84 protein-coding genes and 5 pseudogenes are annotated in these 95,794 nt (G+C 36.1%); 32 read left to right on the top strand and 57 right to left on the bottom strand.

The genetic code is table 11. The features are described 5' to 3' along the window. Positions 1-55 precede the first annotated feature (55 nt). The 5 genes and pseudogenes from H1X92_RS11300 to lolC all read right to left on the bottom strand — a co-directional run. Positions 56-535 (bottom strand): annotated as a pseudogene (locus H1X92_RS11300) (peptidase T); the annotation flags it as partial. Between the two features lie 109 nt (positions 536-644). Beyond that, positions 645-1,466, bottom strand: a complete 822-nt coding sequence (gene cobB, locus H1X92_RS11295; protein WP_180560253.1) for a Sir2 family NAD+-dependent deacetylase — start codon at positions 1,464-1,466, stop codon at positions 645-647. Between the two features lie 91 nt (positions 1,467-1,557). Further along, complete coding sequence (gene lolE / locus H1X92_RS11290) at positions 1,558-2,805, bottom strand: lipoprotein-releasing ABC transporter permease subunit LolE (protein ID WP_180560248.1); 1,248 nt, start codon at positions 2,803-2,805, stop codon at positions 1,558-1,560. Positions 2,806-2,807: 2 nt separating this feature from the next. Continuing rightward, a complete protein-coding gene (gene lolD, locus H1X92_RS11285) occupies positions 2,808-3,512 on the bottom strand; it encodes a lipoprotein-releasing ABC transporter ATP-binding protein LolD (protein WP_180560247.1) in 705 nt (234 codons plus the stop codon). Continuing rightward, a complete protein-coding gene (lolC, locus tag H1X92_RS11280) occupies positions 3,505-4,707 on the bottom strand; it encodes a lipoprotein-releasing ABC transporter permease subunit LolC (protein ID WP_180560246.1) in 1,203 nt (400 codons plus the stop codon). The genes lolD and lolC overlap by 8 nt, the downstream gene beginning before the upstream one ends. Positions 4,708-4,902: 195 nt before the next feature. On the opposite strand from lolC, the gene mfd reads away from it, so the two are divergent. Beyond that, positions 4,903-8,343, top strand: coding sequence for a transcription-repair coupling factor (gene mfd / locus H1X92_RS11275; protein WP_180560245.1), 3,441 nt, complete (start codon positions 4,903-4,905; stop codon positions 8,341-8,343). Between the two features lie 84 nt (positions 8,344-8,427). Here the strand turns inward: mfd and H1X92_RS11270 are convergent, their stop codons facing one another. The 31 genes and pseudogenes from H1X92_RS11270 to yceD all read right to left on the bottom strand — a co-directional run bounded on the left by H1X92_RS11270 (position 8,428) and on the right by yceD (position 48,963). Beyond that, positions 8,428-9,732 carry an NAD(P)/FAD-dependent oxidoreductase gene (locus H1X92_RS11270; protein ID WP_180560244.1) on the bottom strand — a complete coding sequence of 435 codons (1,305 nt, stop codon included), beginning with the start codon at positions 9,730-9,732 and terminating at the stop codon, positions 8,428-8,430. 258 nt (positions 9,733-9,990) lie between these two features. After that, the gene (locus tag H1X92_RS11265; protein ID WP_180560243.1) at positions 9,991-14,148 is read right to left on the bottom strand and encodes a calcium-binding protein; all 4,158 of its coding nucleotides are present in this window, start codon (positions 14,146-14,148) and stop codon (positions 9,991-9,993) included. Positions 14,149-14,184: 36 nt separating this feature from the next. Then, on the bottom strand, positions 14,185-14,526 hold the full coding sequence (locus H1X92_RS11260) for a hypothetical protein (protein ID WP_180560242.1): 342 nt from the start codon (positions 14,524-14,526) through the stop codon (positions 14,185-14,187). 44 nt (positions 14,527-14,570) lie between these two features. Continuing rightward, the gene (locus tag H1X92_RS11255) at positions 14,571-16,553 is read right to left on the bottom strand and encodes a C80 family cysteine peptidase (RefSeq protein WP_233458157.1); all 1,983 of its coding nucleotides are present in this window, start codon (positions 16,551-16,553) and stop codon (positions 14,571-14,573) included. Between the two features lie 117 nt (positions 16,554-16,670). Next, a complete protein-coding gene (locus H1X92_RS11250) occupies positions 16,671-17,138 on the bottom strand; it encodes a hypothetical protein (protein WP_180560240.1) in 468 nt (155 codons plus the stop codon). 53 nt (positions 17,139-17,191) lie between these two features. Beyond that, positions 17,192-18,055: a hypothetical protein gene (locus H1X92_RS11245; RefSeq protein ID WP_180560239.1), complete on the bottom strand. Its 864-nt coding sequence runs from the start codon at positions 18,053-18,055 to the stop codon at positions 17,192-17,194. Positions 18,056-18,322: 267 nt separating this feature from the next. Next, positions 18,323-19,375, bottom strand: coding sequence for a hypothetical protein (locus H1X92_RS11240; RefSeq protein ID WP_180560238.1), 1,053 nt, complete (start codon positions 19,373-19,375; stop codon positions 18,323-18,325). A 161-nt stretch (positions 19,376-19,536) separates the two neighbouring features. After that, positions 19,537-25,059: a C80 family cysteine peptidase gene (locus H1X92_RS11235; RefSeq protein WP_180560237.1), complete on the bottom strand. Its 5,523-nt coding sequence runs from the start codon at positions 25,057-25,059 to the stop codon at positions 19,537-19,539. Positions 25,060-25,236: 177 nt separating this feature from the next. Then, positions 25,237-26,175, bottom strand: coding sequence for a hypothetical protein (locus H1X92_RS11230; RefSeq protein ID WP_180560236.1), 939 nt, complete (start codon positions 26,173-26,175; stop codon positions 25,237-25,239). 341 nt (positions 26,176-26,516) lie between these two features. After that, entirely contained in the window at positions 26,517-26,864 is a 348-nt protein-coding gene (locus tag H1X92_RS11225) for a calcium-binding protein (RefSeq protein WP_180560235.1), read from the bottom strand. 135 nt (positions 26,865-26,999) lie between these two features. Continuing rightward, positions 27,000-27,851: a hypothetical protein gene (locus H1X92_RS11220; RefSeq protein ID WP_180560234.1), complete on the bottom strand. Its 852-nt coding sequence runs from the start codon at positions 27,849-27,851 to the stop codon at positions 27,000-27,002. Positions 27,852-27,926: 75 nt separating this feature from the next. Beyond that, positions 27,927-33,671 (bottom strand): C80 family cysteine peptidase, encoded by a 5,745-nt coding sequence (locus H1X92_RS11215; protein WP_180560233.1) that lies wholly within the window; start codon positions 33,669-33,671, stop codon positions 27,927-27,929. Between the two features lie 242 nt (positions 33,672-33,913). Continuing rightward, positions 33,914-34,462, bottom strand: coding sequence for a hypothetical protein (locus H1X92_RS11210; RefSeq protein ID WP_180560232.1), 549 nt, complete (start codon positions 34,460-34,462; stop codon positions 33,914-33,916). Positions 34,463-34,721: 259 nt separating this feature from the next. Further along, a pseudogene (ycfP, locus tag H1X92_RS11205) lies at positions 34,722-35,258 on the bottom strand (alpha/beta hydrolase YcfP). 2 nt (positions 35,259-35,260) lie between these two features. Continuing rightward, on the bottom strand, positions 35,261-36,274 hold the full coding sequence (gene nagZ / locus H1X92_RS11200) for a beta-N-acetylhexosaminidase (protein WP_180560231.1): 1,014 nt from the start codon (positions 36,272-36,274) through the stop codon (positions 35,261-35,263). 52 nt (positions 36,275-36,326) lie between these two features. Beyond that, a complete protein-coding gene (locus H1X92_RS11195; RefSeq protein ID WP_180560230.1) occupies positions 36,327-37,217 on the bottom strand; it encodes a phosphotransferase in 891 nt (296 codons plus the stop codon). Beyond that, positions 37,180-37,755: a penicillin-binding protein activator LpoB gene (gene lpoB / locus H1X92_RS11190; protein WP_180560229.1), complete on the bottom strand. Its 576-nt coding sequence runs from the start codon at positions 37,753-37,755 to the stop codon at positions 37,180-37,182. The genes H1X92_RS11195 and lpoB overlap by 38 nt, the downstream gene beginning before the upstream one ends. 155 nt (positions 37,756-37,910) lie before the next feature. Next, positions 37,911-38,270 carry a purine nucleoside phosphoramidase gene (gene hinT, locus H1X92_RS11185; protein ID WP_180560228.1) on the bottom strand — a complete coding sequence of 120 codons (360 nt, stop codon included), beginning with the start codon at positions 38,268-38,270 and terminating at the stop codon, positions 37,911-37,913. A 40-nt stretch (positions 38,271-38,310) separates the two neighbouring features. Continuing rightward, the gene (locus H1X92_RS11180) at positions 38,311-39,096 is read right to left on the bottom strand and encodes a metal-dependent hydrolase (protein ID WP_180560227.1); all 786 of its coding nucleotides are present in this window, start codon (positions 39,094-39,096) and stop codon (positions 38,311-38,313) included. Between the two features lie 11 nt (positions 39,097-39,107). Beyond that, positions 39,108-40,097 carry a DNA polymerase III subunit delta' gene (gene holB / locus H1X92_RS11175; protein WP_180560226.1) on the bottom strand — a complete coding sequence of 330 codons (990 nt, stop codon included), beginning with the start codon at positions 40,095-40,097 and terminating at the stop codon, positions 39,108-39,110. A gap of 1 nt (position 40,098) precedes the next feature. Beyond that, the gene (gene tmk / locus H1X92_RS11170) at positions 40,099-40,734 is read right to left on the bottom strand and encodes a dTMP kinase (protein WP_180560225.1); all 636 of its coding nucleotides are present in this window, start codon (positions 40,732-40,734) and stop codon (positions 40,099-40,101) included. Next, positions 40,731-41,756 (bottom strand): endolytic transglycosylase MltG, encoded by a 1,026-nt coding sequence (gene mltG, locus H1X92_RS11165; protein WP_180560224.1) that lies wholly within the window; start codon positions 41,754-41,756, stop codon positions 40,731-40,733. The genes tmk and mltG overlap by 4 nt, the downstream gene beginning before the upstream one ends. Positions 41,757-41,813: 57 nt before the next feature. Then, positions 41,814-42,650 (bottom strand): aminodeoxychorismate lyase, encoded by an 837-nt coding sequence (gene pabC / locus H1X92_RS11160; RefSeq protein WP_180560223.1) that lies wholly within the window; start codon positions 42,648-42,650, stop codon positions 41,814-41,816. Between the two features lie 129 nt (positions 42,651-42,779). Beyond that, positions 42,780-44,045 carry a beta-ketoacyl-ACP synthase II gene (gene fabF / locus H1X92_RS11155; RefSeq protein WP_180560222.1) on the bottom strand — a complete coding sequence of 422 codons (1,266 nt, stop codon included), beginning with the start codon at positions 44,043-44,045 and terminating at the stop codon, positions 42,780-42,782. Between the two features lie 101 nt (positions 44,046-44,146). Further along, on the bottom strand, positions 44,147-44,383 hold the full coding sequence (gene acpP, locus H1X92_RS11150; RefSeq protein WP_180560221.1) for an acyl carrier protein: 237 nt from the start codon (positions 44,381-44,383) through the stop codon (positions 44,147-44,149). Between the two features lie 149 nt (positions 44,384-44,532). Continuing rightward, positions 44,533-45,267: a 3-oxoacyl-ACP reductase FabG gene (fabG, locus tag H1X92_RS11145; protein ID WP_180560220.1), complete on the bottom strand. Its 735-nt coding sequence runs from the start codon at positions 45,265-45,267 to the stop codon at positions 44,533-44,535. Between the two features lie 7 nt (positions 45,268-45,274). Next, on the bottom strand, positions 45,275-46,207 hold the full coding sequence (gene fabD, locus H1X92_RS11140) for an ACP S-malonyltransferase (RefSeq protein WP_180560219.1): 933 nt from the start codon (positions 46,205-46,207) through the stop codon (positions 45,275-45,277). 19 nt (positions 46,208-46,226) lie between these two features. Then, the gene (locus tag H1X92_RS11135) at positions 46,227-47,180 is read right to left on the bottom strand and encodes a beta-ketoacyl-ACP synthase III (RefSeq protein WP_180560218.1); all 954 of its coding nucleotides are present in this window, start codon (positions 47,178-47,180) and stop codon (positions 46,227-46,229) included. Between the two features lie 6 nt (positions 47,181-47,186). After that, positions 47,187-48,224 (bottom strand): phosphate acyltransferase PlsX, encoded by a 1,038-nt coding sequence (plsX, locus tag H1X92_RS11130; RefSeq protein ID WP_180560217.1) that lies wholly within the window; start codon positions 48,222-48,224, stop codon positions 47,187-47,189. Between the two features lie 31 nt (positions 48,225-48,255). Further along, positions 48,256-48,426, bottom strand: coding sequence for a 50S ribosomal protein L32 (gene rpmF / locus H1X92_RS11125; RefSeq protein ID WP_180560216.1), 171 nt, complete (start codon positions 48,424-48,426; stop codon positions 48,256-48,258). 12 nt (positions 48,427-48,438) lie between these two features. Beyond that, positions 48,439-48,963 carry a 23S rRNA accumulation protein YceD gene (yceD, locus tag H1X92_RS11120; RefSeq protein WP_180560215.1) on the bottom strand — a complete coding sequence of 175 codons (525 nt, stop codon included), beginning with the start codon at positions 48,961-48,963 and terminating at the stop codon, positions 48,439-48,441. A gap of 142 nt (positions 48,964-49,105) precedes the next feature. Between yceD and H1X92_RS11115 the strand changes: the two genes are divergently transcribed. Then, entirely contained in the window at positions 49,106-49,687 is a 582-nt protein-coding gene (locus H1X92_RS11115) for a Maf family protein (RefSeq protein WP_180560214.1), read from the top strand. Positions 49,688-49,758: 71 nt separating this feature from the next. Here H1X92_RS11115 and rluC read toward each other — a convergent pair whose 3' ends face one another. Next, positions 49,759-50,706: a 23S rRNA pseudouridine(955/2504/2580) synthase RluC gene (rluC, locus tag H1X92_RS11110; protein WP_180560213.1), complete on the bottom strand. Its 948-nt coding sequence runs from the start codon at positions 50,704-50,706 to the stop codon at positions 49,759-49,761. A 558-nt stretch (positions 50,707-51,264) separates the two neighbouring features. Between rluC and rne the strand changes: the two genes are divergently transcribed. Continuing rightward, positions 51,265-54,552 carry a ribonuclease E gene (rne, locus tag H1X92_RS11105; protein ID WP_180560212.1) on the top strand — a complete coding sequence of 1,096 codons (3,288 nt, stop codon included), beginning with the start codon at positions 51,265-51,267 and terminating at the stop codon, positions 54,550-54,552. A 184-nt stretch (positions 54,553-54,736) separates the two neighbouring features. Further along, a complete protein-coding gene (locus H1X92_RS11100; RefSeq protein WP_180560211.1) occupies positions 54,737-55,027 on the top strand; it encodes a hypothetical protein in 291 nt (96 codons plus the stop codon). Positions 55,028-55,339: 312 nt separating this feature from the next. On the opposite strand, the gene tmaR is transcribed toward H1X92_RS11100, so the two are convergent. After that, the gene (tmaR, locus tag H1X92_RS11095) at positions 55,340-55,663 is read right to left on the bottom strand and encodes a PTS system regulator TmaR (protein ID WP_180560210.1); all 324 of its coding nucleotides are present in this window, start codon (positions 55,661-55,663) and stop codon (positions 55,340-55,342) included. Between the two features lie 439 nt (positions 55,664-56,102). Between tmaR and sbcB the strand changes: the two genes are divergently transcribed. Next, on the top strand, positions 56,103-57,530 hold the full coding sequence (sbcB, locus tag H1X92_RS11090) for an exodeoxyribonuclease I (protein WP_370520688.1): 1,428 nt from the start codon (positions 56,103-56,105) through the stop codon (positions 57,528-57,530). A gap of 109 nt (positions 57,531-57,639) precedes the next feature. Here sbcB and H1X92_RS11085 read toward each other — a convergent pair whose 3' ends face one another. From H1X92_RS11085 to H1X92_RS11050, 8 genes and pseudogenes are all read right to left on the bottom strand, one after another. After that, positions 57,640-59,019 carry an APC family permease gene (locus H1X92_RS11085; RefSeq protein WP_180560208.1) on the bottom strand — a complete coding sequence of 460 codons (1,380 nt, stop codon included), beginning with the start codon at positions 59,017-59,019 and terminating at the stop codon, positions 57,640-57,642. Further along, positions 59,009-59,224 carry a hypothetical protein gene (locus tag H1X92_RS11080; protein WP_180560207.1) on the bottom strand — a complete coding sequence of 72 codons (216 nt, stop codon included), beginning with the start codon at positions 59,222-59,224 and terminating at the stop codon, positions 59,009-59,011. The genes H1X92_RS11085 and H1X92_RS11080 overlap by 11 nt, the downstream gene beginning before the upstream one ends. 275 nt (positions 59,225-59,499) lie before the next feature. Then, positions 59,500-61,473 (bottom strand): ligand-gated channel protein, encoded by a 1,974-nt coding sequence (locus tag H1X92_RS11075; protein WP_180560206.1) that lies wholly within the window; start codon positions 61,471-61,473, stop codon positions 59,500-59,502. Positions 61,474-61,616: 143 nt separating this feature from the next. Next, positions 61,617-62,402, bottom strand: a complete 786-nt coding sequence (locus tag H1X92_RS11070; protein WP_180560205.1) for an ABC transporter ATP-binding protein — start codon at positions 62,400-62,402, stop codon at positions 61,617-61,619. Continuing rightward, positions 62,402-63,472, bottom strand: a pseudogene (locus H1X92_RS11065) (FecCD family ABC transporter permease). The gene H1X92_RS11070 and the pseudogene H1X92_RS11065 overlap by 1 nt, the downstream one beginning before the upstream one ends. A 29-nt stretch (positions 63,473-63,501) precedes the next feature. Continuing rightward, positions 63,502-64,584, bottom strand: coding sequence for an ABC transporter substrate-binding protein (locus H1X92_RS11060; protein WP_180560204.1), 1,083 nt, complete (start codon positions 64,582-64,584; stop codon positions 63,502-63,504). A gap of 253 nt (positions 64,585-64,837) precedes the next feature. Beyond that, positions 64,838-66,325 (bottom strand): amino acid permease, encoded by a 1,488-nt coding sequence (locus H1X92_RS11055; protein WP_180560203.1) that lies wholly within the window; start codon positions 66,323-66,325, stop codon positions 64,838-64,840. 146 nt (positions 66,326-66,471) lie between these two features. Then, a complete protein-coding gene (locus H1X92_RS11050) occupies positions 66,472-67,335 on the bottom strand; it encodes a LysR family transcriptional regulator (RefSeq protein WP_180560202.1) in 864 nt (287 codons plus the stop codon). A gap of 186 nt (positions 67,336-67,521) precedes the next feature. On the opposite strand from H1X92_RS11050, the gene H1X92_RS11045 reads away from it, so the two are divergent. From H1X92_RS11045 to yeiP, 4 genes and pseudogenes are all read left to right on the top strand, one after another. Further along, positions 67,522-68,577 carry a YeiH family protein gene (locus H1X92_RS11045; RefSeq protein ID WP_233458156.1) on the top strand — a complete coding sequence of 352 codons (1,056 nt, stop codon included), beginning with the start codon at positions 67,522-67,524 and terminating at the stop codon, positions 68,575-68,577. 132 nt (positions 68,578-68,709) lie between these two features. After that, positions 68,710-69,549, top strand: a complete 840-nt coding sequence (nfo, locus tag H1X92_RS11040; protein WP_180560200.1) for a deoxyribonuclease IV — start codon at positions 68,710-68,712, stop codon at positions 69,547-69,549. A gap of 379 nt (positions 69,550-69,928) precedes the next feature. Next, positions 69,929-71,173, top strand: coding sequence for a tryptophan permease (mtr, locus tag H1X92_RS11035; protein WP_180560199.1), 1,245 nt, complete (start codon positions 69,929-69,931; stop codon positions 71,171-71,173). A 151-nt stretch (positions 71,174-71,324) separates the two neighbouring features. Continuing rightward, positions 71,325-71,897 (top strand): annotated as a pseudogene (gene yeiP / locus H1X92_RS11030) (elongation factor P-like protein YeiP). A 33-nt stretch (positions 71,898-71,930) separates the two neighbouring features. On the opposite strand, the gene H1X92_RS11025 reads toward yeiP, so the two are convergent. Next, complete coding sequence (locus tag H1X92_RS11025; protein WP_180560198.1) at positions 71,931-72,332, bottom strand: hypothetical protein; 402 nt, start codon at positions 72,330-72,332, stop codon at positions 71,931-71,933. 900 nt (positions 72,333-73,232) lie between these two features. Between H1X92_RS11025 and mepS the strand changes: the two genes are divergently transcribed. Continuing rightward, entirely contained in the window at positions 73,233-73,778 is a 546-nt protein-coding gene (gene mepS, locus H1X92_RS11020; RefSeq protein WP_180560197.1) for a bifunctional murein DD-endopeptidase/murein LD-carboxypeptidase, read from the top strand. Between the two features lie 3 nt (positions 73,779-73,781). Here mepS and H1X92_RS11015 read toward each other — a convergent pair whose 3' ends face one another. The 3 genes from H1X92_RS11015 to rsuA all read right to left on the bottom strand — a co-directional run bounded on the left by H1X92_RS11015 (position 73,782) and on the right by rsuA (position 76,522). Continuing rightward, positions 73,782-74,138, bottom strand: coding sequence for a hypothetical protein (locus H1X92_RS11015; RefSeq protein ID WP_180560196.1), 357 nt, complete (start codon positions 74,136-74,138; stop codon positions 73,782-73,784). Positions 74,139-74,603: 465 nt separating this feature from the next. Beyond that, on the bottom strand, positions 74,604-75,791 hold the full coding sequence (locus tag H1X92_RS11010; protein ID WP_180560195.1) for a Bcr/CflA family multidrug efflux MFS transporter: 1,188 nt from the start codon (positions 75,789-75,791) through the stop codon (positions 74,604-74,606). A gap of 38 nt (positions 75,792-75,829) precedes the next feature. Then, complete coding sequence (gene rsuA / locus H1X92_RS11005) at positions 75,830-76,522, bottom strand: 16S rRNA pseudouridine(516) synthase RsuA (protein WP_180560252.1); 693 nt, start codon at positions 76,520-76,522, stop codon at positions 75,830-75,832. 264 nt (positions 76,523-76,786) lie between these two features. On the opposite strand from rsuA, the gene H1X92_RS11000 reads away from it, so the two are divergent. Both H1X92_RS11000 and rplY read left to right on the top strand, forming a co-directional pair. Next, on the top strand, positions 76,787-78,544 hold the full coding sequence (locus H1X92_RS11000) for a DEAD/DEAH box helicase (protein ID WP_180560194.1): 1,758 nt from the start codon (positions 76,787-76,789) through the stop codon (positions 78,542-78,544). Positions 78,545-78,754: 210 nt separating this feature from the next. Continuing rightward, positions 78,755-79,036, top strand: a complete 282-nt coding sequence (gene rplY / locus H1X92_RS10995; RefSeq protein WP_180560193.1) for a 50S ribosomal protein L25 — start codon at positions 78,755-78,757, stop codon at positions 79,034-79,036. 112 nt (positions 79,037-79,148) lie between these two features. Here rplY and H1X92_RS10990 read toward each other — a convergent pair. Next, positions 79,149-80,191 (bottom strand): annotated as a pseudogene (locus tag H1X92_RS10990) (phage integrase). Between the two features lie 66 nt (positions 80,192-80,257). Next, positions 80,258-80,557 (bottom strand): helix-turn-helix transcriptional regulator, encoded by a 300-nt coding sequence (locus H1X92_RS10985; RefSeq protein ID WP_180560191.1) that lies wholly within the window; start codon positions 80,555-80,557, stop codon positions 80,258-80,260. A gap of 102 nt (positions 80,558-80,659) precedes the next feature. Here H1X92_RS10985 and H1X92_RS10980 point away from each other — a divergent pair, with 102 nt between their 5' ends. From H1X92_RS10980 to H1X92_RS10970, 3 genes are all read left to right on the top strand, one after another. Then, entirely contained in the window at positions 80,660-80,929 is a 270-nt protein-coding gene (locus H1X92_RS10980; RefSeq protein WP_180560190.1) for a Cox family DNA-binding protein, read from the top strand. A gap of 71 nt (positions 80,930-81,000) precedes the next feature. Continuing rightward, entirely contained in the window at positions 81,001-81,126 is a 126-nt protein-coding gene (locus H1X92_RS16260) for a hypothetical protein (RefSeq protein WP_310740164.1), read from the top strand. Then, positions 81,110-81,256, top strand: a complete 147-nt coding sequence (locus tag H1X92_RS10970) for a hypothetical protein (protein ID WP_180560188.1) — start codon at positions 81,110-81,112, stop codon at positions 81,254-81,256. The genes H1X92_RS16260 and H1X92_RS10970 overlap by 17 nt, the downstream gene beginning before the upstream one ends. Positions 81,257-81,439: 183 nt before the next feature. Here the strand turns inward: H1X92_RS10970 and H1X92_RS10965 are convergent, their stop codons facing one another. Then, entirely contained in the window at positions 81,440-81,910 is a 471-nt protein-coding gene (locus tag H1X92_RS10965; RefSeq protein WP_180560187.1) for a hypothetical protein, read from the bottom strand. 11 nt (positions 81,911-81,921) lie between these two features. After that, entirely contained in the window at positions 81,922-82,095 is a 174-nt protein-coding gene (locus H1X92_RS10960; RefSeq protein ID WP_180560186.1) for a hypothetical protein, read from the bottom strand. 59 nt (positions 82,096-82,154) lie between these two features. Here H1X92_RS10960 and H1X92_RS10955 point away from each other — a divergent pair, with 59 nt between their 5' ends. After that, complete coding sequence (locus H1X92_RS10955; protein ID WP_180560185.1) at positions 82,155-82,586, top strand: hypothetical protein; 432 nt, start codon at positions 82,155-82,157, stop codon at positions 82,584-82,586. Here H1X92_RS10955 and H1X92_RS10950 read toward each other — a convergent pair. After that, positions 82,583-82,762, bottom strand: a complete 180-nt coding sequence (locus H1X92_RS10950; RefSeq protein WP_180560184.1) for a hypothetical protein — start codon at positions 82,760-82,762, stop codon at positions 82,583-82,585. The two genes, H1X92_RS10955 and H1X92_RS10950, sit on opposite strands and share 4 nt — an antisense overlap. A 299-nt stretch (positions 82,763-83,061) precedes the next feature. Here H1X92_RS10950 and H1X92_RS10945 point away from each other — a divergent pair, with 299 nt between their 5' ends. The 9 genes from H1X92_RS10945 (at position 83,062) to H1X92_RS10910 (ending at position 88,790) form a co-directional block, all read left to right on the top strand. Next, positions 83,062-83,475 (top strand): DUF5347 family protein, encoded by a 414-nt coding sequence (locus H1X92_RS10945; protein WP_180560183.1) that lies wholly within the window; start codon positions 83,062-83,064, stop codon positions 83,473-83,475. Between the two features lie 79 nt (positions 83,476-83,554). Then, positions 83,555-83,770, top strand: a complete 216-nt coding sequence (locus H1X92_RS10940; protein WP_180560182.1) for a DUF2732 family protein — start codon at positions 83,555-83,557, stop codon at positions 83,768-83,770. After that, entirely contained in the window at positions 83,763-83,990 is a 228-nt protein-coding gene (locus H1X92_RS10935) for a TraR/DksA family transcriptional regulator (protein WP_180560181.1), read from the top strand. Before H1X92_RS10940 ends, H1X92_RS10935 begins: the two co-directional genes overlap by 8 nt. After that, complete coding sequence (locus H1X92_RS16095) at positions 83,987-84,118, top strand: hypothetical protein (RefSeq protein ID WP_255498994.1); 132 nt, start codon at positions 83,987-83,989, stop codon at positions 84,116-84,118. Before H1X92_RS10935 ends, H1X92_RS16095 begins: the two co-directional genes overlap by 4 nt. Positions 84,119-84,122: 4 nt before the next feature. Then, entirely contained in the window at positions 84,123-86,765 is a 2,643-nt protein-coding gene (locus H1X92_RS10930; RefSeq protein WP_180560180.1) for a toprim domain-containing protein, read from the top strand. Between the two features lie 340 nt (positions 86,766-87,105). Beyond that, positions 87,106-87,354 carry a hypothetical protein gene (locus H1X92_RS10925; protein WP_180560179.1) on the top strand — a complete coding sequence of 83 codons (249 nt, stop codon included), beginning with the start codon at positions 87,106-87,108 and terminating at the stop codon, positions 87,352-87,354. 622 nt (positions 87,355-87,976) lie between these two features. After that, positions 87,977-88,135 (top strand): hypothetical protein, encoded by a 159-nt coding sequence (locus H1X92_RS10920; protein ID WP_180560178.1) that lies wholly within the window; start codon positions 87,977-87,979, stop codon positions 88,133-88,135. 75 nt (positions 88,136-88,210) lie between these two features. Beyond that, entirely contained in the window at positions 88,211-88,504 is a 294-nt protein-coding gene (locus H1X92_RS10915; protein ID WP_180560177.1) for a BrnT family toxin, read from the top strand. Continuing rightward, positions 88,485-88,790 (top strand): BrnA antitoxin family protein, encoded by a 306-nt coding sequence (locus tag H1X92_RS10910; RefSeq protein ID WP_180560176.1) that lies wholly within the window; start codon positions 88,485-88,487, stop codon positions 88,788-88,790. The genes H1X92_RS10915 and H1X92_RS10910 overlap by 20 nt, the downstream gene beginning before the upstream one ends. A gap of 56 nt (positions 88,791-88,846) precedes the next feature. On the opposite strand, the gene H1X92_RS10905 is transcribed toward H1X92_RS10910, so the two are convergent. Together H1X92_RS10905 and H1X92_RS10900 are read right to left on the bottom strand one after the other, a co-directional pair. Then, positions 88,847-89,872: a phage portal protein gene (locus H1X92_RS10905; protein WP_180560175.1), complete on the bottom strand. Its 1,026-nt coding sequence runs from the start codon at positions 89,870-89,872 to the stop codon at positions 88,847-88,849. Between the two features lies 1 nt (position 89,873). After that, complete coding sequence (locus H1X92_RS10900) at positions 89,874-91,610, bottom strand: terminase large subunit domain-containing protein (RefSeq protein WP_180560251.1); 1,737 nt, start codon at positions 91,608-91,610, stop codon at positions 89,874-89,876. A gap of 105 nt (positions 91,611-91,715) precedes the next feature. Between H1X92_RS10900 and H1X92_RS10895 the strand changes: the two genes are divergently transcribed. The 7 genes from H1X92_RS10895 to H1X92_RS10865 all read left to right on the top strand — a co-directional run. Beyond that, the gene (locus H1X92_RS10895; RefSeq protein ID WP_370520687.1) at positions 91,716-92,582 is read left to right on the top strand and encodes a GPO family capsid scaffolding protein; all 867 of its coding nucleotides are present in this window, start codon (positions 91,716-91,718) and stop codon (positions 92,580-92,582) included. A gap of 10 nt (positions 92,583-92,592) precedes the next feature. Continuing rightward, entirely contained in the window at positions 92,593-93,705 is a 1,113-nt protein-coding gene (locus tag H1X92_RS10890) for a phage major capsid protein, P2 family (protein WP_180560174.1), read from the top strand. Next, positions 93,705-94,358, top strand: coding sequence for a phage terminase small subunit (gpM, locus tag H1X92_RS10885; protein ID WP_180560173.1), 654 nt, complete (start codon positions 93,705-93,707; stop codon positions 94,356-94,358). The genes H1X92_RS10890 and gpM overlap by 1 nt, the downstream gene beginning before the upstream one ends. Positions 94,359-94,439: 81 nt before the next feature. Further along, positions 94,440-94,910: a head completion/stabilization protein gene (locus tag H1X92_RS10880; protein ID WP_180560172.1), complete on the top strand. Its 471-nt coding sequence runs from the start codon at positions 94,440-94,442 to the stop codon at positions 94,908-94,910. Beyond that, positions 94,907-95,113, top strand: a complete 207-nt coding sequence (locus tag H1X92_RS10875; RefSeq protein ID WP_180560171.1) for a tail protein X — start codon at positions 94,907-94,909, stop codon at positions 95,111-95,113. The genes H1X92_RS10880 and H1X92_RS10875 overlap by 4 nt, the downstream gene beginning before the upstream one ends. Before the next feature lie 33 nt (positions 95,114-95,146). Continuing rightward, positions 95,147-95,344: a phage holin family protein gene (locus H1X92_RS10870; RefSeq protein WP_180560170.1), complete on the top strand. Its 198-nt coding sequence runs from the start codon at positions 95,147-95,149 to the stop codon at positions 95,342-95,344. 22 nt (positions 95,345-95,366) lie between these two features. Continuing rightward, positions 95,367-95,794: lysozyme (locus H1X92_RS10865; RefSeq protein ID WP_180560169.1), on the top strand; the 428-nt coding region annotated here is incomplete at its 3' end.

Raw genomic sequence — 95,794 nt, 5'->3', positions numbered from 1 at the left:
TCTTCGGGCTTTTCAAGCCCGACCAAATTCCCCTCCCACCTTATGTCGGTGGGAGTACCCTTTGGAGGTTAAGATGGCTTATCGCCGTCATAATTTCAGCAATACCCGCTTTATTTTCTGCCCCTAATAAAGTTTTACCATCAGTAGTAATTATCGTTTTACCTATCATTTCATGCAGAATGGGAAACGTCACGGGTGATAATACCGAATTACCAATACCTAATGCGATATCACCACCACGATAATTTTCAATGAGTTGCGGCTTAACATTTTTACCGACAAAATCAGGTGAAGTATCGAGATGGGAAATAAAACCAATAGCAGGAATAGAACGTTCAATATTGGCGGGTAGCTTCGCCATTACACAACCGTTTTCTAGCAGCTCGCTAGTAGAAATTCCTAACTCTGATAGTTCGCTCAATAATAACTGCGCTAATTTTACTTGGCCAGAACTGCTAGGCTTAGATTTTGTATAAGTCTTTGACTGACTGTTAATCGCAATATATTCCCAAAAACGCTCTAAAAGCCTATCCATTTCTCCTCCCTCAATGAATTGTTAGCGCATTATGCGGAAGGAATTAATGACAATTATTGCGTCAAATCAGCTTTAGCAGCATATATTAATAAAACACACTAATACTTAATCATAGTTTGAACTCTGCAACTAAACCGTCAATATACTTTTCAACAATTTTTGTTGCCGCGCCATAATGTTTTTCATCAAACTGGCTTTCGATCTGACTGGGCTCAAGATTTAATTCAACAGTATGTGCACCAGCAAGTTTAGCTTCATGGACAAATCCAGCAGCAGGATAAACATGGCCCGAGGTACCAATGGCGATAAAAATATCCGCTGATGATAGAGCTTGATAAATCACCTCCATGCCTAGTGGCATTTCACCAAACCAGACAATATGGGGACGCAAAGGTTGCGGAAATTGGCAACAGTGACAACGATCATCGGTGGTTAAATCACCTTTCCATTCAATAATCTGACCTGTTTGGCAACAACGAGCTTTTAATAATTCACCATGCATGTGAATAATGCGTCTATTACCTGCTTTTTCATGCAAGTTATCAATATTTTGCGTAACTAATAAAAAATTATCACCCAGAAGATGTTCTAATTTGGCTAACGCATAATGGGCGGCATTGGGTTTTATATCCGGTTGCTGTAATTGATAACGACGCTGATTATAAAAACGTTGTACTAATTCTGGATCTCTAACAAAACCTTCAGGTGTTGCGACATCTTCAACTCGATGCTCTTCCCATAAACCATCTGTAGCTCGAAAAGTACGAATGCCAGACTCAGCAGAAATACCGGCGCCGGTTAAAATGACAATTTTTTTTCTTTTCATCTTATCAATCAACTGTTTATCACGGTAAAAAAGACAACAACGAAATCTTTGTCGATGTAAGTTTTTCTTTTTACGTAACTTTCTAAGCCGACAATGAAACCGCATCATAGACAGTATCCTTTTTCATGCTATACGACCCATTACTTTCAATCAAACAATCGCCTCTTTTAGATAATGCCAGCAAAAACCACAACGGTTATTGCCCACTCAAAATACGCGCCGGATCTATTTTTGTTGCCCGTTTAGCTGGATACCAACTAGCGAGTAAACTTAAAATTAATGTTGTTAACATGACATAAAATACATCGGTAATATGCAGCTCAGAGGGTAAAAAATCGATAAAATAAACATCACCGGACAAAATAGGATGACCAACAATATTTTCTATACATTTAATAATAGTCGTTAAATTTAGTGATATAAAAACCCCAACTAACATACCAATAAAACAACCAACCATTCCCGTTATTAATCCATACCATAAAAAAATCGCACGAATAAAACTATCTTTAGCACCAAGTGTTCTTAATATCGCAATATCACTGCTTTTGTCTTTTACCGCCATGACCAGCGTAGATACAATATTAAAACAGGCAACACCAATGACCAATATCATGGCAAGATACATGATGCCTCTTACCATTTGAATATCGCTATACATGTAACCATAATCGGCTATCCAACTTTTAATAGTGACATAATGGCCAGTATTTATGCCTGCATCATAAACAACTTTATTGGCAGCAAAAACATCCGTTACACGGATCTGAAAACCAGTAATACCATCACCATAGGCTAAATATTGCTGGGCATCTTGCAATGGTACGATTGCCAATTGATGATCTAACATGCCATTTAATTTGAATACACCAATAACTGTGACACTAATTCGATTCGGTTGCTGAATACGTAATTTATCATCATGATTAGGGATCATGATGGTAATATGATCGCCGGGCGAAACTTTTAATGTTTCTGCGACACCTTGACCTAAAATAATTTCGTTATTGCCTGGTTTTAATTTTTGCCATGCATCATTCAATATAAAATTAGGTAATGAACTGACAGTTTGCTCTGACGATAAATCAACACCGGCTACTTGAATTGCTTTCAACGCACTTCCTTTTTCAAGTAATCCGGTAAAATTAATATACGGTGATACACCAACCACTCCGGAAGTTTGTCGCACCTTAGCTAAATCAGCTTGCCAATTTAAATAAGGTTGATTGACTGCCGCAATCTGGCCATGAGGGACAACTGAAAGTATGCGATTTTTTAATTCACGTTCAAAGCCATTCATCGCACTTAAACCAATAATTAACACAGCAACGCCGAGCACAATACCCAGTGTAGAGATAATTGATATCAATGAAACCAAGCCAGCCCTTTTTTTACCTCGACTAAAGCGAAGTGCAATTTTTAACGCACCGGGCAATTCCGCCATGATTATTGCACTCCCTTTAAGGTCCGCTCATCCTGTAAATAACCATCCCGCATTTCCAACTGACGCGTTAAACGGCCAGCGAGCCGCAAATCATGGGTTACTACTAAAAATGCCGTTCCCTTTTGCTGATTAAGTTCCAATAATAGATCAAAAATGACATCTGCATTGTGTAAATCTAAATTACCTGTTGGTTCATCGGCTAATACTAAAGCGGGTTCGTTAACGATTGCCCGGGCAATTGCAACTCGTTGACGCTCACCGCCAGATAATTCAGCCGGACGATGATTTACTCGATGCGATAAACCTACTGCGGCTAGCATTTCATCGGCTTTTTGTTGCGCTTTTATCCGTGTCATTCCGCCAATTAATAATGGCATCATCACATTTTCCAACGCGGTAAAATCCGGTAATAGATGATGAAATTGATAAATAAATCCTAACTCTTGATTACGCAGTTCTGCTCTGTCACTGGTAGAAAGCGAACTAATTTTTTTACCATTAAAAATGACCTCCCCACTGGTTGGCGTATCTAACCCACCCAATAAATGAAGTAGCGTACTCTTGCCAGAACCTGAGCTACCCAGAATTGCCATCATTTCACTCTTGTTGATAGAAAATGAGATATTTTTAAGCACGTTAGTCGAAATTTTGCCATCTTGATAACTTTTACAGAGGTCTTGGCAAACTAGTAGCGGAGAATTATTCATAACGTAAAGCCTCTGCAGGTTGTACGGTGGCTGCACGCCAAGCTGGATAAAGGGTAGCCAATAATGAGATAGCAATTGAAGATAAAGCAATGAATATAATACGGCCAGGATCAATAGATATCGGCAATTCGATACCCTTAGCTAATAAACCTAACATTGGCATTATTATATTAAGCTGGCTTGCGATAAATAGACCTAATAATGTGCCAATGAGGGTACCAATGATCCCAGCTCCAGCTCCCTGTAGCATAAAAATAGCCATAATTTGGCCTCGCTTTAAACCTAATGTCTGTAAAATAGCCACTTCAGACTGTTTTTCCATGACTAATAATGAAAGTGAAGTAACAATATTAAACGCTGCCACGGCAATAATGAGACTCAATAATAAGCCCATCATATTTTTTTCCATTCTAACCGCCTGAAAAAACTCTCCTTTTCGTTCTCGCCAATCCTTCCATATCATACCTGTCGGTAACGTTTGTTGACTCAAGCTATCAACAGTTAAAGGTGAATCAAGATAAAGACGCCAACCCGTAATATGACCGATCGGATAACGCATTAATCGTGCCGCATCCTGCTGATTAACCAATAATTCACTATTATCGGCTTCACCTTGGGTAGCAAAAACGCCAGCTACCGTGAATAAACGCTGACTGGGTATTCTGCCCATTGGTGTAAGTTGACTAACTCCAGGCACAATTAATCTCAATTGATCTCCTCGCTTTACCTCCAGTTGTTCAGCCAATTTTATGCCTAAAATAACATGATAACTGCCGGCGGTTAAAACTGTCGGATCAACCTCTTGCAGATGTTTTAACAAAGGCTCGCTCGACGCTTCATCAACGCCGATCATAACCGCAACTCCCACATTTTGCCTGCTCTGTAATACCACATCACTTTCAACAATGGGGGCTATGCGATTAATTCCCTGTAAATAGGTTACATTTTTTGCTGGATATTGATTGGGATTGAGATTACCTTTAGGTGTCGTTAAAATAGCCTGTGGCATGTATGCCAAAATACTCTGTTGCAATGAACGTTCAAAACCATTCATAACAGCAGTGACGGTAATTAATGCCATAACGCCTAGTGCAATGCCAATCGTAGATAAACTCGATACAAACCGACCAAACCGGTCACCTGTTCGTCCACGCATGTAACGTAGACCAATATAAAAGATAACAGACTGAGACATGAAATCCGATATACCTCTGTTGCCAAAGCGAAGTGTTTGGCGATAATAAAGGGTAGCGTTACTGAATGGAACCACCCTAAGCCAATGTTTTACGATTTTTTATATCTAACTTAACAGATTAGACTATTTTTCGTTTGTTTTAGTGTCAACAAAACAAGTATTACAATTTCTATCAATGAGAATTAATTAATCCATATGTCGGCAAAATATTATTACCAACTCCCCAAACAGCAAGGTGATACTCGCCATTTGGGGTGTCTAATTGGCGCGGCAGCCGCTGTTGAGTGTGCTGATATTGTCGATCGCCATCCGGGTCTTGTGGTTTTGATCACTCAAGATACGCATAATGCCTTAAAATTATGTGATGAAATACAACAATTTTCGCCAAATTTAGTCACAATGCTTTCAGATTGGGAAACGCTTCCTTATGATAGTTTTTCACCACATCAAGAAATTATTTCAACGCGGTTAGCCAACCTTTATCGACTACCAACCCTGACAAAAGGTTTATTAATTCTTCCGGTTAATACCTTAATGCAAAAAGTTTGCCCTATTGATTTTCTAACCAGCAATGCCCTGGTTATGCATAAAGGAGATAAACTTGCACGTGAAAAATTGCGTAATAATCTCGATAAAGCCGGTTATCGAAACGTTGATCAAGTGCTCGAACATGGTGAATATGCTACACGTGGAGCGTTACTAGATCTCTTTCCAATGGGTAGCGACTTTCCGTATCGGATTGACTTTTTTGATGATGAAATCGATAGCTTAAGAACTTTTGATGTTGATAGCCAACTTACGATTAGTGAAGTTGAGCAGATAAATTTACTGCCTGCTCACGAATTCCCGACTGATGATAAAGCCATTGAATTATTTCGTAGCCAATGGCGAGAACATTTCGACGTACGCCGTGATCCTGAGCATATTTATCAACAAATCAGTAAAAAAATACTACCTGCAGGAATTGAATATTGGCAACCTCTTTTTTTTAATCAGCCGTTATCTTCGCTGTTTGACTATTTACCTGCCAATACATTGCTAATTACCCAAGATTTAGCTGCCGCTACTGATAGATTTTGGACTGACACTTATCAGCGCTATGAGAGTCGCCGAGTTGATCCCATGCGTCCGCTACTACCCCCTGAAACACTTTGGCTAAATAGCGAACAACTTAATCGTGGCCTTAAAGCATGGCCGCGTATTAAAATATCCGTTGAATCGGTTGCCCAAAAAGCAGGCTATACCAACTTGCCCTACTTAGCTTTACCTGATTTAAGTATCAGTCAGCAGAATAAAGCTCCACTAAATAAGCTCGATCAATTCAGTAAGAATTTTACTGGGCGGATTGTTTTTTCTGCCGAAAGCGCTGGGCGACGTGAAACAGTACAAGAGTTACTGGCACGGATAAAAATTGATCCCACCAGGATTAAAACCTTGCATGAAGCTCATAAACCTGGTTTTTATATTACAGTGGGTGCGGCTGAACAGGGGTTTATTAATCAAGATCAACAAATTGCCTTTATTTGTGAAAGCGATATTTTAGGTGAACGGGTTATTCAACGTCATACCGAACAACGTAAAGCCATTAATACCGATCTATTGATCCGTAATCTAGCCGAATTGCGACCAGGACAACCCGTTGTTCACCTTGAACATGGTGTTGGGCGTTATCAGGGCTTAACCACTTTAGCTGCGGGCGGTATTCAAGCCGAGTACTTAGTGCTAACATATGCTGGCAATGATAAACTTTATGTTCCTGTTTCATCCCTAAATTTAATTAGTCGCTATAGTGGTGCCAGTGATGAAAGTGCACCACTACATAAATTAGGTGGTGATGTCTGGATTAAAGCGAAACAAAAAGCAGCCGAAAAAATTCGTGATGTTGCCGCCGAGTTGTTAGATATTCACGCTCAGCGTAGTATCAAGCCAGGTTTTGCTTTCAAACACGATAAAATGCAATATCAACTTTTTTGTCAAGGTTTTACCTTCGAAACCACCGTCGATCAAGAACAAGCTATTAATGCTGTTTTAAGTGATATGTGCCAACCAATTGCCATGGATCGCTTAGTCTGTGGTGATGTTGGCTTTGGTAAAACCGAAGTAGCGATGCGAGCTGCATTCCTGGCAATAACCAATAATCAACAAGTTGCCGTATTGGTGCCAACAACGCTACTGGCGCAACAACATTTCGATAATTTTCGCGACCGTTTTGCTAACTGGCCAGTACGGATTGAAATGCTGTCACGCTTTCGTAGTAACAAAGAGCAGCTACAGATTATCAATGCAGCGGCTGAAGGAAAAATAGATATCTTGATTGGTACCCATAAATTACTGCAAAATGATATTCGTTGGAAAGCACTTGGATTATTGATTGTCGATGAGGAACATCGTTTCGGGGTTCGTCACAAAGAGTTAATTAAATCGATGCGAGCTAATGTTGATATTCTGACATTAACGGCAACACCTATACCTCGAACCCTTAATATGGCAATGAGTGGCATGCGTGATCTGTCTATTATTGCTACTCCTCCTTCTCGTCGATTATCCGTTAAAACCTTTGTTCGTCAATATGACGACTTAATAGTGCGGGAAGCCATTTTGCGTGAAATATTGCGTGGTGGACAAGTTTATTATCTGTTTAATGATGTAAAATATATTGAGAAAGCCAAACAGCGTTTGGAGTCGCTGGTACCTGAAGCGCGTTTTGTAATTGGCCATGGGCAAATGCGTGAGAGAGATTTGGAGCGAGTGATGACCGATTTCCATCGGCAGCGATTCAATGTATTAATTTGCACCACCATTATTGAAACAGGAATCGATATTCCTAGCGCTAATACTATCATTATTGAACGTGCCGATCATTTTGGTTTAGCGCAATTACATCAATTACGTGGCAGAGTTGGTCGCTCTTATCATCAAGCCTATGCTTATCTCTTAACACCCCAGCCGAAAGCGATGACCATCGATGCGCAAAAACGGCTTGAAGCGATTGCAGCGCTGGAAGATCTTGGTGCTGGCTTTGCATTAGCAACCCATGATCTAGAAATTCGAGGGGCAGGAGAGTTGCTTGGTGAAGAACAAAGCGGACAGATGACCACTATCGGATTTACACTTTATATGGAACTGCTAGAAAATGCCGTTGAGGCGTTAAAGCAAGGCAAACAACCTTCTTTAGAAGAGCTAACCCGCCAACAGACTGAAATTGAGTTAAGAATGCCGGTACTACTGCCGGATGATTACATACCCGATGTCAATCTCAGATTATCTTTTTATAAAAGGATCGCTAGCGCCAAACATGACAATGAGTTGGATGAGTTAAAAATTGAACTTATCGATCGTTTCGGTAGCCTACCCGATGCAGGCAAGCAGTTACTCCAATCTACTGCCATCCGGATACATGCGCAAGCATTAGGTATTAAACGAATAGAAGCACATGAAAAAGGCGGATTTATTGAATTTAGTGAACAAAATAGAGTCAACGCCACTTTTCTTATCGAATTACTACAAAATTCACCCGCTATTTATCGGCTAGATGGGCCTAATAAATTGAAATTTGTTAAACCACTAAGCAATTATACTGAAAGGCTCTCTTTCGTTGGTCAATTAATAGCCGATTTTCAATCACATCAAGTATAAATTAATTCATTGCGTCTTATTTAATTAAAATAAGACGCAATGGTTAATATCAAATCTAGAGCTATTAATAATACTCAGCGTAAATTAGTGTAATTTTAATCTCGGTCGAATGATACGATTAATGCTACCCACTAACATCATCAATCCAGTTTTAATATAACCGTGTAATGCTATCTGATGCATGCGATAAAGTGAAATATAGACTATACGAGCAATTTTTCCTTCAACCATCATATCACCGCCTACTAAATTTCCCATCAAACTGCCAACGGTACTAAAACGAGACAATGAGACTAAGGAGCCATGATCTTTATAGACATACTCTTTTAACTCTTTACCTTCTAGTAATGCCAGAATATTTTTATAACATAAAGTCGCCATTTGATGGGCAGCTTGTGCCCGTGGAGGCACAAATCCCCCCTCTTTTTTAGGGCAAGAGGCACAATCACCAATGGCAAAAATAGTACTATCAAGTGTCGTTTGTAGGGTTGGTTTAACAATCAATTGATTAATTCGATTAGTTTCTAAACCACCAATTTGCTGCATAAAATCAGGTGCTTTAATACCGGCCGCCCAAACCATAAGATCGGCGTTAATCTTTTCTGCCGATTTGGTATTGAGACCATCAGCATCTGCACTAGTTACCATAGTCTGGGTTAAAACACGCACACCCAATTTAGTTAATTCATGATGAGCTGCTGTAGAGATCCGTATAGGCAAAGCCGGTAATATGCGTTCTCCAGCTTCAACCAGGGTTACATTAAGAGCTTCCTTATTCAAGCCTTCAAAACCATAACTCGTTAATTGCTCGATAGCATTATACAGTTCAGCAGACAATTCCACTCCAGTTGCACCGCCACCAACAATCGCAATATTGATCTTATCATCCGGTTTATGCCGCACAGAGTAACTGAGAAATAAATTTAACATTTCATCATGGAAACGATGTGCTTGCTTCGGGTTATCTAAGAAAATACAATGTTCTTTTACACCGGCAGTACCAAAATCATTAGATACACTACCTAACGCCATAACTAAAATATCAAAATCTAGCTGTCGTTCAGGAACTAATAATTGCCCTTCTTTATCATGTATCGCTGCAAGCTTAATGGTTTTATTTTCACGATCAATATCTGTCAAACAACCTAATTGAAAATGAAAATAGTGATTACGGGCATGCGCCAAATAACTCAGCGCATCAACGCCGTCATCCAAAGAGCCAGCCGCAACTTCATGCAGTAGCGGTTTCCACAAATGGCTTTGATTACGATCAACTAATATAATTTCAGCTTTATGCTTGCGCCCTAATTTATGCCCTAATTTAGTTGCAAGTTCTAATCCTCCTGCCCCACCACCGACAATGATAATCTTGGTTTTTGGCGTCATCATAACTACCTTATCCTAAAATAATTTTTTCTTATTTAAATATATTTGATAATTAGCTTTAAATGGCATAATTTTTCAAAAAAAGTTTATTTTGCCTAAGAATAACATAGTTGATTATTTGCTCATACCTAAATTGATTAAAATCAATTTAGCTGGTTATTTTTACATCGTTACTTATTAATAATTAAATGAAACAAAAAACTGTCATTGTTAATAATCACTAAAGCCTAATATTCAATTTTTATTTATTAATAATTGTATTTACATCAATGTCGCAACACTAAAATCTAGATTAATATCAAAGGTAGGTAGATAAGTAGTTAAATTGATGCTGCCATTCTCTCCATTAGGATCAAACGCAGCTATAAAATCAATTAAACTATCAAGTTGTCTATTATTGAGCGTTTCTCCCTGACCAATCGCCGCATTAATAACAGCATGTTGTTGGTCATAACCTTCGATCACTAGGCTAGATAAACCATCAGTAGATAGATATGAGCGATTACCATCGTGATCCACAATCTGATAATCCGCTATCTTTTTATCCTGTAAAATAATGGTATCTTTACCCCCATTATTAATAATTTTAACGTCGCCATTAAGCTGATTGATAAAAATAATATTGTTGCCTTTTCCTGCCGCTAAAGTAACATTTCCGCTAGTGGAGATAAGAATATCATCGCCATCACCGCCATAGAGTGCATCATCACCCTCACCATCAAGCAGAATATTATTCCCCGCCTTAACCGTAATAATATCATTCCCTTTTCCGCCTTTTATAATATGCCCTTTTTCACTAACATCAGTGACAATATCATTACCATCGCCGGCATCAAGTATTTTGTCATTTATGCGATAATCGAGTGGCAACACAATAATATCATCTTGTTCTGTTGCCATCTGAATAGGATCCAATGGTGTTATAAAGTTACCCTGCTCAGACAAAGTTATATTAAATTTTTGCTGATTTTTGTCCTGAATTAGAATATTTATTGATTCTAATTGCTGCCAATTTATAAATTTTATTCTGGCTATATCATTTTTTTTATCTTTATGTACTAATTCGTTATTAACAAAGAAAAAATCATAACCACTATATTCAGCAAGATAAATAATTATCCTGTCATTGTCAGTATAATGTTCATTTATTTTGCTATAATCAAAAGTAATATAAATAGAGGCTAAATTTAATATTGACATATCACTAATATAATAATGATCCACTCCTTTGGTTATATGAAAATAGCTATCACTTTTTATATTATAAAAATAATTATCATGCCGATCGCCGGAAAATACTGTTTCCAGCGCCTCCAATGTGGTTTGCATAGGCCTAATATTATCTGGTAAGTGATAAACCTTTTTATAAGTTTCTATGCTATTTTTAGCCAAATCAATGGCAACAAAATAGGGTCGAGCCGCGGTAATATGACGCTCTAAACGCCTAACATACATAGCTTCATATAATATTGGTTGAGCGTTAAGTAAATTGGCTGACTGAGGTAAGTAAGGTGTCAATATAAAGCCATCCTGAGTAAGGATATTATATTGATGAGTTAAAAAATGCTTACCATTTTTATGATAACCATAGGCATTTTTTAATTTAATTTCGATATCACTTTTAGCAACTTTATTTAGTTCAGATGGCACCGCTATTTCAATTTTAAGGATGACATCACTATCTTTTAATGCAAATAATTTTATTTCATCTAACTGATACTCCAGTTCAACAATAGTTTCACCATTGTCGCCTTCTTCATCAATAACCACGTTAGAATGGTAATCGAACAATCGATTAAATTTAAATTGCGGCTTGTGTTGGTTTGGATTAATAAAAATTTGCTGTTCTGCATCCCATTGATTATAAAAACGATGGTCAGGTAAAAATTTTATATGATCCATCCAGTTATAACGTTGAATAACATACCGATCAACGCCACTGCCGCCATTAGCATAGCCCTTAGTTAACAAAAGCGCATCATTACCTTCGCCACCATGTAATATTGCATGCCCATTACCAGCAGATAAAATATTATTTTTTTCATTACCGATAATAATATTATGTGCCTTATCAGGCCCACGGGCATTTTCAAAATTATTAATAGACGCAACAAGCTGGGAAGTATTACTGCTACTATTAATAAAATTTTTCATTACATTCCAGGAATACTCAAATTGGTGAAAAGGTCGTTTTAAATATTTTACAGTACTATTTGCTAAATCAATATAACTACCAAAAAAACTAGTATCATTATGTTTATTATAAATAGAAAAATCCGGCTCTATAAGGCCTAAATCTTGTTGAATAGGTAAGGTATTGATAATAATGCTATCATTACCTTCTTTAGCATAAAGATGTTTTATTTCATTAATTGCAAATTGCCTATTATTGAAAATAAAAATATCATCTTTGTTACCCGCAATAAATATTTTTTTACCATTATAAATTTCAAATCGATTGACTAGTGTATCTAATCCAATAATAACATCATTACCATTGGCTGTATTAAAACTTACTGCGGAAATCTTCTCTTTCTGGTAAGTTTCTGTCAGATAGTTTTCAATAAGATCATAATTATGATCATAGGGATTATTTAATGCGGTGAAATAGAGTACTTTTGATTTTTCACTATTAGAAGTAAATATTTTATTTTGTTCAACAGCAATATCGCCAAAATTTGACAATATATTATCATGAACCTGTGCCAATAAAATAATTTTCTCAGTAGCTACATAAGAAGTGGGAATATATTCTTTTATTTTTACTCGATCAACCTCATAACGATGGGGAAATTGTCGTAGAATTAGTTTCACTTCTGCTTCAGAAAAACGTCTTTTATTCTGTTCTATCGCAAAATCAATATTGTCAGTTGTCCATAAAGTTGTCACTGAATTTGAAAATAAATTGGTATTTTTTGCTATTATTAACTCTTCAATATCCTGGTCAACAATATATTCATTTGTCTGTTTATCTATCAAATGAAAATAAGGCAGTTCTTCAACCTGCTGTGCTTCTTCGATATAAAAATGTAAATTATAGCCTGCTGGTTTAAGTATATCTTCAAATTGATTGCGCTGTTTTTCCAATAACGCTCGTTGAAAAGTATCTGCTATCTGATGTTGCTGTAATCTGTTTTTTATTACATATGATAAATTCAATCCCAAAGCCGCCTGTAAACCGGTTTCAAATTCTTCCTCAGAAGTTAATTTAATCTTTTGTTTAATTTTCTCGACTGTTCGCACCGCATTATACGTCATTCCGCCTAGCATTAATGCGGCACCAATAGCAATACTAACAGGGCCGGCCACTGATGAACCAACTAAAATAGCAAACGCCGTGCCAACGCCAATACCTGCACCCAGCAATGAAAATGTACCATTGACTATCAGATCCTGGCGAACATCAGCATCTTGTTCTGTCGCCAGTTGACTAAAACTTTCATAGGCATAATAAACATCAAAACCTGTCGCAACTATATTTAAAAGCATGGCCGCTCGTCCAGTAAAAGTTCCGGCTACACTATAGCTACCAGTGGCTTTATAAGCCATTTTTAATAGTAATGGTTGTAAAATATCAGTACTAAAATTGGCTCCAGCAGCACTCCAGGCAATGATAATATTTTTATCAATTGTACTTCGCTGCTCATCACTTAATTGTGCTAACTGTCGCTCTGCTAACATCATCTGGGTAGAATTAGCCAATTGGAATAGGCCAATAGCCTGGGTACCATAACCGATTTTATTCATCATGCGGGCATAACGAGGTAATTTGATACTATTTTGCCGAAAACGAGACCAAAAACTCCTATCTAGATTAGTCGCGTGGTTAATATCGGATAGTCTTTCTAATAATAGAGCAGATGAAGCCAAATCTTGTTGATTAGATAGTAATCTATGTTGTGCATTTAAGCGCTGCAGTTGTTGTTTAATTAGGCTAACCAGTGCTGCATTCTCTCGTGTACCATTCGCCAAGGTCAAATAATCATTAAGCTGCTGAACATCAAAAGTCAATTTATCTGGATGATTAGACAATAAATTAACTGACTGGGAGGTAACGAGTTTGTTATCAATCTGCGCACCTGCTTGCTGTAAAGTTGCCAATTGAATATCAATTGCGCCTACTTTTACAGTTAATGGCAGAGCAGTTGATTCAGATTTACCGGGTAATAGTGATAGCAATGAACTTATTTCATTCTTCATAACTGGATCAAGATTGAGTCGATAAATATCAAATTCAAATTGATCTACAGCGTTTTTTGCTATTCCCATTTCCGCAGCTCTAGTCGTCTTATTATTGATAATAAAATTCTTAGGCAGATCCACGGTTAAGTAAGCAGTCAATCCTTTACATAGTTCTGTCGAAATATTCTGTTTATCCTGCCCACTTAGTTTGATCTCGCCACTCTTAGCATCAAACAAAGCATATTGATAATTATCTGCCTGTTGAGTAATAGACTAAGTAAAGACTAAATTGCCCGCTTTTAGTTGATATCTGCCTGCTACTGCCGTTGATAACCATTGTTCGAGTGATTGTCTGGTAATGAATTGTGAGGTGTTACCGATCATCTCGTTATACTTGATATTATTGAACGTATGTTCAAATTGTTGCAAAAAATACAATTCTTCGCTAGCAAATGAATACTTTAATCGTTGTTCATATAATTTACGATGATAGACCAATAATTGATGAACATTTTCATTATAATCAATAGAATATGCATATATGATACCTAAAGTCGCTGCAATACTAGCAGCGGAAATATTATGGTCATGTAACAAAAAAGCATGGGGAAACAATCTTATTCCCCCTTCAATATCTGCGCTGTGGCTAACTTGTTGCCTCAATTGAGAAAATTGATAAGTATGCGTTTATGCCAATAACTGCTTTTTTCTAATGCCAGTTGTAGCGATAAGCCTTCCAGGCCATTGTCAGAGGAGAGGCCGATCAAATCACTTAATGCAGTCTGTAGCTGTAAATATTCAGGATAGTTTGCAATTAAACGGAATAGTTTGCCCTGATCTATCTCATTAGGGCCTAAAGAAAAATATTGCCTTAATATCCAGCGTGATCGGTCACTTAAGTGATGCAACACGCTATGATCATCATATATTGCATCCAATAATAATGATAATTCATCCGCCTGTTGCCATATTGGTAGCTGAATATTTTTAATAAATATTTTTTGCCAATAGTCCATGGCATTAACAGAAATATGATAATTTTGTTGAAAAAAAAGATTTATTTTTTTATTAATAACCGGATCATACAATGCTTGTTTAAGTCTATTTTCATCGATATTACCTCGCTTATCGGTGAAATAATTTTGTAAGTAAAACGAGCTTTCTGTTATTGCCTGCCAAATAGAAATTTCCTTTAATGCGATACTCATCAATAAAGCTTGGGTAATTGGAATTTCATTTAATAAAATCTGCTTTGTGGTTCGATCATAACGGCAATAAAAACTATCGTGATAATCTAATAAATTTTGTTTGACCAAAAAACTCTTTTTATGGGTATAAAATGTTAAAATAGTATCAATATCAGCAGCAGAAAGCTGTTTTGCTAAGCCTGATACAATCCAATCAGCACGAAACGGATTACTATGTTGTCCTAGCTGCGTGGTGCTAATAATAGATATTTCTTGCGGATTATTAAATGATAATTCCTCTTTCAGAGTTATTAAAGATTGTGATAATTGTTGTGAGTCTAAACCACTAAATTGTTTACCTGATGGGGAAACCTGACCTAATAACAACCAATGCTGCTCAGTTCGGCTTTGAAAATCAGTCAAATTGCCGTATTCAATAAAATATTTTTTTCGTTTTGTATCAATCTGAGCAACTAAGGTATTCTGCTGATCTTGTGCGGCGATTAATTCAGCTTGCTGACGAGCATTATTATCGCCAGCGAATCTTAAAATAATATTTTTTTTGGCTGTAATGGGTATATGACTATTATCTGCTAATATAAAATCTAAGTTGACTTTTCGCCAAATAGGAATTTCAATTATAGCGTTTTCCCTTAGTCTAGATATTAAAGTTTGACTATCAAACTTAAGATTATTATTAATTATCTCATGATAATACGACTTAAAAATTTGATAAGCTTCATTTTCGTAACTGACCAATCTGATTAAGTCAATATCCAATTGACCATTCTTATTTACAAAATATTTTTTTAAATAATCATGATTTTCTAATAAAAGGGTATCATCCAATACATGATTATGATTAATACTATCTAATAGGGCAAAAATATAATCCTGTTCATTAACAAATAGCATCCCCGATTCTTGATGATACTGATATACATTTTTATATATATGTGCAGGCATATCTCGCATTTGTTGGTCCAAAAAATTTACTCTTGCCATCCTATGACCCGAATCAGAAATATAAATATTTTCTGTATAAGCTGCCATTGTTGAACTAAATCCCTTCGACCACAATGCACGGCTAAATTTAAAGCCATTATCATTTACTATGTTATTATTAGCTTGTTTACAACCTAAAAAAATAATTTTCTGCGGATCATGATTATCAAATATTTTAGATTTCAAATTTTGTAAACTAATAGCAAAAGACTCCGGTGATAGTTCATTGTAATATGAACCATGAGCAGTAATTAGCCAACGGACATTACCTTCTTTTGCTAAAGCAGTTGAATTATGAATAACCTGGTGTTTATGACTGCGAATATCATAAAAGATCACAGTAGTATTTTCTGGATGCTTATTTTTTAATCTTTCAACACCATTACTGATTACGCTATCATCCTGAATCTGAATAATGACGGTATGTTTATCATCTAAAACAGTGTCCATTGTAAACACACTTTCATTATCCTCATTACCAACAACATAATCATGCATAAATAAAAAATTATCATTTTTCTTGATCAAATAAGGTAATTTTTTATCATTTTCAATTTCAGAAAGTTGCTAATTAATATTAATCGTATCATTAAACTCATAATAGATGATATTATCGCGATCATATTTTATTAATGTTATTTCTCTTTGCAAATAAAATAAGTCGCTCACTTCATTACTGAGAATATTTAATATTTCATCAATGGATAACTCCTGAATAACTACTTTTTTTATCACTATTTTATTATCAACAGTGCCTGTTAATTTAATAATAGAAAATTTATTAACGAAATCAATATCTACAAATTCAAAGTCAACCGGATAAAGCTCATGTTCTCTAATAATATATCGAGTGGCAAATTTTTCTTGTTGTTCAAAAATAATTTTTGCTGCTGTTGTCTCTATCACTTCATTTTCAATACTTAAGTTAATTAATTGATATTTAATATCATTATTATCTTTATAGGCGGCTATTTTTAATTGATAATTATTACTTTCATTTTTAACTATGTGATAAGATTTTTCATGTTCTTGCAAAAAAGAAATAAAAAACGATTTAAATTTTTCTTTATTAACAAAATTAAATACACCTATATTACTATCAAAAAAAAGTAATTAATTTTATCCTGTTCATTTTCTATTGATAGTATCATAATATGATCACCAGCAAAAACCTCAAAATACTGAGCATTATATTTTGCTGGATCATCAAGGTAATTTTTAAAAAAATAATCAATATCAAAAAAATAATAATGACGATCATCTCTTTCACTAAATTTTATCGCTTGTACACCATTATCTAAAGTAAATCTAATACTATCAATATAATAATCATATTTTTTTTTGCTTAATAGTTCATTATAATTATCTTTAATATTATCAATCGAACTGGTATCGCTATTAAAATATCTGGCTTTTAAACTAATAAAAAACTCCGCAAACCAGGTGGCATTTTTTAAACTATTATTCAATTCCAAAGCGCGATTTTTTACTCTATCAATATAATGATGAGCCGTCTCGGCCGGCAACATATCAAGCCATATATAGGGATCTGATACATAATTATTAATATCAATACTACTAAGATAGCGTTTTTGAATATCAATTACTGTAGCAAGCATACTATCTAATTTTTCTTTAGCATGAATTTTTTCCGCCATCAATTTTGCCTTCATTAATAATGGAGCATTGTCTGAAATTGGCATTTCAATAATATTAATAACATCATTTAAATCAAGTAAAAATTTTCCTCCTTGTTTATTACCACCTTGTCGAACATGAGCCATATAATAGATTGATAATCCAATACCAAAACTTCCATTAATATCTTTCATTATATTTTTATCACCATGTAAAACAAATTTTTCAGCAATATAAGCAAGTCTATCTTTTGCCATTAAATAGAGATAGGTATTATGAGCAAAATTAATATCCGGATTATAATTAACAGGCATGAATATATCCTTATGATAAATAAACTATTACTTTTATAAATTACTCATTTCACTATATTGATATATTTGGTTAAGAAAATTTCTTTCACTATCTGCTAAATCAGTAAGTACTGCACCACCGTTATCTTGTTTAAAAGCTGCGGCGGTACTTATTAACAAATCTACATTTTGATTATTTAACAGTATACCATTATTTAATGAGGTATCAATTTCCAGATTATTTTCATACTTATTATAATCATAAATTGTTATTTTATGCTGATTATCTTAAGATGAAATAATTAAATTATTATCAATATACTCATTCCGATAAATATTTTCTATTCCTTGGATAAAAATTTTATTTTTCCCTTCATTTAAAAAAACTTTGGTATCATTATTATTATAATTTATTACTATTATATTATTACCTTTACCCGTTGAAATAATATTATCATCTTGCATTGCTATAATAATATCATTACCATCTCCTAATGTGATAATATCATTGCCACTTCCATCGACGATAACATTATTACCACCTTTAGCAGTTATAATATCATTACCACTACCACCAATAAGAATATTACCCAACTCAGTCATATCAGTGATAATATCATCACCGCTTAACCCATCAATCTTTCTTTGGGTAATATTACGCTTACTATAAACTATATTATCATTATCCTCAGTAGCAGTTGTTATCTCAAATGTAGGCTTAATACTATATAAGTTATTTTTATATTCTATAGTAAAGCTTTCGTTTTTTTGATCAAAGAGATAAATTTTACCATTAAAATCATCTGTATTATTAATAAACCTAATCTCAGCGACATCATGATCTTTACTATATAATAATTTATCTTCATAAAAGAAAAAATCATGACCACTGTAATTTTTTAGCACTATAACAATAATATCTTGCCCAGTATAACCTGTTACTAATTCCTTAAAATCAAAAATGATATCTTGACTATTTTTAGTATCTTTAACTTTAATATCATCTATAATATAACTATCTGTACCATGGGAAAGATTAATATAAGAATGGTTTTTAATTGATAAAAATTGATTATTATCATCATCGCCATGAAATATGGTATTTTGTGCATTATGTGTAGTCAATAAGGGTTTAATCATGTTTAGTAAAATATAGTTTTTCCGATAATTTTTTATACTATTGAGTTTCAAATTAATTTCTATATCACTATTAACCATAGCGTTTTTATTTTTATCTAATTCACTAATATGAATAGTATCAAATATTTTATCTGACGGTGTATTTATTTTTATTTTATCAGTTAAATTCATCGATAGTAAAAAACCATCGGCTGTTTGCAAAACATATTCGTGATTAGCGATTAAACTATCACTATCGTAATATCTATAAGCATTTTTTAATATTAGACTAATATTATTTTTATCTATTTGATGTTGAGCATTTAAATTTTTCTGATTATCTGTGGCCGAAAAATTAATATTAATATCTTTGCCATTTATAACTAAACTAATAATTCATCTAATTGATAATCAAGGTTAACAATACTTTTAGCTTTAAATTCATTTTCATCAATAATAACTGTTATGTTATTATTATTTTTTATAACGTTTATCCATTTTTCATTATCTGCATCCCAAATATAATTTATTCCTTGCCAAGCCATGCTGGCTATATATTCATTCCAACTATAACGCTCAATAATATAAGTATCCTGTTCTTCACCACCGTTTGCATAACCATTATTTAATATAATAGTATCTTTGCCACCCTTGCCATAAATAATATCAATACCACCATTACCATTTAATATATTATCTTTATCGTTAGCTAAAATAACATCTTGCTTGTTTTTTATTCCAATAACATTTTCAAAACTAACTAAATCTGCATGAACATCCGTCTTATTATGATTATCAATTAACAATTCAATATTGTTAAAATTAGTAAAATAAGGTTCGTTAAGAAATCTTAATGAACCTTCCTCAAGATTAATAAATGTTCCTGTCAAAGAAAGCATCACATCATTGCCAGCATATTTGTCATCCTTTTCTAACGATATCTTACTATGGTAACGCGGTAATTGTGCAATAATTAAAGTATCATTACCGTTATCGGCATTAAAATATTTATATTCATTCTCGCCTATTTTTTCGCCCAATAAAATAAAAGTATCATCTTGTTTTCCACCAATAAATATTTTATGACCACCATATGATAGAAAACGATTTTTTACTTCAGCTAAACCAACGATAATATCGTCACCATAGCCAAAGTTAAAATTAATACCTGTAATTTTTCTTTTTAAACCACCTTTCATTAAATAATCTTGTAAATTTTCATAAATAAATTCGGGTTGATCTGTGCCAGATAATGAATAAATAGCATTGACATTTGAAAATAAATAATTATCTAAGTAAGGCTTATTTTTTAACAACTTAATTAAATTATCATGCTCTCTACTTAGCATAAGAACTTCATTATCACCCTCAGCATTAATCGGTATATAAGTTTTAAGTTTAGCTGGTTCTACTAAATAGCGCTCTGGATATTGAGCAATAATTTTTCTGACTTCTTCTGCTGTGAATTTTCGTTTGCTCGCTTCAATAACTTGTTCAAGCTGTTGTTGTTTCCATAAATTGACAGACAAGGAGAGAAAACTTAAGTATTTTTTTAAATATTCAAGATCATATTGAATGGATGATTGTTTATTTTTTAATAAGTAAAGATTTGTTTGTTTATCAAATAAATGGTAGCAAGGTAATTCAACAATTTTTTCTTCTTCTGAAACAGAAATACTAAGGTTAAAGCCAGCAGGTTTTAGGACATTAATAAATAAATCTTTTTCATTTTCTATTTTATCAGCCTTAAGCGCACTGGCTGTTTGTTGTTTTAATAGTTTATTACGCACCGAATAACCCGCTTGCAATCCTAATGCAGCATTCAATCCGGTTTGAAACTCTTCCATAGCAGTCAATTGAATATTAGCTTTGATTCTTTCAACAGTCCGATATGCGTTATAAAACATACCACCAACCATTAAACCTGCTCCAATAGCAACCCCTATTGGGCCCGCTGATGAAGCACCGGCCAGCATAGCCAATGCACTGCTAATACTTACGCCCGCACTTAGTAGCGATATTGTACCGTTAACGATCAAGTCTTGCCGTATCGCCGGATCAGTTTCATAGCTTAATTGACTAAAATTTTCATAGGCATAATAAAAATCAAAGCCACTAGTGGCAATATTCATCCCCATTGATAATTTGGCGGCAAACAGATTAGCACTGTACTTCATTCCTATCATCTGAGAGACAGATTTTAATAATCGCGGTTGTAAAATTTCAGCCCCCCAATTTACGATACCAGCACCCCAAGCAATAATAAGGTTTTTTTCAATATGCTGGCGTTCATTAGCAGAAAGATCTGAATTATTTAAATAACTTAATGTCGTCTGAGTTGATGAAACCAATTGGATAAAACTCATTAATTGAGTAAGGTTAGAAACCTTATTTAGTATGTGAGAATAGCGCGGTAATCCGGCCATATTAACTTTCAAATTTTGCCATAATTTTCTATTCATTAACTGCGGTTCATCATAATGATTAATATTGTTTAGATGATCTATGGCAATAGAATAATCATTTAAATCACTATTTGTTAATAATATATCTTGCTGATTAGGTAATAATTTTATTTTTTGTTTAATAAATTTTATAATATCAATATGTTCCTTTGTTCCCTGAAATAAAATTAAGTAATCATTAAGTTTTTCTGCATCAAATTTTATTTTTGTTTGCCAATTAGCAATATTTCTAATCGCAAATGATGAAATAGGTCTATTTTCTATATGAGCACCGGCTTGCTGTAATGTCTGTAATGAAATGTTACTATCAGCTATCGTTATATCAGTTTTAGTTGTCAATATACTTTCATCAATAGCGACTTTATCAATTAAGTTGTTTCCTTTCGTTTTAATTAGTAAACTGTCAGTAATTTTTTGTAGTTTAAATTGGTCATTTAAAACAGCCTCTTTTGTTAGTCCCATAAACTCATAACGTTTATAATTATTATTATCAATTATAATATCATCATTAAGATAATTTCGAATATAAGAAATAACTTCGCTATCTATATTAGTTTTATTAAGCTGATTTATTTTTATTTCACCCATGCGAGGATCAAATATTTTACACTGATAATAGCCATCACCATTATCTGCAATAATAATGGTAAACACCACATGATCAAAACTTAATTGATATTTTCCTATCGCTTCACTTGCTAAGCTGGCAGAAAAAGTTAATTGTTGTTGATCTTCTAATATGCCCTTATTATCAGCAATATAAGTAGTCAAATCAACAAGTTCATTAAAATTATTTATAAATTGCTGTTCACTAATTGATAATTTTCTTTTACTAGAAATTTCTATTAAATCACGATGATATTGCCATACTAGATTTAGATCATGGGCATTATTAGAGGTCAATGCATAAAATAGTCCTATATACTTGCCTAAATTAATATTTTTGTCAAAATAAAAAGCATGTAACAAGGGTTTTATGGTAACATTAGGATTCTCCTTGCTTATTTTAATTAATGACAGAATATTATTAAAATAATATTGATGCCATTGTTGAATTCTTATTAATGACTGTTTTAATGGTAATTGATTAAGTCCGCTTCTTTCATCAATAGCGGTAAGCTCAGTTAATGACATTTGAAGCTGATTTAAATGTTGATGATCATTAACTAACAGCATTAAACCACCGATATCTAGCGAGCCATCAGTACGAGAATATAATTCGGTCAGTAAACTATTTGAATAATCGCTGAGATGATTAATGGTCTCTGGACGATAATAGAGACTTTCTAGTAAGGTATTAATATTATTTACCTTCACATTTAATGCTTCATTATCATTAATTGAAAAAATTTTTTGCCATTGGTCCGACGCATTAGGCTGCTGATCCATGTTGTGTAAAAAATAATTATTAACTTTACGACTAATAATGGGATCATAGATAATTGTTTTTACTCTATTAGTTATTAAATTACCATCTGGATCTAATAGGTATTTATTTAAATAACCTAGATAATTTTCAAAATCACTATCAATATCAATATTTTCCTTAGCTGTATCCATTAACAAAGCATGTGTAATATTAAGGTCATTATAAAATAGTTGTTCACTAGTTTGATTATATCTAAACTTAGTCAATTTATTATCATTAACTAAATGAAAATATTCAGAGACACCATCTGATGATGATATAGGAAAGGGATCTAAGTTTACTTGGTAAGTTGTAACATTGGTATTTATATTTTCTTGCCCTAATTGTATCGCTAGTTGACTGGCAATGGCTGAAACATCATACGGATTTGATAATTTACCTAAGGCGTTTTTATTAAAAAAGCTAATTTCTGTTGGTATAGTTAATAAATGCTGTTTATGGATATTATCCATGACATCAACTACATTTTTTACTGTCATGCCTTCAAATAAGAAATTCGCATCATGCTGTTCAATGTTCCCTAATAAAATCCATTTATCAACAGCGATATTTTTAAGCTTATCCAACTGGCCATACTCTAAAATAATTCTCTTTGAATGCTTATCGACCTGAAAAATAAAGTTATCAACCGGATTTTCACTCGCTATTAATTCAGCTTGTTGACGATATTTTTCCTGATCTGAAAAGCGAAAAATAATTTTTTTAACACCATTTTTATCGACTTTATATAAGTTTTGCCGTATAGCTTCATGATTGACGGTTTTCCATAAAGGCGTATCAAAAATTTTTTGGTTATATAATTTTTCGATTAAACCATTAACGTTAAAACCACCGTAAATAGCTTTTGTTTCATGCATATAATCAACAAATATATGATATGCTCGACTATCTAAAGCAACTAATTTTAATAAATCAATATCTAATTTACCATTTGGCAGGTAAAAATATTGCTTTACATAATCACTATTTTTAATAATATCACTATCCAATGAAATATTACCCAAATTAATTTCTCTTAAAATATAATTAATTAATATTTCATGATTAATTTGTATGCCCATTGGAGACATTTCTTTATTAAAAATAGTTTTATAATATCTGGCATCTTTACGGCTACTTTCATATTCATTTAAATAAACTATTCTTCTGCCATTATGACAAATATGTAAATCTTTAGTATAAGCAGTTATTATTGAGCTAAATCCTTCGTACCAAAAATGTTGGCTAATATCTAAGGCAAAATTATCTTCTATCCTGGCTTGCCCTAATTTGCAACCCAGCAAAACTATTTTTTCAGGATCACTATTATTAAATTCAGTATGTTTTAAATCTTTTAATTTAGCGACAATATATTGCGCTGTTTTTCTGGCAAAGGTTCTTTTTTTAGTTCTGCGATCAGTTCTGCCATGACCAATAAGAAACCATCGAGTTCGTTCACCTGGCACTTTATTAATATCACCATAACCCACTCTATAACGATCATGCTCAAGATCATACTGGATCACTGTTGTCATATCTGGATGCTTGCCAATTAAATTGGCAACTGATTTACTAACGATTTCATCACCTTCAAATTGAATGATCAAGTTATGACGATAATTTGTTTCTGCTAACCTTTTTTTCGCTGCGCCAGTATGTAACGGAATTTTTTCCGGATTTATCTTTGGATCCCACCATGCATCAAAAGCAATAGCAACATCCGAACCTAAAGATTCATTATTGTGCATTTCCAATGTGTCTACAGGTATATTTTCAAGCACCAATTCTGTAATAAGTTCTATATCTCTGCCAAAATTAATTCTAGAAACAAAACATTTATTGTCATTTATAGTTAAATTAATATCGTTATATTTTAATTTCAAAATATTACTATATTGCTCTGTTATAATTTCTAAAATATGATCTGAACTTACAGAATTAATATTTAAATTTATTGATTTATAATTTTCACTTTCATCAATAAGAATAACTTCTGTTACTCCAATTTCTGCATCAAATCGCTTAAAAAGCAATTTTATCTTGCTTGTAAGATAGAAAATACTTTGCTCTTCACAAAGTATTTTCGTCGTTGTTATATTTACGGAATCACGATCAATTATTGGAAAAATATTGCTTTTATTTATTACATCACTATTTTCTAATTCTATAATAGAACTAATATAAAAATTTTTATCGTAGGTTAAAAAATTTTAAATATCCGTTCTTTCTTTTACTATATATGTTAAAAATTGCTTAAATTCTTCTCGTTCATTAAAGTAAATAATGCCATAATTAGGATCAAAAAATGCATATTTTAATAGCCCGGTTTGGTTGTTTTTCTCAATAACAATTGCCATCATATGGTCTTCAGAAGAGAGTTCTAAATAACAATTATTACTAATATCATCTTTATCAATATAGATTTCAATAAATTCTTCAAACTTTATGTCATTTAATATACCATTTCCATCATTTCTGGTTATTTCTAAACCTCTATCATTATAATAATTAATATATCCCGTAAGATATTTTTTCTTTAATTTTAAATAGATTTTATGTACAGTTAGTTTGAAATTATTAAGGTCCTTATCTTGTATATTAATTCTACGTTGTACTTCTACTATAAATTCTTTAAACCAAAATCTTTCTAAAAATTGCAGTTTTTGTTTACCTTCAAATTCGACTACCCTGGTAAAATAATTATACATATTTTCATTTTCTTGTATTGGTGGCCATAGATGATAACTTGGCTGGTAATTTGCCATTTCATATAAATCAAAAGATAATCTTTGCCTGCCAATTAAATCAATAAATAGAAGATTTAATTTTTCTTTAGCATGCAATTGTCTGGCTTTATGCCGAGCTTTTATATAAGGAGGATCATAACTTACCGTTTCTGAATCAATTGTTTTAATTAATGACTGTATACCGGTAATATATTTTTCACCCCGTGCTAGGCCACCTTCGCGAACTTGCGTTATATAGGCTGAACTCAATGCTAAACATATACCCGTTATTTCCTTTGCAATACTCGGATCATTATATGAAATAAATTTATTAGCTATATGTTCAAAGCGTTCTTTAGAAGCTTCGAATATATATTTTTGTTGTGAAAAGCCTGGTTTAAATTGATACTTTTTTTTGGGCATAATAAATTCCTTGTAACTTAAGATTCAAATTTCATGAATGAAATCCATTGCAATATAATATAATCTTGATAAAAAATTCTCTTAAAATTTATTCAATAATACTCTTCTTTATTGACCATATTTACTTTAAATATTGAGTTATTATTTTAATTAACTTTATTATATTGAAACACTTTATTAACAAAATCTCTTTCATGCGCAGTCAAAGAAATGAGTTGAAGTTCATTATTTTTTTGCTGAAAAGAAGATGCCACATCGATTAATAAAGCAATATCTTTTTCATCAAGTAAAATATCACTATTTAATGAAGTGTTAATTTCAAGCTGGTTTTTATATTTTTCTTAATCATAAATTGTTATTTTATTATTATTATTACGTGATGATATAACTAAATCATTATCTGGATAGTCAAATACAGCACTACCACCTAAGCCTTGGATAAAAATTTTATTATTTCCTTCATTGAGCAATACATTTATATCACCTGTACCATGATTTATCGCTAAAACATTATTTCCTTTACCAGCATCAATAATATTATTACCTTGAGTTGATATAATAATATCATTACCATCACCAAATGAAATAATATCATTACCATTGCCATCAACAACCATATTATCACCGTTTTTAGCGGTAATAATATCATTACCGTCACCTACTATAATAATTTTTCCCGTTTCACTCATATCGGTTAATATATCATTACCTGATGATAAGTTAACTTTTTCAATTTGAGAATAACCTTTAGGATAAAAAATATTGTCATCGAATTCTGACGGTGCCTGTACTATAGTACAAGGCGTAATTTGATATTTATTGTTTTAATAATTAATAAAAAAATATTGATTATTTTTATCTAAAAGGTATATTTTGCCATAAAAATCACCTAAATTATTAACAAATTTAATTTGTGCTAATTGAGATGAAGCTTGATAAGATAAACAATTGTCTTCAAAAATAAAATCATAACCACTATACTCTTTTACTACAATAATAAAAATATCTTCATTAGTAAATGAAGCATTAATTTCTTTAAAATCAAAGGTAATACTATCGTTTATTTTATCTGTGCTAACCAAATCATCAAGCAAATAAATATCAATACCATGTGAAAAATAGATATAATTATTTTTTTTGATTGAAGTAAAATGATTGTTATATTTATAACCATGAAAAATAGTATGTTGCGCATTATTAATTGTCGTTACAGGCTTAATTGTAGCTGGTAATAAATATTTTTTATGATCATTTTTTATACTATTTTGCGTTAAATTAATCTCAATTTCGCTAATATTATTGCCCGCATTAAGTTTATCTAGTTTATCAAAATAGATTATTTCAAATATTTTTTCTGGCATATGTTGTTTTGTTAGCTTTTGAGGTAAACACAAAGTTAATAAAAAACCATCCATAGTTTGTAATAGATATTCATGATTAAGTGCAAATTCATCATTCCCTAAACTTATATAGGCATTTTTTAACCTTATATCGATTATACCGGGCTTAATTTCACCATTAATTAACCCTTTATCTGATAAAATTTGTAGATAAATATCGGTATCCACTAATTTAATCTCTATAATTTCATCTAATTTATAATTAAAAACAATAACACTCCTATTCTCTTTCTCAACTTCATCAATCACAATATGGGCATTTAAATCATAACCCAATTTTAAGTCAATTTTATTGTTATCTAAATTTTGCCATCTTTCATTATCAATATCCCAATAATAGCTTTGTTCATTTCAAGGAAGTTCTTCTCTATAATCCAACCAGTTATAACGCTCGATAATATATGTATCTGCTCCTTCGCCACCATTTGCATAACCATTATTTAATATCAACGTATCATTACCTGCCTGCCCATAAATAATATCAATACCTCCCCGCCCATTTAAGATATTATCCTTTTCATTACCTAAAATTAAATCCTGGCTATGTTTACTACCTATAACATTCTCTATATTAATAAAATCTACTAAAACTTCCGTTGAGTAATTTTTTCTTATTAATGCTGCTACATTGGCAAAATTATCAATATAGTTTTCAGTTAAATACTTCAATTCACCTTGTGGTAAATTAATAAACGTTCCTGTTACTTTTGTTAGATTATTGGCTGGCTGGGTGGAACTATCAGTTGTGACTAATTGATAATAAGGTAAGAGTTCGACCGATAATGTATCATTCCCACTATTGCCATCGAAATACTTATTTTCATCCCCTGTTATTTTGTCAAATAATAGAATAAAAACATCGTCAAACTCACCACCAATAAAAATTTTTTTCCCACTACCACAAATAAACTGATTTTTAACTACCTGAGAACCAACAATGGCATCATCACCATTGGCTAAATTAAAGTTAATACCGGTTATAAAATTTATTAAATTATCTTTTGATAAAAATTTTTGCAAACTTTCATTAGAATATTGTATTTGATTATTATTTTGTAATGAATAAATAGCGTTTACTGTCTCGACACTAGGTAATTTTCGATCAAAATAAGGTTGATTAGACATCAGTTTAATAACATGATTATATTTGTTACTAAATAATATTATTTCGTCTGATGGCTGATAAGAAACGGGTATATAGGTTTTTATCTTAGTTAGTTCTATTTGATAACGATTAGGATGTTGCGCAATAATTTTTTCTACTTCTTGTTTAGTAAATTTGCGCTTTATGCTTTCTAGTGTTTCATCAATATGCTGTTGCTTCCACAAATTAAGTGGTAATGACAAAATATCCAAATCATGTTTTAAATATTGAAGATCATATTGATAATCATAATATTTTTTTGCAGTCAGATAACGATTATTGTGGTTATCAAATAAATGATAGAGTGGTAATTCAGCAATATTTTCTTCTTCCAAACGGAAAATACTCAAATTATACCCAGCTGGTTGTAATACTTGCTTAAAAAAATTTGCCTCATTCTGTTGTCGGTAAAGTCTTAACTGAGCCGCAGTTTGTTGCTGTAATAATTTATTTTGGATCGAATAACTCGGTTGCAGTCCTAATATTGAACCAATGGCTAGCTGAAATTTCTCGTGGCTAGTAAGGGCAATTTTTTCCTCTACTCGTTGAATAAGCCGATAAGCATTATAAAACATACCGCCTAACATTAATCCGGTGCCGACAATCACCCCTAATGGTCCCGCCGTTGATGATCCCGCCATAATAGCCAAAGCCGTAGAAGCACTAACACCTGCATTGATCAATGATAATATGCCATTAACCAGCAAATCTTGCCTGATTGCCAAATCATGTTCATTTTCTAACTGGCTAAAATTTTCATAGGCATAGTAAAGATCAAAACCAGTTGCGGCAATTGTCAGGCCAGCGTTAACTCGATTAGCAAACCTACTGGCATTACTCAATGAACCACTTACTTTATAAGCCGCTTTTAACAATATTGGTTGTAAAGCCTGCACACTAAAATTAGTGATATTGGCAGCCCAGGCTACTATGAGGTTATCCTCTAATAACTGCCTTTCATTATCAGACAAATTGTCGTTACATAGTTGCATAGTGACAGATTGCGTTGCGGTCACTAATTGGATCAAACTGAATAACGGTATGCTATTAGCAAGTTTATTAACTAATAGTGCATAGCGAGGCAAATGAGATATGCCTTTCTGCAAACTTAATTGTAAATTTTTATCAGCAAATTTTTGACTATTATATTGCTCAATATAAGCAAAGCGCTGCATAATTACAGCAAGATCGTTCAAATTATCACTATTAATGAATAGATCTGTATAATTGTTGATTGAATTAATTTTCGCTTTTAAAATTTTAATTAAGTTAATATTATTTTGACTGTCTTGATAAAAACTAAGGTAATCATTTAAAGCTACCACATCAAAACGTATTTTTTTCTGCCAATCAGTAACGTTTCTAATTGAGAATAGGGATATTTTTTTCTGATCAACATATGCGCCAGCCTGCTGTAAAATAGCAAGTGGAATAACAATTTCATCAATTTTAACTGAAACTTGGCTTTCTTGTTGATTTAGCGGTAATTTTACTATTAATCTCGCTAAATTAGCATACAATATTTCATCATGCTTTATTTCATATAATTTGATACGATAGGTATTGTTCTGTTCCTTTTTAATACCCAACATGTCATAACGATGATATTTTTTATTACCAATAATAATTTCATCATCAAGATATATTTTCATAAAATATAGAAGATCTTCATATACACTATCTTTTCGAATAAAATCTAATCTTATTTCTCCCATTTTCGGATCATAAATTTTGCAAGTGTAAAAATCATCATTTTTATCCTGCACTAAAATAGTAAAAATATTATTATTTATATCTAACTGATATTTACCTATTGATAATTTTACTAATTGATTAATATTTTTTTCATTCACAATTTTATTTTGCGTAAAAAGATAATCGATACGATCAAATACAGAATTAATATTTGCTAAGAACTGTTGCTCTTCATAAGTTAACGCTCGTTTTCGAGAAAATTCTAATAAACTATGATGGTATTGTAATAACTGAGTTAAATTTTCAATATTATTTTCATTGTAAGCATATAATAATGCTAGATTTCTTCCCAATTGACTATTCATTTGGTAATAAAAAGCATGAGGCATAGGATTTATAGCTATGTTAAACATGGGAAGAGATTTTTTAGCAACTCTATTAGCTAAGCTCATTATATTATTAAGATAATAGTTATGCCATTGCTGGCTCTTTTTTAAAGCGTGCGGCAAACTTAATTGACTGAGTTCACTCCGTTCATCAATACCTGCAAGTTCTATTAATGATGTTTTTAAATTCTCTAATAATTGATGATTATGAATTAACATCATTAATTCTCGCATATTTATTTTTCCATTTGGATAGTCGAATAGTTGAGATAATAGATATTTAGAGTAAGGACTAATATAGTGAATAATTTCAGGACGATAGGCAATATTTTCTAATAATATTTTTGCATCATAAGCTTGTTGTTGTATAGTGGGTAAGTTATTATTTAAAAATAACTTACGCCACTCAATGAGTTTCTGAGTACCAATATATTTATTCTCCTCAAAATAATTATTAACTTTTTTATTAATAATAGGATCAAATTTAATTTGATCTATTTTTTTCAAATCTAATAAATTGTTTTCATCAACTAGATAGCTTTGTAAATGATAAGCATATTTATGGCTTTGATTATTGAGATCAATTTTCTCTGTCACAATATCCATTAACAAACTTTGTTCAATAGGAATATTGTTAATATATAACTGTTTTATTTCATTATTATAATTAAATCGATATAATTTTTTATGATCAGCAGCAAGCACATATTGTTCATTTATATATTCTGATGAAAACCATGGTAACTGATAATTTTCTTGCTGATAAGTTGATACAGTACTATTTATGGCTCTTTTTGCTAAATTTATTGCAGTTTCATTGGCAATACCAGTTGGATCATAAGGATTAGCAAGTTGTCCTAAGGCTTGCTGAGAAAAGAAACAAACTTCAGCCGGAATATTTAGACTAAGGTACAGCTTTACTTCACTAAGCGTATCTACTAGTTTTGCCGATGTCATTCCTTCGAATAGAGATTGTTCCTCATACGTCACAATATTACCTAATAATAGCCATTTTTTAATCCCTGTATTATTTAATTTATTTAAATCACCATATTCTAAGATTGCTGTATTTGAATTTTTATCTATTTGGAAAATAAAAGTATTTTCTGGATTATCCTTAGCTAATAACTCAGCCTGTAGACGAAATTTTTTATCGCCAGAAAAACGAAAGATTATTTGTGAGCTATTTTTATTTAATATTTCTGCTGATTTACCTTTTATATTTTCTGCATTTACTTTTGCCCATAATGGCACATTAGAAATATTTTCTCCATTTAACTTATCAATTAATAAACCAATATCATAATTATTATTTATTCGATTCTGATTAGCAAAATAATCAGTAAATATTTTAAATGCCTCGTTATCATAAGCAATTATTTTTAGCAAATCTAAATTTAACTTGCCATCAAAATAATGAAAATATTGGCTAAGATAATTATCATAATTATTTATTATACTTGATAACGAAACATCGCCTGCATGTATTTGTCGTAAAAGATATAAAATTAAAGCTTCACCATTAATGATAATTTCACCACTATTATTATCTTTTTGATACTGATTCTTATAGTATTTTGCCGGCTGTTTACTATCTGTACTCTCATCCAAATAAACTACTTTCCTACCATTGTAATGAATAGCTAAATCTTTAGTATAGGCCACTATGGTAGATTTAAAATCTTTATGCCAAAACTCCTGACTGATATTGAGAGCAAAATTATCCAGTAAATTATTTTGATCAAGCTTACAACCCAATAAGATTATTTTTTCTGGTTCATTATTGACTAATAATGTTTCTTTTAATTTTTTTAGTTTATCAACTATGGTATAAGCACTTTGATTAGCAAATACTCGTTGTTTTTTCTGTTCATCAAAACGACCATGCCCAATTAGTAACCAACGGCTATTGCTAGTTAACAGTTTATCAATATCACCATATACTAGTCGATATTGATTATTTTCCAGATCATATTGAATTAATATTGTATTATTTGGATGTTTACCAATTAAATTTGCCGCCGCTTTATTAATAATTTCTTCACCTTCTAGCTGGATGATAACATTATAAAGATTATTAGCTTGTGCTAGCTGTGGCTTTACTAATTCCATTTTATTTTGCTGAGGAATAAGTTCCGGATTAACTCTTGGATCCCACCAATTATCAAGTTTCCTTGGTGCAATATCACCCAAATCCTCATTATTATGAAGTTCAAATAATTCAACGGGAAATTGTTCACGCGACAATATAGCAATAGGATCGGAGAGATAAAATTCTAATAGTTCTCTTCTATTCGGCAAACGATCAATAATGTCGCTACCATTGATTATTTTACGGATCTTATAATTTTCATTAGTTATACGTACATGAAGATTATTATCTGATAATGCTAAAATATTTTTATGTTGGCTAGTAAAGAATTTTAATATTTCATCAACTGAAAGAGAATCCATCAAAATATTAATACGTTTTGGTTTATGTTTTTCACTAATAAATTCTATAAGTGTAGTTCTAGTATTATCATTAAATTTTTTAAAATTAATTTTAGTTTTTAAATCAAGAATAAATCTATTCTGATTTTCACAAAAGATCTTATTGGTTGTTATATTAATTAAGTTTTCATCTAATTTAGGTAAAATTGCCTGTTCGGTAATCTGCTCATTATATTCCATTTCAGAAATAAATACATCAATAGTTCCATCATGGAATCCAATAAAATTATAGCTATCCCGTCTAATCTTAACAATATAATTTAAAAAATCAATAAATATATCTTTATCTTCTATCTGTATTACCCCATTATTAGAGTCAAAAAAAGCATAAATTAATTTTCCTGTTTTACTATTTTTCTCTATTACAATAGCCATCATATGGTCTACAGAGCAAAATTCATAATATTTATTTTTATCTATATCATCAATGTCTATATTTTTTTTGATAAACTCATCAATATTAATTTCATTAAATATATATCTTTGACTATTATTTATTGTTTTTAACCCTCTATCATTATAGTACTTGATATATTTTTCAATATACTTCTTTTTAAGAGAAATAAATGCATTTTCAGGAAAAATTTAATTTCCTCAGTATTATAATTCTCATTATCTAATTAACGTGTTATCTCAACAAATAGTTCTTTGAACCAATATCTATTTTTACGTAAACTTTGCATTTCACTTTCATATGAAATAACTTTTTCCATATAATTGGATATAGTCTCACTTAGATCTTTGTGTGGCCAAAATGGGTATGCGGGATAATAGCTGGCCATATCCATCATATCAAAAGATTCCCGCTGCCGCTTAGCCAAATCAATTAATAAACGATTAAATTTTTCTTGCGCATGAATTTTTCTTGCCTGAAGCATGGCTTTAAAAAGAGGAGGATCGTAGGGAGAGATCTGTTTATCTAAAATTTTTGCCAAATATTTTATACTGGCCAGGTAGTTTTTACCTTGTTCTAAACCTCCCTGACGAACATGTGTTAAATATTCCGAACTAATCGCTGCGCATAAACCTGTAATACCTTCGGTAATCTTACTATCGTTAGCTGCGACAAATTTACTAAAAATAAATAATAATTTATCTTCAAACTCATTATAGATATATTTATCTTGTGAAAAACTAATATCAAAAAAATATTTCATAATATTTGGCATAGTACCTTACCTTATAAATTATTATTTTTTAAAAGTCAAAGTAGATGCCATTAATAACAAAAAATAAAAAAAATAAAAGAGAGTAGTTTATTTTTTAACAAGCAAAAATTAAATAGAAATTTAGGATGATATATAAAAACAAATTAATTTAGTAATATATTTTTATATATTACCATTTTGAAAATTTCAATTAAAAGTAAACCATTAAATTTTTATAATTAAATAATAATATTACTAGAGATAACATCAAATATTAAACCTAATTATAAAATGATTTAATTGTTGCTAAATGGTATGACAGATCTTTAAATTTATGATTTTGTTTTTCATCCCAAATTATAGGTTAATAAGTTTTTAAAATATTGGCACTCTTTTGGCTATTAATAATTTCATCATGTCGAGATGATATTAACATACATTTATGTTTGTTTTTTTGCCTGAAATTATCTACACATTTAGTCATAATATCTAAATACTCTTCTGGCCGGGTAATTTTTCCTATCATGTTTTCATAAGGAAATAGATTGGGATTGATCATTAATTGTTTTATATTACATAAAAATCCTATCCGCTCAGCCCAAAACCCGCCTAAGCCAATACCACAAATTAAAATTGGCTCTTCAGTAACACTTTGAATATTTTTATCAACTTCCTTAAGTAAGTGTTGCATATCATGCCGGGGATATAGAGTACTGTAACTGACAAGACGCACATCCGGATCTATAAATTGTAATTGCATTATTTTTTCGTGGTTACCAGGACTAGTTGAATCAAAACCATGTAAATAAATAATCATATCTACCTCTGCCATTCTTCCCACAAGGACGTTAATGCTAAATTCGCCGCTTGCCAGCGTGGTGTTTTTTGCAATTCAGCTAAAGAGTATGGCTGTGCATGATGAAAAAGATTTACCGTTTGGTTATATTTTTCATTCGGTAAACTATCTAATACATTTATTGCACCGACACGATTATTGCAAATAAGTAGCCTATCACAGCCAGCATTAAGAGCAGCCTGTGCCCGCTCGGCATATCCTCCCATAATCGCCGCTCCGGCCATAGAAAGATCATCAGAAAATATTGTTCCGCTAAATCCTAGCTGTTGGCGCAACACTGATTTTAACCAATAGGCCGAAGCACTCGCTGGCCGTTCATCAATTTTAGTATAGATAATATGCGCTGGCATTATGGCATCAAGTAAACCTCGTTGAATAAAATAACTAAAAATTTTCATATCATGTGAACTGAGCTGAGCTAGTGCACGCTCATCAATTGGTGTCTGTTTATGGGAATCTCCGCTAACCGCTCCATGACCTGGAAAGTGTTTACCTGTTGTTTTCATTCCTGCAGCATGCATACCTGTAATAAAAGCTTCAGCCATCACAATAGCGATATCAAGTTGTTGATGAAAAGAACGATCACCAATCGCAATACAATAATGCCCAATATCCAGCACTGGTGCGAAACTGAGATCAATATCCATCGCAATCATTTCTGCTGCCATTAACCAGCCAGCTTCTGCTGCTAATTTAGCCGCTATATCCTGATCGTTAAGTGCAGCAAAAGCTTGTGCCGCAGGTAGCGCAGTAAATCCTTGCCGAAATCTTTGCACGCGGCCACCTTCTTGATCGACAGTGATAAGTAAACGGTTATGCGCTGCATGGCGAATTTGGCGGACAAGCTCTCTCAGTTGCTCAGGATCATGATAATTGCGGGTAAAAAGAATAATACCACCAACTAGTGGGTGGTTTAGAATTTCACGCTCTTCAGCCTCTAATTCAAATCCCTCAAGATCTAATATAATCGGTCCCATAAATTACCTGCTTAATATCATACTTTATGAACACTGTTTAATATCAGTATGCTCAAACTAAGCCTAACCCTGCTCTAATAGGTTGCGCCAATACCAAGTATTGCGGATTTTTTGTCTGCATCCAGCGAACTTCATACCACATCATTCTCATATAATTAACCCATGGCTGCCATAAGGCAATTAGTTGATTTAATATATAAAAATCTTTATATGCATGTGGCTGCTGACAATAATAGTGCAAAAATTGGTGTTGGGCATTTTTATCCCAATCATTTGTCGCGAATAACGTTGCCAAAGCAAAGGCCAGATCACAGTCAGCAGCATATTCCCAATCTAACAGTTTTAAAACTCCATTCTCAGCCAATAGAACATTTCCACTATGGATATCAAGATGGGCGAGCACTTTTTTGCTGGTTTTAGGTTGGCGGGTATGTTGAAAAAAATGATGTAAATTTAACCAATCAGCTGATAATCTGCGTCGGTCTATTTGATACCAGTAACTGGCTAAATGTTGTTTAAGATGCAGTGAGTAACCCGATAATGGATAGGAATGCAGTGAGGCCAGTCTACGACCTAGTGGTTGATATAATTCTTGTAAACTCGTGCTTGTATCAGTAACCACCTCGCCTGCAAGCCATTCTAATAATAACCAGTCATTATTAGCCCCGATTATCTGGGGAGCAGCAACAAACTGCGTAAGCAGACGTAATATTTTACGCTCTCTTTGTCGATTAATACCTAATAAACGCTCATTTTTTCCTGCAAAACGGGCTATCAATTTAATATTTGGGCTTGCTTTAACATAGAAACTTCCTCCGCTTGCCCCTGGTAATGCTTTAATTTGCCACTTATTAGCGGCTATTGTCGGGTATTTTTGTAATAACAAAATTATAAGTGTTTCTTTTTTATTCAATGCGATTTGTTCCCGACCATAGGATCTCACCCGTTTGTGCTCCCATTAACTGCATTTCAATTTCACTCTGTTGTTGATTACCAGAAATAACTGAATAAAGCACATAATCAGCTTGTACATAACGCGCTAAGCCGATAGCTTTACTTCGCGTAACTAAACTGTCTTCCTGAGATAAGCCCAAAGCTTTACGGGCATTTGCCACCACATCTTGTGGAACTAATTTGAATACATTTTGGTTATTAACAGCATCAATAATGGCGTCGGTTGCTGGCATTAATTGAATTGACATATTGGTATTATTTTTTATTGAATCAATCAATAACACTTTGCCTGACTCAACCCCTGGGGCTTGCACCAATTGATTGGCTAAAGGAATAACCGTGGTTGACCAATCTACTGTTTTTAATTTTGGTAGTTGCGGTACAGTATCTGGCGATGTTGGTGTTATTGGTTGCTCGTTAGGCTCAGTGGGTTCGATTGTAATGACAGGTGCCGGTTTTTTACTCGTTATCGATGAGCAACCGACTAATAGGAATGTCACGACCATAAGTTGAAAAATACGTCTCATTTACTCTTCTCCTGTATACCTTAAATTGCAAGGTAAACTGAATAATAAAGCCTGTGCCAAAATAGCAATATAAATTGCTTTATAATTAAAAGAGTAACCAACAAAACGTTAGTTGTCTCTTTAATAACAAATCCACAAAATAACAATTTAAAAATTTATTTATACTTTTTTGTTAATAGCGGCCCTAAGGGATGACCACCGACTAAATGCATATGAATATGGAAAACTTCCTGACCGGAATGTTGGTTACAATTCATAATTAAACGGTAGCCGCTATCAGCAATACCTTCCTGCTCAGCAATCTTTGCCGCGACTGTGATCATATGGCCTAATGTTTGTTCATGCTCAGGTTTCACATCATTGATGGAAGCGATCAAAATATTGGGAATAATTAAAATATGCACTGGTGCCTGTGGTTCTATATCCCTGAAGGCTGTCACTAAATCATCCTGATAAACAATATCAGCAGGAATTTCACGACGTATAATTTTACTAAAAATTGTTTCTGCTGCCATAATTTCATCCTTTAAATCTTTTTATGAAGTTGCAAGCGGGTTAATCACGTTTAATGGTTAAATGAAAAAGATCACAAAAATTTTGCGTAGTAGCTCGCGCAATTTCTTCAATATCTACGCCTTTTAATTGAGCCAAAAACTGCGCCACATTTCTTACATAAGCTGGCTGATTTTCTTGGCCGCGATAGGGAACGGGCGCCAAGTAAGGTGCATCGGTTTCAATCAAAATGCGATCTAAGGGCACCATACGTGCAGCTTGGCGGATCTGTTCGGCATTACGAAATGTCATTATACCGGAAAATGAGATATAAAGCCCTAAATCTAATAATGCTTTAGCCATCCGCTCATCCTCCGTGAAACAGTGTAAAACCCCACCGCAATCAGCAATCTGTTCTTCTTTTAATATTGTTAATGTGTCTTGCTGGGCTGCTCGCGTATGAATAATAACGGGTTTGTTTAATTGACAACCTATACGAATATGTTGACGAAAAGCGGTTTGTTGTAATTTAGCATTCTCACTTTGGTAGTGATAATCCAAACCTGTTTCACCTAATGCAACAACTTCAGAGCCTGACGCTAAGCAGGCTAGTTCATCAAAATCATAACCTTTATTAAGATCAAGTGGATGTATACCGCATGAAAATGCCACATTGTCACGCTGACCAATCTGCTTTTTCATACTAATGAAGCCCGGCAGCGTGGTCGCAATAGCCAGAATATATTTTACCTCGTTTGCTGCCGCTTTTGCGATAAAATCATCGATATCTTTATGCTTATTCTTATAATCTAAACAATCGAGATGACAGTGAGAATCAACTAAAAACATAATAAACTCTTTTAATTTTGGTGATATAGTGCGCGCTGCCAGTTAATTAACTGAGATGCCAATCGTAATTCCTGATTTAACCCCATCACTGACATTAATTGATAACGACAACTTTGCCATTCCATCGCGCTTTTTAATAAGACATCAGCAGTATTAATAGCGGCCAATTTAGTAATTAATGATGGCTGATCTTGATTAACACAGTAATTACCTGCTTGCTGTTGATATTTTACTGCATCTAACAATAGACTTATCAACCAATTGATCCGTTCGACTGCATCTGGCTGATCCAATTCAGGTAACCAACTGAAAAGTGTCTTAGTTGCTAAATGTTGCATCAGTGATTGGCAGAATTGCTTTCTTTTTTGCCAATTTTCTGGCTGTAACAGGGCTAACGCAGCCAGAGGTGCTGCCGCATTAAGTTTTATGGCCGTTTCAATATCAACTAACGCTAACGATATTTTTTGTTTTTGTAGCCAAGAAATAGCCGTTTTATGCTCCGGCGCAGGAAGATAATAATAGAAACAGCGACTACGTAAAGTAGCTAGCAATAGTGCAGGATCACGACACTCTAACAAAAAATAGGTATTGTTCGTCGGTTCTTCTAAAGTTTTCAATAACGCATTACTTGCCGCTTCGGTTAATGCTTCAATACGAGGAAACCAAATAACTTTAGCGCCACCTTGCTGTGCATGGCTAACTAAAACTTCGGTTAAATAACGAATACTTTCAATACCTATCGTATTTTTACCCTTCTCGGCGTCAATTTTATACCAGTCTGGATGCGTCTTTGCTAACATTAGTTGACAACTATGACAACTACCACAGCTTTTCATCGCCGACGGCTGTTGGCATATTAGCCATCGGCTAATAGCATAAACGAGTGCCTCACTTCCCATTCCAGCATTAGCATGTAACAACAATGCATGATGCCCTTGCTTGTTTTGGTGCATAGCAATTATTTGTCTATATGCATGATTTAACCATGGATACCAGTTCATTTTACTTGCCTTGAGCTGTCAACCAATTCAATAATGCATGGCGAATGGTTTTTTGCACTTCTTCTAATGATTGGTTAGCATCAATTGTGATGATTGTGTCATCTTCAGCGGCTAATTCAAGGTAGCGCTGACGGGTTCGTTTAAAAAAGTCTAATGACTCTTTTTCTATCCGATCTAGTTCACCACGCTCCCGCGCTCGCTGCAAGCCTAGAGCAGGTTCTATATCAAGATAGAGTGTTAGATCAGGTCGAAAATCATCCAGGATGCTATTACGTAATACTTTCATTAAGTTGGGGGAAAGCCCACGTCCTCCACCTTGATATGCTTGTGATGAGAGATCATGGCGATCACCAATAACCCATCTTCCCTTTGCCAAAGCGGGCTTGATAACATTTTCAATCAATTGGATACGCGCGGCATAAAGCATGAGTAGCTCCGCTTTATCAGTGACTTTTTCCTCAGCCGTACCATGCTTAATTAATTGACGCAATTTTTCTGCTAACGGTGTTCCTCCTGGCTCCCGGGTAAAATCAATCTCAGTTATTCCTATCTTAGCAAGTGTTTCTACAACCGTTTTTATCGCAGTAGTTTTTCCTGCGCCTTCAAGACCTTCAATAACTATATAACGACTTTTCATTCATTTTTATCTTTTGTCTGACGATAATGTTTAACCGCCTGATTATGATCATTAATATTGGTAGTAAAAGTATGCCCACCATTACCCGTGGCAACAAAATAAAAATAACCAGTTTCATCAGGATGAGCTGCTGCTTTAATTGAAGCTCTGCCGGGCATAGCAATTGGCGAAGGTGGCAAACCAGCAATCAAATATGTGTTATAAGGACTTGATTTATTTAAGTCACTACGATAGAGCACCCCACGGTATTTATCACCTAAACCATATATAACAGTGGGATCCGTTTGCAGCCGCATTTTTTTCTTTAATCGATTAATAAAAACTGATGCTACTTTAGCTCTCTCCGTATCAATCCCCGTCTCTTTTTCAATAATTGAAGCCATAATTAACATTTCATATGGTGTTTTATATGGCAGATTAGCCGCCCGTCCTTGCCATTCATATTCTAGCGCCATTAACATTCTCTGATGCGCGCGCTTTAATATATCAATATCACTCATTCCCGCTGTGTAATAATAAGTATCTGGATAAAACCTCCCCTCTAATAATTGGCCAGATGCTAACCCTAGATCCTGCGCTAATTTATCCGTAGATTGATTGCCAATAGTCTGTTTTAAATAAGGGGCTTGCTGTAATAATTTTTTCCAATCTTCGAAGCGAGAACCTTCAATGAACAGCAAACTAAATTGCGCCTCTTTACCAGCAGAAAACATTTTTAACATTGACCGCAAAGACATGCCAGGATTTAATCGATATGTTCCCGCTTTAAATTGCGCTAATGGGGGTTCCAGTTTCAGTAACCATTGAAAAATATCCGTCGGATTTATGATTTTCTGTTCTGTCAACAATAATTCTAATCCTGCTCGCCCTGTACCTGCAGGTAAAGTAAAAATAGTAGTTTCATCAATATTAATCGCTGTATCAGCGTAATTTTGTATCTGACGATAAAATGTATAAAGAATACAGCCACTCAATATTAATAAAAAAATAATCGACCACAATATACGTCTTGCATACTTCATTTAACACTCGTTTCCTAATATTACACTACAAAAATTAATCTAATATTAATCGCAAAATTAATTCAACCTCAAACAATATGGCAAAAGAAAATTGAATAACTCACGAGAAGAATAGTGCCATACGGGTTGCTTTGTCTGAGTTAAAATACGGTTAACCGATAATATAGGCATTAAAGCATTGGTAATTATTACCTCATCGCTATACGCCAATATATTAGGATAGTCGCTGATATAGAAAAGTTCATAATCAGTATCAGATAAACAGGCAATAACCTGTTTGCGCATTATACCTTCAACACCAGCGTGATCTAAATTTGGCGTATAAATTTGTTTACCTTTACGCAAAAAAATATTTGCTGCACAACATCCAATCAATATGCCATTCGTGTCCGTCACAATAGCTTCATCAACATTCAATAACTCAATTTGTTGCTTTATTAATATTTGCTCTAAGCGATTTAGATGTTTAATGCCAGCCAAATAACGATTGTTATTTACAGTTATTGAACTCAACGCTAAATCAATACCTGTTTGCTGTTGACTTAAATAAATAGCTGGATAATCAGTTAACGAAATAATGACTGTTGCTTTGTTGAAGCCCGCTAAGCTATACCCTCGCCCACCTTCACCACGACTAACAATAACTTTAATAACTGCTAAATCCTTTTTATTCAATTGCGCTATCTTGTTTATATCAGCAACCAATTTTTGCCAATCCGGTGTAGGTAAAAGTAGTTGTTTAACCCCTTTTTGTAATCGATAAATATGATGCGACAATAAGGCAGGTTGATGCCCAACCACCCGGATTGTTGTAAAACAGCCATCACCAAATTGAACAGCTCTATCCTCTACAGAAATATTATTTCGCTGCTCACCATTAATCCAACATATCATTTTGTTAACTTATTTTTCAAACTGAATACCTACTATTTATCGCTACAGTTTATGAGAAATTGCCTATTTACAGCAATAAAAAAGCCTCAACTTAAGTCAAGTTGAGGCCTATTTATAAGAAAATATCAATTAATTAACTTTACGGAAAATAATCGAGCCATTTGTACCACCAAAACCAAAAGAATTGCATAATGCATACTGCATATCTTTAACTCTACGTGCCATTTCAGGTACAAAATCTAGCGGGCCTGTCTTCACTAATTTATCTAATTTACTATCGAGATTTTCAAGGTTAATCGTTGGTGGAATAAGTTGATCTCTTAACGACAAAATCGTAAAAATAGCTTCAATTGCACCTGCTGCTCCTAATAAATGACCGGTCATCGATTTAGTCGAGCTAACCATTATTTTACTCTGGCCTGTGTAAATCGACGCAACTGCACGCGCTTCAGCAATATCTCCTGCTGGTGTAGATGTACCATGAGCGTTAATATAACCTATTTTCTCGGCTTCTATACCTGCATCGTGTAATGCATTTATCATAGCCAGTGCTGCACCTTCACCATTCTCTGGTGGTGACGTCATATGATAGGCATCACTACTCATGCCAAAACCAGCTAATTCAGCATAAATTTTAGCGCCTCGAGCTTTAGCATGTTCATACTCTTCCAGCACCAAAATACCGGCTCCATCACCTAATACAAAACCATCTCGCTCCTGATCCCAAGGGCGGCTTGCTCGCTCAGGTTCGTCGTTACGTCTTGATAAGGCTTTAAGGGCACCAAATCCAGCAATTCCTAAAGATGTACTTGCTTTTTCTGCGCCACCTGCCAGCATGATATCAGCGTCACCATAAGCAATAATACGCGCGGCATGACCAATATTATGCACCCCTGAAGTGCAAGCAGTAGCAATAGAGATAGTGGGGCCTTTAAAACCATAAATAATACTTAAGTGCCCAGCTACCATGTTGATAATGGTTGAAGGGACAAAAAAAGGACTTACTTTACGTGGACCATTAGTCAGCAAATCATTACAGTTTTCCTGGATTAGACCTAATCCGCCAATGCCAGAACCAATTGCGGCTCCAATACGATGCGCATTTTTTTCTGTAATTTCTATGCCTGCATCTTTGATAGCTTGTTTACCCGCAGCAAGCCCATATTGAATAAAAAGATCCATCTTGCGCGCATCTTTGGCCGAAATACCATAATCTTCATGCTTAAAATCTTTAACTAGACCGGCGAACTTGGTTGTATAGTTTTCAGTGTTAAAATGCTCTATAAGGCTGATGCCACTCTGTCCAGCACATACAGCATTCCAAGATGATTCAACTGTGTTGCCGACAGGAGATAACATGCCGAGTCCAGTCACAACTACTCGACGCTTAGACACGTATATCCTCCAGAAAAAGAAATAAGTTTTGGTGAAAATATAGGCGGTCGATTGACCGCCTGAATATGTGCATAAATGCTCTCTATAATTAAATTTGCGGCTTATGCTTGATGAGCATTGATATAATCAATAGCAGCTTGCACTGTCGTGATTTTTTCCGCTTCTTCATCAGGAATTTCAGTATCAAACTCTTCTTCTAATGCCATTACTAGTTCAACAGTGTCAAGAGAATCCGCACCTAAATCCTCAACAAATGAAGCATTATTTTTAACTTCCTCTTGTTTAACACCTAACTGTTCACCAATTATTTTCTTAACACGTTCTTCTATAGTACTCATACTATTTAAATTCCTATTAAAACTCGCTTTCACGATGATTTTCGTAGTTTAGATACAGGAAAGGCACAACCCAATCCTGGCTATTCGAACCTGATTTCGCATTATTATATGCTATTTTAGCATTAATCATGCAAATGATTCATTGGTTTTTAAATCATACACATGCCACCATTGACATGTAATGTTTCACCCGTGATGTAAGCCGCCTCATCAGAAGCTAAGAATGCTACAGCACTGGCAATTTCTTTTGCATCACCGAGCCGCCCCACAGGAACATTAGCTAAAATGCCTGCTTGCTGTTCGTCTGTCAACGCTCGAGTCATATCCGTTTCTATAAAACCAGGAGAAACAACATTCACCGTAATACCACGGGTAGCTACTTCACGCGCTAACGATTTACTAAAAGCGATAACACCTGCTTTAGCCGCTGCATAATTTGCCTGTCCAATATTACCCATTGTACCGATCACTGAGCCAACAGAGATAATGCGCCCATAACGTTTTTTCATCATTGAACGCATTATAGCTTTGGATAAACTAAAGATCGAAGTTAAGTTTGTATCAATAACTTTGTTCCACTCTTCTTTTTTCATTCGCAGCAATAGATTATCACTGGTAATACCTGCATTATTGACTAAAATATCAATTTCACCAAATTCTTCACGAATTTTAGATAGAGTAGTATCAATAGATTCAGTATCTGTCACATTCAAGACATAACCTTTACCTTTATCACCAAGATAGCTACTAATCGCCTTAGCACCTTCTTCGCTTGTAGCGGTACCAATTACTTTTGCACCACGTTCAGCCAACAGTTCAGCTATTGAGCGCCCGATACCACGACTAGCTCCAGTTACCAAGGCTATTTTTCCATCAAAACTCATGTTTTCCTCAATTATCTATCAACGCAGCGTTTAATGATGCCCTATCATTAATTGCTGCTGAATTAATCGTACTCACAATGCGCTTAGTTAAACCAATCAATACTTTACCTGGCCCTATTTCTAATAGTTGCACGATCCCTTGCTCCGCCATGAATTCGATGGTTTCAACCCAGCGTACAGGATTATACAGCTGCCTGACTAAGGCATGCCGAATGCCGTCTACCGAATTTTCGATTTTAACATCAACATTATTTACAACAGCGATGTTAGGTTTATTAAACACAACTTCTTCTAATGCTTGTGCTAATTTGTTTGCTGCGGGCTGCATTAAAGCACAATGTGAAGGTACACTGACCGCCAATGGCAAAGTACGTTTTGCCCCAGCAGCTTTACATAAGGCTGCTGCTCTCTCAACAGCACTCTTTTCACCTGCAATGACAACCTGTCCAGGCGAATTAAAATTAACAGCCGAAACGACTTGACCTTGCGCAGCTTGCTGGCATGATGCTAATACCGATTCATTATCTAGACCAATAATTGCATACATAGCACCCATTCCTGCCGGTACAGACTCTTGCATCAATTGCCCGCGTAGTTCTACTAATTTGACAGCGGACTTAAAATCGATGACGTCGGCACAAACCAATGCAGAATATTCACCTAAACTATGGCCTGCCATAAGTTTAGGCATTTTGCCTTTTTTTTCCTGCCATACTCGAAAAATTGCCACAGATGCGGTTAAAAGTGCTGGCTGCGTTTTCCAAGTCTTATTTAACTCTTCTTCTGAGCCATTCTGAACCAAATCCCATAAATCATATCCTAAGACATCAGAAGACGCAGCAAACGTTTCCTCTACTACGGTAAACTCTTTTGCTAAATCAGCTAACATACCTAGAGATTGAGAACCTTGGCCAGGAAAGATCATTGCAAAATTAGACATTTTTATTTTCCTGTATAACTTAAAAACGGATCAGCGCTGAACCCCAAGTAAAACCGCCGCCAAATGCTTCAAGCAATACCATTTGGCCGCGCTGAATACGGCCATCTCTGACAGCTTCATCAAACGCTGTCGGTACTGAAGCCGCTGAAGTATTACCATGTCTATCCAGAGTAATAACCACTTTATCAATTGGCATAGCCAGTTTTTTTGCTGTTGCTTGAATAATGCGTAAATTAGCTTGATGAGGGACTAACCAATCTAATTTTGATTTATCGAGCGCATTTTTTTCTAATGTTTCATCCACAATATTGGCTAACTCATTCACCGCTACCTTAAAAACCTCATTACCCGCCATGGTCACATATGTTGGCTCGGCGTGTTTACTATGCTCTTGATGACGTAAAGTTAACAAATCACCATAATTACCATTGGCATGTAAATGAGTTGACAAAATCCCAGGCTCTTGTGAACAACCGACAACAATTGCACCCGCGGCATCACCAAATAAAATGAGTGTACTACGATCATTCGGATCTAATACGCTTGATAATACATCAGAACCGATAACTAATACCTTTTTCGCCATCCCCGTTTTAATAAACTGATCACTAATACTTAATGCATAAGTAAAGCCAGCGCATGCAGCAGCAATATCAAATGCGGCGCAGTTTGGAATACCTAATATTTGCTGAATTTGACACGCTGCACTAGGAAAAGCATGAGTCGAAGAAGTCGTTGCGACAATGATTAAATCAATTTCATTAGCTGCAATGCCTGCCATTTCCAACGCCTTTTGCGCAGCTTTAGCGCCCATTGTAGATACGTTATCTTCTCCTGTAGCAATACGGCGTTCTTTAATCCCTGTACGGGTAGTTATCCATTCGTCAGAGGTATCTACCATTTTTTCTAAATCAGCATTCGTACGAATCTGTACAGGCAAATAACTGCCAGTACCTAAGATTTTTGTATACATTTTGCTTTAATCACTCTTGGGTAGTAAGGTATTCAAGCGAGTCGCAATTCTATTAGGAATTTGCTTTTCTACCGCCTGAATCGCCTGTTCAATTGCAGCCTTAAATGCTTTTTGGTTTGCCGCTCCATGACTTTTAATTACAATGCCCTGTAATCCTAAAAGTGAAGCACCATTATATTGATCAGGATCCAGGTGCCCAAAACGTTTTGTGATACGTTTTTGTAACCAAGGTTTAATCAACTTCATCAGCCACGATGAGATCTTATTTTCTGTAGTTGAAGACTTTACTAAAGATAAAATAACGCGTATTACACCTTCCATTGTTTTCAACGTCACATTACCTGCGAAGCCGTCACAAACGAATACATCAGTTTTACCCGTCAATAATTCATTACCTTCTACATAACCAATATAATTTATAGAAGACGTTGCTTTTAATATTGAGGCGGCTTCGCGGATATTATCTAAGCCCTTACTTTCCTCTTCACCAATATTTAATAACGCTACGCGTGGATTGCTTATATTAGCAATCTCTTCAGCCATTACTGCGCCCATCACGGCAAATTGTACTAGCATTTGGCTATGGCAGTTAACATTAGCGCCTAAATCAAGTACAACGGTTTTACCATGTTTTTGATTTGGCAAAATCGTTGTCAGCGCTGGCCTTTCAATACCATGTATGGTTTTCAATATGAGTTTTGCTAACCCCATAAGTACACCAGTATTTCCAGCACTAATACATGCTTGAGCCTGACCAGACTTCACTAATTCTAACGCAATCCGCATTGACGAGCCTTTACTTTGTCTAATTGCTTGTAACGGCTTGATATCATTAGCAATAGCATATTCTGCAGGTATAATTTGCAAACAATCACGCAGCTCAGCAGGCTGATCTGCAAGCAGTGGGTTTAAAATTTCGGGAATACCGACCAGTAATAATCTTAACTGTGGGTTAGATGCAAGTGCCTGCAACGCAGCAGGCACAATGATATGAGGACCTTTGTCCCCACACATCGCATCTAATGCTAAGATTAAATTAGCCAAGGCATTAATCGTTTAATAATTAACACAACAATTATTTATTAATAACCTTGCGACCACGGTAGTAGCCATCAGCAGTCACATGATGACGCAAATGGCTTTCACCAGAAGTTTTATCTACTGACACTTCAGCAGTTGTCAATGCATCATGTGAGCGACGCATACCACGTTTAGAACGAGTGGGTTTATTTTGTTGTACGGCCATTGACCTTACTCCTTAAGTACTTTTTTTTAAACTAGCTAATACGGCAAAGGGATTTGGCTTTTCTGCCTCGTTAGGCAGCTCACCAAAAACCATATCCGCGTCGGACACTTCACAGCGTTCAGAGTTATGAACCGGGATCACCGGCAAAGAGAGGATTATTTCATCTTCAATCATTGCTAGCAAATCTATTTCACCAAATTGATCAACAGTGATTGGCTCATACTCTTTAGGTAATAACGCAATCCTCTCATCATCAATGACAGGACTAAAACAATAAGTGACATGAACATGATGGTTAAAATTTTTACCACAACGTTCACATTTTAACGTGACATCAACATCAGAATCACCTTTTATGACAACTAAATGTTGATTATCTATTGCAAACGACAGTTCACAAGTTACATCACTATCTATACTTACTACTGATCCTACGACACGCAAAACTTGTTCAGGTGAATAATATCCTGAATAATCCAATTTTTTTTGTGCTGCGCGAAGCGCATCAATCGTTAAGGGTAATTTTACCTTTTGCATAAGGCGCGCATATTATCTTTGTAATGAGACATAGTCAAAGGAAATGGCAGCTTTTGCCTATTTTCCCATCAAATATTCGCTATTTAAGCTCTGTTTAGTTTAAAATGTCTTACCTCATTTAGCTATGCATTTTAGATATTTTATGAAATCAATTGTATTGGCGTCAATGTCATCTTCACGCTATCAGCTCCTGGAAAAGTTAGGCTTACCTTTTACTGCCGATGCAGCAAATATTGATGAAACCCCATTAATCAATGAATCAGCAACTTCTCTCGTCACTCGTTTAGCCACTGAAAAAGCAAAATCATTAGCCATTAAATATCCAACCCATTTAATAATAGGTGCTGACCAAGTGGGTCTGCTAGAAAATCAAATAATAGGAAAACCATTAACTCATACTGCGGCCTTCAAACAACTTAAGCAAGCTTCTGGTAAAAAAATCACCTTCTATACTGGCCTTTGCTTATTTGATAGTGAAACTGGAAAATTCAACACCAAATGTGAACTTTTCACCGTCCATTTTCGCCATTTAAATGATATGGAAATTGAAAATTATCTGTTAAAAGAACAACCTTACCAATGCGCGGGGGCCTTTATGTCAGAAGGGTTAGGCATTACATTATTTGAAAAACTGGTGGGACGGGATCCTAATACTTTAATTGGGTTACCTTTAATTAGTTTAATCAATATGTTACGCACACACGGCATCAATCCTCTCAATTAATAATATCACTGCATACAAAAAGCAAACCGGTTGATAATTCAATCTGGTTTGCTAATTTGATTAGCTATGCACTATTGCTTACGTAATATTGCTAAACAGCTTTTAAGTTGTTGGTCTAGAGGGGCGTTAAAAGTTAATTTTTCCCCACTGGCGGAATGGATAAACATTAATGAACTCGCATGCAAAAAAAGTCGTTTTAAACCAGTAATAATTAACTGTTGATCAAAATCGAGATCACCATAACGGTTATCACAGGCGATAGGATGCTTTGCATATTGTGCGTGTACCCTAATCTGATGTGTCCGCCCTGTTATTGGACTGGCTTTGACTAAAGTAGCATTAGAAAAACGTTCTTCAATTTTAAAATGGGTTTCTGAATATTTACCATCGGCGCCGACTTTCACTATCCGTTCGCCACTTTGTAAAATATTTTTTAATAAAAGAGCCTGAATAACTTTAATATGCGATGGCCATTGTCCTTTTACCAGCGCAAGATACTGTTTTTGCATCTGTTTCAGACGCAACTGCTGATGTAATGCCCTGAGCGCTGAACGTTTTTTAGCTATTAATAAAACCCCTGATGTTTCGCGATCTAACCTATGTACAAGTTCCAAAAAACGTGCTTCAGGACGTAATACACGTAAAGCTTCAATAACCCCAAAATTTACCCCACTACCACCATGAACAGCCATACCGGAAGGTTTATTCAAAACCAGCAAATGTTCATCTTCGTAAATTATACAATCAGTGAGTGCGGCTACTTTATCCAATTTAGCCGAAATAACATTCTGCTGTTTCTCTGCCTGTCGAACGGGCGGTATCCTAATTAAATCGCCCGCTTGAATTTTATATTCAGGTTTAACTCTACCACTATTTATTCTTACTTCACCCTTACGAATAATCCGGTAAATCATACTCTTAGGAACGCCTTTTAAACGTGTCAATAAAAAATTATCAATACGTTGCCCTGCTTCATCATTATTGATAGTAACAAATTGAACCTGATTCTGTATTTTCATTATTTTATTACAACATTTTGTTAACATTTAAGTTTGGTAAATAGTGTGACCGAATATTATGATACCTTGTTTCCGCCTTTTTTTCTTAAACATTGTCAATTCCTTTGTCAAATGCATTTTTTTCACATTTTCCCCTATAAAAAAGCAATAAATCGCAAAAGTTATCTTGATATCTACCCATAAGCAATGGAATAATGGACAGTTGCCATAATGTTTATTAAAACAATCGTTGGCGTAATTTGAGATCTATCTATTTTATTTTGATGACACATAAACGCAGCAATGGTGTAAGACGGTGTGTAAAATCAAAATAAATTATTGAATTGTGAACAAAGGTTTACTGGATTAGCTAAACTGTACATTGAACGAATAAATTCAGCAACAGTACTAATTTAAGAATGCAGCATTTTATTTAAACGTAGCTTCACCGAAAAATTGCGTTTCAATACAACCGACAACCGCGAGGTTGACGATTTTGTAAAAGTCACGAAACCATCGGTCAACAGTAACCATTTTTAGTCGCAACTTTTTGACTTAGTAGAATAATGAGTATTTATAATGAAAAGAATGTTAATTAACGCAACTCAACAAGAAGAGTTGCGCGTTGCTCTTGTTGATGGGCAACGTCTTTATGACCTAGATATTGAAAATCCCGGACACGAACAAAAAAAAGCAAATATTTACAAAGGCAAAATTACCCGTATAGAACCTAGTTTGGAAGCAGCATTCGTTGACTATGGATCAGAAAGGCATGGATTTCTCCCAATTAAAGAAATTGCTCGTGAATATTTCCCTAGTCATTATCAACCTCACGGTCGCCCTAACATAAAGGATGTTTTAAAAGAAGGCCAGGAAGTTATTATCCAGGTTGATAAAGAAGAACGAGGAAATAAAGGGGCTGCGCTAACGACTTTTATTAGTTTAGCGGGCAGCTATCTTGTTTTAATGCCAAATAACCCTCGTGCAGGTGGAATATCACGACGTATTGAGGGTGAAGATCGCACAGAACTGAAAAAGGCATTATCCTCATTGGAGATACCCGATGGGATGGGATTAATTGTCCGTACTGCGGGTGTTGGAAAATCAGCGGAAGCGCTACAACAAGATCTACAATATCGTCTCAAGCATTGGCAAGCCATAAAAAAAGCAGCGGAAAACCGAGCCGCGCCTTTCCTAATTCATCAAGAAAGTAACGTCATTGTACGAGCCTTTCGTGATTACCTGCGCCCTGATATTGGTGAAATCCTGATTGATAATGCGAAAATTGTCGACATGGCTCGCCATCATATTGAAGCGATTGGTCGTGGCGATTTTGCAAGTAAAATTAAATACTATAGTGGAGATGTTCCCCTTTTTAGCCATTATCAAATCGAGTCACAGATTGAGTCCGCTTTTCAACGTGAGGTTCGTTTACCGTCGGGTGGTGCACTGGTTATCGACACCACTGAGGCATTAACTGCTATCGATATAAATTCATCACGTTCAACCCGTGGTGGCGATATTGAAGAAACCGCATTCAACACCAATTTAGAAGCTGCTGATGAAATTGCCCGTCAATTACGGTTACGTGATTTAGGTGGACTGATTGTTATCGATTTTATTGATATGACACCTGTTCGCCATCAGCGTGAAGTCGAAAACCGTTTGCGTGAAGCGGTACGCCAAGATCGAGCACGTATCCAAATCGCTCGGATATCACGATTTGGTCTGCTTGAAATGTCACGCCAACGTTTGAGTCCATCACTGGGTGAATCCAGTCATCACGTTTGCCCTCGTTGTAGCGGTACAGGAACAATTCGTGACAATGAATCACTTTCACTCTCTATTTTACGTTTAATCGAAGAAGAAGCATTAAAAGAAAATACCCATGAAGTACACGCGATTGTACCGGTACCCATTGCATCTTATCTACTGAATGAAAAACGTCAATCTGTCACTGAAATTGAGCGTCGACAACATAATATACGTGTCATTATTGTTCCTAACGATCAGATGCAATCACCTCATTACAATGTAATTCGCATTCGTAAAGGTGAAGAAGTTTCAGCCTTAAGTTACTATCTCGCGCAATATCACGAAGCTGAAACCAATAATCAAATAGATGATGCTGGCGGTGAGAAAAAGCTACCGGAACAACCGGCTATTTCTACTTTTGCTCTCCAATCTCAAGCAGATACAAAAAATGCCGTGGTTGTTAAGGGCAAATCAAGTAAACAGAGGAAATCAACCAACAAGCAGACTTCAACAAGTCTATTTAATCGTATTACCTCTTTCTTGAAAAAATTATTTACTCAATCCCAACCACCTATTGCAGAAACAGTAAAAAAATCGAAAAACGCTAATGACAAACGACGTAATAGTGAACGACGTAATAATCGTCGGCCAACTCAGCGTCGTGAACAGAACGACAATATAGATAACCGCCAAAATCATGGCAATACTGATGATCCGCAAACGCGTAAGAGCCGTAATCAGAAAAGTCATTTTAACGATACTCAAGATAGTGCTGCACGTGAAACTCAACAACAGCGTCGCGAACAGCGAGCTGAACGTCGCCGTCGTCAGGATGAAAAACGACAACAGCAACTTGAGACAAAAACGCAGCCACTAGATAAGAAAGAGACTGAAACGGAAAAAACGGTCGTTGTCCCGCTCCGCCGTCAACAGCGTCAATTGGTTCAATCGGTGAGGATCACCAATAGCGTGGCAGAGCAACAAAATCTACCTATTGATAAAGAATATCAGGATATTAAGTTGCCTATTACAAATGGTGCAGACTCAGAGCCTGCTTTGTTAACTACCGCACCCATTATGCCAACTGAATCGATAGCGAAAGAAAAAACAATCAATATGCCGCATGTGACAGAACAGGCTGAATCTCATGAAGCATCTACCAATTCTGCTAATGAACGACAAGACACCATCATTCCGCGGCGATCAAGACGTTCTCCCCGTCACCTACGCGTTAGCGGACAACGTCGTCGTCGCTATCGTGATAAAAATCAGGACAAATCCTTAGTACCATTAAAAATGGCCGTTGCTTCTCCTGAATTATCTTCAGGTAAAGTCTGGATCCAGTATCCGATTAAATTAAATGAATCGCATGAAATGTCATCTAATAGCAAAAATATGATGACAATTAGTGAAAAAACAGCATCTTCTGCTAAGCCAATTGATGGTAATGACATCATCGATAAGGTTGAAACAGAAGAAAAAACAGCATCAATTAGTGAAGCGATTCAATCAACGGAAATATGGCTTTTGCCTGACCAATCAACGGCGACAGAAAGGTCTCTACCCTTTGCTGAAATATTACTTATTCCCATTAAGAATCAAGCTACTGAACAAAATGAAAAAGCTTGTCAACCACTTACTGAAGCCAAAGTGATGTCTGAAAACAGTCTTAATGTAATGGTAGAAAAGCAAGTACAAAGTGGTGCAGCAGCTGATGAGCAGCGACAAAATAGTCTATCTGTTAATGATGAATTTTTCATAGCCGATGGAATTAATAAAGATGAACATTCAGTCCAAGAAATGAGTCAGGAAAAAATAGCCATCTTATCGGATGAAAATTGTAGCCATGTTCAGCCAAATATATCTTCTGTGACTGATGTCATTGCAAAAAAAACCAATCATCGTAAGGAAAGAATTACCACGTTAAAAACAGGCAAAAAAACCGGTTTTTCCTCTGCCCCTACCACAAAGGCACCGGCGCCTGAAATTACTGAAAGCTATTTGGAAATTAAAGCTTATGTACGACCTACAATAACTTTCCATGGCAAAAATGGTGCTGGCGGTCATGTAGCAACCAATGTTGCTACATCCAAAATGTTTAAACCCAAATGATGATCAATAAAAAAATGCCCGAATTAGGGCATTTTTTATTCTGAATTTTAATTAAAACTCACTTAAGCACCTTTTATATCAAAGTCCTTTTAGTAGAATATATATGTCTCAATGGATTGTTTTTGGCGCAGGCAAAGGGATGGGTTATCTTCTCGTATAATATGGTCCTCAGCAAGGTCATTAAGTGATCTCTTTTATTCGTAATGTAAAATATAAAACACGACTAACAAAGATTGGCGCGCAATTCATTGTTGGAGATGCTTGCCAATATAACGACATAAAAAATATTTTTGCTAATATTCCTAATAACAGTATTATATTTAGTACTCTTGGTAGTAATAACTACCTAATCGGCAATCTTAATATTATCAAATCGGCCGAAATGTTAAATTTTAAACGATTATTACTCGTGACCTTTGTCGGCTGTGGTGATGGATGGAAATATCTTTCATCTAAAGCGCTTTTCGGTCTGTAATTCGCCCATAAATCGATGATAGAGAGCTACCTAAAAAACCAGTTCATTAAATTACACTATTCTTCGGCCTAGTGAGCTACTTGATTTACCTACTACAGGTAATCACCAACGGATTTAACTCCACCAAATAGGCTAGGTTACATGGCAAGATATTGCTATAGAAGAGCTGTCTAATATTGCTGAAAATAAGCTAACTTATCAACAGATCTAAACAGTAATAGCTCCAAATTTAAGTTTAAATATCAAATAACCATTACCAACCCCCTGTAGTAAAATAGTGTCACAGGGGGTTAATAAAGTTTTTTACCCGTATTATTGGCTGTCGCTATCAGGGCCGGTTTTTAATTTTTGGGTTAACTCTCGCCGCTCTTTTGATAATTCGGCGTTCTTAATATTATAATCATCGATACGATCTTCATAATCGCTACGCATATTAGCGATTATTGCTCTGATCTCTTCAATGGTCATGCCTTCTTTAATATATTCACTTAAATTATCTAACAGTAGAACTCGCTTCTGATTATCACGAATTTTTTTTTCATTATCTGCTAATTCACGTTTGATCTTATTTTTACGACGAAACATACGCACAAACTCCAGTACATTTTGGAATGACTGCTTATTTTTACTTGTCATTTCTTATACCTTTCAATAAAACATATGCATTATGAATAACAAACTACACGATACGGCGATTAACTGATTGAAACAAGCTAATTTCTAGCATTTTTACTCTGTTTTATTATCCTGGCGTTAATAATAAATTCTCTCTTTTGCTTTTATTAATTTTGTGTTATTAACAACCCAAATTAAATTAACCCAATAAATACAAATAAGTAAAATCTTCAAAATTAACGCCAATACAACAATAATTGATTACATCATGAGGATATTCAGTTCAATTATTTATTCAGATTATTGCGGATAATTTAAAGCGTAAAACTTATCTTTGATTTAGTCACCCATGAGTAATTAAAAATAAGTTAACGTGTAGAGTAAAAAAACATTCATTGTCAGATTAGAATATTTTAATATTATTAAACAATATATTGCGCTACATAAAAAATGGGAAAATATTTTGGCCAATAAGCAAAAATCCTCATTTCTGTTTCACGATTATGAAACTTTTGGGCAGCATACTGCTCTCGATCGACCCGCACAATTTGCTGGTATCAGAACTGACTCAAATTTCAACATTATCGAAGATCCACAAATTTTTTACTGTGCTCCTGCCGATGATTATCTTCCTCAACCTCAAGCAGTAATGATCACGGGTATTACCCCCCAATATGCAATAGCTCATGGCATAAATGAAGCAGAATTCGCTAAACGTATTCATGAAATATTTAGCATAGCTAATAGTTGTATTCTCGGTTACAACAATATTCGTTTTGATGATGAAGTCACTCGCCATATCTTCTATCGTAATTTTTATGATCCATATGCTTATAGCTGGCAGCAAGGTAATTCACGTTGGGATTTACTAGATGTGTTACGGGCCTGCTATGCATTACGTCCTGATGGTATTAATTGGCCTAGCAATGACGAGGGACTCCCCAGTTTTAAACTAGAACATTTAACCGTTGCAAACGGTATTGAGCATGCCAATGCGCATGATGCAACAGCGGATGTTTATGCGACTATCGAAATGGCAAAATTAATTAAGCAAGCACAGCCGAAAATGTTTGATTACTTCTTTCAATTAAGAAATAAAAATGAAGTTAAGCAATTGATTGATATTATTGCAATGACCCCGCTAGTTCATGTTTCTGGCATGTTTGGTGCAATACGAGCCAATACCAGTCTAATTGCCCCACTCGCTTGGCATCCCGAAAACCGTAATGCGATTATTGCCTGTGATCTGGCCGCAGATATTAGTCCACTGCTAACATTAGATAGTGATACACTCAGGCAACGTTTATATACGCCTAAGGCCGAGTTAGCCGGTGAATTAGCCATTCCTATCAAACTGATACATATTAATAAATGTCCCATTTTGGCCCCTGCCAACACCCTGCGGACAGCAGATGCTCAGCGCATAGCTCTTGATCTGGATGTTTGTCAGAATAATTTAGCCATATTGCGACAACATAGTGAAGTGCGAGATAAAGTTATTCGGCTATTTACTGAGGCGCAACCTTTTCCTAGCGCAACTGATGTAGATGCTATGCTATATTCCGGTTTCTTTAGTGATAATGATCGCTCAACAATGGCCATTATCCGTCAAACTTTACCACAAAATTTACCTGCATTAGATCTCAAATTTGACGATCCACGCATGAGCCAATTATTTTTTCGTTACCGTGCCAGGAACTATCCGGCCACACTGACAGAACAAGAACAGCTTGCCTGGTTACACCATCGCCGCGATAGATTAACTAGCGAGAAAATAACCCAATATCTGCAAACTATCGAGCAATTATTTGCCGAACATCATGAAAATAAACAAAAGTGCCAGCAACTAAAAGCGCTGGTAGATTATGCCAATCAGATCGCCAGTTAATTTCGTTTATGTTTATACAATACAAAAGCATGGTAGCCTAACGTAGCAAAGGCCAAATAATTGACCTTTGCTGCGGATAAACTGTTAATAGCGTTAATTTTTGCGATCACTAAACGTCATTCATTTGTGGTAATGGCCGACGAAAACGGCGAGTAATAATTGCCATATAAAAAATGCCAACCGCCGCCCATACCATCCCCAACAACATGGAAGTTTTCTCTAAATTAATCCAAAGCACAGATACGGTTAAAGCGCCCATAATAGGTAAAATTAAGTAATTAAACTTATCCTGCCAAGTATGGCAACGACGCTCTCTAAAATAAAATTGTGAAATAACCGAAAGATTAACAAAAGTAAATGCAATTAATGCCCCAAAATTAATCAACGCTGTCGCAATTTCCATATCAAACCAAATTGCTGTTAACGCCAATATGCCAACTAAAATGACATTAAAAGCAGGTGTTCGCCAGGTAGGATGAACATAACCAAAAAAACGCTCAGGAAAAACACCATCTCTGCCCATAACATACATGAGACGCGAAACACCGGCATGGGCAGCCATGCCTGAAGCTAAGACGGTTGCACAAGAAAAAACCAAAATAATAGACTGAAATAGAGCACCAGCAACATATAACATAATTTCCGGTTGTGATTCGTCAGGTTTTTTAAAATGCGAAACATCAGGAAAATACATCTGTAAAAAATAAGAAACGCCAATAAAAATCAAACCACCAATCAATGCCGTCAAAAAAATTGCTTTTGGGATCACTTTTCCTGCATTTGGTGTTTCTTCCGATAGTGAACTGATGCCATCAAAACCGAGAAATGAAAAACATAAAATCGTCGCCCCGGTGATCATTGGAATTAAATGTGCCTGTTCAGAGGTGAAAGGTCTCCATGACCAAATCTGGCCAGAACCTTCGCCTTTAGATAATCCATGGATCAGAACCGCTAAAAAAACGAGCATGACAGCGATTTGAATAATAACGATAATCGTATTTAAATTTGCGACTAAATTGATACCGCGCAGATTAAAAATAGTCATCAATAAAACTAATCCGACAACAAAAATCCAGGGAGCAATGCCCGGGAAAATGGCTTCAAGATAAATTTTAGCTAACAATATATTAATCATCGGCATGAATAAGTAATCAAGCAAAGATGACCATCCCACCATGAAACCTATATGTGAATTCATAGATTTTTGCGCATAGGTATAAGCCGATCCGGCGGAAGGAAACCGTTTTACCAATTTACCATAACTCAATGCGGTAAAAAGAATAGCAATCAAAGCAATAATATAAGAAGAGGGAACATGCCCATCAGTTTTTAATGACACTAAACCAAAAGTGTCAAAAACCGTCATTGGCTGCAAATAAGCCAACCCCATCATGACAACCTGGATTAAAGTTAATGTCTTAACCAGTTGAGCACGATTATTTATCTCGGTCGGTTCTTTACTGAGAGCTAATGAGATATTATTTGACATGGGCAAAACCTCCCACAACTTCCGATTTTGTCTTGATATTATGACTTAATCGATAGTTATAAGGAAGAGTTCGCTCACGCCTATAGGCTGAGAAAAAAGAGAAATGAGAGAATAAAGTATTTTCGAAGCTGAACGCTCCGTAGTCATTAATAATACAGCAACCATGACCGATTGGCACAGGTGCAAAAATAGATAATTGCGCCATAATAGCATTCCTCACGACGGTAGCCTGCTCTAGTTTGACTACGCGTTTTTTCTAACAGTGGTATCAACCCCGGCCAGGTTTCCGGCCTCATATAAAATTAAAGAAATCAGCTTAAAATAAAAAAATAACCGATGCAATTAATGAGCATCAGTTATTTCTGATGGCGCATTCTGCCCTTCATCATATGAAATAGCAATATTTTTTTAATTTTTATTAAAAATTTAGCTAACTCTTAGGATGAGTATAGCTAGCTAACTTTTTTACTCAAAATGATTTTAAAAGTTATAATTTAATCCTAAATTATAGCGACGACCGTCTAATAAGGCGTTGTTATCGTTATCCACTAACCGTCTATCTAAAATATTATAAACCCCAGCTAATAAAGAGAGATTTTTACTTAGCGCATAGTTTATTCCCATATCAATAAAGGTATAAGAAGGTAATTGATTGGCCATTGATGAGCGAGAAAGATATTGATTTGTTCTGCCACGGAAATTTATTCGTGTCCAAGCTTCTAATTCACTTATTGCCTGCCAGCTTAACGATGCATTTGCCATATGTTTTGGGGTCTGACTAAAGGCTTGCCCCTTATAATTGCCACTTAGTTGTTCAGAATCTGAATAGGTATAATTGGCTGCTAGTGATAAATTATCCTCAATTTGCCAATTAAATGTTGCCTCAATACCCCGCAAGTTAGCCTTATCAACATTATCACGGGTACTAATAAAATCATATTGACTACCATCGGGAATAATCGCATTACTACAAGCCGCTAATTTATCGCCACAAAGACGGTATTCCATAATTTTATCTTTAAAATCAGTATTAAAAATCGTTACACCAATATTCAGATTATCCTGATTATTCCATAATAAACCAATTTCCTGACCAATACTCTTTTCCGGTTTTAGGTTAGGATTGCCAAGAATGATCCCTTTACTCGTTTGCCCACCACTTATTTGGCCCCAGTTAGGCGCGACTTGGCGTAAATCAGGTGAACGATAGCCGGTCGAAACACCACCTTTAACTATCCATTGATCATTGATATGCCAAACACCATATAAGCGAGGAGTCCAATGTGAACCGAAATTCTCATCTTTATCCATTCGAATGCCGGCGGTTAAGCTGAAGTCATTAGTAATAGTCCATTCATCTTCGCTAAATAGTGCCCAACTCCAGCGGGTTAATTTATTAAAATTGGCCGCTGTCGGTAATTGATTACCTTGGTCATGTAAATCTTCATAACGATATTGGCCACCAATACTGAGCTTATGTGAATCTAAATCAAATACTGTCTGGTTTTTGAGTAGGTTATCATTATATTGCATATTTCTACCAGGGTTGTCTGATTCATCACGTTGGATAAATGTATCCATTGAACCCCATTGATAATTACCATTGTGCGTCAATGCATAGTTATTACGTCGATAAGTAGTATTATCATCTTCACATGATCGTTTTGTGCAAGCTCGGGTTTTACCAATTGTCGAGTCACGTTGCTGTTCATCGTGCTTTAAATCCAGATCAAAATTATTTTGCTCATCGGGGGTGAATGAAAATGTTACCCCAGCGTTACCCATTAGTTGTTTCTTATAACCACCCACAAATTTATCTTCATTACGCTGGGAATAAAGACCATTCGCTTTCACTCCCAACACACCGTCAATTAATGGGCCAGCCAGATAAAAACTACCCTGACCCGCATTGCCCGAATTACTACGTTCAGCAATAGTTGCATCCGCCCGCAAACTACCATACCAATTTTTACCTATTTTACGCGTAATGATGTTGATCACTCCTCCCATGGCATCTGAACCATAAAGTGAAGACATCGACCCACGCACCACTTCAATACGTTCAATCGCAACCAATGGCGGTAGCCAACCTTGTTCTATACCAGAACCATCACTATTGGGTCGAGTATTACGAGTATCTACCCGTTTGCCATCAACTAAAATCATGGTGTACTTGGCTGGCATACCTCGAATGCTTATATCGGTGCTACTTGCACCCCCTATTACTTGGACGCCAGGCAGATCCTTTAATGCATCTGTTACGTCACGGTAAGCTTTATTTTCTAGTTGTTTTCGATCTATGACTGATATAGATGCAGGCGCATCTTCAATTTTCTGCTGAAAGCCAGATGCGGTAGTAACAATAATGGTGTCACTATCTTCAGCAGCATAACCGGCCGCAGAAATAAACGCGATAATTATTAATGTTAATTTATTTTTATTAAAAAAATTCATTCCCTATTCTCCAAGAAATAGCAGGATTATTTATTAGTCAGAAAATCAACATAAGCTCAGATGCCAGTGAAATTAATTTTCCCGGTCTTTTTTTATTAATTTTTTATTTCACTCGAAAAGCACAACCTAATTTGAGATTTCAATTAGAATAAATTGGCAACTAATCCATCGATTAATACTTGAGGAACCCCTTGTGAACAGTGCTCAATGCGTCCAACGACACCATAAACATTAGCCAAATTTTCAGCTGTAATAACTTCTTCAGCCGAACCTTCTGCAACCAAACAACCTTCTTTTAACATTAATATATGTTCACCATGTCTTAAGGCAATATTAATATCGTGCACAACAACAATAGTAATAGTATCTCTGCGCTTAGTTTCTTTAGCCACTAGATCCATAACATGAAATTGATAATTTAAATCCAGCGCACTCAATGGTTCATCAAGTAACAATAGCTTTGGTTGCCGAATAAGGGATTGGGCTAAACCCACTAGCTGTTTTTGTCCACCTGATAACTGATCTAAATAACACAAGGCCAGATGCTCTATGCCTAATTGCCGTAGCAGTTTCATCACCTCTAATTGGCAGATTTGATGGCACTCTCCGCCAGCAGCACGTTGGGCAACAATAATTGATTCCAGCACATGTAAATGAACACCAGCCGGTAATGATTGGGGCAAATAAACAACTTGTTTAGCGCGTTGAGCAAAATTCATCGTCATCAGATCCAGGCCATTTAACCATAACTGGCCTGCTGCGCTATTTAATCCAGCCAAAGAACGTAATAGAGTAGATTTGCCACTACCATTTGGCCCAAGCAAAACAGTAATTTTGCCTTTAGGTAAAATACCGGTGAACAAATTTTGGATCACCGGACATTTAGGATAACCTGCATTAAATTGATTTATTTGTAATCCATTTATCATTAAATATTTCCTCTATGACGCAGGATCATACTCAAGAAAAAAGGAACTCCGACCAATGAAGTTACAATACCCACAGGTATAATGACGCCGGGAATAATATTCTTTGACGCAATCGAAGCCATCGATAGTACTAAAGCGCCAATTAAAGCACTGGCTGGTAAATAAAATCGATGATCTTCACCAAACATCATTCGAGCAATATGGGGAGCAACTAAACCAATAAAAGCGATAGGGCCGACAAAAGCGACGGATAAAGCTGCCAACATACTGATTCTTAATAATGTCCCCAAACGCAATCGACGAACATCTATACCAAAACTGATTGCGCGATCTTCCCCTAAACGTAACGCAGTTAACTTCCAAGCACTCAGCATGGAGATGGGAAAAATAACTGCAAAAATGACTGCCATAATTGCCAGCTTAGCCCACGTTGCCTTTGCCAAACTCCCCATTGTCCAAAAGACCAATCCCTGCAGAGTATCTTCAGTGGCAATAAATTGCATTATCGAAACTAATGCATTAAAGCTAAATACTAATGCAATACCAAACAGTACCACGCCGGAAGTTGCAATGCGTGTCCAACGAGTGATCGCATCCAACATTAATACCGCTAGTAAAGCAAAGATAAAAGCATTGACAGAAATAAACCATTGTTCAGAGATACCGGCAATGCCAATGCCAGAAACAATCGCTAATGCGGCACCAAAAGAGGCAGCACTAGAAACACCTTATGTAAAAGGGCTGGCTAGCGGATTATTTAAGATAGTCTGCATTTCAGCACCAGCAAGTCCAAGTGACATACCAACCATAACAGCCATTAATGCATAAGGTAGGCGAATATCCCAAACAATTACTTGTGTAGCAATATCAACACTCGCAGGTGAGATCAACGTTTGCCATAGCTTAGCTAAAGAAAGACCTGATGGGCCCAAGGTAAAATCAATTACTAATGACAGCATAATTAACATAATAATTGACGATATCAATATAATCCGACGTTTCAATATATATTGATAATGCGCTTTAATATTTATGCCATCATGGTTAGCTTGCTGCCTAAAAGCTGACATAGTTTCAGTCGTCATACTCATGCAAATAATTACCTGCTTTTTAATGAGTCTTGACTAACCCAGTAAACACCCGTTGGTTCTATGGCTAAAAATTGATGATATAACTCTTTCATCGTAGTTTGCGGATCCAGATCGGCAAATTTATCTGGGTAGAACCATTTAGCAAAAATTTGAGTGGCAATAACGTTATAAGGCGAATTATAAAAATTGTGCCAGATAGCATAGCTACGTCCATTTTTAATCGCTGAGAGTGTGTTAATACCTTTACGTTCAGTTATTTTGGTTAAACTTGTTATAGCTGCTTTTTCTGTTGATAAGGCACCTAATTGTACGCCTAATTCTTTGCTACCAGGCATCTTGCCTCCACTTGCAATATAAATTGCCGGATCATCAGCAATCACTTTCTCAAGGTTCATCATCCCTAATGGTCCGGGTAACGCATTTTTAGCGATATTTATTCCACCAGCTAGATCAATAAAATTGCCCATATTACCATTTCCCGCTGTACCACAGCAGTCTTCGGAGGAACCCGCTCTTAATTCAATAAAAACAGTCGGTTTTTTATCGTTAGGAATTTTATTAGTAATATCCGTTACTAGCTTAAGATTTTTTTCATAGAAATTGGCGTATTTTTCAGCCTGTTGCTCTCGCTGCAACGCCTTACCCAATAAGCGAATACTGGGTAAAGTATTTTTCAGTGGCTCACTACGAAAATCAACAAAAATAACTGGCACACCAGCCTTTTCTAGTTGCATGACCAATTCACTATTTTTGCCCGGGCCGTGGCCAGATAGGCCAAAAATAGCAATATCAGGATTTAGTGTTAATACTTTCTCCGCACTAACACTTTCGGCACTGGTATTACCAATTAAGGGAATTTTTTCAATTTCTGGAAACTTGGCTTTATAAACAGCATAAGATTGCGGATCAAGTTTACGAAAATCACCTTGCCAACCAACAATGCGCGCTAAAGGTTTTTTTCCTTCCAGTAAAGCAATCGCATGAAATAAGCGCCCTTCTCCCAACAGAATACGATTTACTTTATCTGGTACCTGAACAGTGCGACCCGCTATATCAGTAACCGTTACTGACCATGCTGCAAACGATGTCATTAACGTTATACCCGCTAATAAACAACTATTAACGCTCTTGGTAATAAAACTGCACGCAAACTTCACTTGATTGCCTCTCCATTCAACTGATCCGATTTGCGCGTAACAATAAAGCAAATAATAATTATTATCAATACGATTATTACTAACGTTACTTTTTTTTATTTATTCTTTGACCTAGGTAAAAAATTAACGCTCGACACACGCATAAAATACGTGTGTCTTTATAGAAAATCGAGAGGATTATTGACAATTACTTGTTTAGATTTTGATCATACTCAGGAAAATTCATCTGTTGGTAGTGAACAAAATGCGTTTTCTTGATCAGTTTATAACCAAACCATATAGCAAGGAATAGAGGAATACCAATATAGGTAGCAATCACACCATACCAATCAATCTTATCAACTAAAAATGCCTGATAATTTTGGCCTAATGTAATGACTAAACAGAGAACAAAAGCAAAAATAGGTCCAATTGGAAAAAAGCTTGAACGATAAGGCAATTTATTCAAATCATAGCCTTGTAACATATAACCTTTACGAAAACGATAATGGCTGATAGCAATCCCTAACCAAGCAATAAATCCGGTCATACCTGAAGTATTCAATAACCATAAGTAAACAACCTGATTACCAAACATTGAACTTAAAAAACAGAGTGCTGCCACAACGGTAGTCGCAATTAAAGCATAACGAGGAACTCCTCCCGGTGATAAGCGTGAAAAGATTTTTGGCGCCTTTCCTTCTTTAGCCAGGGTATATAACATGCGGGTAGAAGCGTACATACCTGAATTACCGGCGGATAATACTGCCGTTAAAATGACCGCATTCATGACAGCAGCAGCCGATAATAATCCTGCATTTTCAAAAACCAAGGTAAAAGGACTGACACTAATGTCACTGACATCATTACGCAACAAGCGTGGATCCATATATGGGATAATTAAACTGATCACCAATATAGCAAAAACATAAAATAACAAAATCCGCCAAAATACTTGACGTACCGCTTTAGGAATATTTTTACCCGGATCTTTAGATTCGCCAGCAGCAATACCAATTAATTCCGTACCCTGAAAAGAAAAACCGACGATCATAGCAACCCCAATCATTGCCGAAAATCCACCGACAAAAGGTGCTTCCCCAATCTGCCAATTATGCCAGCCAGCATTTTCTGCCCCGCGGAAAATACCAATAATCATCAATACGCCAATCGCAATAAAAATAATGACGGTAATGACTTTAATTAACGAAAACCAATATTCTGCCTCACCAAATCCTTTCACAGAGATATAATTAAGCATAAAAATGATAAACAGAAAAATCGCGCTCCAAATCCAACCATCAATTGCAGGAAACCAATATCCCATAACTAGTTGCGCAGCAACTAAGTCAACAGCTATAGTGACCGCCCAGTTATACCAATAGTTCCAGCCAAGAGCGAAACCAAAGCCTTCATCGACATATCGTGAACCATAAGTAGAGAAAGAGCCGGAAACGGGTAAATAAGCTGCTAGCTCACCTAAACTGGTCATTAAAAAATAAACCATTAAACCAATAATAATATAAGATAATAAAGCACCACCTGGCCCCGCTTGCGCTACCGTTGCGCCGGAAGCAACAAATAATCCGGTACCAATAGAGCCGCCGATAGCTATCATCGTCAAATGACGTGCTTTTAGTTCTCGACGCAATTTTGTTGTAGCGCCCGGTGATGTCTGGGTAGATTGTTCTGACATTAATGACCTTTTATTCAACGTGGATCTTAACATCAGTGATTGTAACAGATAGAGTTACCAGGAATAAGCAACTATTCCCAGTTATAAGATACCTTCATAATTGACGGAAAATTATTAGTTTTGCGCAGGATCTTATTATTAAAATTTCATTGAAAATATTCTAACAAAAGTAATAACGCCTTAGATAAATGTTTATTTTGATGATGAATTAAATATAATGTCCGTGAAAGTTCGAGTTCATCAATATTTAACGCGACCAATGAACCATTCTTTAATTGTTCCTCTATTGTAAGATAAGATAAACAACTTATTCCCATACCATTTATAACAGCATGCTTAATGGCTTCAGAATTATTAAATTCAATTAAAATATTGCACTGGCTTAGTTTACTCAATAATAGTTGATCAACAATATTACGGGTTCCAGAACCGCTTTCACGCAAAATCCAATTCTCATTTTCGAGTTCATGTTGTTTTAATTGACGGCCTACCAGTGGGTTATTCGGCGAACAAAATACCACCAACTGGTCTTTTTTCCATGGTATAGTAATCAATTCTGTTTCATAACAGCTTCCTTCAATTAAACCTAAATCAACCTTGAATTCGAGTACTGCTTTGATCACTTCCGCAGTATTATTTATCGTTAATTCAAACGGAATAGTGGGATTATCATGACGATAATGGACCAATTTCCCTGGCAATATATAATTACCAATCGTGGTACTTGCCGCCACTTTTACCGCTGCTAATCCATTTTTGGCAATTTGTTCAACTTCAGTTGCCTGTTCAAGTAATGCTAATACTTTTGGATATAATAACCGACCATATTCATTAGTTACTAAACGTTTACCAACGCGATCAAATAACTGTACTTCAAGTTGAGATTCCAAATCTGTTAAAGCAGCACTTACTGCTGATTGTGATAATGCCAATGATTGAGCAGCCTGAATTGTTGAGCCACATTGAAAAATTTCAATAAAAACTTCAAGTTGTCTAAAAGTAATTCGCATAACCATGCTCACTTTATTAATTAACCATATAAATCAGACTACCATAATAATCTAGCTAACCATCAATTTACCACTTTTTCTAATAAATAATAGAAAAACTATCTATTTTCAAGATATATTGTAATGATATATGCTTAGAACAGAATAAAATTGTGCAGATTGCATAAACCAATGGTTAAAACAATTATGACAACACAAATAAAACATAAAAATTTTAAATATATACCTGGATTACTATTGACAGGGTTTGTAACTACTATTGCCGTTTATCTTGGTAATAAAGAATGGTTTGCAAATATCGGATTAAGTCCTTTAAGCCTGGCAATTCTGTTGGGCATTGTGGTTGGAAATACCATTTATTTTGTCGTAAAACCCTCTCGTACCGAAGGGATCAAATTCGCTAAACATTATTTATTAAGAACAGGGATTATTTTGTACGGTTTTCGATTGACGTTTCAACAGATTATGGAGGTTGGTACGATTGGTATTATGATTGATCTGATTATGCTAACTTCCACATTTTTAATTGCACTGTTGATCGGTAAATATTTTTTGAGGTTGGATAGTCAGACGACCATATTGATTGGAGCCGGTAGTAGCATTTGTGGCGCCGCTGCAGTTTTAGCAACAGAATCTGTCATTAAAACATCGGCTGATAAAGTGACAATTGCAGTTGCAACTGTAGTTATTTTTGGTACCTTGGCTATTTTTGTCTATCCGTGGTTTTACCATTTAAATCAAATTTATCACTGGTTTTCACTTGATCTGGCTCAGTTTGGTATCTTTATTGGCTCTACTGTGCATGAAGTCGCTCAAGTAGTTGCTGCTGGCCATGCAATTAGCCCTGAAGCTGAAAATAGTGCAGTGATCAGTAAAATGATCCGCGTTATGATGTTAGCACCATTTTTATTGATATTATCAAGTTATCTAAATCGCAAAATGATAACCAGCAATTTATCCCAATCAAAACCCACTATTGTGATCCCTTGGTTTGCAATATTTTTTATTATCATTGCGTACATAAACTCTTTTCATTTATTGCCACAAATTTTAGTTCAATCCATTATTACTCTTGATACTATTCTATTATCTATGGCAATGGCTGCACTTGGATTAACTACCCATATTAGTGTGGTTCGACAAGCTAGGATCAAACCACTAGTTATGGCTATCTGCCTTTTTGGCTGGCTAACTATCGGTGGCTTATTTATAAATTGTTTGATGCAATCGTTTTTTCAATAACATTCGATAGAATTTTGTTTTTTATCCCCTGCAGCTAGCAAACAGAAATTCTTATGGCCGAAATGACTTAACGCTATACATTTCATTTTTAAGCCAAAAGTGTCATAATTAAAATAAAATCAGGAGAAAAAAATGAAATTTGTTGGAGCCCATGTCAGCGCTGCTGGCGGTGTTGATCAAGCAGTACTCCGTGCTCACGAAATCAATGCCACTGCCTTTGCTCTTTTCACTAAAAACCAGCGTCAATGGCAAGCTCCACCTTTAAAACCGGAAACAGTTGAACAATTCAAACTCAATTGTGAGAAATATGGTTTTGGCAAACAGCAAATACTGCCACACGATAGTTATCTTATTAATTTAGGCCATCCGGAAACTGAAGCACTGAAAAAATCACGGGCCGCTTTCCTGGATGAAATGCAACGTTGTGAGCAATTAGGTATTACTTTGCTCAATTTTCATCCTGGCAGTCATCTGAATAAAATTACCGTCGATGTATGTCTTGCCCGTATAGCTGAATCAATCAATATTACTTTAGCGCAAACTAAAAATGTTATTGCTGTAATTGAAAATACTGCCGGTCAAGGCTCCAATTTAGGATTTAAATTTGAGCATTTGGCAGCGATAATTGAAGATATTGAAGATAAACAGCGAGTGGGTGTTTGTTTGGATACCTGTCATGCTTTTGCGGCAGGTTATGACTTAAGAACAAAAGAAGCTTGCGATAATACTTTTGCCCAATTTAATAAAATTGTCGGTTTTCAATATCTACGAGCCATGCATTTAAATGATGCCAAAAGCCAATTTGCCAGTCATATTGATCGCCACCAAAGCCTAGGCCAAGGTAATATCGGTTACAGCGCTTTTAGTTATATTATGAAGGATAACCGCTTCAATAATATACCTTTGATTCTTGAAACCATCAATCCGGAGATCTGGTCTCAAGAAATTGCCTGGTTAAAATCACAACAATAACTAACCTTCATCAAATCAATCGTTCTGAAAATAGGTGAAAATTTATCTATTATGGTTAATTTTTATCTGTAACCAGCCATAATATATGGTTATTATGGTGAGTTAAAATTGTAAGATAATAAATCAATATTGCATTTCTATCTGTTTAATCCTCAACTCACTAGGCTATTCTTTATCAAGCTGTAAATAACAATAGATCAATAACTTAGCAAAAACCCATTGATTAATTTATCAACACCAAAAACCGACCAAGTACAACATTCTAAAACTAAGGTTAAAAACAATTTTTTATAAATTGAAATAAATATTAATTTACTTAAATATCACTCATCGTGTATCATCGAGCTAGTACATAAAAGCAATAATATCAGAGGCAATAATGGCTAGTGATGTAATTCAAAAATTTAAACGCCCTCCCTTACTTGGTGGTGCCATGATCATTGCAGGCACAACTGTAGGTGCCGGTATGTTTTCTATTCCTATTGTTACTTCTGGCGTCTGGTTTACAGGTTCAATTATTTTATTAGTTTATACTTGGGCATGTATGTTTTTTTCTGGTTTAATGATCCTAGAAGCCAACATGAATTATCCTTGCGGTGCCAGCTTTCATACCATGGTAAAAGACTTACTTGGCGCCCGCTGGAATTTACTAAATAGCATTTCAATTACATTTGTTCTTTATATATTAACTTATGCTTATATTTCAGCTGGTGGATCGATCATTACGCATAATCTTAATCAGTTCATACCAATAAATCATCCTGTTGCCGGTTTATTGTTTAGCTTATTGATTGCTTTTGTAGTTTGGCTATCGACTAAAGCCGTTGACCGTCTAAGTACGATTTTGATTGGTGGAATGGTTATTACTTTTATTATGTCAGTGAGTGGCATGTTTAATAGCGTTTCATCTACTATCTTATTCAATAAAAATAGTCTGGATACGGATTATTTACCTTATGCATTTATTGCTTTACCTTACTTACTAACCTCTTTTGGCTTCCATGGTAATGTGCCTGGTTTAGTAAAATATTACCATAAGGAAAGCAAAGCAGTTGTTCGGAGTTTGTTATATGGTACCCTTATTGCTTTAGTCATTTATATCTTATGGCAGTATGCTATTCAAGGTAATATATCTCGTACAGCCTTTAAACAAATTATGACTGAAGGTGGTAATGTTGACTCGCTATTAAAACAAATGAATCACAGCATCAATAACAATATTGTAAAACAGTGTTTAAATCTGTTTTCTTACATGGCACTTGCGAGCTCTTTTTTAGGCGTTACACTTGGACTGTTTGATTTCATTGCCGATTTTTTCAAATTTAAAGATAATAATCGAGGCCGTTTAAAATCCGCCTTGATAACCTTCATTCCACCTACCCTTTTTGCTTTATATTATCCTGATGGTTTTATTCATGCCATTGGTTTTGCTGGCCTAGCAGCAACTATATGGGCAGTAATTGTGCCGGCAATGATGGCTAAAGCTAGTCGCAAAAAATTCCCGCAAGCAGCCTATCATGCGCCTGGCGGTGATCTATTAATTTATTTTGTCATCCTATTTGGTTTGATTAACGCAGTTATTCATATATTAGCACTATTTGATATTTTGCCAGTTTATAAATAGTATCACCCTTGCTTAGATTAATTCCAACGCCTCATACTAGGTGATCCTAGTTGTCATGAGGCAAATGGGAACTAAGCATTACTTTGTATTCTAATTGCAGGCAATTTTATAATAAAATTAAAATTATTATTACCTAATGAAAGGAATTCATATGGCTAAAGCCAATGAAATAAAACGAGGCTATGCAGTAAACTTAAATGGCAAGTTGCTATTAGTAAAAGATATTGATATTCAAACACCAAGTGCACGAGGCGCCAGCACCCTCTACAAAATGCGTTTTACTGATATTAAAACCGGACAAAAAGTTGAAGAACGTTTTAAAGGCGATGATAATCTTGAAACAATCCACTTAACTCATCGGGCAGTAAGTTTTTCTTATGTTGATGCTGATGAATATATATTTATGGATAATGAAGATTTCACTCTCTACAATTTTAAAAAAACAGATATAGAAGAAGAACTTTTATTCTTTACTGACTCAGGGATCCCTGGTTTGCAAGTTTTAGTAATAAATAACCAAGCTATTGCATTACAACTTCCTCAAACTGTTGATATGTTCATTGTAGAAACAGCACCGAGTATTAAAGGGGCATCAGCCAATGCAAGAACAAAACCTGCCAAGATGGCAACTGGGCTAATAATACCAGTTCCCGAATAATTATCAATCGGCGAAAAAATTCGCATCCACATTGCAGAGCGCCGTTATATGGGGCGTTGTGACTAAAATGGATAAAATTTAAACAATGGCTGCTCTTAATTAAAGAGCAGTAATATTAATAAAAAAAGTGATTAACTTGAAAATAAAATCAAAAATAGCTAATTTCCAGCATGCCCTGCTGTTTGTTTTATTAACCCATAAAAAACGAGTTTTAGCATATTTAGCGAGTGATTTTTGCCGCTGTTTTATTAATAAATTCTTACATACTTCACGCGTTACCACTTCGCTAGATTTATGCCAATAATTCGTTTCTAACATATTATCATTTACAATATTTTGATAAGCATGTGCAGTGATAGCGCCATAAAAATGAATTACTCCGCCATTATCTGTTTCACTATAGATATGTGCTGATAAGATTAATGCTAGTATAAACAAAAAATTCTTATTTAAATAAATAGGGTTTCTAACCCTTAGGCTGAGCATTGCTATATTTTTCATATAAAACCATAAGAGGTTTAAGCCTGGTCAATATATAAAACTACTATTGAATATTTTTATTAAATAATTGCTTTGAATTTGCTAATGATTTAGTAAAATTACATTTACTACCATAACTCAATATCTGATTGAAACATAAAATATAGTTAACCACGAAATTCAGCATAACATAGTTTTTATGTGATAATAAATTTACTATTTTATTGTTTAAATATAATAAGTTACCACTCTTTTTTATTATTTACTAATCATTCTAATTTAATTGCTATTTAAATTTAGCACTCTATAGGCATTTCAACTACTAGTTTAAAATGATAAATATCATCTATCTGACTTATAAAATCAAAAAATTCACTAATAAACAAAAAACAACGCATTAACACAAAATTTTAAAATGATAATTTTTATATTTATACATAATTAAAAAATTTTTGCTACTGAAAACAGACTCATTTATTTTAAATAACAAACTCAATTTTATAAAAACTTTTAACAAAAGAACTAACTATAAATTAATAAAATATTGTTAACCATTTTTGCATGTTTTTTTATCAATTAGCTAATTTGCATTGCTAATCACCAATAATTTTATTTTTAAATAGTCTACTTAACTCAAATATTAGATTTTTTTACAATAAATTTATCAATATCGACTTTACTTTTTAATTTAAAAATTTGTTTTTTTGTAAATTAATACAAGAAAACTCGCCATTTTTTATTTCCTTGTATAAACTTGTTTATGTTTAACATATTAATGTATTTGAAAAAGGTGTTGAGCTATATACATTTATATAACTAACAATATTGTTGATATTTTAGCCTTCAACAGGAAAAATAAAATATCGTCAAATTTACTTTATGGCAAATATCCACATATGGATAACAAGGGATAAATCAATAATGGTCAAACTACAACCGTTACTGAAATACTGTATGAAGCCTACACCGGCACTAGTCATTACTCTATTGCTATCCGCTTGTAATTCACCAAATTCGTCACTATATAAAGCACAATCTAATTCACTTTATCAAGTATCGCAAGTTGAGTTTGAACAATTAGTACGCAATGTGGAAATTAAAACTAAAATTTTAGAGCAGTATGCAAACTGGAGAGGTGTAGCCTACCGTTTTGGTGGTACAACTAAGAAAGGTATTGACTGCTCTGCCTTTACCCAACGTATGTTTAGTGAGAAATTTGGAGTTAATTTACCTCGCTCAACAAATGAACAACAATATACCGGCCACTGGGTTAAACAACAAAATTTACGCCCTGGTGATCTGGTTTTTTTTAGAACTGGGCCAACCAACCGACATGTCGGTATTTATATTGGTAATGATAAATTTGTCCATGCATCAACAAGTAGTGGTGTAACTGTTTCTACAATAAATGATGATTATTGGAGTAAGCGTTATTATGCCGCTCGTCGAATCATCGATAGCTATTAATATTTAATGAGAATAAGGACGAGCAGGCAGCGTTATTGATTCCGCAATAGCAACACCCGCTGTTTTAAAATGACAAGTTGCTAAACCTTCATCTTCATAACGAATAAAAAGACAAATTTGACCTTGCCATTCAAGCAAATCATTAGCAATTTGTATTTCGTCTAAAGCTGAACTTAAATGCTTTAACACCGCTAAATTATCGCTAATTTCATAGCAAAGTACTTTAAAGCCAATTAATATATTAGACTTGGAACTGGATATATTATCAGGCATTACCTCGATTTTTTTACCTATATGCCCTGTTAACCATCGATAATTTTGCGGTAAACGATGAATGACAGATAACTTAAAATTACCCACAAAAAACCCTATATTCTAATTAATTATATTATTTTTCTATTTAAGTAAAGAAATAACTTAACATACTAACTTATCAAGCTATTTTATACTTATCTTGGTATTTTACATCATATTAATATGATAAATTTTTGTTATTGTAATATAAAAATCCAGCTTAAACAAAACAAAATATGTTAAGAAATTTAACGAAATATATTATCTTTCAATTGTAAAATGATCATATTTGATTTGATTTTTTTATATAAAACCATATATCAACCAATTAGCTTAAATAAGCAATAATGAAAGATAAAATATTTAATAAATTGAACGGCTCGTGGATTGAGCCTATCTAAATTGTGATTGTTATCGAAGTTAGTGATAAGAAATTATACTGAGTCCATATGAATAAAATGAGTATTTAAATAACAACATAACACGAATAAAATTTATTTTTTTATTAAATAGATAATAATTCTAATTATATTAGTCTTTGCTGTAATTAGCTAACAGAACAAACTCCATTGCAAGAAAAACGCATAATCCCATAAATCCTACCATCGACCAAGCTGTCGTTGTTTTGAAACAAGAAAGCAAGTAACCAAAAAATGCGCCGATACCAAAACGTATTGTACCAACTAAAGATGAAACTGTTCCAGCGATATGTGGATAATTATCTAAAATGACTGACATTGCATTAGAAGATATCATAGCAATACTACCAACATAAACAGCAACACCAAATATCATTGGAATAAAACCTAAGTTTAATATAGTGCTAAAAATCAGCCACATTCCCATGATGAATTGCAGTGTTAAGCCAATATGCAACATTTTCAATGCGCCAAAATGGCGTACATAACGGCTATTCAACGTAGTCAGTAAAAATAAAAAAACAATATTTAAGCCAAAATAATAACCAAAATGCTGTGGTGAAACCCCATTTAATTCAATATAGACAAATGGCCCGGTATTTAAAAATGAAAACAACCCAGCAAACGAAAACCCACTAGCAAGAATATAGCAAAAGACTGGCCTAGCGCGAAACAAGGTAAGAATTTGTTTTATAGTATTACGTAAATGAAATTTTTGCCTTTTTTCCTGAGGTAACGTTTCTTGAATAAAAAAAGTAACTAATAAAGCTCCTATGATGGCTGCTATGGATATAATCCAAAAAATAGCATGCCAGGAAAACCAGATCATTGCCATACCACCTAAAATTGGTGCTAATAATGGCGCGATGGTCATGACTAACAAAACGAAAGACATGCTACGTGAAAATTCATCACTACTAAACATATCTCTCATCAAAGCAGTGATGACAACACTTGCTGCCGCCGCCGATAATCCTTGTAAAAAGCGGACAAAAATAAATTGCTCAATACTGTTAGCGAGTGCACAAATCCCTGAAGTAATAGCAAAAATGATCACACCGCCTAATATCACGGGCTTTCGACCTATGCTATCTGCCATCGGACCATAAAACAGTTGGCCTATTGCAAAACCGAAAATATAGCTATTTAAGGTCATCTGAACTTGACCGGTATCAACATTAAAACTTTTTGCAATCGATGGTAAACTAGGCAAATACATGTCAATGGCTAATGGCATCAACATGGATATAAGGCCTAAAATCAAAATTAGGCTGAAATAAGAGGAACGCTGACGTTGCATACTAACATACTCCCAAATCGAGAAAGTAAAAATATAATTTAAATAGTTTTGATTTCTTCTTGTGTTAAAGAACGGTATTCGCCAGCCTCTAATGCTGGATCAAGATAAATACCTCCAATGCGTTCACGATGAAGTGCATAAACGTGATTACCCACCGCTGCAAACATTCTTTTGACTTGATGATACCGGCCTTCACTTATTGTCAAACGTACCTGCTTTGATGAAACTATCGATAGTTTTGCGGGTTTTGTGGGTAATTTTTCTCCTTTAAACCATATGCCTGTTAAAAACTTATCCACTACCTCAGTTGAAATCGGGTGTGCCAAGGTGACAAGATAAGTTTTCTCACAATGATGTTTGGGCGAGATCATTTTATGTGTCCATTTACCATCATCTGTTATAATCACTAACCCGGTGGTATCTATGTCTAATCTGCCGGCAATGTGTAACTTTGTTATAGCTGGTTCATCAACAAACGATAAAATTGTTGGATTAACGCTATCTACCGTCGAACAAACATATCCTGGTGGTTTATTCAACATAAAATAGCGCAGGCCGATAATATGTTGCAGTACGACATCTTCATAACTAACTACCATCTCAGATGTAATTTGATAAGATCCGGTTTTTATTACTTCATTATTAACCATAACTTTTCCTGCTCGTAATTCTCGCATGACCAAGCCACGGCTGATTGTTAGTTGTTGAGATAAAAACTTATCGAGTCGCATCATAATTTTTAAATTTATATGAAAGAGTTAGAATGCATATGTATTATTATGCTAAATCATTGGATGATTACAATAATTGCTTTTAAAACAATTAAGACAATAAGTAACGTGAATAACTATAACGCAATCAATTATATCAATAACTTGTTAGAGAAGATATAGCTTGCTACAGTAGATTTTATTTTTAATATAGATTACTTCGACATGAATTAGCGAAAAATGCTAATTTACTTATTATTTATTTTAATATCTTAATTAATAATCATGATCGTTACGCTAAGACCATATCAACATGATGCCGTTAATGCAGCAATAAACTATTTTCGCCGCCATAAAGAACCGGCGGTTATTGTATTACCTACTGGCGCAGGAAAAAGTCTAGTGATTGCTGAATTAGCCCGATTGGCCCGTGGACGTGTACTAGTATTAGCCCATGTAAAAGAACTCGTTGAACAAAACCATAATAAATATCAGGCCTATGGTTTAACGGCTGACATTTATGCCGCCGGGCTTAATAAAAAACAAAATAAAAATAAAGTTATTTTTGCTAGCGTACAATCTGTGGCAAAAAATTTAACTGATTTTAATGCTCCCTTTTCGCTATTAATTATTGATGAATGCCACCGCATCAGTCTCAATAACGATGGTCAATATCAACAAATCATACAAAAATTGCAACTTAATAACCCTAATTTATGTGTTTTAGGATTAACGGCAACACCTTATCGTCTGTCTGAAGGCTGGATATATCAGTATCACTACCATGGTATGATAAAAGGCGATGAGAACTGTTTTTTTCGTGATTGTATTTATGAACTTCCGTTAAGGTATATGATAAAAAATCATTACCTTGTGCCACCTAAACGCCTAGATATGCCGATTATTCAATACGATTTTAGTCAATTGCGCCTAAGTCAAGAAGGTATTTTTAATCACACTGACTTAGATCAGGAAATTAAACGTCAGCATAGAGTGACTCCCTTAATTATTAAGCAAATTATCGAATATGCCCGTTCCTGTCAGGGCTGTATGATCTTCGCCGCTACTGTTGAACATGCCAAAGAAATTTTGGCATTATTACCTAATAACAAAGCAGCATTAATTTGCGCAGACACGACAGCAATGGATCGTGAAAAAACGATTAATGCGTTTAAAGCACAAAAAATTCGCTATTTAGTTAATGTATCGGTCTTAACAACTGGCTTTGATGCTCCTCATGTTGATTTGATTGCTATTTTACGTCCCACTGAATCAGTCAGTCTCTATCAACAAATAATTGGTCGCGGATTAAGACTATTTCCGAATAAAAGCCAATGTATTATTCTTGATTATGCAGGAAATCCCCATGATCTTTATATGCCAGAAGTTGGCAGTGCCAAAAATGATCCACAAAACGTACCCGTTCAAGTTTTTTGCCCACTTTGTCATTTTGCCAATCTATTCTGGGGGAAAAGCGATCCTGACGGTCAAGTAATTGAACATTACGGCCGTCGCTGCCAAGGCTGGGAAGAAATGCATAATGGACAAAAAAAACAGTGTCAATTTCGCTTTCGTTTTAAACAATGTCCCGACTGTAATGCTGAAAATGACATTGCAGCACGACGTTGTCATCAATGTCAGGCAATTTTAGTTGATCCAGATGATATGTTAAAAGCGGCGTTAAAATTGAAAAATTCACTGATCCTTCGCTGCGGCGGCATGCAACTGACGGCTGGACACGATAAGAAAGGAGAATGGTTAAAAGTCACTTATTATGATGAAGATGGCAGCAACGTCTCAGAAAGATTTCGATTAGCAACGTCGGCTCAGCGCAAAATCTTTGAACAACGTTTTCTGTTGCAACACCAGCGAGCTCCAGGCCTTCCTTTCCAATGGCAAACAGTAGACGACATTCTACGTCAAAAAACGAGCTTACGTCATCCTAACTTTGTTATCGCACGTAAACAAAACCAGTTTTGGCAAATAAGAGAAAAAATTTTTGATTATCATGGAAAGTATCGTCTGGCTAACGACCTCTATTAACATAATGGTTTCTATTTCTCTTTGCTATCTAGCCGTTGTTGCTTAAAAGAATATAAATGTCCTAAAATTAGGTCATTTTTTCATTTGCTGTAGAGCGGTTTTTTCGTTAAAATGCCGCCCGCTTGATTAGCAATCACTAACAAGTTTTTATTAACGGATCTGCTACTGGGTCGCCTGTCGCAGAGCCTTTTTATATTATGAGAACAAATCATGCTAACTATTAATGCAGAAATCCGCAAAGAGCAGGGTAAGGGTGCGAGCCGCCGCCTGCGTAAAAATAACAAATTACCGGCTATCGTCTATGGTGGTGATCAAGAACCTGTTTCTATTGAACTCAACCATGATGAAGTTATCAACCAAGAAAGTAAGCCAGAGTTTTATGAAGTATTAACGCTGGTGGTTGACGGCAAAAAAACCAAAGTTAAAGTACAAGCGGTTCAACGCCATCCGTTTAAGCCTAAACTAACCCATATTGATTTCTTGCGGGTTTAATAACCAAAAATTGTGCTTTTTATCAAGCCCATCATCAATAACGCCGCCTTTGCGGCGTTATTTGTTTCTGTTCTATCAGCATCCTCAATAAAAACATATGGTTATCATAGGGCTACAAGGTGCAACAGAGAGCACTAAACAGCATGACTGTGGACACGGTGTGGACACTTTTATCTAAAAATGACATTTCCCTTTCAGTGGATTCAGGCTGATTGCATCCTGTAGAAAATCCGGGGCAAAGTGTGCATACGTCATCGTTTGAGATAAATTAGCATGTCCCAGCAACCGCTGTAGCGTCAGAATACTACCGCCGTTCATCATAAAATGCGTTGCAAAAGTATGCCTCAAAACATGTGTTGCCTGTCCGCTCGGTAGCGTCGGTTTAACAGCCTTTAAAATTTTCCGGAAACACTGATATGATATATCAGGAAACAACAGCCCGTTCTTTCCGTCACATATCATGCCGGCAACGTTATCAGAGATCGGTACGATTCTGGGCTTACGGTTTTTTGTAAATGTGAATCGTATTTTATTTTGAATCACATGTTCCCGTTTTAGCCTAATTGCTTCACTCCATCGTGCGCCAGTACTGAGGCAAAGAACGGCAATTTTATAGTTATCACCGCTAAGGTGAGTCAGCAACCTGTTGATATCGTCATCAGTCAGATATGACATTTCCGTAGCCTGTTCTTTCAGCTTTTTATAGCCGCTGAAAGGATGTTCGCCATGGTAGAGGCCGGTATCAATTAAATATGTAAAAATACCGCGCACAGCTGTAATTTCACGATTAATTGTCGATGCCTTAACCCCATGGGCTACCCGTAACTGGCAATACTGGGATATAAAGGATTTGTTTATTTTTGGCACCTCTGGATCTGACATCACACGACAAAACATATTAATTCTGTTCTTTTGATCCCGACCATGGTCGAGGTGCTTGCCAAATAAATCCCACCATTGTTGCGCGATTTCGCTTAACCTGCGGGTATCGGTCAACTTCGGTGTCCATTCTTTCGAGTGGTTAGCCATTACATACCGTTCATAATTAACGGCTTCAAACTTCTTATCAAATTTCCGTCTGACGCGCTTTCCGTTGCGGCCAGTTGGACGAATGTCCACTTCATAGCGACCATCTTCGAGTTTCTTAATTGACATAAGAAATCCCTCCAATGGCACAAAGACTCTTGGAGTCAATGAATTGACAAAAATCCTTATGTAATGTTAACCAGTCTTTTTCTTTGATTGGACTGACATTGTTTTCTCTGGCCCATTGTGTGCGAGAGCTGGTGCAATTTGACCAGCTTCTGGATTGGTTTCATCAAACATAAACCAATCCATATACTTCCGAAATCGTGCTATAGAAAATAATTTTTCTGCTGATTCAAGTGACATATTCATTTTTCCTGATTCATAACCATGATAAGTGTGATAATTAATTCCTGTTAAATCAGTCATTTCTTTAAGTTTTAATCTCTCAGATTCTCTAATAAGTTTCAATTTTTCATTTTTCGGGGTTGACATATTTTTTCATATCCTCTAAATTTTAGATTAAAAGAAATTCCCATAGCTAGCAGCTAAGAGAAAATAGGGGCTACGAAGAGCTTCAATAAAAGAGATTATCAGATGAATAAAGAAATCGTAAATGTTTCTAGTGCTTCAGATGGTGTTACTGAAGCCAAGTTTGCAGAAATGGTTGGAAAAACCAAGCAAGCAATTTCAGATATGCGTAAAGATGGCAAACTGCCCGTAATTGAAATGAAGAACCCCAAAAGTTCTCGTGGTGAATACTATATTTATTTACCTGCCTGGAACTTAGGACTGAAGTTGGCTTATGAATCTTTACCTAAAGAAATTAGAGAAGGCTGGTTAACATGGTTAGGACTGAAATCATGACGTTTAAACAAATAAGTCCTCACAGTTTTTGTTATCGGGATTTTGACATTATAAAATTACCCAGAAAAATAATGAATCCCATCACACGTTATCACGTCTGGTATGGCAAAGACTCTTTGGGTAAATTTGATGCAATGGCTCAGGCAATCCATTATATCGATAAATTATACCAGGGGATAAATGATGAGAAATCCTAGCGTAAGCGTCAAGGCAACAAGACTGGCTTATGTAATGGGCATAGATGAACGTTCCGTTGTGCCCTCTTGTGACGGTAAGTTATTACGATTATATCTTCATGACCATTTACTGATTCAGATTGAATTATAACCAGAAATTAAAGATTACCAACTCAATCAAAATAAAATTTTTAAAACAATTAATCATTAAAAATATAACTAATTATTTTTTATTTAACACCAGGGAAATTTTTAACTTTGCTATGGCGAGTGACGACATGAAGTATCGTCACCACATATTACCCAAACGCATTCAAGAGGTAACCCGATGTCACTACTTAGGAATACCACCGCCGATGAAAGCCATCATTTTTTCCCATCGCGTAAGGGGGTGTCCAGCTTGTCTATCAACACCATACAACGCAATACCTGCTCTTTTTCTGGCGGGATTATAAAGCGCGGTCAGGGGTTGAGTGTCAGTTTCTTCAATTTCTCGCAATCTCGCTTTAATCTGGTTTTCATCCAGTTGCGGAAGTTCATCTGCCAGCCTTCGGTACCGTCTTACTTGAGATTTTGCGCTACCGGCTTTTTCACCAAATTTAACAACAAACTGAATAGCGGAAATCAAGGCAATAAGAAAACCCAACAGCCATCCGTATTGGAAATGTGCAAAAACAGAAGCACCCAGAAATACCTGCCAAAAAGAACAACATTGTTCAACTCGGCGATTAAAAATTTCTGTCATTTCGGCAAGGTAAATCGAGTAGTAGACTTCAAATTTAATGTGTTCGGATGGCTGTTCCATTTTGGGGCTCCTTATTTTTTATCGTTCTCCCCAGTCTTTTGCTCTTCTTGCTGTGACGGGGCAGGTTTATGTAATCGGGTATAGTCTTCTCTTTCTTGGGACATGGATTTCACGCCTTGTTGTTGGATTTTATGTCCACCTCTCACTGGAAAGAAAAAGTGGGCATAAACATGATACCACAACACCCTGTTTTCGGTCAGGGTATAAAAACCGACTCACTAATCTAATTTTTAAGAGGTTAACTATGGCAGTTTATTATCAAGTCATCGCACATCTTACTGAACATGCTAAAGCGTTTGGAATAAATAACCTTCACGGCCTCACCGTTGATAGTAATCGCATTGAGTTATTTAACGACGATAAAAAATTTGCCGAATTATCCATATTGAACAAGGCAAATAACTACCAAAAAAAGGATAACGAGGAAAGATTAGCGCTAGAGACTAAACCGTTAGATCACTTAGTCATTAATACCATTCATTCGCTATTTTCGGGACTTTCTGAAGAAAATAAAAAACAGGAGATAAAAAATCTTACTCCAAAAGAAAAATTAGCACTCATGATCACTATCATGAATGCCATAAGCGAAACCTGTTCAAACATTAACCGCTTTTATGAACAGGATCTTAAATCCACCTTTGATGCAGTCATGGCTATTATGGTCAGAAAAAATTAAAACCACTTAACAATATTTTTCTGTGGTGACCTGATTTTATCGTGGATTTGTTGGGATAGATGATGTGATAACGCACTTATTTCTACTGCATTATCACAAATAATTAGCGTTTCTATTTGTTCGACTTGCTTAATGAGTTCAGTTAACTGTTGTTTAATTTTTTCATTAACAGACATTGTTATTTTCCTTGTTGTGATAAGTCAGTTTATGCCTGTATCTCCCTTCTAAGAATCAACAGGCATAAAAAATATATCACAACACCCTGTTTTCGGTCAGGGCAACAAAACCGATAACTTAATGAGGATATTTATGCATAAATCTAATCAGCACTACCCCTATCGATTAACGGGCGAGTCCGTTAAAAATTATCATATTAATAATAAGAGGAATAAAAAACTGACGTTAATCGATAAATTAATATTGTTATTTGGCGGATTATTTATTTTTTATTTTCTCACCCTAATTATTAAATAAAATGATGACGAATAAACACGCATTAACAAATACATTAATTCACTCGGTTAACACATTACAAAATAATGCCGGTGAGATTAATAGAATAAAGACGGGTATTTATCGCAATGAAGGACTACCCATTAATGCGCGCGTCGATGGGTTAATTAAGGCAGCGAAATGTCGAACCGTTCATTTTAATAAAAATAAAGAAAATCCCGATAATCAATGCCTGTTGGGATTTATTGAATATTTACGAGAACATAATAAACGGTTTGTTAATTTAATTTTTTATTTAGCCAATATTGATAATAAAAAACATCATTTGAAATTTGATGAATTTAATAAAAAAGAAAAACAGGCGATTATTAACGCGCTATTTCAATTACAGGTGCTCGTTGCATTAATACCTAAAAATATCGCACTGCCACTTTAATTTATAAATGAAAATTAACGGTGTTAGCCACACCAAGGGATTGTTTTATCCAAAATAAGGAAAGGAGAAGTAAGAAAATATGACTGCACAATTCGGCGTATTAAAACTCACCGATATGCTAAAGCAAAATCGGGAAGATGAAAGGAAACACTTATTGAGACAATTTTCTGCTCATTTAACGTCGCTGGCCTATCAAATTCTTCATCAAAAGATGTCTTATCACACCGCTTATCAGCACGTGGTGGAAATCAGTCACCACTTTGAACTTCGAGCAGAGAATTTACACCATGTCTGACACGATTGATAAAGCGAATGACTTCGCCCAACAACAATTAATTTACCAGATTAAACAGGTGACCGAGCGCAACAGGGGTATCGCCCGTTTTCATTGTGAGGATTGTGAAAAAGCGATACCTGAAGCGCGCCGTATCGCTTCCCCAGGCTGCAATCGCTGCGTCGACTGTCAATCTCTTTGGGAATCCGCCCAAAAACATTTTAAAAAGAGCAGGAAATGAACGTTTGTTACAACAAAAACAGTCAATTTGCCACTCAATGCTGGCCTGTTCGTATTAAAGCCGAACGATTTGCACTTCTTGATGCAAATCAAGTCGCCAACACGTTTATAAAGGTTTGCCAGGGGTAATAACATGTACCAGTCAGATTTTATCATCAGCCGATTAATTGCGGATTTTCATTTTAAAGAACAAAACGGCTATCTACGTCAGGGTGTTTGTCCCCAGTGCAACAAAAAAGAGTTATTTACCGCTATTGAAAAACCCTTTGTACTTAAGTGTGGCCGTGAAAATAAATGTGGGGCTGAAATTATTGTTAAAGAAATTTATCCTGAGCTGTTTCATAATTGGTCAACGCACTACCCTAAAACACAACAAGCCCCAAATGCCGCAGCGGATGCCTATCTGCAACAGGCTAGAGGATTAGATATTGCCCCATTAAAAGGATTGTATATTGAATCCGGTTATCACGCTAAAGGGCTGGGTTCAGCAACCGTAAAATTTACCTTACCCAATGGCGCTTATTGGGAGCGAATTATTGATAACCCACAACGCTTTGACCGCAAGGCTAACTTTTTTGGCAGTTACAAAGGGTATTGGTGGAGTCTGCCACAACAGAATTTAACAAAGGCAACTGAAATCTGGCTAACCGAAGGGATTTTTGATGCAATTAGTCTTGCTCAGAATGGACTGTATGCCGTTTCCCTGATGAGTTGTCATAATTACCCAGAGCACGCCTTGGCGGCGCTTAAAACGGCATTGGGCGCGAACAAAAAGCCCCTATTGGTCTGGGCACTTGATAAGGGTAATGCGGGCGAAAAAGCGATAAGAAAACACGTTGCACGCAGTCAGCAAGAAGGCTGGAAATCCTGTGCCGCCTTACCTTCGCAATTTAAAAATGAAGACTGGAACGATTTACACCTCAAAGGTAAGCTCGAACGTTATGACTTAATGCGTTATCGTTATTATGGCGACTTGTTACTGACAAAAAGTGCTACCGATAAGGCAATGTTAATATTCAATTATACCCACCGTAATGACTTCTATTTTCAATTTGATAGCCGTTTTTACTGGTTTAAACTCGATATTGAAAGGCATTTAAAGGCGGTTGAACGAATTTTAGACTCAGAAAAGCTAACTAAAGAAGAAGCCACCACAAAAGCGTTAAAAGAGTCCGGCGCTGTCAACGAAATCGCCAACTGTTACCCGACTCCGCTTTATTTTCAGAAATCCGAAGAAACCGACGAATCCTGGTATTATTTAAAACTGGATTTCCCGCAACAAAGACCCAACGTCAAAGCCACTTTTACCGCCAGTCAGTTAACCAGCGCTTCTGAATTCAAAAAACGGCTTTTGCATGTCGCTAAAGGTGCTGTTTACACTGGGGACACCCATCAACTTGACCGCTTTTGCAAAAACGAATTACCGCATATCAAGGAAGTAAAAACCCAAAATTTTATTGGTTACAACAAAGTACTGGGCGTTTATGTGTTTAATGATATTGCCGTGCAAAACGGCAAATTATATACCCTGAATGAAGAGGATTATTTTTCACTGGAGCATCTCGATATCAAAACATTAAGTAGCAGTCCAAGACTGGAAATTAATCATGAACTCAGCGACTTCGATGTTCACTGGTTGGACGATTTATGGCTTGCTTTTGGGGTTAAAGGCTATACTGTGCTTGCGTTCTGGCTCGGGTCACTGTTTGCCGAACAGATACGAAAGTTAAGTAAAAGTTACCCTTTTCTGGAAATTATGGGGGAACCCGGCTCAGGCAAAAGTACCCTGATAGAGTTCTTCTGGCGGTTAACGGGTCGCGCTGATTACGAAGGCTTTGACCCTTCAAAGTCGACCTTGGTAGGCCGTGCGCGTAATTTTGCCCAGGTGAGTAATCTTCCTGTTTGTTTGATAGAAAGTGACCGAATGCAGGATAACGTAAAACGGGCTTTCGATTGGGAAGAAATGAAATCCCTTTACAATGGTCGTGCAACACGTTCAACAGGTATAAAAACCAATCAGAACGAAACCTATGAGCCGCTCTTTAAGGGCAGCATTATTATCGCCCAGAATAGCAGTGTCGAAGCCTCAAGAGCGGTATTAGAGCGGATTATTCATCTCCATACCGATAAGTCAGGTCAAAGCGAACAGACCCGTCAGGCGGCCATTCGCCTGGAACGCTACCCTATTGAACAATTATCCGGCTTTTTGCCCAAAGCGCTGTTAAGTGAAAATGCGATTGTAACGGCTTACGAAACTTCTCTCGATGAAGTTCAGCGACAACTCTTCGATGATGAAGCGATTGGCCATGAACGCATTGCTAAAAATCACGCTCAACTCATCGTTCTGTTACGCACGTTATCCTGTTTTCTGCCCATCAAAGAAAGCCGAGTAGCAGAAACAGAAACCTTTATCGTCGAACTGGCAAAAGAACGTGTTCAGGCATTAGAAGCCGATAATACCCTGGTCACTGAGTTTTGGGATATGTTTGATTATCTCAATCAAAATACCCCATATGGCGTTAATCACAGTAATGAAGAGAATATTTATGCGGTTAACTTTAATCATCTGGCACAGGTGGCCAGTGAATACCGCCAAAATATGCCCAATCTGTCAGAAATCAAATCCCTGCTTAAAATGGGTAAAAGACGTCGTTTTGTTGGGATTAAAACGGTGAGAAGTCACGTTAATAACCAATATAATCAGGCATTACCAACCTTAAGTGCGCTAAAAAAACCTGACGTCGTTAAATGTTGGGTATTTGAAACTAATTATTGAAAAAATGAAAGAATACTCCTATCTTGCCTTTGTTTTTATCAGATATTAACGCAGGGGACGCAGTTTTATATATAAATCCATTTGCTCTGTCTCCTGTTTATAATCTGACTTTTGTTTAGATTTACCTTGCTAATCTTAAAGGTTTTTCAGCAGATTATTCATATTCACCCTTCACTCTCCCTAAATCAGGGCTTGATATTAGCGATTATATAACTATTGATATCAATTTTTGACTGGTCAGCTATCATAAATGGTTACATTTAACTTCCTGTCAAGTAATATAAGAACCCATTCTTCTTGGCAGGATGTCACAGATTTTAACTATCGATAAGGTAAATTTATGACCGAAAAGAAACAAGAAATGTCATTGAATGATATTCAAAAAGATATTGAGGAAATAAAAAATAATATAAAACGCAGGAACTTATTATCAGGATTAATACTTATTATTATGATAATTTTTATCTTATCAATAATAAGTCTAGGGTTATCATTCAAAATGAATATTGAAGATAAGTTCAACTTGATTACAACAGAATATAATAAAGTAAAATCTTTAGAGAATAAACTTAAAAAATTCCTTCCTTAGTTACCCATTACCAAGACCTATTTAAATTCGCTAAGCGACTTAAGCTATATCGTTTAGCGATATTTTCCAGACATCACCACGAGCGATTAACTCACAGCCAAAATAGCAAGATATTCATCATACATAAACGTTAATATTTATTTAACATAACTGTTCATCATTTAATCGTTATTATCTATTTTCAAAATTTTGGGGTATGTGTCGGAAAACGGTTACAATGGTTACAAAAATAAAAAACTATTATAATTAATTGATAATATAATATATTTTAAAAACTTTAAACGGTTACAAAATGGTTACAGTAGGGTTACATGTAACGGTTACAAAACGTTTAAAACTAAAAACTTAACTTATTGATTTATAACAATGTAACTTTTTTATTCTGTTTTGTAACCCCACTGTAACCGTTTGAAGGTTACAAAAAAATCGTATTTTAATTATGGAGTTAAGTCCTTTTTTTGCGCATTCTAACTGTTGTAACCGTTTTCCGACGCATACCCCCTTTTTTTAGCGCAAAATAAGTTATTATTTTGTTAAAATGTTAAATATCAAAAAGGCTTTTTCTTCTTGTTTTAGTGATCTTTGTTTTTATTAAAAAATAAGTGCATGGATTTGCACAAAAATGCACAAATTTGCACAAGTTTTTGCCCACCTGAAATCACCGAAAAGGGCAGTACTGGCCTACGCTAAGTGGCGTTGTCCAACTGCACAAAAAACGACATGTTTTGCGGGCAGGCGCGGCGGGGCTACCACTGCGATTTTTCATGTTTTTTTGATTTAACTTCCTATCCGATTGACATAATTCAATATTGTATATACAGTAATATATATACATTTTTGTCATTACAGGTGCTCAATGTCACTACAATTTGAATGGGATCCTGAAAAATCAGCATCAAATTTAAAAAAACATGGGATTCGATTTGAAGAAGCTGCACAGGTTTTCAATGATCCTATGCATTTATCTCATCAGGATCGTTTCGAAAATGGAGAATTGCGTTGGCAAACCATTGGGCAAGTTGGAGGTTGTATTATTGTTTTTGTCGCACACACGATAAATTTTGAAAATTCAGTAGAAATTATTCGAATAATCAGCGCCCGAAGAGCGACGCGCGCAGAGAGAAAACATTATGAAAAAAGTTACTATTAAACAAAATGCCTTACCAACATTAACTGATAAACGCAAAGCAGAGTTGAAAGTACTGGCTGGTATGCCGGAAAGTGAAATAAATTTTAGTGACATCCCACCAATGGATGAAGTGACATGGCAAAATGCCCATCGGGGTAATTTTTATCGTCCTATTAAACAGCATGCTTCTGTCCGCATTGATGCCGATGTTTTGGCGTGGCTCAGAGGATCAGGGAAAGGCTATCAGACGCGTTTAAACGCAATTTTAAGAGCGGCAATGCTCAAAGACTTAAATAATAAGCGTTGAAAGACAGACCAATCAACGGGGCTTTCTGAGGCGCAGTTAAACACCCTCTGCAAGGATTAGATTTTATTTTTTATCCGATTCAAGGCGTAAGGGGTAAACTGAATCACTTCTTCGCCGAGCCACTCATTAAGCTGCTGCATTTTATGTTGCAACGGATGTAATTCGTTGCAGATAAACACATTAGCCGCTTTTTGTACGTCCCCAAATCCCCCCACATTCTGTGGCATAATACCCATTAATTGTGGTGGCACGCGGTGAGCAGCTAACATATCGTCCCTACTGACGTTTTTGATATTTAAAAATTCATCTTTCGCAGCGGCTTCGGATAACGGAATGGTTTGTATGCCATCCTTCTTGCCGTTGGGTGAATACAAAAGCAGATTGCGAAAGTTTCCCAAGCCTTTACTGCTTTTTAGCTGTTCGCGGAGATTATCAATATCCTGGAAGTTAATTGTATCATTGATATACAGGATATAGCCGGCATGAGAGCCGTTCAGATAATACTTACGGCGAAAGAGGGTTGCCGATTCATTGAGTAAAATGGCGGTCATGGCGGCCAGATATTCGGGTAGGCCGTAGATTTCCTGATTGATATCCGGCTCAAGCAAATGAAAAACCTGCCCCCTTTGAAAAGTAAACGGCACGCTGTCAAAACCTGCATGCAAAAGGTAATAAGTGGCTAAATCCTCACCGCGCCGGGTGAGTTTGGCTGGGATGGATTTTAGCGAAATGGTTTTATTTAAGCCATTTTTTCGCCGTTCCAGATAGGCATTGCCAAAAATCAGAAAATCCAGCGCAAAACGGTCAAAATCCTGACGACTTAACCATTGATGTGGCACAAAAGTACTGCTTAAAATATTGCGTTTGACATAAATGGCACTGCTATGATGGGCCGCAGCGCGAAAAATGCGCGATAAACCCTCAAAACTTATTGGCGGCTCGTAGTAATTGTCGATAAGTGCACATTCCAAATAATCAAAAATCTCGCGCCGGTCAAGCATGGACACCGGGTCACCAAAGGTAAAGGCGTCTACTGACGGTTTTTTTGTGGCGGTGAGCGTACGGTTTTTCGTTTTTCGCATATTAGAATAGCTCGATAATGGGTTTGTGTTGCTGGCCATCGCCGGTTAACGGTTCATGGTACAGCGCATGCATGGTGGCCCAGGCTAAATCAGCGTGGCTGGCATCTTCACTGCGATCCGCTTCATAGGTGGGACGGTTCCCACTGGCGGTCGTGGCGCGTCTAATCGCCATAAAGGCACGGGTAATATCCTGCGCCCCGGCATCATATTCGAGCCGGTGATGGCTGATAACATCATAGGCTTTTAACACTAGCGCATTTTTCAGCGCCGGGTTATAGATAAATTCGTTGACCTGTGGGAAAAAATCGCGCACATATTGTAAAACGCCATGGCCGATACCCGTTGCATCCAGTCCGATGTAGTCGACCTGATAACGGGTGGTGAGTTGTTGAATTGCGGCGGCCTGCGCGCGAAAGTCCAGTCCCCGCCATTGGAAGTACTCCAGAATGCGAAATTTTCCACCGGGTGTGGTGGGTGGTGCAATGACGACACAGCCTGCGCTGTCACCGTGCTGGGAGCCTTTGGCGGGGTCGTAGCCTATCCAGACGCTTTGTGACCCATAAGGCCGTGACATCAAGGGACTGACATCCGCCCACACGTCCCAGCTATCCACCTGACAGGCCTGCATCAGTGAAAACGAAAACAGCGAGTCGATATCGTCAACAAATTCACACATCAACAGGTTTTGATATTCATCCGGACTATAGCGCTTTTTTAACCCTTCACGGTCGAACAGGTTACAGCCGCCGTTAATGGCATCGTCTAATGTTACGATTTGTCGCCAATGGCCATCTTCACAATAGCGACCGTTCGCCAACAACTTGTGGCTGATGCCGATATCAATCTGGTCTTTTTTTGACCTTCCCCGGTTAAACAGTTTGCCAGACCAGAACGGGTAAGCGCTATGCGTCAGGCTTGACGGGGTTGAAAAGTAGGTCTGCCGCCATTTTTTCTGCATCGCCATGCCCGACGCCACTTTACGTAATTCCTGAAATTTCGGGATCCAGAAATATTCATCCAGATAAAGATTGCCGTGATAACTTTGGGCCGTGCGCGCATTAGTGCCAAGAAAATAAAGCGTGGCGCCGTTGGCTAACACGATAGGGTCACCTTTTAGGGCAACATCCACTTCCTGCGCCATCTTGATGATGTAATCCTTAAAAACATGCGCCTGAGATTTACTGGCGGATAAAAAGACCTGATTGCGGCCGGTGGTTAACGCGTCCATCAACGCCTCGCGAGCAAAAAACCAGGTGGCGCCTATCTGGCGTGATTTTAAAATATTGCGTATCGGATAGGTTAATCCCGCCTGATACCAGTGCTTCTGGTAATCAAAAAGATGTTGGTGAAAATGTTTTAACAGCGACGCAATCTGCTCATCACTAAAGGCATTCTTTTCAGGTGGAGTCCGGTTATTTTTTTTATCACGCCCGCTTTCCCTTCCGCCTTGTTGGTATTGTTCAATTCGACACTGGCGCTCCAGTTGCCGATAAAGCAGGTCAATCTCCTTAAAATCTTTACCGTCTTTCTGTTCTTTGCCAATGAGCTGGCAAAGTCGCGCCTCCAGGCTCAGTTTGACAGCTTGCGTGGCCTTTTGCGCATTCCACTGGTCTCGTCGTTTCCAGCTATGTACGGTGGAGACATTTTGCCCCAACATATGGGCAATCTGACTCGGGCTGTAGCCTTCTAAAGCCAGTTGTCGGGCGCGGTGTCGTAAAAAGGGGTTTTCATTTTTCATGTGGCTAGCATAACGAAGATTTCCCAAGGATTGCCTGGGTGAAAATTTGTTTGACCGTTCAAACAATCCCACCGCCTTGTTTCCTTCTCTCATCTTTTTAATCCTATGCCCATGATGTCAACAAACCCTACCCTGGCGGGAGCCTGTGTAATGAAAAAAACCAAACCGATTCGTATCTGTGTGGAAGGTGCCACCACCGATGGCCGTAAAGTCCAGCGAGAGTGGCTGACCGATATTGAAAAAAACTACGACCCGGACACTTTTGGGGCACGAATTAACCTTGAACATTTGAAATCGCCCTGGATGCCCTGCTTTGGCGATGTGCTTTCCGTTTATACGGAAGAAATCAAAACAGGGGCATTAGCCGGAAAACTTGGACTTTACGGGGTGCTATCGCCCACCGATGAATTGATTGCCATGAATAAACAACGGCAAAAAGTTTACACCTCAGTCGAAATTGATACGGCTTTCGCCGATACGGGTAAAGCCTATCTCGTCGGTCTTGCGGTGACGGATAATCCCGCCAGTCTGGGCACCAGTATGCTGGCATTCAGTCACGGTAAACCTGATTGTCTCGCTGAGCGTAAATTATCCCCCCATAGCGTGTTTACTGCTGCCGAAGAAACCTTGCTCGAATTTATCGACGAAACGACCACCGTTTCTAATCCATCACTCAACCTGCTTGAAAAAGTTAAAGCCTTATTTGGGCATGAGCGCAATGAGCAAGGCCAGATCTTTAGCGATATCCAGCAGGCAATTGAGTATTGTGCAAACCAGCAGGCAAAGAGTGAACAACAAATCGCCGAATTAGGGGTTGCGTTAACTGCGCTAAAAAATGCCAGTGCAGAAAAGCACCAGCAACTGAAAACTGAACTGACGACTTTGACGACCAGCCTGGCGCAAGAAGAAACACCGACGCGCCCTGTTTCACTCGGTCGGATACGGGATACCGATACCCTGACCAACTGTTAACGAGAAGACGATGAGAAAAGAAACCAAATTAAAATTCAATCAGTACTTAAGTCGCCTGGGGGAAATCTATCACGTCTCGCCGCAGGATTTTGCCGGGAAAGTGAATATTGAACCGTCCAAAGCACAGGTACTGGAAAGTCAAATCCAGCAAAGTGCCGGTTTTTTGAAAAAAATAAATCTGGTACCGGTACTTGAACAGCAAGGTCAGGTGATAGGACTCGGGATGGGCTCTACGGTGGCCGGCACCACCGATACGAGTAGCAAACGTCGAGAACCGATTGACCCGACGTCCTTGGACACGATTGACTACTATTGCTATCAAACCAATTTCGATACTGCCATCAGCTATGCCAAGCTCGATATGTGGGCCAAATTTAACGATTTTCAGCGTCGTATCCGCGATGCGATTGTGCGCCGTCAGGCCCTTGACCGCATTATGATTGGTTTTAATGGTATCAAACGGGAAAAAACCTCAGACCGTACTCAAAATGCCAAATTACAGGATGTGAATATCGGCTGGTTGCAAAAAATTCGCAATGATGCCCCGACCCATGTGATGGCTAACATCACCGATAGTCAAGGCAAAGTGGCCTCAAACACCATTCGCATTGGCGAAAAAGGCGATTACAAAAATTTGGATGCGCTGGTAATGGACACGGTTGAACGGGTGATTGATGAAGTGTATCAGGATGATACCGATTTGGTGATTATTTGTGGTCGTTCCTTGCTTGCCGATAAATACTTTCCGATTGTTAACAAAGAACAGGCGAATAGCGAAATGCTGGCCGCCGATGTGATTATCAGTCAAAAACGCTTGGGTGGATTACCGGCTATTCGCGCCCCATTCTTCCCAGATAAATCTCTGCTCATTACCCGTCTGGATAATCTCTCGATTTACTATCAGCAAGACACCCGTCGGCGCCAAATCAAGGATACGCCCGAGCGTGACCGGATTGAAAATTATGAGTCGGTCAATGAAGCCTATGTGGTGGAAGATTATCGCGGGGTGGCACTGGTCGAAAATATTGACATCTTACCCGAAGATAAACCCCAATCAGGACTGCAAGGTGGGAATACACCCGATTCAGGTGGCAGCAGTCAGACTAATCAGGGCGATGGCTAATGCTCACCCCCTGGCAATGTCACCAGCTGCGCTTGGTGGGTGAAAAACCGCGGGGCGCCCATCCGTTATGGGATAACGCCACACAGCAAATTTTGTTGATGTTTCAGCAGGACAAACGTCAGTTAAAACGCATCCAGTCAACCGAACGGAAAGCCGAATATAAAAAAACGGTGTTACCCCGTTATGCCCCTTGGGTGAGCGGAGTATTGGAAAACGGCGACGGCCAGCAGGACGACACGCTGATGATGGTGATGCTCTGGCGCATTGACGCCGGTGACATTGAAGGCGCGCTGGCTATCGCCGAATATGCGTTAGCGCATGGGCTTTTAATGCCGGCTGGACATACCCGTACGACGGGGTGCGCGATTGCAGAAGAAATAGCGGCGGCGGCCAAAACCGCTTACCAGCAGAAGGTACCGCTGAGTTTGTCGCTTTTAGCGCAAACCGTCACCTTAACGGATGAGGAAGACATGCCGGATGTGGTCAGAGCGGAATTGTATAAATGGGTGGGTTTTTGCCAGCGCGATAATGGCTTGCTCGCCGCCGCGCTCGACACCTTAAAACGCGCGCTAATACTTTTCCAAGGGGTTGGCGTCAAAGGCGAGATCAAAAAGTTGGAAAAAGCGCTCAACACCGCGTTACCGAAAACATGAGTTGTGCCCACGCACTCGGGCGGCACAGTGAAAGACCGCGTTATGTTCACTGTCCACCGCCCGACCTATTGAGGTGAGGATATGGATTTTATTTCGCCGGAAAAACCGCCTAAAGAAGAAAGTGATCTGGTGACCGACGATCCCTTCTGGCCTGCCGTGTCACCTCAAAATTACCGCGCAGTGATGCGTGAGAACGATGGCACCATCATCGCTTCGCGTCTTAAGGATGCACTCACCCACGCGATGATTGAAGTGGCGTACGAACTGCGGGACTGGCAAACCCAGAAAAAACGCGAAGGATTTAACTATTTAGCTAATATTCCGGCCATGCATATTAATGACGACAGTGCGCTTTGCCTGCTGTATGAACGCGCGGTATTTGGCCTCGCTAAGGCTAACTTGTCTGAACGGTTTCGAGATATCGACACGCAGGCATCCGGCCACAAAAAAGCTGACAGTCTGTCGCCGACGATTGATGATTACCGACGTGATGCCCTCTGGGCGATAGCACGAATTAAAGGGCAGGGTCATAACGTGGTGGCACTGATATGAAGGTACTGAGTCAACAAAACGAGAGTCTGGATGAGATTTGTTTTCGCTACTATGGCACTTGCGTTGGCACCGTTGAGCGAGTGCTTGAAGTTAATCCCGGACTTTGCAGCCACGCTGCCAGATTGCCGATGGGCGTTGAAATTCAATTACCGGAAATCAGCGCGGCCACCTCAAATCGTTCGCAGATTGTCCTATGGGACTAAACAGGAAATGGATACCCTGAAAAAGGGGGAGTGATGCGTATGTTTGAAAAGTATTCCAGTCCCTTGTCGTATATGGGCGGAATTGTCACAACAGTCATTGGCATTTTCACGCTCGAACAGTGGGTTGGCCTAATAGGTATTGTCTGCACGGTCATCACCTGTCTGGTCAACTGGTATTACAAACGCAAGGAGTACCGGTTAAAAGCGCGCAACATCAAAGGGAGGCCATGATGAAGATACCAAAAAAATAGTGATGGCAACAGGCGGTAGCGCGTTGTTTTTAGCATCAAGCATGATAACCCATTTCGAAGGGATGAGACTTAAGCCCTATTTCGATGGTGGCGGTGTGCTTTCTGTTTGCTACGGGCACACCGGTAACGATATTGAGCGTAACCGAGCGTACTCCAAAGAAGATTGTGACAAGTGGCTTGATGACGATTTAAAGGCGGTTAAGCACTATGTTGACCCGCTGGTCAAGGTCGATATCAATACACTGACTCAAGCAGCGCTTTATTCATTTGCTTACAACGTGGGTGTGGGAAATTTTGCCAAATCGACATTACTCAAAAAGCTCAACTCCAATGACCGAAAAGGCGCTTGTGATGAAATGAAACGCTGGGTTTATGTCGATGGCAGAAAGTGGAAAGGATTAATGACCCGTCGGGAAATAGAGAGCGTAAT

Origin of the sequence: Arsenophonus endosymbiont of Apis mellifera (assembly GCF_903968575.1) — a bacterium.
Lineage (GTDB): Bacteria > Pseudomonadota > Gammaproteobacteria > Enterobacterales > Enterobacteriaceae > Arsenophonus > Arsenophonus apicola.
Note: the sequence above shows the minus strand (reverse complement) of the source record. Positions and strands in the feature narration are given on the sequence as shown.

What these genes read in the sequence shown, in the direction of transcription:
- H1X92_RS11070 (WP_180560205.1), bottom strand. Translation starts at nt 62,402, where the DNA reads ATGATAAATGGATTACAAATAAATCAATTTAATGCAGGTTATCCTAAA.
- H1X92_RS11050 (WP_180560202.1), bottom strand. Translation starts at nt 67,335, where the DNA reads ATGCGAATTACTTTTAGACAACTTGAAGTTTTTATTGAAATTTTTCAA.
- H1X92_RS10930 (WP_180560180.1), top strand. Translation starts at nt 84,123, where the DNA reads ATGTACCAGTCAGATTTTATCATCAGCCGATTAATTGCGGATTTTCAT.
- H1X92_RS10925 (WP_180560179.1), top strand. Translation starts at nt 87,106, where the DNA reads ATGACCGAAAAGAAACAAGAAATGTCATTGAATGATATTCAAAAAGAT.
- fabG (WP_180560220.1), bottom strand. Translation starts at nt 45,267, where the DNA reads ATGAGTTTTGATGGAAAAATAGCCTTGGTAACTGGAGCTAGTCGTGGT.
- H1X92_RS16260 (WP_310740164.1), top strand. Translation starts at nt 81,001, where the DNA reads ATGAATCCCATCACACGTTATCACGTCTGGTATGGCAAAGACTCTTTG.
- rpmF (WP_180560216.1), bottom strand. Translation starts at nt 48,426, where the DNA reads ATGGCCGTACAACAAAATAAACCCACTCGTTCTAAACGTGGTATGCGT.
- H1X92_RS16095 (WP_255498994.1), top strand. Translation starts at nt 83,987, where the DNA reads ATGAACGTTTGTTACAACAAAAACAGTCAATTTGCCACTCAATGCTGG.
- H1X92_RS11055 (WP_180560203.1), bottom strand. Translation starts at nt 66,325, where the DNA reads ATGTCAGAACAATCTACCCAGACATCACCGGGCGCTACAACAAAATTG.
- H1X92_RS10980 (WP_180560190.1), top strand. Translation starts at nt 80,660, where the DNA reads ATGAATAAAGAAATCGTAAATGTTTCTAGTGCTTCAGATGGTGTTACT.
- lolD (WP_180560247.1), bottom strand. Translation starts at nt 3,512, where the DNA reads ATGAATAATTCTCCGCTACTAGTTTGCCAAGACCTCTGTAAAAGTTAT.
- H1X92_RS10910 (WP_180560176.1), top strand. Translation starts at nt 88,485, where the DNA reads ATGAAAAAAGTTACTATTAAACAAAATGCCTTACCAACATTAACTGAT.
- H1X92_RS11000 (WP_180560194.1), top strand. Translation starts at nt 76,787, where the DNA reads ATGATCGTTACGCTAAGACCATATCAACATGATGCCGTTAATGCAGCA.
- H1X92_RS10915 (WP_180560177.1), top strand. Translation starts at nt 88,211, where the DNA reads ATGTCACTACAATTTGAATGGGATCCTGAAAAATCAGCATCAAATTTA.
- H1X92_RS10895 (WP_370520687.1), top strand. Translation starts at nt 91,716, where the DNA reads ATGCCCATGATGTCAACAAACCCTACCCTGGCGGGAGCCTGTGTAATG.
- H1X92_RS10955 (WP_180560185.1), top strand. Translation starts at nt 82,155, where the DNA reads ATGGCAGTTTATTATCAAGTCATCGCACATCTTACTGAACATGCTAAA.
- H1X92_RS10945 (WP_180560183.1), top strand. Translation starts at nt 83,062, where the DNA reads ATGATGACGAATAAACACGCATTAACAAATACATTAATTCACTCGGTT.
- H1X92_RS11075 (WP_180560206.1), bottom strand. Translation starts at nt 61,473, where the DNA reads ATGAATTTTTTTAATAAAAATAAATTAACATTAATAATTATCGCGTTT.
- rsuA (WP_180560252.1), bottom strand. Translation starts at nt 76,522, where the DNA reads ATGCGACTCGATAAGTTTTTATCTCAACAACTAACAATCAGCCGTGGC.
- H1X92_RS11210 (WP_180560232.1), bottom strand. Translation starts at nt 34,462, where the DNA reads ATGCCAAATATTATGAAATATTTTTTTGATATTAGTTTTTCACAAGAT.
- mltG (WP_180560224.1), bottom strand. Translation starts at nt 41,756, where the DNA reads ATGAAGTATGCAAGACGTATATTGTGGTCGATTATTTTTTTATTAATA.
- H1X92_RS11230 (WP_180560236.1), bottom strand. Translation starts at nt 26,175, where the DNA reads ATGCCCAAAAAAAAGTATCAATTTAAACCAGGCTTTTCACAACAAAAA.
- H1X92_RS11135 (WP_180560218.1), bottom strand. Translation starts at nt 47,180, where the DNA reads ATGTATACAAAAATCTTAGGTACTGGCAGTTATTTGCCTGTACAGATT.
- H1X92_RS11060 (WP_180560204.1), bottom strand. Translation starts at nt 64,584, where the DNA reads ATGACATCGTTTGCAGCATGGTCAGTAACGGTTACTGATATAGCGGGT.
- H1X92_RS10900 (WP_180560251.1), bottom strand. Translation starts at nt 91,610, where the DNA reads ATGAAAAATGAAAACCCCTTTTTACGACACCGCGCCCGACAACTGGCT.
- fabD (WP_180560219.1), bottom strand. Translation starts at nt 46,207, where the DNA reads ATGTCTAATTTTGCAATGATCTTTCCTGGCCAAGGTTCTCAATCTCTA.
- H1X92_RS10920 (WP_180560178.1), top strand. Translation starts at nt 87,977, where the DNA reads ATGCACAAATTTGCACAAGTTTTTGCCCACCTGAAATCACCGAAAAGG.
- H1X92_RS11245 (WP_180560239.1), bottom strand. Translation starts at nt 18,055, where the DNA reads ATGCCTGTTAATTATAATCCGGATATTAATTTTGCTCATAATACCTAT.
- H1X92_RS11180 (WP_180560227.1), bottom strand. Translation starts at nt 39,096, where the DNA reads ATGTTTTTAGTTGATTCTCACTGTCATCTCGATTGTTTAGATTATAAG.
- H1X92_RS10950 (WP_180560184.1), bottom strand. Translation starts at nt 82,762, where the DNA reads ATGTCTGTTAATGAAAAAATTAAACAACAGTTAACTGAACTCATTAAG.
- H1X92_RS10965 (WP_180560187.1), bottom strand. Translation starts at nt 81,910, where the DNA reads ATGGAACAGCCATCCGAACACATTAAATTTGAAGTCTACTACTCGATT.
- H1X92_RS11085 (WP_180560208.1), bottom strand. Translation starts at nt 59,019, where the DNA reads ATGTCAAATAATATCTCATTAGCTCTCAGTAAAGAACCGACCGAGATA.
- mfd (WP_180560245.1), top strand. Translation starts at nt 4,903, where the DNA reads ATGTCGGCAAAATATTATTACCAACTCCCCAAACAGCAAGGTGATACT.
- lolC (WP_180560246.1), bottom strand. Translation starts at nt 4,707, where the DNA reads ATGTCTCAGTCTGTTATCTTTTATATTGGTCTACGTTACATGCGTGGA.
- H1X92_RS11080 (WP_180560207.1), bottom strand. Translation starts at nt 59,224, where the DNA reads ATGGCGCAATTATCTATTTTTGCACCTGTGCCAATCGGTCATGGTTGC.
- H1X92_RS11215 (WP_180560233.1), bottom strand. Translation starts at nt 33,671, where the DNA reads ATGATGGCTATTGTAATAGAGAAAAATAGTAAAACAGGAAAATTAATT.
- H1X92_RS11045 (WP_233458156.1), top strand. Translation starts at nt 67,522, where the DNA reads ATGACAACACAAATAAAACATAAAAATTTTAAATATATACCTGGATTA.
- H1X92_RS11010 (WP_180560195.1), bottom strand. Translation starts at nt 75,791, where the DNA reads ATGCAACGTCAGCGTTCCTCTTATTTCAGCCTAATTTTGATTTTAGGC.
- rluC (WP_180560213.1), bottom strand. Translation starts at nt 50,706, where the DNA reads ATGAAAATACAGAATCAGGTTCAATTTGTTACTATCAATAATGATGAA.
- H1X92_RS11115 (WP_180560214.1), top strand. Translation starts at nt 49,106, where the DNA reads ATGAAATCAATTGTATTGGCGTCAATGTCATCTTCACGCTATCAGCTC.
- mtr (WP_180560199.1), top strand. Translation starts at nt 69,929, where the DNA reads ATGGCTAGTGATGTAATTCAAAAATTTAAACGCCCTCCCTTACTTGGT.
- nagZ (WP_180560231.1), bottom strand. Translation starts at nt 36,274, where the DNA reads ATGGGACCGATTATATTAGATCTTGAGGGATTTGAATTAGAGGCTGAA.
- H1X92_RS11025 (WP_180560198.1), bottom strand. Translation starts at nt 72,332, where the DNA reads ATGAAAAATATAGCAATGCTCAGCCTAAGGGTTAGAAACCCTATTTAT.
- pabC (WP_180560223.1), bottom strand. Translation starts at nt 42,650, where the DNA reads ATGATATGTTGGATTAATGGTGAGCAGCGAAATAATATTTCTGTAGAG.
- acpP (WP_180560221.1), bottom strand. Translation starts at nt 44,383, where the DNA reads ATGAGTACTATAGAAGAACGTGTTAAGAAAATAATTGGTGAACAGTTA.
- H1X92_RS10970 (WP_180560188.1), top strand. Translation starts at nt 81,110, where the DNA reads ATGATGAGAAATCCTAGCGTAAGCGTCAAGGCAACAAGACTGGCTTAT.
- lpoB (WP_180560229.1), bottom strand. Translation starts at nt 37,755, where the DNA reads ATGAGACGTATTTTTCAACTTATGGTCGTGACATTCCTATTAGTCGGT.
- H1X92_RS10875 (WP_180560171.1), top strand. Translation starts at nt 94,907, where the DNA reads ATGAAGGTACTGAGTCAACAAAACGAGAGTCTGGATGAGATTTGTTTT.
- H1X92_RS11255 (WP_233458157.1), bottom strand. Translation starts at nt 16,553, where the DNA reads ATGGACACTGTTTTAGATGATAAACATACCGTCATTATTCAGATTCAG.
- holB (WP_180560226.1), bottom strand. Translation starts at nt 40,097, where the DNA reads ATGAACTGGTATCCATGGTTAAATCATGCATATAGACAAATAATTGCT.
- H1X92_RS10940 (WP_180560182.1), top strand. Translation starts at nt 83,555, where the DNA reads ATGACTGCACAATTCGGCGTATTAAAACTCACCGATATGCTAAAGCAA.
- nfo (WP_180560200.1), top strand. Translation starts at nt 68,710, where the DNA reads ATGAAATTTGTTGGAGCCCATGTCAGCGCTGCTGGCGGTGTTGATCAA.
- rplY (WP_180560193.1), top strand. Translation starts at nt 78,755, where the DNA reads ATGCTAACTATTAATGCAGAAATCCGCAAAGAGCAGGGTAAGGGTGCG.
- tmk (WP_180560225.1), bottom strand. Translation starts at nt 40,734, where the DNA reads ATGAAAAGTCGTTATATAGTTATTGAAGGTCTTGAAGGCGCAGGAAAA.
- hinT (WP_180560228.1), bottom strand. Translation starts at nt 38,270, where the DNA reads ATGGCAGCAGAAACAATTTTTAGTAAAATTATACGTCGTGAAATTCCT.
- H1X92_RS10890 (WP_180560174.1), top strand. Translation starts at nt 92,593, where the DNA reads ATGAGAAAAGAAACCAAATTAAAATTCAATCAGTACTTAAGTCGCCTG.
- cobB (WP_180560253.1), bottom strand. Translation starts at nt 1,466, where the DNA reads ATGCGGTTTCATTGTCGGCTTAGAAAGTTACGTAAAAAGAAAAACTTA.
- H1X92_RS10905 (WP_180560175.1), bottom strand. Translation starts at nt 89,872, where the DNA reads ATGCGAAAAACGAAAAACCGTACGCTCACCGCCACAAAAAAACCGTCA.
- lolE (WP_180560248.1), bottom strand. Translation starts at nt 2,805, where the DNA reads ATGGCGGAATTGCCCGGTGCGTTAAAAATTGCACTTCGCTTTAGTCGA.
- rne (WP_180560212.1), top strand. Translation starts at nt 51,265, where the DNA reads ATGAAAAGAATGTTAATTAACGCAACTCAACAAGAAGAGTTGCGCGTT.
- H1X92_RS11270 (WP_180560244.1), bottom strand. Translation starts at nt 9,732, where the DNA reads ATGATGACGCCAAAAACCAAGATTATCATTGTCGGTGGTGGGGCAGGA.
- mepS (WP_180560197.1), top strand. Translation starts at nt 73,233, where the DNA reads ATGGTCAAACTACAACCGTTACTGAAATACTGTATGAAGCCTACACCG.
- gpM (WP_180560173.1), top strand. Translation starts at nt 93,705, where the DNA reads ATGCTCACCCCCTGGCAATGTCACCAGCTGCGCTTGGTGGGTGAAAAA.
- tmaR (WP_180560210.1), bottom strand. Translation starts at nt 55,663, where the DNA reads ATGACAAGTAAAAATAAGCAGTCATTCCAAAATGTACTGGAGTTTGTG.
- H1X92_RS10870 (WP_180560170.1), top strand. Translation starts at nt 95,147, where the DNA reads ATGCGTATGTTTGAAAAGTATTCCAGTCCCTTGTCGTATATGGGCGGA.
- H1X92_RS10880 (WP_180560172.1), top strand. Translation starts at nt 94,440, where the DNA reads ATGGATTTTATTTCGCCGGAAAAACCGCCTAAAGAAGAAAGTGATCTG.
- H1X92_RS10935 (WP_180560181.1), top strand. Translation starts at nt 83,763, where the DNA reads ATGTCTGACACGATTGATAAAGCGAATGACTTCGCCCAACAACAATTA.
- yceD (WP_180560215.1), bottom strand. Translation starts at nt 48,963, where the DNA reads ATGCAAAAGGTAAAATTACCCTTAACGATTGATGCGCTTCGCGCAGCA.
- H1X92_RS11225 (WP_180560235.1), bottom strand. Translation starts at nt 26,864, where the DNA reads ATGAGTGAAACGGGAAAAATTATTATAGTAGGTGACGGTAATGATATT.
- H1X92_RS10985 (WP_180560191.1), bottom strand. Translation starts at nt 80,557, where the DNA reads ATGTCAACCCCGAAAAATGAAAAATTGAAACTTATTAGAGAATCTGAG.